Here is a 115343-nt window from a genome sequence, read left to right as displayed (position 1 = left end):
GTTGCCGTAGCCCCCTGCATGCCTTCCATGTGACCTGTTTCTATAATTGCCTGGCTTCCGACTTCATAGGTTGGAGCATTAGCTGTTGCCAGATCATCAGGGACTTCGCCAGAGCTGGAATGATCCATGCCGGAATGACCCATGCTTTCATCAGAACCTGATTCCGATTCCATATTTTCGTTACTGTCCGATTCTGTATTTGTATTTTCTTGGCTCTCTTCCTGGGTCGCTTCGTCATTTTGATCCTGGTCTGTCTCTTCATTATTACCACCGCATGCAGCTAGGAAAATTGCTGAGATGAGCAGAACAATCCCAATCAGTAATTTTTTGTTTTTCATGTACAGCCTCCTCTGTTTGAGTGTTCCACTTAATAAGCTTACCTAGTTTATATGCATTTTTTGTGCAGAATTTATAACAAATTGTTAAAAACGAAAAATTAAATTTCCTGCGTTAGAAAACCAAAAAACATGGCTGTTTTGATGAGAAAGGCCATGTTTTTCATGTTAGGGGGTAAAACCAATATATAATAGTAAATTATTGACTCGCGTCTACATCTGGAACTGCATACTTTCAGCGGTTCTGTTGTCGTTTGAGCCATGGCAGTTCTGATACATTTGCTCCATTTGCTGCTCATTCATATTTGGATGCATATTCTGCATAAAAGGAACCATTTCTTCAAAGCTCAATCCAGTTTGACCGCTATTGTCGGGAGTGCTATGTGCCATAACAACATTACCCATGCCCAATACCAGAAAAGATGCCAATCCAATAGTCAAAAGTTTCTTTTTCATTATGAGTTCCTCCCTTCTATGATTATTATAAGGAAATGTTCTTGAGAATTTATCAAGAAAATGTGACAAGTTATTGACGGTCAAATTGGGATTCGTTCCCCCATTTATAGCCTACCCCCCAGACCGTTTTAAAGTATTCGTCAATCGGGAAGCCTATCTGCTTGATTTTTTCCCGCATATTCCGAACATGTGAGTCAACCGTTCTTCCTTCTGTATCTGAATCAAACCCCCAGATTAATTCGATCAACTGTTCTCTTGTAAACACCTGATTGGGATGTTTCATTAAATGGCCCAATATCATAAATTCCTTAGGTGTTAATTTGATTGGCCTCTTTTGAAAGAAAAGTTCATATCGTTCTCCATCCCAAAGAAGACCATTGATTTTAATATGATTAACAGGCTTTTGCCGCCTTAGTAAAGCTTCAATTCTTGCTAACAATTCGTCTTCGTTAAAAGGTTTGGTTATATAATCATCTGCTCCCAGCTTTAATCCTCTGACAACGTCATCCTTCTGATCACGTGCTGTTACCATAATAATCGGTACATCCGATATTTTCCTGATTTCCCGACAAAGTTCCCAGCCATCCATGTCTGGCATCATAATATCAAGCAGGACAATGTCGAATATCTCATTCTCGACATAACCCAGTGCTTCATTAGCCCCCTGCGCTTTTCGGCACGTATAATGATGTGGCTTTAAATATAATGCCAGCAGATCCAGCATCCGTTTTTCATCGTCAACTAGCAGAGCCTTATTCAATATGATCACCTCGCATCAGTGTTATCCGAACGCAGGTCCCTCTGCCACGTTTACTGTCAATAACAATTCGTCCACCATGTGATTCAACAATCTCTTTAGCAATAGCCAGGCCAAGTCCCGAACCCCCACTTTCTCTTGAGCGGGACTTTTCTACACGATACAACCGTTCAAAAATGTGCGGTAAATCTTCTTTAGGTATTCCTTCACCCTCATCCGAAACGGTAAGATAAATTTCCTCAGCCGTATGCGTTACTTTAAGAACTACTTCACCACCTTCATATGAATGTTTCTTGGCATTGTCGAGAATATTCAATAAAACTTGCTGAAAGCGTTTCGGATCAACAAAAGCCAACACGCTATTGTCTGCGCAATTAACTGTATATGTAACTTGTTTTTCCTTGAATAACGGTCTCATACGATCGGCCACCGATTGAATCAGATCACACAACCGTACTTCTTCACGTTCAATGACAAATCGGCTCTGGTCCAGTCTTGCCAGTTCAAAAAGGTTTTTGATCAATAAGGATAAATGCTCTGTTTCTTCTCGTATGATCGCTGTATATTCTTTTACTTCGGCTTCATTCATATCTCGCCGATTGATAACATCAGCATACCCTTTTATATAGGTCAATGGTGTTCTAAGTTCGTGTGATATACTTGCCAAAAATTCATTCCTCTCATTTTTTAATCGATCCAGGTCCTGCGATAGTCGTGTAATAGAATTCGCTAACTCACCTAGTTCATCGTTTCGTTCCTTAGATAACTTTACATTATTTTTACCCTCACTTAGCTGTTCAGTTGCTTCTTTTATTTTAATTAATGGAAGTGTAATAAACCTGGACAAAATAAAAATCGTAATAATTGTTAGAAGTATCGTAATGATGCCCACAACAAAAAATTGATCACTTAACTGATCGACAATTCTTTTAACAATATTTGTGTGAGCAAACATAAAGACGTGACCTTGATGCGCTCCATCAATAGTAATTGGACTATCTGTTACAATGTACTCTCTCTCATTCCATCGTTCTTCAACAATTTCACCTTCAATTGGCATATCTTCATAATCAGTATGTTCGATGACCTCCAGCATTTCTTCTTCAACCGGGTCAGAGTTAATCAGGATGTTTCCAGTTGCATCGGTGATTATAACTGCGTAATCAGAGGGAGCCTCCATTAGTCCAACATGTTTTAATGTTGGACTTTCAAAATTATCTTCAAGCACTGCACTATGGGTATTTCCACGTGCCAATAAATTATCCATTACTTCTTCAACTCGATCATTGACCAGATTCGTATATAGTATAAAAAATAATAGAGACTCAATGATTAAAATAAACACGAAAAATAGTAATCCAATTTTAAAAGACAGTTTGTTAAACATAATGGACCTCTTTACGACCAATAGGTTAGTGTGTCAAATATACCAATTAGAAGAATCAATACCCCTGCCACCTTCTGGGTGATAGCTCCAATCTTTTTGCTTTTCTTTAAAATAGCACCACTTACTCCAAAATACCAAATTAAAAAAATGACAAGCAGTAGTGGAAGGGATGTGCCAACTCCAAATATGGAAGGGAGGATGACACCATAGGATGTTGTCAAAACAACAGGCATTAATGTGAGTATAAATAAAACAAACATGGTTGGACAAAAGGCTAATGTGAAACTGACTCCCAATAAAAAACTTCCAGTATAGCTATCTTTTATCCTATCTGGAATCTTAATCATTCCAAGTGATTTATTAAATCGAAATAACCCAATCATAAACAACCCAATTATAATAAGTAGCGGACCAATTGTTTTACGCAGGATTGGAAACATTTGTGATAAAGCACTGTGAACTTCTTCCCCCAATTGCCAAATAATAATCCCAAGTGCAGAAAACACGACAATCTTCCCTAATATGAATAAGAGTATATGTATCCAGGGAACCTTTTCTACTAAAGATTTATTCCCATAAATAGTAATTGCACTAATATTACTTGTAAGCTGACATGGGGCAACTGCTCCAACTAAACCCAGAAAGAAAGCAAATAATACCGGCATATGTTCGTATCCATATGCCAGTCCATGGATTGGTCCACTTAACATACTGCTAATTTGATTAAAAAGATCAAACATATTCATTCAACTCACTATGGTTTAATTTACTTTTCCATCCTCTAAAATTTGATCCCAGGATTCTGCACCATCTTTTGATATATAGGCCTGTCCCTTTGTTGTATAGATAGCAAACTCCTGATTATCCTGTGGGTTTTGAGCAATATACACAGGACCGTCTTCTGTTAAATTGGGTAAATTGATTGTTTTTTGATTTCCATTTTCAATATTATACTTAACCAGAGATGGGATAGTGCTATAGCTTGCATAGTATAAATTTTCTTCATTAAAAAATACTGCCGTTCCTTGTACTGCTTCTGTGATTATTTGAAAATTTGATCCTCCATCATTTGAAACAAAAACACCATTTGTTGTCGCTGCTGCAACATGGTTCGAGTTAGAAGGATGGATGGCCAAAGCAAATATTTCACCTTCTAAGCCAGATGCATTTACACTTTCCCATGATTCACCGTCATCCTGACTTTTGTAGAAGCCTTGTTTTAACTCCGAATTTTTTGCTGGATTCATAACAAAGATATTATGGCTGTTAAATCCTACTGCCATTGCATGAAAATCCGTCTCCCCTTCAAACTTAAGACTTTCCAATGTTTTGCCACCATCAAAACTACGCTGTATCCCGATTGGATTAGGCAAATCTGAATCCTCACCTGGATGACCTGATGTGTAAAAGCCTTCATCTACCGCATTAAATCCCATATAATCATTAAAATTCTTTGAAGTTTTAAACCATTCACCTTCACGATAAATCTTTAATCCAGTATGAGAAGCAAAATACAATCCATTATCATTTCCAGCATATCCCATACCATGGACATGCTCCATAGATCCGTCAAAAGGGACTTCAAATGCCGACTCTTCGTCACCATCATTACTAATGCATCCCGCTAGCAGTAAACCTGAAATAATTGTTACAATAATCATTGCTTTTTTTATCATTTAAACTTATCCTCCGCCTCATTATAATACTCTTAAGATAACCTGTATTACATAGTGCAGCATTCGTTTTTATTCTTCTAAAATTGATTTTAATCGTTCATACTCCGATTCATCTATCTCACCTTTTGCCAATCGTTCCTTTAAAATTCCAAGCGAATCCTTTTTACGTCCTCCACTTACATAATTAGATACCAGAAAAAGGCCAATAATTATCAATCCGGCCAAAAAGATAATCATGCCTATCATAGGCCAAATTGAACCATACCCATGCATATAATGCATTACTCTCCACCTTCTTATATACCTAGTTTAAATTTATTCAATAAACCCACATAATCAACTATATTACAATTGAATAACACGCGTGTATCCAGGCATCCTCAAGTATTAGCCATAAACACTGGTTTTAGTTCAATGTTTGTCCTAATCTTTACTTTTCCTGGAACTACTAAAAACCATAAAAACCAAACCATCCTGCTAAGAAGGAGGTTAAATCAGTCATCCAATCAAAGTAAAGTGCAACTCCCATAAAAATCATGACATACCCACCAATTTTGACAAGTCGAACACTATGTTTTTTAATCCATTTTAATTTACCAATAAAAAACGATAGTAGTAGAAACGGAATAGAAAACCCTAATATATAACTTATCATCATCACCATACCGATTTCAGGGTTTGTGGCAGCTAACGACAGTACAACAGCAAGTATAGGGCCCATACAAGGTGTCCACCCCAGTGAAAACGCCATTCCTATAATAAAGGAACCAAAAAATCCACCTGGCCGGTTTTTAAATGTAATTTTCCTATCCTTCATAAGGAATTTAAAATTAAAGACACCGACAATTACTAGCCCAAAGAAAATTATTAAAACAGCACCAATTTGCCTTATAGCATCTTGGTAGGTAGATAAAAACTCAGAAATAAATGATGTAGTAAAACCAATCATAACAAAAATACTCGAGAACCCTAATAAGAAAAAGATTGTATGTAAGAGTGCCTTTTTATTAAATTTTTTATTCTCCTGATTTATTTCACTAATACTCATCCCAGTAATATAAGATAAAAATGCTGGATAAAGTGGTAATACACACGGTGAGATGAATGATAAAAAACCTGCACCAAAAGCTAAAAATATATTTATTTCATTCAAATTTTATCTTCTCCTCCATTTCTGTCTATTGTTTTGGTAATATATCCTGAAGATAGCCTTCAAGCCTATCTAACGTAAGAGCCCCACTTACAATTTCCTCAATTTCTCCATTCGGATTAATAAAAAAGGTGCTTGGAATTGGTCCAACATTATAAAGATCACGTACTTCCTCGTTTTTATCATGGGGAATAGGGAATGTTAAATCATACTTATCGATAAAAGGATGAATTACAAACTCCGTACTATCTAAACTGACTGCAACAATTTCAATCCCTCTTTCTTTATATTCAGGATATAATGATTGCATGTAAGGCATTTCTTCCTCACATGGTTTACACCACGTACCCCAGAAATTTAGCATTACTCCCTTACCTTCTAAATCACTTAACTGTACAGTTTCTAATTCATTATTTTCATTAATTTGCTTCAAACTAAAGTTAGGTGCTTTATCTCCTACTTGATAAACTGCGTTATCAGCTTGTAAATTGGTGACTAGCGCAAATACAATTGCCCCTAATAACACAACTAAAATTGCAGTTCTAAAAATAAAGCGATTTCTTTTTTTGTTTTTCTTATTTTTTTTGGCTTGTTCCAAACTCATATGTATCGCCCCCCTTAAAACAATAACACGCGTTCGTTATATGCAATATTTAGATTTTGCTGTTCCAAGGATTTCGCATTTTGTTTAATACCCCTTATAAATATAGAACAATTATGTGCAGAAACTGTGTAGATTTAAGAAGTTAACAAAATGGACACATTTTTGACCAATTAGATATAATCAATTATCTGAGTATTTTGTGTCCATAAACTAATTAATTAAGACCTTCCCCCTGCCTGCTATGGTCTCTATTCCGGAAACCAGCCAGGAATGTCAAAACTACTAGTTCCCGTGAAAAGTGCAAATCCTATAGCTTATTTCATGAACACAACTTCTTATGTTTCATTTAAACATTTGATAGTCAAAAAGATCCCATTAAAATAGGAATCCACTTCCATAACAGACAAGTTTGACTGTTTTATTAGTTCTAAAGTATCACGATTCAAATGACACCCATCACAAGCCTTTTTCCATAATGGCGTTAATACATCCTGTGTTTTTCCCAATAGTGCTTTATCTACTCTTACATGCTCAAAGAGTAAAATTTTCGCATTAGGTTTACTGACTCGTTGAATTTCTTGAAGAGCTTTCATCGGTTCTGGAATGGTACAAAAAACAAGTGTGGCTACAACTGAATCAAATGTATTGTCAGCAAATGGAAGTTTTTCCGCTTTAACCAAATAAGTTTGAATGGGGATACGTGATCTCTCCATCCGTTTAAGTGCTTGTTCATCCATCAAAGGGTTGGGTTCGATTGCATCTACTTGTGTTGCATTCTTATAGTGAGGAAAGTTCATCCCCGTACCTGAACCAATCTCCAGCACCCTTCCTATTGCCTGATTTACTAATGTTTTACGTATCTTGTTGAATTTGGTTTTTTCGAGCGGTCTCATTGCCATATCATAAATTGACGGAAACCATTTTCCCACTATTCATTCACCTCGGGAGTATAAATATTAGGGTCTCAATCGGAGACCTAATTAATAAAGGGAGGTTACATAATACTTATCTTTGTCACGATAACTCTTCATGAAATCACCCCACACCTTTTAAGTGTGCAGAATAATACTTATATCGGCAAGGTAAACCTAAAAAATATAAACCTTTTATTGGTAATAGCTCTATACATATAGTGTTATTTAGAGTAAACAAAACTAATGAATCGCACCACCTATCCCACACTTCTCCTGCTTCTTAATTCTTGTTTATACATTTAAAAACCACTAAGTCCACCAAAAAGATAAGAAAGCAAGGGCCCCTAATGGTTGAAGTTTCCCTTTATGCGTAAGAATGAAGGCCCGCCAATAGCAAGTTAACCGCAATTAAATTGAACATAATAATCGCGAACCCTCCTACAGCAAGCCAAGCTGATCGTTCGCCATGCCAACCCCTTGAAAGCCGCAAATGCAAAAACGCTGCATAGAAGAACCAGGTCACCAGTGCCCAAACTTCTTTCGGGTCCCAGCCCCAGAAGCGGTCCCAGGCAATCTGTGCCCATATGGATGCAAATATTAAACCACCCAGTGTGAATACTGGAAAACCGATGGCAACTGCACGGTATGATATTTCATCAAGCATGTTCGGTTTGGCTTTTTTCAGGAACGGCTGAATAGCTGCACCCACTCGTTTGCGAAAGATTAAACGAGTTAAACCATATAATACGATGCCAGTCAGTACTGACCAAATAAGCGTATTGAATTTCCTTGCCGCATCAACACCCTGCATCCAGCCAGGTGCATCAAACAATGGTTCCATCCTGTCACCCGTCATCAGCTCACCTTCATTCGGACCGGAAATCGGAGGCAGATGATAATCCGTCGTGAATGTTTGACCGTTTAAGGAATACTCAAACTCAGCGCTATAACCTGACAAGTTGAATGAAGTTGAAATAACACTGAAACCGACAAAAATAAACAATGACAGCAAAACAATCTCGAGCCATGTTGTCCGTTTGCTGCGGACGGTCTGATCAATTTGCCTGATTAAATAAATAAGACCAGCTACGAAACTGATTGATAAAATTGCTTCACCCAGTGATACGGTCGTTACATGAATATACAGCCAGTGACTTTGCAATGACGGTACCAGCGGTGCAATTTCAGTCGGGAACATACTGGCATAAGCGATTACTATCATTGCAATTGGAAGGGCGAATAACCCCAATATATTTAACTTGTAAATAAAATAAATGATGATAAACGCAAATACAAGTCCCATTCCGAAAAATGTCACGAATTCGAAAAGGTTACTGACCGGTGCGTGTCCACTCGCAATCCACCTTGTAATAAAATAGACAATTTGTGCCAGAAAGCCAATAATCGTTATCGTGATGCCTATCTTTCCGCTGACGCTTTTATTATCCTTTTTCTTACTTTCTTTGATTGTCGCACCAAAGAAAAACGTTGCAATCAAATAAAGGATGAATGCTGTATACAGCATTGTATTACTTATACCAAGCAATGAATCCATTTTATATCCTCCTCCAGCTATGGGGTTCAGTTACTCGATTTCCTGCTGGTCTTTAACCATCTGAATATTCGTATCTTCAATGATATGTTCAATATCTTTCTTTAAACCAAACCAGTTTTTATTTGTATGGCCTGCCAGCATCACATCTTCGTTTTCCGGATGCAGCCAAATGCGGCGGTGATGCCAGTACATACCCTGGATGACACCGATCATGAAAATGGCAGCGCCGATGATAAATAATGGGATCGTATAGTCGCGTTTGACAGATAATCCACTGGCGTAACGCATTTCAAAGTTTTCGATTCCCAACTTATAATCATTTTCACCGGTAGCATCGACGTTTTTTCCAATGCCGACAAAACTCATTTCCGATTCTTCATTACCTGGTGGATTTACATTGAAAACGAAAGCCGGATTTCTCGGGTAATTGGTTTTCGATCTTGGTTCACCCTCATCCATTTCATAATCCGGGTAATATTGACTGATTGTAACACTGAAACCATTATCCAGTTTATACGTATCTTTCGGGTTGTTCAGGTTAATCTTGAACGACCCTAATGATTTCTCATCAGAATCGTTTGTTTCATGAATTTTAAATGTCATACTGTTAAATTCATTTTGCTGGTAACCGGATTGATAAATGGTATAGCCATCAAATTTAAGCGGATGATTCAACTGAATCTTTTCTTCTTTCACTTTCTTGAGTTCGGGCTCAGCACCTGCGATTTTTTCTCCGGTTTCTTTATAAATGACAGCGTTTGTCTGAAAGTTTTTTTCAACCATTCCTTCCTGTGCAATCGCCTCTTTAAATCGTTCATCATCCTCGTCATAAGTTTCCAGGATAAATTTCTTATTCTTGATGTGATACTCACCGTCTGTACCGGGAATAACCGTTTGCTCGCCTTCCCGGACCCAAACATATTCATCCATATACATAAACGGCGTCATCCGTAATAAGGCAGCAATCAGGACAATAATCAGACCGATATGGTTTACGTACGGACCCCAACGGGAGAACCTGCCTTTTTCTGCCATTATATGACCATTTTCCTCATGAACCTTATACCGCTTTTCTTTCAATCGGGATATCAATTTTCCTATATCATCATCGGTTACATTGTCCGTTTCACTGAATAAACGCTGGCGTTTCAGAAATTGTGTATGGCGCCTTGGCCGCTGTCTTTTCAAAGCTTTGTACAGCGGCACGAACCGGTCAATACTGCAAATTACGAGTGAAATACCGATTAATGCAATTAGCAGCATATACCACCATGAACTGTACAAATTATGAAAACCCAATTGATAGTAGATCTGTCCCAAAATTCCATACTGGGATTCATAATAGATGGATGGATCACGGGATGCAGCGTTTGGAGGTATGTACTGTTCCTGGGGGAAGATTGTTCCCAGGCCTGAGGCAATCAAAGCCAGAACGATCAGCCAAACTCCGACTTTTACCGAGGAAAAGAAATTCCATGTTTTATCAACAATCGATTTATTGTATGTTTGTGATCGGCGTGCACTGCCGTCATATCGCATGTTGAGCAATTTGCGTTTATCATTGCCATCGATATGCTGGTTTTGTTCCATGGGTTTGCCGCATGCCTCACACAGCACTGTCCCCTCCGGATTAACGTGCCCGCACTCACATTTTATTTTATTCATTCGTATCCCTCTCGCAATTAGTCGTGTTCAAAAATTTGCTTCTGTTGAACTTCTTATAAATAACCTTCTACCCAGTTTTTAAGAGCCATTAACACCTTTCGACCACTCCACCTCATGGATTATAAAAACCGTAGTGGGAATAGTTCCTATTCCATACTTGACCAGAAATATTAAACATACGGATCATAGATTATAGTCATAAAATGTGTAAATTTTGTGAAGAAATTATTTTTCCCATATTCCGTACTATTTGTAGACCACATTAGTGCAAAGTAAATCGACGGAAACCGTTTTCCCATCATACATTAACCTCTGGAGGACCCATATAGATTTAAAAAGGCCCCCAATTGAGGCCTTATTAATAAGGGGATTACAAAAGGTTATTTATCTTCTTTTTTGTCACCATAGGACTCCAAGAAATCACCGCAGGCATTCATCATTTTTTGCCCTTCAGGTGAATTCATTGCTTCCATCATATTTGACATGTTTCTATTTTCCATCATGTTCATCATTCCGTTGCCATTGCCATTCATCATGTTACCCATTCCATTGCTATCTGGTTCTTGGGCAAATGCTGTTGTTCCTACTACTAATAAAGCGGCAAAGGCAAACGATAATGCAAATGGCACTTTTTTCAGTTTCATGTCTTAATCTCCTTTCTACCCATTAATACTAGGACATCTTTAGTATAGACAACAAATTTGTAGAATTTGTGAGGATAAAAGAAATTTTTAATCTTTATTTCTTAAAACTGCCTTTTTGGCTTCAAATTCTTGATCATCAATTTCCCCACGTGCATATCTTTCTCTAAGAATTTGTATGGAAGAATTCTCTTTCTTTTCAAATGGCTTCAGTATTAATAAGACTATTCCATATATCAAAAATCCCAGCACAATAATCCAAATTACCATGTTTAAAATCATGCTTCCACCCATCATAGACATCATAGTTCCAGCCTCCTTCTAATCTAACATCCTTCATTCCCTTTTTATGTTGTTCATTTTCTTTTCTTTAGAATTATAAAATATATAATTCCTATTATTGAAATCGGCAGACACATCCATAAACAAATCTGTATAAACGTTTTTAAATAGGACTCTATTGATTCAGTTCCCCACACTACTGTTCCAGAAACAGTAAGACACATTAAGCCCATTGCAATCAATAGTGCGACGATTAACCATTCTATCTTATTCATATTGCCTCCTTACTCAGCTACAGGGAAACTTAGCCGAAATCTCGTTCCTTTTCCTACTTGGCTACTCACCGAAATAGTCCCATTTTGCAGTTCAACCAAATTTTTTACAATGGACAATCCTAATCCTGTTCCCCCAAGTTCTCTTGAACGAGACTTTTCAACTCGGTAGAAACGTTCAAAAACAAGTGGAAGATCTTTTTCAGGAATTCCAATACCCGTGTCCTCAATGTTTACATGTACTTTGTTATCTGCACTCCATACTTTAACACTGACAGATCCATTTTCTGTATATCGAACCGCGTTCCCCAGCAGGTTCGTGAAAATTTGTTCTAAACGGATACCATCAGCCTCGATATAAGGAACATTCTCATCAATTTGGGTTTTAAACGTCAACCCTTTGTTATCGAATTCCATTTTGACTTTAAAAAGGGCACTTTCTAAAACTTCTGTAAGGTCGACAGTAGACATTTGAAGGTCAATTTTGCCTTCTTCCATTTTGGATAAATCAAACAAATCATTGATTAATCTGACCATCCGCTCGGTTTCACTTTCAATGATATTCAAATACTGAAGCCTTTCTTCCTCTGTTCGGTAAAGACCCTGTTTTAACACGTGAGCATATCCTTTCATGTATGATATAGGTGTACGCAATTCGTGCGATATATTTGCAAAAAACTCTCTTCGGTTAGATCGGTATCTATTCGTTTCTAGTGCAAGATCGTTAATTGCTTTTCCTAATGAACCTATCTCATCCTCCGAAGGAATGTTTACCCGTATATCTAAATTGCCTTTTGAAATTTCGCGAGTCGCCTGTTCCATTTCTAAAAGTGGGTCTGACATTTTCTTAGACAGCAAAAATGTGAAACCAAGTGCTAAGAATAACGCACCAACTGCAGACAATAGTAGTAAATCCCTAATCTTCTGAACAGGTTCTTTAACATCATTTATAGAAGCCAATACAAAGAAAGCGCCCTTAAATGTACCAGATTGGATGATAGGATAACCTGAACCAAGATACCTGCTTTCTGTTCTTGAATCACGAAACCTTTTTTTAACAGGCTGCCCTTCCGATAATATACCTATATCTTTACTGGACAGATTCTCTATTTTTATCCCAGAGTCTGCTATGACCTTTCCATTAGCATCAATAATATAAACGTCTTTATTGGTTAAATCAGCCAGTGTTTTAAACATATTTAAAAATTTCTCGTTTTTAAGAGAAGTAATGGTAAGAGCATACTTTTGAGATAGTTCCTCTACCTCTTCTTGAACTTGATTATAATAGAAATTGGTAAAAATTTGATTCGCAACATATCCTAGAGGTAACAACACGACTAAAAACAAGACCATTATGGTTCCACCGAGTTTTAGAACAATTTTATTCATGTCATGTATGACCCTCTTGTGTATTAAATTTGTATCCTACTCCCCAAACTGTTCTTATCGGATTATAGGAAAGCCCCGCTTTTCGAAGCTTTTCCCGTATATTTTTCACATGTGTATCAATCGCCCGCAAATCACGAAATTCATCAGAGTCCCAAATTTGATCTAATAATATCTCACGAGTAAACACCCTTTTGGGCTGACTCGCTGCTAAATAAAGAATATCAAATTCTTTTGGAGTTAACTCAACTGGAATATCTTTAACCTTGACTTCTCTACTTTCACTATCGATTGATAAATACTCAAAGTACATCAAAGTCTTAGTAGTTTCCTCTTTTTTAACATTCTGCCGGCGAAGCAAGGCATTAACACGGGCAACTAATTCCTCTGCGGCAAATGGTTTTATTAAGTAATCATCGGCACCAAGATTCAATCCCTGAACACGATCCTTAACATCATTTCGAGCAGTTAACATCAAAATAGGTATTAAACTAGTCTTGCGAACGGTTTTGCATACTTCCCATCCATCAATATCCGGCAGCATAATATCTAAAATCATTAAATCATAGGAGATTTGTTGGGGCATTTTTATAGCTTCTTCTCCATCCACTGCTTCTTCAACTTGAAAATTCTCCTTTGATAAATAAATCTTAATTAAATTTCTCATGTTCCATTCATCATCAACAACCAGAATTTTACTTTTCATATACAACCCTCATTTTTTGATTACATCATTCATTTTAATTTATAAATTTGTATTATCTGTGAGGTTTCTAACTTATTTTCTTTTAATGTTTCTAAATTATATCAATTACACATGTAGAATTCATTTTATTCTAGAGAATGGAAAAGAGGATGCTCTAAAAGTCGGTTACACTAGTTTCCAGGACACCTCCTCTTTACTCTCCTATATTCCTCAAATAACGTATAATAGCACTTATTTAATTTTGAATTAATATCCAATAGTAATTGATTAGGACAATATGCATTGCATTTAATTGTAAATTCAAAAGTCCCTGCTGTTAGCCAGAGGGACTTTGATATTTTTAATTCACTAGACTCCATAATGCGTTTTCCACATGATGTATATTCCTAAACCGTCGGGTAGATTTAGTCAGCCGAACTGTTACGGTAAATTCTCACACCTATTAGCCGAGCTTATAACACACTATTTCTTACTAAAAAGCGTGCTATTTGACGCAGGGAGAGCCTTTCAGAGCCGTTACCTCTTCAATCGACTCCTCGACGTAACCCTTCAGTATTAGAAATTAAAAACTGCCTGACCTTTACCGAAATTGTGTGACCACATTTCATTTGAGTCAGGAACGTTTCGCACCCACAACTGCCCGTTAAAACAGGAATGAGAATAAAGCGTTGAATGTGCCATTTTCAAACATAATATAAATCCCTAGCCCTATAAAAACAATTGGAACAATCCAACGTTCATATTTCTCAATTTTTTCAGAAACAAAATTTAAGGAAGCTAAACTATAGCTGACATAGCACAAAACCCCAACCATAATTAAAAAGACAATAATAGCAATAAGGATTTCAGTCACATTTAACGTCGTGAAGTACGGTACATAAATGGAAAAATCATCTGCACTGGAAGCCAATACAATGAAAGTAACCGTCAAAAATAATTGATTAAACCTACCTGAGGAGAATAAAGACAAAATGTTACCTTCATCTTCATCCTCTTCTCCTTTGACCCAGACTTTAATACCCAAGTAAAGCGGTAAAAGTCCAAGTAATCCTATTACCCATTGCTGGGGAATTAAATTCGCAACCCCTAGAGCAACTATAAGACTTACTCCTATAATAATTGCTGTTCCAATATACTGTCCTACCCAAATATGTTTTGCCTGTCCTTTTTTTATTTGCGAAAACAGGAGAATTAAAATAATAAGGTAATCAATCCCTGTCGCTACATAAACAGCAGCAGCTGTAAGTATTGTTGTAATCATTTTTACACCTCCAAAATATTCTCCGTATTGTCATTTTTTGCTGATTAAATATTAATCTCTCCCACTTTCCTACATCAACCTACTAACTGATTTTTATTACAACCAATTGATAGGACTTTAACTACGGATATTGTTTGTCGCTTTGAACTCATTAGAATTTAGGCTATATCTAAGCTTTTTTCTCTTAAGTTATTTTTTATTTACCATGTGAATTGAATGTCCCATCACACCTTCTGCCGCTTCCATGAGTGGTTCTGGTAAAGTTGGGTGTGCATGAATGGTAAGGCTGAGGTCTTCCGCGTTTGCTCCAGCCTCAATCGCAAAAACAGCCTCTGCAATCAGAGAGGATACTTCTGGCCCTACCATCTGTACGCCTAACACTCTTTTCGTATTCTTTTCAGCTACAACCTGTACAAAGCCATCTGCATCCGAGACAGATAAAGCCCTAGCATTTGCTTGGAATGGAAAACGACTGGATACTGTTTCATATCCGTTTTCCTTTGCTTCCTTCTCTGTTAAGCCAGTATAGGCTATTTCAGGATCGCTGAAAATAACAAAAGGCATCGCTTGAAAATCAATCACACTGTTTTGGCCACTGATCACCTCTGCTGCTATCTTTCCTTCATAACTAGCCTTATGGGCAAGGAGATCACCACCAGCACAATCCCCTATTGCATAAACATGATCAACTTTTGTTTGACATTTGTTATTTATCTTGATAAATTCTCGTTCATCTAACTCCACTCCGATATTTTCCAGACCGATTTTACCTGTATTTGGTTTTCTCCCAACAGAAACTAAACAATAATCACCTTGAATAATTTCTTCCTTTCCATCAACTTGAACATGGACGTTAACTTCTTCCCCTGTGTTTTCTCCACCTTGAACTAGAGCATCCGTTATAACAGTGACTCCAAGTTCCTTTAAATGACGTTTGACCGTTTTTGTTAGTTCAGGATCCGTCCCGGACAAAATTGTATCCGATCCCTCAAGGATGGTCACTTTTGCCCCAAACTTTGCATAAGCAGTACCTAACTCTAAACCGATATAACCACCACCTACCACAACTAAATGATTGGGTACTTCCTGCAGCTGCAATGCCTCCGTTGAAGAGATAATTCTTTTTTGATCAAATGGCATACTTTTTAACCCGACCGGCAAAGAACCTATTGCAAGGATTAAATCCTTGTAGGAAAAAATTTGTTCTTCGTCTTCTATTTTTATTTTTGCAATATGTTCTTCAGTGAGGTAGGCTTCTCCACTTATTACCTCTACACCATTTCCTTTTAACAAGGTACGAATCCCATTTGTTAATTTGTTCACGATTCCGTCCTTCCACTTCATTACTTCCGGCATATCTACTTCAACATCACCCGATACCTTGATGCCCATTGCATTGGCATGTTTAATGTGTTTGATTCGTTCAGATGCACTAATAAGGGCCTTTGACGGGATACAGCCGCGATTGAGGCAAACCCCTCCTAGCTCGGCCTTATCGACCAAGACCACTTTTTTTCCTAACTGAGCTGCACGTATAGCCGCAACATAACCTCCAGACCCTGCTCCTATCACTAATAGATCTACATCTTTTTTCACTTCTTCGGTCATTCTAGCTTCCTCCTTTTAGGAAATAGTTGAGTGATATGTACCTTATATTAAGAAAAACTTTTTTCTTACTTTTACCTATTTTTCTTCTCTTATTTGACTAAACTCGAAATTTATATAAAATAACTTATATTTGATGAAAAAGGCTTTCCAGATAAACGGAAAGCCTTTTTACTTTTATTCTTTCACACGCATAAGTCGTAAACCATTCAACGCTACAAGTAGAGTTGCCCCCATATCAGAAACAATGGCAATCCACAGTGTTAACCAACCAGGGATAACCAAAAGCAAAGCAATCAATTTAATTGCAATAGCAAAGGTAATGTTTGACTTAATTATATTTAGTGCTTTACGACTTAGTTTTACCGTAAACGGAAGTTTTGTTAAATCGTCTCCCATTAACGCAACGTCCGCCGTTTCTAATGCTGTATCTGTGCCAGCTCCCCCCATTGCTATTCCAACTGTAGAAGCTGCCAATGCAGGGGCATCGTTGACACCATCCCCAATCATAGCTACGTTGCTGAATTGAGATCTAAATTGTTTAATATAATCTAATTTATCCTGTGGCATCAGTTCAGCCTGAACATCCGATACTCCGACATCACTTCCAATGGCATTTGCAGTAGCTTTGTTATCACCCGTAAGCATAATCGTGTTTTTGATGCCAAGTTGATGTAATTTGTGAATGACTTCTTTACTTGATTCACGTACTTCATCTGCTACTGCTATAACAGCTAGTATTTCTTTGTCAGTTCCAACCACCATAGCTGTTTTCCCTTGATTTTGAAGAGTTGTAACATTCTGTACTAAGTTCTTATCAAAATTGGAGACTGATAATTCCTCAAATAGCTTTGGACTTCCTATATAATAGGTTATTCCGTCTACAGTACCCTTAATTCCTTTACCTGTAATGGAAGCGAAATCTTCTGCCACGACTTCCGAATAAGAAATATTTGCCTCTTCTGCTCTTTTCATAATTGCTGAAGCAAGAGGGTGCTGAGAACGATACTCTAATGCAGTAATGATGGATAGCATTTCATTTTCATCCACCTGTTTGTTCAACACATTAAAATCGGTTACGACTGGGACACCTTTTGTTAATGTACCTGTTTTATCGAATGCCATAGCCTTTAGGGCACCCATTTCTTCTAAATAAACGCCACCTTTTATAAGGACACCTTTTTTCGCTGCATTGCCTATTGCTGAAACAATCGAAATCGGAGTGGAAATAACCAACGCACACGGACAACCAACGACTAAAACAGCTAAACCTTGATAAACCCATGTTTCCCAACTACCTCCAAAGAATAATGGAGGAACTATGGCGACTAACGCAGCAATGATCATAATGATTGGCGTATAATATTTTGCGAATTTATCAACAAACGCTTGCGACGGAGCACGTTCACCTTGTGCTTCCTCTACAAGATGAATAATTTTAGAAATGGTTGTATCTTCGACTAATTTAGTTATTTCTACTTCGAGTAATCCTTCTTCATTTAGAGTACCTGCAAATACTTCATCGTTATCCGTTTTTTCAACAGGTACTGACTCACCTGTAATGGCTGCTTGATTAACAGCGGAGTATCCACTTACAACCACACCGTCCATAGCAATCTTTTGTCCAGGTTTGACAATCATAATATCTCCAACCGCAATATCATCTACATGGATCATCATTTCTTGACCATTTCGTTTTACGAGTGCCTCTTTAGGTGCAATATCCATTAATGAACGAATCGATTGTCTCGCTTTATCCATAGAGAATCGTTCTAGAGATTCACTAATCGCAAAGAGAATGACAACCACAGAAACTTCTGCCCATTCTCCTATAATGGCACCACCTATAACAGCGACTGTCATAAGTGTTTTCATGTCAAATTCAAATCGTAACAAGTTTTGGAAACCGACTTTGAAAAGTGATAATCCTCCTATTAACATCGATGCTACAAATAATAATGTAGTAACAATGTTCTCATCCCCATTAACAAAGACTGAAAGATATCCAAAAACAATCAACAAGGACGCATAGAGTAACGTACTGTGCTTTTTATAAAATGGTACTTTTTCTTCCTTTTTAACCTCTTTTTCCTGTTTAACATCTTGTGTAGCTTGCCGTGCAGGTTTTTCAGGGGCCACTTTGAGATTCTCAAAGGCACCTGCTTTTTCTAATTCTTCAATCGTAACCTCTCCGTAAACAGAAATTTTAGATGCTCCAAAATTTACTTTTGCATCCTCTACACTCGGGATTTGCTTAACATTTTTTTCAAATTTACCTGCACAATTCGCGCATGAGAACCCTTCAACACTATATACATTTTTGTCTTGTTTAACCTCTTGCGGTGCTTGCCGCCTAGGTTTTTCCGGGGCCACTTTAAGATTCTCAAACGCCCCTGCTTTTTCTAAATCTTCAACTGTTGTTTCACCGTAAACGGAAATTTTAGATGCTCCAAAATTTACTTTCGCGTCCTCTACTCCCGGAATCTGTTTAACATTTTTTTCAAATTTACCTGCACAGTTCGCGCATGAAAATCCATCAACACGATAGACATACTTCTCCTCTAATGGCTTCGTTGCTTCACTCATCTTTAATAACCTCCTTCTTTAGTAAACAATATTTCTTTTATCAATGCATGTGGAACTCCTATATTTTGGTCACCTCTCATTATGATATTCGTTTGAATATTATATTGTTATTTTATATCGATACATATGAATAGTCAAATGATTGTTTGATTGTACTTAAATTTTTTTGCTAGGACTTAACGCATCTTTTTTCTGTTAACTCACCTGATTATTCATGGCTTTGTACTTTATGATTATCATTCCACCCCAACAACTCCTATGATCCAAGATGCTACATAGAAAACAGCTACACCAAGTAAAACGTAAAGACCAGTTTTTCGGTTTCCGATTGATTAACGACTGGAAGTAAGTCCGTTGCCGCGATATACAAGAAAACACCTGCTGAAAAGGACAAGCCTATTCTTGAAAATGAATTTCATTAAGTTTATCCCTGTGTGTTCATAGCCAAAATGAAAATGAGTTGTGAGGATTATTTGGAAGCCAAATAACACTAAAAATCCTGCTAAGATATAAACTCCATTTTCAGGTGAATTTTCTAATCCTTCTGGCATTAGATCAAGAATAACAATGGATAAAAGAAAACCTTCACTAAAGGCCATTAAATATGTAAGAGTTTTTGGGGACCATTCTTTTCCCACGACAATAAGTCCTCCAATAAGATTGGCTAAACTTGTGATGTAACACAAGAGATACGACAGTCCATGATAAAATTACAAACCCTCCTCACTTGATTCATTCCATTTCACATATGAATTCTGACCATCAGGGACAATTTCGAGAAAAAACAAGATAACAAGATTTAAGCCCCAGTGGATGCCAGGGCTTAAATTTCCTTATATAATTATTTTTCTGCTGGTCTTATTTTTATGATTTAAACTGGCATTCCATCATGTAAAGTGAAGCACTTGTTACTTTTTATGTTCATTTTCACCAACACTCATCACATTCACTTCTTTTCCTTCAACTGTAGTGCTTCTTGCATAAGGTGATGCACATGATTACTTACCAGCCTGTAAAAAACCATCTTCCCTTTTTTACGGTACTCGGCGATCCCCATATTACGTAACATACGTAGGTGGTGTGAAGCAGTGGCATTCGTGGAACCAATAATCGTTGCTACATCACAGACACACATTTCATCTTCTTGCGTAAGTGAATAAACAATTTTCAACCGTGTATCATCCGCAAAAACCTTAAACAATTGTGACAAACCATCCGTTTGACCGATTTCCTGCTGACGTCGCTCAACCTTTTCTGGGTCATATATAAATGTCTCACAAGCATCTTTTCCCCCTGATTTCACACCATCTAAATCATTTTCTTTTTTATTTATGGAAGTAATACTCAAAATAATCCCTCCTCTTGTAGGTACTGTATATAATAACATTCAAATTATTATTTGTTTATATACTAGTATAAATACCATAACATTTCATTGCAACAATAAAATACACATTTGTGTGTTATATCATATACATAGCCTGTAAGTATAATCATAAATGTAAATAATCAACGACGTTTTTCATAGGTGAAAGAAATTAGAGATCTTATTAGATAGTTTCTTTAGGTTGAATTAATAAAATCTTGTTAAGTAAGATTGAAATTTTGTGAGCAATAAAATAGACTTTTAGTATTAAGAAGAAAAGCATTTACCTCTAATAAAGGCAAATGCTTTTTGCAGCCGCACCATCAATGACCGTCTTGCATACATTGATGAGCAAGAATTTTGTTGCTGTTACATTTTAACAGTAGCACTGCAACAGTTTGGAGATGTGAGAAAAATGGAGAAAGAAAGTCTAAGTGACTTAGAAAATACAGAATATACATACCGTGGAGAAGCTTATATTGATGGGATTGCTAAAACATTTGAATCACGAAACTACGTTGCCTTCATCTCAGCATTATTTGTTTCGTTAACAATTACTGTTTTACCCTTTAATTTGTGGATTAATATTGTCTCCGGAATAATAGTAGGATTAGCTGTTGTATATTTCCTAAAACATTTTACAAAGGGAAAAAGCATTGGTGACATTTCAGAAGTTAAACCGGGTCAAATTGAAGTGAAGGATTCTAGCCTCTTTGTTGATGATATTTTTGTTAGCAACCTGTTGGGTACAGATAATGCAGAAAAGTTGTTCAAAGAGGAAGGATTAGCAGTTGTAATCTATCCAAACGAAAACCATTACAGAATTAATCTCGATAATTTCGGTCAACGACAGGCAGCTCTTTTTGAAGCAACTAGAGCATTAGGAAATAAACGGTATCATTTTACACGAAAAGATTATGAAAAGGGCAGAGTTGTTATCACCCTTGTCCCAATAAAGCAAGATATTGATGCTTTAATTGAAGTTGTTAAAAAGTGTCCATTGCTTGAAAGCACCCAAAAAATCCCACAATGTTATGAAAACCGACTTGAAGGGGGAATAAATAATGGGAAGAGAATCAACTATGAAGCCTAATTATGAGATTCTTGCTTATATAACAACGGAAAAAGAGCGAGTATTGACAAGTAATTGCCTTACCCTATTTGCTGAATCTGAAGAATCCTCCAAGGAAATGACAGTTGATATTGCTAAAGCGATGAAAGAGGATGTGGTACATTTAAAAAATGGGGATTATATGGTTATACGAGTTTAAAAAATCAAGCTATATAACGTTATTAAAGCAAATATTATATATAGGGTAAATTAGCCCTTTTAAAGAATATAGATGGGGAATACATATTTTATCCAATTTTCCCCACCCAACTCTTTTAACATTAACGAAAAGTACAACAATGAATTTATCCAAGTGCAACATCAAGGATCATCATTATAGTAAACCCAATCATTAAACTCATGGAGGCCAAATCCTTGTTACCCTCTTCTTGTGAACCTGGAATAACCTCTTCTGCAACAACAAAAATCATTGCACCCGCAGCGAAACTGAGGGCATATGACAATAGTGGTTGAATAAAAGTGACTGCTAGCACTCCTACGATTGCTGCTATAGGTTCAACCATTCCTGAAAACTGTCCATAAACAAAACTCTTCCTACGAGACATTCCTTCTCTTCGAAGCGGCAAAGATACTGCAACCCCTTCTGGAAAGTTTTGAATACCAATACCAATCGCTAATGCAATAGCTCCTGTTAGTGAAGCAGAAGGGAACCCGGCAGCTACTGCTCCAAAAGCAACCCCTATTGCAAGTCCTTCAGGTATGTTGTGTAATGTAATTGCAAAAACAAGTAGTGTACTGCGTTTCTTCTTTTTTGGTTGAATCCCCTCAGCATGTTCTATTGGAGAATTTGGATGAAGATGTGGAAGTATCTTATCTATTCCCCATAAAAAAATACCGCCAAGCATGAACCCAATAGCTGCTGGAACCCAGGCAGTTGTTCCATTATCCTCTGCCATATCAAGGGCTGGGGAAAGGAGTGACCAAAAGCTTGCTGCAATCATAACTCCACCCGCAAATCCTAACAGACTATCCATTAACTTTTGGTTAACCCCTCTAGTTGTAAATACCAAAGCAGCCCCAAGTGCTGTCATTCCCCAAGTAAAAAGAGTTCCGATTATAGCTTGGGTTAATGGGTTAAAAGATAAAAAAAAGTCAAACACACTCTAATCTCCTTCAATTAGAATATTTTAATATTGATTCCTAATGTATGCCACTTGTTCAAAATGTTTCATCAATCAAACATTTTAGTCCTTTATAAAACAAAATTCAATTTATTCGATTACAATTAACAGCATCTATAATATAACCGGTTATTGTCACTGTATATGTCGACTGACAGTTTAAAGTGAATAGGTATACATTTTCCCATTCTGCTGTTCTCAAGAAGCGATAGTGGAAATGCAAAAGCGATGAAACCGGAATCAGTGAATTTGAACGATGAGGATTATTTGATTTTGCGGGTTAAACTTACAATTGCTATAAAAAATAAAGGGACTTTGTCCTTGCTGACTAGCCCCCATTTGAAGTATTTACTTTCTTTACTAATTGTCTAATGTGATAAATTATACCTGCTATACTTAATACAGTAATAAACAACATAAATATAAACTCTAAAAAATGCCCTCCAACCATAGAACTCGTTTTTGCGTCCTTATTTGCTATGATTTCTTCTTTAATTTTTTCCTGTTTTACAACGTTTTCTTCTGTTTCAACTTTGTTTAGAGGATAAGAAGCTATTACATTACCGGCTTCATTTGTTACTTCTAATGATCCATTATCAATGACTTTCTTACTCACTTGCTCATTTAAAGAATGGGTGTAGGGGATTCTTTTCGGTGCCATATATTTCTGTTCGCCAAGACTAAATGTAGCCCCCTTAGAAATACTAGATGTCTCAAAGTTTTCAAATCCATAGTCTAGTAGATTAGTAGTATCATTGTAAGCTGCTGATTGTATATAACTATTTAAAGTTATTACAATTAAACTTAAATTCTTCCTTTCCGCTGTCGTTGCCAGTGTAAAACCAGATTGATTAACAAAACCCGTTTTTCCACCGGTTATTCCTTTGTACGGTATTTGTCTCATTAATTTGTGGTGCGTAATAAGCGTGGTATCCCAAGACGCACCGTTCCATTTTAACTTTTTTGTGCCAAATATTTCTCGGAATGTTTCATTTTTCATTGCGTATTGAGTTATTTTAACCAAATCTTTCGCTGTCGTAACGTGATTAGGATCAAAAAGACCGTGTGGATTTTCAAAATGGGTATTCTGTACACCAATCACGTTTTTTAGATATTTGTTTATATCTGAAGAAAATTGTTTAACACTTCCACTCAAATGTTCTGCAATTGCAACACCTGCATCATTTCCAGAATTAATCAATAATCCCTGAATAAGCTTCTTTAAAGTAACTTGCTCCCCTTCCTCCAAATAAACGCTGGTCCCTTCTGCATTTCTTGCCTTCTCACTGACGGTTACAATATCATCAAGATTACCTGTTTCTATCGCATAGACAGCTGTTGCAATTTTAGTTAAACTAGCAGGATACATTTGTTTATTTTCATTTTTGTCGTAAAGGACTCTGCCAGTTTTTGAATCAATCATGATTGCAGCTTCACTTACTAACGTTGGAGGATTATTATCGGATTCAGCAAAAGCTTTGGACATGGAGAACATGTTTATGGCGACAATGGTTGTGATAATTATTATTACTTGTTTCATGTTAGCACCACTTTTTACTAAGTTAGGTATTGTCCATTTATAATTCTAACTATTTTTTTCGAGAAATTGTACAGTTTTATTTACATGTAATAAATATTTAACATTGTTAATTGCTTGTAATAGGTAGAATTAGGAAGTATCCATAACCTAGCTTAGATTGTTTATCCGGCACAACAAGAAAGTTTCGAAACATCTTTATCAAGCGTAAGAGCTACTAATTTTAACCCTTCTGCCATTGTTAAATATGGTGCAAGACTTTCACGCAAATCCTCCACAGTTAAACTAAATTTAACTGCTAATGATGCAGCATAAATCACATCTCCTGCATTTTCAGATACAATATGAACCCCAAGCACTTTCAATGTTTTTGAATCGGCAACCAGCTTAAAAACCCCTGTTATCTCATGATTTACTTTCGCTCTTGGAACGGAATCTAAAGGCAACAAAGATGTTTTGACTTCATATCCTTTTTCTTTTGCCTGTTCTTCTGTTAAACCAACTGTTGCAATCGATGGATTTGTAAACGTCACGCTAGGTACAACGGTTAAATCTAATTTTTTATTTAACCCAGCAATCGCATTATCAGCAACAATTCCACCCTCATAAGCTGCTACATAGACAAATTGAGGTCCTAATGTTACATCTCCTGCAGCATAAACCTTTTCATTACTTGTTCTAGCATAATCATTTATCAATATTTCTTTTCGTTTTCCGACTTCAACCCCTGCTGCACTTAAATTTAGAGAATCCGTATTTGGTTTTCTTCCTGTTGCAACAAGTAACTGCTCTGATTCCACAACATGTTTCTTGCCATCTACAGTAATATACACCTTTTTTACTTCTCCATCTTGTTCTACATGCTCAAAAGTTGCCCCCTTTACAAAGCTTATGCCCTGTTCAATTAAAACTTTTTCTACTGCTTCTGAAATCTCTGGGTCATATTCTTTTAAAAGACGCTCACTTCTTTGCATAAGCGTTACTTCTGAACCTAAATTATGAAATAATTGTCCAAGCTCCATTCCAATATAACCTGAACCAATAACTGTTAATCGTTCAGGCAACTTTTTTAATTCAAGTAGTGTTGTACTTGTTAAATAATCGACTTCTTCCAGTCCTGAAATCGGGGGTAAAGATGGAGAAGCTCCTGTTGCTATTAAAAAGCGCTTTGCGGAAAGTTTTTCTCCATTGACCTCAATCGCATTTTTATCAACAAACTTGGCTTCACCTTCAATTAAATCAAACCCATATTCATCAATTAGATCAACATATTTTTGATTGCGAAGCTCACTCACCAATTCATTTTTTTGCTTGATTAAAGGTGCTAATTCTACATCTCCCGCAGACGTTTGCAGTCCGGCAAATGGATTCACCTTTGCCAGATGATTGATTTCCCCAGAACGAAGGAGTGTTTTTGATGGAACACAGCCGATATTCACGCATGTTCCCCCAACTGTTGCACGCTCAATCATTCCAACTTTTGCCCCATATTCAATCGCTTTAATGGCAGCCGAAAAAGCAGCGCCACCAGAACCAATAATAAGTAAGTCGTAATCACTATCATTGTCTAACACAACATCTTTTTCTTGTGGTGACAATTCTTCTATTTCTCCAGGTTTATAGTTTGCTTCATCAATCGCCTTACTTGCACGTTCAACCCCTATATAATCGGGTAACTCAAATACTGCTTCATCGCGACGAAAACTAGCCTTAACATTTTTAGCACCTATGTTTTCAAGTGCTACTGCCACATATTCTTCACAACCAGTACAAGTCATTCCTTGAATGCTAATCTTAAATTTATTCATTTATTTATCCTCCTTGTATATTATGTTTAGACCTATTTTTCAGGTCTCTAAAAGCTAGATTTGAACCTTGAAAATTAAATATTAGCTCACCCTTCCTTTAATAGGTGATGGAGGGCGTAGCTTCGTAAATGAGTGTTTGCTTGCGCAGCAAGCTAACGCGAATTACGAAGAAAGCAAGCGCAAGCGCGGTAGCTAACTCTGTTAATTTTCAAAAGAGTGTTTACGATGCTGAGCTGTCTTTGGGAAAATAGCCATAGGTAGTGTCCTACCAAGGGAATGTTCCGATTCCTCCTGTTGCCCCAAAACTTGGGTGTCTTCCAAATTCAGAGTGTTCCCCTGGCCCTGTGATATAGACCTACACGTTGACTGTTTCCCGGCTGGTTGGCCCTCCCGCAAAGCAGAAGGAGGCACGTGCATCGCTGGCTCCCGGTGTATTCCAATAGCTCGCAAGGCTGTCGTTCACAGGTTTCCCAGGGACATCTCAGCATTGTAGGCGCTACAACCCTCGAGTAAAGGAGGTGATCATGATGACGTCACCCTTGTTCGTCGGAATCGATGTAAGCAGTAAGCACAATGTCGTCTGTTGTTTAACCCGGGACGAGGCAAAGCGCCCCGTCAGCCGGTTTACGATCACCAATAATCGACCTGGTATCAAGGAGTTACAAGATCGAATCTCAAAGCTTGTGAAAAAACATGGCTACGAACAAATCCTGTTTGGCCTTGAACACACCGGCAATTTTTCAACACATGTTGCCATGTATCTGCATCGTCATCTGGATTTTGGCGTTCCGGACAAAAACGTCTATGCTTTCAATCCGAGTCTTATCAAGCAATTCAAAAAATCGAATTATCTGGACGCGCCCAAAAATGACCGTGCAGATGCCTGGTTCATTGCCGCCAAGCTTCGCGCAGGGAATCTCCCGCACCCTTTCACATGGAGCGAGCCGCAAATGGCCTTACAGCGCCTGACACGGACGCGCTACCATCTGATGCAGGATTTAACACGGGAGAGCAATTTCCTCATGACCAACTTGTATTTGAAATTCAGTGACTACTCGATTAATGGTCCCTTCAAACGCAACAAGCTGGGAGCTACCTCCCTGGCTGTCATGGAGGAATTCGAATCTGTTGAGGATCTGTCCGGCATGTCTTTGGACAAGCTGATTGAATTCCTTGTCCGTCACGGCAAAAATCGGTTTGATGACCCGGAAGCAGTTGCGCGTTCTCTAAGAAAGGCAGCGCGTTCTTCTTACCGTTTGCCTGATTCCATGGCCGATTCTGTTAATCTTGCCATGGCCTCAAGTATTCGCATCATCCGTACGGTTCAGGAACAACTCAAGGTGTTGAAAAAGGCGATTATTGATCATTTGGGGACAATACCCCAAACGCTGGACACCGTTCCAGGGATCGGTCCAATATTCGCCTCCGGTATCCTGGCCGAAGTCAATATTCCGGAATTCAAAACCCAGCAACAGTTGGCCAAGTTTGGCGGGTTGGCTTGGAACCAGGATCAATCCGGTGATTTTACTGCCAAACGAACACGGCTGATACAATCCGGCAATCGCTATCTAAAATATTACTTTGTGGAGGCTGCAAACAGTGTTCGGATGCATGACCCTGTTTTTGCCCAATACTATGCTAAAAAGCTGGCGGAGCCGAAAGAATTTGCCGATAAACGTGCCCTTGCGCCTACAGCCCGCAAACTGGTGCGGTTGATCTTTTACCTGCTGAAGACCAACCAAATTTATCACCAGGAAGGAGGAATCCGACAGAAAAATTAAAGTAAACTATTACCTAATATGATTACACCTATTATTTGACATTATTTACATTTTTTGTAAGTCATTTAGGGTGGGCTTAGTTCCCTATTGGCAAAACCAGATGTATTAGTTGCTTTTAAATCCTCTTGTATTAGATTTACTTTTTCTTCGTCATAACAGTAAATCTCGCAAGTATCTTTCTTATCCATATTATCACCCCGATTTCATTCAAATATTTGCTTGAATATAGTATAACCATTTTAAATTTATCATTCAAACAAAACTTTGAATGAAGCAAACAGAAGAATCGGGGGTACGTACTACGTAGTTCACTTACCGTGGAGAAAACTCAAAATACCCACTTAAAAACATTGCTTTGTGGCGCTGTCATTAAAAAATAAAACAATTCAATTCAATGTGAACTGAGCTGTTTTATTTATTTTTATTCTTTAACAATCGCACTCCGAAATGGAATATTGAACCAAATGGCTTTGGCACATAAATAATACAGAAAAGCCTGTCAAGATTCTTGTTTACGATTTCGGCAGTTCCAGCAAAAAATAAATTTGATCCATAACCTCCGATAATACCTGATCCTTTGAAACCCGATCATCTAGCAGGTACATCATGATTTGTGCCGCCAAGACACTGTACATCAGAGTGACTGATCTATCGACTGGATAGGAATCAGATAAATGACCGGTTTCTTTTTCCTGTTCCAGCACCTTTGCCATTAAAGACATGAACTGTTCATCAATATCGAGCATTTTGTCAGACACGTCTACAGAGCTTTCGGTCCCATTAGCCATAACTGAAAACAACCCTCTATAAAATGAACGCGGGAATTGATGAAACACTGTCATTGATAGTGAAATGATGTCGCATATTTTTTCTTGGAGAGTGAGGGAATCATCCTGCTGGATCTCTGCCGCCCGTGATGATAAATCAGGCAGATTATTACGGAATATTTCCTGCAGCAATTTCGATTTGGATTCGTAGTAATTATAAAGGGTGCCTACACCGATATCACATTCTTGTGCGATGTCCTTCATAGCTGTTTTTACATATCCTTTAGAAATAAATAGACGTTTGCCCGATTGTAAAATTACTTCTTGTGTTTTTTCTTTCTTTCGCTCTCTAAGGCCGCTCATTCTTGATTCCACTTCCCTTCTTCGTATAAAGCAATTCTGATATAGCATCAAAGTATCGTTTTCATTTACTTATAAACATTAGAAGTTTCTTTTCGTTTTGAGGTTATAAACAAAGCGATGATAGCTCCCAGAAGTGACACCACAACACAACTAAGAAGCGCTTCATTAATCGCTTCCGCCTCGTTTATATTAGCCTTGAGCTGACTTTGCCAGATAGCCGAAACGACAGATATGCCCAATCCAACTCCAAGAAGAAATATCGAATAGGAAATACGCCAAGCTGCATCCGACTGCTCAGGTAATATATCTCTGTCCCGGATGTTGACACTCAAATCTTCCTGGGCAACGAACCCCGCTCCAGCAATTGCTAACGGAGCAAGGAAAAACACCCATGCCGTTTCGGCAGAGACATGTGCCAACCAAAATGTTCCAATAGCCACGAATAAGAAACCAGGAACCACCAACCATCGTGCATCCAAACGTTTAGTAAGGGATTCAGTGACAGGTGCCGCGAACATTCCACCGACAATAACAGTCAACAATAGCAATCCGGTAATCAATGCAGAATAACCAATCTGAGTCTGCAAAAAATCGGAAATAGCAAAATAAATTCCCATACTTGCGAATTCACTGGCCCAACGTAGGAAGTTACCCAAAGCAAAAGATCTATTGTTGAATAATCTTAGGTTAACTAATGGTTGCTGTGCACGCAATTCAAAAACCACAAAGAAGAATAACAGGACGATGGACCCTCCAAAAGAGGCTAAAATCACCGGTGAAAGCCACCCGAACTGTGAGCCTTCAATGATTGAGAAAAACAATAAAAAAAGTCCAAAACCACCAAAAAACAAACCAGCTATATTTTGCATTTTTTGATCATAAACAGGGATTGATTTGGTTATGACAATAGGCGTAATCAAAATAACAACTATCCCTACTAGGACGTTCAGCCAAAAGATGTATTCCCAGGACAGAACTGTTGTTATAGCCCCGCTTAACGGCGTTCCCAACAGTGCCCCTAGAATAAAGGCAACACCTTGTACTTTAAAAGCTAACTTTTGTTTTTTACCTGAAAAGGAGGACTTAATCAAAGCAAAGACACTTGCTTCTATCATGGCAGCTCCGATACCTAATACAACACGCGCACCAATCAAAAACTCCATTGATGGAGCAAGAGCACACGCAATCGAAAAAATGGTGAAGATTGTTACGCCAGATAGGAAAACTTTTCGCTCCCCATAGATATTGGCCAGTGCAGCACTTGGATGTAAGAAGACGGCAAAAGTTAGGGTAAAGGCCGCAATCACCCATGTAGCCTCATCAAGCCTGCCTCCCAAGTCACCCATAATGGTTGGCAACGGAATGAACATGGAGGCAAAATCCAAAACCACTACAAACGAACTCATTGTCAAAACAATTAACATCATCCATTGTTTTGTTTCAAAAACCGTCCCTTGTTGCTTTTCATCATTCATTATGGATCCCTTCTCTGCTTTTTTATAAAACGAAATAGCTATGTAATTATATTCATTAATGAATCATGTTCATAAATGAATATGGTTCACATTTTAAATGTATCATTCTTACCTGTCAATATTTAACCACCAAGTACTGTGGAGAAAGAATATAAAAAATAAACCACTCTGTTCTTTAGAGTGGCTCCATCACTGTGTTTACTTTAAAATAATATTGATGTATTTATTCAACAATATTGCACGATCGTATCGTGTAACAACTTTATTGTCACTCAACAACAATGTTAATTGGTAATAAAAGCAATAATTAATGTACTGTACTATAATTGTATGTACGAAAATTAATCATACACACCCTACCTTTTTAAAAGAAAAGAGATTTATTTATGGGAACAATAGACAAACTACAAACCTTTATCATACTATTTGCTGTTGGTTTAGGTCTTTTGTTAGGTCAAGCAGATATAATTGAACAATATGCGGAGACTTTAGTTATCCCGTTTCTATTCTTGATGCTTTATGGGTTGTTTTTAACGATTCCATTGCAGCAATTAAAGAAGGCTTTTTTAAATATTAAATTCCTGGGATCCAGCACGATCATTAATTTTATATGGACACCTCTATTAGCTTGGGGGTTAGGGGCCGTTTTCTTATCCGATTATCCAGCTTTATGGATTGGTTTTATCATGCTTATGGTGACACCTTGTACAGATTGGTATCTTGCATTTACTGGCATAGCAAAAGGAAATGTATCTCTTTCAACATCGGTTTTACCGATTAATTTAATTCTACAAGTGGTGCTTCTACCAGTATATTTACTACTATTTGCTGGAACCATTGAAACAATACCCATATCGACGCTTATAGACAGTATATTGATTGTATTGGTTATTCCTTTTACGCTTGCTCACCTTACGCGATTCTTATTAAGAAGAAGAGAATCTGTTTTAAATAACAAGATCATCCCCTTTTTCGCCAATGCTCAGATTTTCTTTTTATCACTGGCCATTATGGCAATGTTTGCTTCCCAAGGTTCTTACTTACTTGAAAACCTGGAAGTCATTTACATTTTAATTATACCAATTTTGATGTTTTTTGTTATTAACTATGTGATAGGGCGCTTGGTTGGAAGGTTCTTAAAGTTTTCCTATGAGGATTCGGTTAGCTTAAGTATGACGATTATTGCTAGGAATTCACCAGTTTCTTTAGCTATAGCTGTGACAGCATTCCCTAATCAGCCTCTCATTGCTCTAGCTTTGGTTATTGGACCTTTGATTGAATTACCCGTACTTGCCATTGTCTCCCAAATACTGCTTTTCACAAGAAAAAAGAGTAAAAAATGAAGGTTATCCTATATCATGGAGTATCTCTTTTCTATGGTTATGTCGCAAAACAACAGATTCTGACATTAAATTGGCAAAAAGGGCCTTGAAGGGAAGCCCTTTTTGCATTAGTTCCAGATCCTAACCTTCTTTTTAAGCCTCTTTCTGTTGCTTATCAGTGTTCTCCTTTGAAGATCCGCAACAGCTATTATCTTCAGTCGGTTTGACTTCCTCAATTTCAACACTGCAGCAATCTTTGTTGGATTTAGAGAACAATCCTTTCAGAGCCGATTTTTTATCTGCCATGGATTTCACCTCCTTTAAAGGATGATTTGTACGATAAATCCTGTGCTAATCGCAACAACTAAAATAGAAATCACAAAAGCTATAACTAACTTTCGTTTAAACAATTTACTTAATAAAACAACCTCGGGAATACTTGCTCCTGCACCACCAATTAACAAAGCAATGACAGCACCCATCCCCATCCCTTTGCTAACTAAAGCTCCTGCTATAGGTAAGATGGTTTCAGCCCGAATGTACATTGGAATTCCTATTACTGAAGCAATGGGAATGGTCCAGAAAGTATCACCGCCAGCATATTTAACAATGAAATCCCGCGGAACAAAATCATAAATAAACGCTCCAATAAAAACGCCGATAAGTAAATATGGCAGCAAAGGATAAAAGAACGACCATGCATCTTGAAGAGCTAATTTCCATTTGGAGACATTCTGATCTCCGTTTGAGTTTTCTCCTTTTCTTACTCTTACTTCTTTAACTGAATGTTTTAGTCCTAAAGCTTCCCAAACGATTCCGATAAGTATTGAAAAAATGCCTACAACTATTGCATAATACAACGTTAGCTTCCATCCCAATAAAGTCCACAGCAAGATAATAATCACTGGATTTAGGAGAGGTGAAGCAATTAAAAACGACATAGATGGCCCAAATGGAGCTCTTGATGACAGCAATCCGGCTAAAATGGGGATTGTAGAACAAGAACAAAAGGGTGTAAGAGCACCTAATCCCGTACCATAAAGATATCCACTCCATTTATTCGGACGGTCAAGTACACGTTTAATTCGATCCTCAGTAACCTTCTGTTGTAGTAAACTGACTAAGAAACTAATGAAAATAAACAAAACAGTCAGTTCAGCAAACAGAATAAAAAACGTTTCTAAAAAAGCTAAAAAGTTATCCATGACTTCCCTCTTTCCTGATACATAAATCAACTTTTTTTGATATTTACATTAAAAAAATCACTTAATCAACTTTATTTGATGTAATGCTTAAATTTTTTACCCGTTAGGATTAGGGTAAAAAATACAGCAAAGTTCTTCTGAAAGGAGATTTTTTATCTCGGTATCATTTAATCGATAATAGTTCCATGTCCCAATCTTTTCACGGAGAATCAGATTAGCATCAAGTAAAATTTTTAGATGATAAGATAATTTTGACTGAGATAATCCTACAATTTCTGTAAGATCACAAACACAAATCTGCCCCCGCTGATTCAATTCAAATAGTATTTTTAAACGCAGTTGATCAGCTAATGCTTTAAACTTAAGTTCGTATGTTTCAAACAATCTTTGTTCCTTTTGTATAGGTTGATTCCTAAGTGTCTTCAAATCAATCATCCCTTATGCATCAATTATTTTTGATTTAATTGCATTGTATGCCACCGCAAAACATTTGTCAACGAAAAATCAATTTTTTTTGATGAATAAGTTGGAGATAATATGGATAACCAGCTTCGTCCAATTAACTAAAGGGTCATATTTGGTTATAAAATTATATGAGCCTAATGGATAACAGAGAAGCCATGAGATGATCCCATAGCTTCTCTGTTCATTTATTCACCCGTTTCAGCAAAACGCTTGATTCTGTCTCCAATTTCATCTCTTACATGTTGGAAAACAGCCCATTTTTCTTGTTCCGTTCCTTCAGCTTTTGCAGGATCGTTAAAGCCCCAGTGTTCCCGTTTTACATGGGGAGGTGTCATTGGGCAACGATCTTCTGCATCAGCACATAATGTCACTGCCATCGTAGCATTATTCAAATATTCAGGATCAATTTTTTCTGACTTTTGGCCAGAAATATCAATTCCTACTTCCTTCATTGCTTTAACGGCATTGGGGTTCAAGCCGTGTGCTTCAATCCCTACACTTTTGACTTCCCATTCGTCTCCCATATATTTTTTCGCCCAGCCTTCTGCCATTTGGCTTCGGCATGAATTACCTGTCCATAGGAAATAGATTGTTTTTTTGGACATATTCATCCTCCTTTTGTTTGATAATGACAAACATCATGTTTCGTCTAAAAGCGATTATATAATCAATAATGTCAGATACAAGCCAAATAAGGTAATAAATAAAATAGGTATCGTTAAAGCTATCCCGATTTTAAAATAGGTTCCCCAGGAAACAGGAAGTTGGACGAACTCACTCGCGAAGTAGCCGATAACCAATAATCCAAGCACATACCATGATAACCGGAACATCTTCATGTCTTTAATGGCATCTACGGGTTCACTTAATTTGGAAACCTCATAGGATCTGGGGATGCTTTTTCTGAAATAAATCAATAAGACAGTAATGGTTGCCGTCAATGCAAAAAGGTTCGGAATAATCATCCGGGATGCATATTCAACAGTGTTTCAGTTTGTCCTTCGGGAATTGATAAATCCCACCATTGGGTCCAACCGGTGTTGGTGACATGGATTTCAGAATGTCCATAATCATAACACGCAAATGTTGGGCTGAATGGTGATTGCTGTACAATCCGAATAAAGACTCAGCTTCTTTGGCCAATTCATGAGCTGTTTGATCGTGTGCTGAGATTTCCATCCGGTAATGCTCTTTATCCAAAAGAAGGACTGCTGCCTGGCCATCATAATCCAGGCGTTTTCCTTGCTGGTCGACGGTTTCACAAACGATATTCCGTTGAATCATTGTCGGGTCCGAGTATACTTCACGAATCAGGTAGTTAAGATGAACATCTTTTTGATTCGTCTTTCTCCTTGTTTTCACCTCTTGTGTTGCCCGGCGAAAAGCATCTGCCTGTCGAATTTCTTTAGGCATCCACTCCTCACCGAATCCAGCCTGGTTTAATTTTTGCAGCAATTCATCTCTTTCGATGAGTTGCTGGGCAACACTGTACCATGTCAAATGACCGATAATACCTGCCTGATTTTCATTATCTACTGCAATCGTGTTTTGAAGTACACTTGTACTCATTTAGAAAGTCCCCTTTCATTTAATTTTTTTATTCAATTACAAAGGGAATGCACTCAATTGATAGGAATAATGAGAGCATTTCCCTTTGTGTTTATTTTTGGCGTATTATAATAACTAACGCCACAACACTTGTAATTAATGCAACAACCGAAATGATACTTGCAGCAGTTAACATCTTTTTTTCCTCCCTTGATTCCGTGTCCGTGTCTTGATTATCGAGAACAATTGGAGTATCATTATCTGTAATATGATGGTGAGGGCATCCCCTCAGTTGTTATTAGAATCCTTCTCCCGTTCCTGCGGGTTTGGATTCTTTTTCTTTTTGTGGTTGATTGCCGTGGACAGCGTAACAACGGCAGTCATTAAATTAGTTAAAGCCACAAGAAGCGAAATCATATCCACCATCTTTTATCACCTCCCTTCAAAATTTTTATATAAAAAAAGACGTATCCCTTCATTAAGAAGTAAATACGTCTTTTAAAAAAGTCACTTCTGTTTTAAAACAAAAAAGCTGACAGTTCCCATACGGGGCACCATCAGCTTTTAAATATCTATACAACGTATGTCAATAATAGACATATCTCACATTTTATACATCAAATGCCGTTTCAACCAACCCAATGTTTATTAATCACCGGGGCAAACGAGCTTTTATGGCGGTGTTGTCCATTGCCGCCGATCCATTTTCCTTCTTAATTGAAGGTATAAGGAAAACACATCCCTTGGATGGGACTCTATCATCGAATCTCCTTTAAAATAAAGGTATGACGAGATCCACAAAAGTGACAATAAATGATATAGCTTTATTTTATCATAATCTTAATAGAAATAAAATATATATTGGAAACAATAGTAAAAAATGCAAAGAAAGGAGAAGAAGAATTGTCATGTCAAAAATTAAGTATTTTAAGAAGTCTATACTAATATTTGTTTTGTTGGTTGTTTACCTTGTTGCTATGGCTCCTATGGCAAAAGAAATTCCTGAAGAAACTTTAGAGAGTTTTATTCATACTAACGTTAAATTCTTGAATTATGTAATACCTATTTTGACATTCATTTATATTATAGGAGTTTCTTTTAGGCGTATTTGTGGTAATAATAGTAATTCTAATAAAAGTACCGAAAAAAAGAAGCACAAACTATCTCTTGTATTTGCTCTTTTAATTATATGTTTTTTAGCACCGTATATATTTGGCGTGTTATTTTAAACTAATTCGGGGTACGACATATAAATAGATAAACATGTAAATGTTAAGCTGTTCTGAATTAGAACAGCTGTTGAATTACAATCCACTCTCCATTTTCTTCTTTAATCCATTTGCGTTGGATTAGGTCATTAATAATCCCTCGGATTTCGTCACCCTGATGCCCTGACCGGGATTGCAGCTCTGAAAGCGAAGGCAAACGCCCCTTTTTATTATTATGCTGTAAGATAATGAGTAATTTCCTTTCCAGGTCTGATAGTTGGTTATCGAAAGTAAACATATGTAACTCTCCCTTATTATATGGCGTTTTCGGCAGTTGATTTATGATGATCCAAGCAACCGTGACAAACAAATTGTCCTTCCTTAAACCTTCCATCGTCTGCAACTATCCCGCAAATCGAACACGAATGATAGACCAACGCGCTTACCATAATTTTCTCCATTAGTACCACTCTCCAGCCAACGAATAGTGATACCATTCTCCGTTGTCAAAATATACTCTTAGACATTGTTCATTTTCATTCCACCTAATTTCTTTGATATGTTCCTCCGTATGCTGCTTACGCATTTCCGGATCCATCATGAAAACATGCGCTTTGTATGTTTGATCAAACAACTCTTTTTGCTTATCAGTTAAGACGTTATACCCTTCTATATTTTCCATGCTTAACCCCCTGAACAAGTTTTCGACCTTTTTCACCCTTTAATCCACCTTAATTTTTCCTTCATTTGTTTTCTTCCAGCTTGTGTATAGCGTACTGTTGTTTCAATTGCCGGTGTTCCCTGTTTTGTAACGTGGCCAAGATAATAGGCAATTTCTTCAAGTGTCCAGCCGGCAGCCCTTGCACGGTGAGCGAAATCATGCCGGAGATCATGAAACGTTATATCCTGGACATATTCCCACTCGTCCTTTGTTGCTTTTGCTCTCAAATTGCGGAACCAATGATGAATACCTGGCTCAGTCAGTCGGTCAGCCCGTTGTGACACAAATACAAATGAACTTTGCTTATCTTTCCTAATGTCACTTTCCAAATAATCCTCGAGTGGCTTCCGGACTTTATTCAATATATCAATCTCCCGCATTTTATCATTTTTGAATCCGACCTTGAGCCATCCAATTTTCGGGCCAATATAGATATTATCCATTTTCATCCAGGACACATCACTAACTCTGCATCCTGCCCAATAACCGAGTGCGAATAATGCTTGTCCACGAACGTCATTTTCCCGTTCCACTAAGTTACGCAAAATGAAACGCTGGTCATCTGTTAATTCACGGGGAGCCATAAGGGGCTGCACCGGAATGTCTACATCGGATGTTGGATTTTTATCCAATAATTCTTTTTCCTCAATAAGCCATTTTGCAAAACCAGATAGTGCCGATTTCATTCGTTTCCTGTGATTGACACTATATCCATGTTGGTCTAATTCTTCCATATACATTTCAACAGTTGTCTTAGTAAACAGATCCATCCGGAACATCCCATTACTGCCCGGTTTTTGTATCACCCATTCCATAAATTGTCTAATGGATCTGATATAAGCATCTGCCGTTTTGTCAGATTTCCTTGATAGGATTTTCCGGTATTCTTCGAGTAACGTTTGCTGATTAGGGAAAGTTACAATTTTTCGCATAGCCAAAATCCCCTTAAAATGTTGATCTATAACAAAGGTTGATTGTTCCACATATCCCATTAAACCGTCCATTAACGGCACTATCAAAAGGTTTCCCCTAAGCTAAGTATTTTTTTCATTTAAATATATTAACTGGTATTATGGAATCATACTGTTCACCTAAATTTTGATTTCTAAATAAATGTTCCTGTAAAATTTCTGAGCATCTTATTTAATGCTATCCCTACTGATAGCCTATGTTTAATATCTTTGGCTTCCTCTTTATCACCTATATCTATAGTAAAATAAGCATTATCTGCTTCGTCAACATAGCTTTCTAACCTTGCTAAGCGACCCTCTACATAAGCCTCGAAGGATAACTTTTCTTCTTCATTCTTAAAATACAGAACAACTTCATCGAGGTTTCTTTTTGCATACACTTCTTCCATATCCTCATCATCAAATAAAAACTTCTGCAGTTTACAAGCTATGCTATCCTTCAAATAATACTTGTAAGTGTATTTATAATTGATACTCCGCCGTTCCCGACCAACAAATCCCCACTCTGGTACTGGTGTTTTATACCTGCCGCTATCTAAAATCACTAATTGAAAATCGTCTAGCACTGTTTCATTACACATAATTTTTAAATCTTTGTACATGAACTTTGAATTTGTCTGGGAGTAAACATAAAACTCCCCGAATCTTCTATCGTACTCATCGTCATATTCTTCTACAAGTTTAAATTCTGGTTTATAAATATTATAATGTGTTTCGTTATTTTCAACCCATTCAGATTTGTTCTCTAATCTATTTACTATCTGTGTCAATGGTGGTTGGGTTAAACCAAGTCTTTTCTTCCATAACATCTCAATCTGTTGAATATTACCATTTTGACTGATCGGGGTATTCTTATCTTCAATCCTAGTGTAAATGTACCCTTCTCGTATATTGCTGTACCTTTTGCTCTTTTTCTTTAAGTAAAAAGGCACACTATAAGAGTTGGATACTATAAGGATGTCAATTTCCTTACCATCAATTTTAATGGTCTCCACCCTTACTTCCGGTGTATTATCACCTGCAAAAACTGTATTGGAAAGCAAATCTAGTATTGCTACTTGCTTACGTCTATTTTCATCATTAAGCCCAACAATCTCCCCATCATCTGTAACTCCAATAATTAGATAACAATCCATATCGTGCACGGTGTTTGCAAAACAAAGAACGTCATGTATTAACCTTTCATTATCTTTATGCCACTCTTGTTTGAAATCCCAATAGTCTCCTTCAGACTTTTTGCTAATTAACTTATAAATTTTCGTTTCTAAGTTACGTTCCATTGTTAGCCCCTTTTTAAAAGAGTTGTTTCCAATCATCGTCATATCGATCCATATACATTGGCATAATCCGTTTTTCTAAATTATCGGTTTTTCTCTTTCTCTCTTCTTCCAAGTGCACAGCCATAGTCAATAAAATTATTCCTTCTCTCACATAAGTAAGAAGTTTCATTACCGCACTTTTAAATTCATCAACAGTTATAGAATATGCTAAAGTATCCTCTCTTTCTAGCTGGGATTCCCTCGTTATTGGATAAAAAAAACTATCATGAACCTTTAAGTATCTATGCTCCAAGTGGTGACGAATTTTAGAAATATGTTCAATTGTCGGTTCTATATAGTGATGTTTTACCTTTTGTTTCCCAATATCTTTACATAACCAATAAAGACCGATTAATGGAAGATTAAATGTTTCCCTATCTGTCATCCTAGACTTTAAGTTCACTTTTAAGTTGTAGGGGTTTTTCCCTTTATTAATTCGCCCCTTCCATATAGACCGGTAGGATACATCCCTTTCCTTTATTCCTATTTCAAAATATTCATTTACTAAAAACGCAATACGATCAAACAGCGAATATAAACTTCTATAGGAATATTTCATCTTCTCTATTGAAATGCCGTAGGTAGGATAATCCAGTGTATTTACAAGATGAACATCTTTATCTGAAAAATGTGCTCCTTTGGAGGATAATGCATCATACACCATAAATCTGGCGGACACATACTCTTGTTTAATTTGATTGAACAAGCCATGATATTTTTGTCCTTCATCAATTTTAGTCACAATGTTAGGTAAATGAAGAATATCCTGTGCAGAAACTGAGTAAGGAAAAGCATCACTTAATGTATTGAGAAACAGGGTATTTTCAAGACACCACTTTCGATAGTTAATTTCTTCTTCCGAATCCCCTAAGGAGTATTCATCAAATTCATAAGGTTCCTCCAGGAGTTCTAGCGGATACCAGTTCTTTAATCTGCTAATTAAACTTTCATAATGTGTATAGGCTTCTGGCTCGACCTTCTCATATTTCAGAACTTCATTTAATAATTGGTAAGATTCATTAACGAAAACCAATTGATGGCCACTATCATAATCAAATGCAGCATAATCCATTAAAAATCCGGCAAAGTTTCCTATTGCCATCGGAAAGTCCCTACCTACACCAAACTTTAAGTATGAAAGAGCCTTAATAATCCTGCCACATGTGTTTAGTAAATTGGCATAGTTAGTATATGCCATTAATAAGTACATGGAAACATACTGAAATTCTTCAGTGTCTTCCTTTAAACCTTCTCCCTCTTGGTACGAAGTTAGATTTTCGATAGACAGTCTGAACAATAACAAACACATCTCAAAGTCTTGTTCATTATTCATATCCTCTGAATAGCTTAATGCACCTCTGTATTTAAGTTGGATATAGTTACTGTAGGAAGTAGCTCCATGATAAGCAAGAATTCCTTTTTCAATAAGCTTATACTCCCCGGATTCGACCCAACTCAAACAGTCCTCTGCTATTCTGTGTAGAGTATCCGTATCTTTTTCATCAAAAGCCCTATCGGCTAACATACCAACAGTATGAACATCTTCATTAATCATGAAATTTCCTCCAAATAGTCTATACCTAGTATTTTACAATAATAAATACGGATTGTTTAAATGGAAAAGTATACTTAATCAAAAAAACAGAGTAGAATATACGTTTGCTTAACTGTCGGTTAATATTATGTCGGACTATAAAGAGCTAAATGTCTAGTTTAACACACCATGTCTTCCACAATCCGGCCCTATATGCGATGTTGTGCTGGTGCTATTCCTTATTAGGGAAACCATTAATAGAATACTTGAAACTTTATTAAACCAAATTATTTACACTCTCGCTGTTCCATTATCGGGCCCTTAATGGAACAACATTGACATTGAATTTTAATCAAAGTTTATTCCAAACTTCTTTTTATAAATTTGCTCAACAATTTCTGTTACGAGATTTCTATCTTCATTTTATCAAATTCCATTTATTCCATCCATATTTCAGGCGTATATTTCGAAATAACTCGTAACATAACACCCATTCTGTTACGAGTTTTTTATTTACACCGTACCCTATGCCGAAATGGTTGTTCAATCAAAAATTGTCAGATACGCACATCAAAAAACGAATTTTCACATATTTGTCATAACCTTGTTGTTTAATAAGAAGGATATTGTACTATAATATAGTTAGAAATAGTCTGATAAAGGAAGTGGGAAACTATGCGTGAACAAATTAGCATAGAGGAACTTATTGACCAAAATAAAGAGGATTTACTCAATGATAATGAAGCATTGAAGGAAATCGAGCAAAAAATAGATGAAAAATACTCAAAGGAAGTTTAAAACTCAGCGGGAGTAAATCCTGCTGCGTTTACTATTCTTCAAAGTTGAATATATTTCCATAAAAGGAAAATTTTTTGTATAATATATCACTAGCGTTGCATTAATATAGAGTGAATATTCTGTAATCCGTTTAATTCTATTTTTCGCCAAAAAGACAAACCTTAATGAAAAAGTGGCATTGTCCATTTGGTAAAATTATACATTTATTCCAGGAGAGAGACCGACAACTCTATTGATTATGGTATTCCGCTAATGCGACGAAGCCAGTGACGGCAGTCCTTCCACAACTTAGCTTTTAAAAATCGGCTGATCTGCAATATCGTTTTTTTGGATTTTGTGTTGAGCTGGATTAACACATGCAGACAATACACAATCAGTGCCGAAAAAATTTGATTGATAATAGCTGTTTCACTTTGACCGTAAAATTGCTTGATCTTGACATGTTGCTTTAACCATTTAAAGAATAACTCAATTGTCCAACGTGAACGGTACATATCACTGATTTCGCTGGCTTTTAGGTCGAACCGGTTCGTAATAAGCCGTAATCGATTTCCCTTTGAGTCATCCACTTCAATCAAGCGAAAAAGGTTATCCATGCGTTTCGTTGGGCCACCAACGGCAACCATTTCATCAGATAAGATAGTGGAATCCTGTTCCACATCATAGCTTTTGATTGTCCGCGTGATGGAGTTTTTCTTTAACCGAGAGACGAAGAAATAGCCATCATCTGTCATGCGATCAAAGCGCTCATAATCCATATATCCACGGTCAAACACGTAGGTTGCTTCCTTATCATCCACCAACACTTCTAATTGAGTGCGATCATGTTCGTTGGCAGGCGTGATGTTGGCGTACTCTGGATAGGAAGCACCATCTTCCATGAATACCAGTCGCAAATGCAGCTTTACACCACCTTTCGTTTTACGAAAGGTAGCCCATGGATGGTTTGTCAGGTTTAGTGGTATGGTACTTGAATCAATAACTTTTACGGGCATCACTTGCCGGCCTGGCTGCGAATGGCGTATTTGATCAACTAATTGATAGAAGATTGTGGCCAACAAGTTAGAATCAACGGCACGGTGTTTACGTGACAGCTGGGAAACGCTAATTGAATCCAGTCCCAATTCCTGTTGAATATCGTCATCAAAGAGTGTATCGCTCATTGCATGTAAGCTTTCCACTTCTTCCAGGTGGGAAAGTAATAACAGCTTGATATACGTGTAAGTCGTAAACTTTTTCGTATACCGATCCTGCCCGGTTTTCATGATTTGTTCTGAAAGTTTCTTAACATTAATAGGTGAAATCCATTTACCAAATGATGATAATAGTGTATGATTGTCCATATTCAGGTTCCTTTATATTGGATTTGGACAATTACCACCAATTCCATTATAAAGGATTTTTTTATACCCGAAAACCTATATTTTGGATAATTGGCAAGGTTAGTAATTTTCTTTTATTATTTATGCAACGCTAGTGATAATATATAGGTCTTAATACTTAATTCAAATTACCTAAGGAGATTTCATGACACAGACCCTACATAACTTATCACAATTGATTGAACAGAAAAGAGAACAAATGATAGCAACGGCTAGCAAGTATGGTATTGAAAATGATAAAACGCTGAAATGCAGCCAAGAACTAGACAAGTTAATTTGGAAACATCAGAAAGCACAGCAATCTAAAAATAGAGATAGAAAAGAACCTTTCACACTTTCAAACACAAAATAAAAAGGAACCCCGCAGGATTCCTTTGTGTCTCTCTGTAACTTACATATATCCTTTTTCTTTTAAGGAACTAAATTTCCTATCCCCAATAATAACGTGGTCAAGTACTTCAATGCCTGTCATTTTGCCACATTCTACGAGACGATGTGTGACAGAAAGGTCTTCACGGCTCGGACTCGGATCACCGGATGGGTGATTATGCAAACATATCATGGATGCAGCTGCATAACGGAAAGCATTTTTGAATATTTCTCTCGGATGAACAACCGAAGAATTAAGACTACCGATAAAGATTGTTTCTTTATGGATCACCTCATTTTTCGTGTTCAAGTATAAGCATACAAAATGCTCTTGCTGCAACAGTCGCATTTCTTCCATCATCAAATCAGCAGCATCTTCCGGTGAACGAATAACATTGTATTCCTGTCGTTTACAGCCTGCCAATTTTTGCGACATGTTAAAGGCTGCAATAACTCTTTGTCCTTCAATTTCTGATAATCCTTCTTTCTGCAACTCCCAAACCGTCATTTCAGACAAATACCGGATACCATATGCTGATAGTCTCCCGCACATTTCCGGTGTTGCCTTTGGCCCAATCAATACAGCCAAAATGTGTTGCAAATCAAGGTTATTATTTTCATATTGAGTCACAGCTTCTCTAGCTGCATTAATATATTTTTCCATTTTATCTCCTTTCCGAATCCCCGGCCACAGTGGCACGAGGATTCATGCCACTGTTTTATGCCGAGTGGAAAGGCAAAATTTTTATTCGGTTCCTAGTATATGGTCACAAGCTTTTTGTGCTTGTTGCGACGCTTTAACAATCAATGTTTTATCGTTCTTTAGTGCCCGCAACCATGACTGGATATAACTGGCTGAGTTATCTATGGTTTCATTGTCAATGCCTGTTACACCGCAAAGCATGGAAGCTCCTAGTTCTGCCACCAATTCCTCTTTACTGTAATTTTCACTGCCGAAACGGTTGTGCTGAACAACACCTTTTCGATTTAAACGGTCACTATGGCCGGTTGAATGAGTCATTTCATGGAACAGTATGCTGTAATATTCGTGGATGCTCGGAAAATCCTCTTTTGGTGGCACATTGATATGGTCATCCATTGGTTTGTACCATGCTTCTCCCGGTAGATAGGAAAATGTTGGCCTGTTGCTGTAATTTGTTTTGACAGCTTCAGCTTCCTCAATTGGATCATGATGAAATTTTTCCTCTTGACGTTTCCGTTCCAATCCATCTACCTGCTCACCGACTTCAAAAACACGGTAGTAACGAAGGACTGGAATAGTTTTCGTTTCTTCCTCTTGTTCATCATCATCAACTTCAATCATTTTCCAAAACACCACAAGATGGGATTTTTCACCTTTCTTCACATTTCCACCAGCTCGTTGGATTTGACGAAAAGTTGCGTACTCCCCGCCACTTAACAGCATGGTATTAATACCCCTGTATAGTTTCTGCGTTACCCAATTGACTGCAATACCACCATTCCAGGGTTTTTTCCACGGGATTGTACCTTCCTCTAACTTTTTGATAATTTGTTCCGTTACGATTTCATAAACTTTTCTGCTCATTGTTCTCCTTTCCACTACAAGTTGCACCAAGTGGCACAACTTCATAGTGCCACTCGGTTACTGCCAGAGTGGAAGGCAAATTTCATTTATCCAATCATCAACGTTCTTTTACACTTCGTAAAACTCGGTCCAATAAATGATGCCATTATTTTCAAGGTCAAGGACTTCACGCAGCTCCTGTTTTGACCAGCCACGTTTCCTGAGTGAAATGATCATGCGTAACCAGTTATCCCACCATTCAAAGTGACCTTCTATATAGAAAGCACATTCGCCTTCTATGAGCCTGCGGTGTGTGTCTTCCGTCCAGCCCCAATCATCATTACTCGGTTCATTTTCCAATTCTTCTTGTAACGGATTGACTTTTATATTATTCATAAATCTCCTTTCCCACTTATCCCGGCAAGCATGGCACGAGATAAGTGCCACCCTATTTATGCCGGAGTGGAAGGCAGGATATTTTAGCAAGAAGTCTATTTTCTTCTTCTTTAGAGAGTGTACGAAAATGGCTGTCAAGATACTGATTTATTGACATGTCCATATAAGAAGCCGCAGGTATATAATGGTCAATTGGGACAAGGGAATGAACTCCCTTTAGTCCCAAATACCCCGGCTGGTTGGCACTGCGCTCACCAGTTCCAACAAGCAAAAACTCTCCCTTTTGTATGGGAGGGGCATTTTTGATGGCCTGCCTAACACAGACAATATCTGCAAGTGTCAAACCCTCATTTGTTTCCTGTATTTCTTGAAATTTTTTATATTCCCTTCTTAAATTTCGTTTATTTTTGAAACGGATATAAGATTCCTGATAACCCATTTTATCCCTCCTGTATTACTGAACAACCGCAGTAATTTCTAAATAGTAGTTAGGATTGCCTTTTCCAGTTGATACAAAAAACCTATCATTCTTATCCACTACAATGACACGCTGTTCACCGTCATAGAATGACGAATATAAATAGGCGCGTTCCCCGTGAAAATAGATTTCACTGATGTATTTGATTCGTGAATGGTTGATAAGACTTTTCCGTAACCGCTGAAGGTTCGTATCCACTATTTTGTCTTGAATAAAATGCATTTTAACTCCTTCCCACTACAAGCTGCACCGAGTGGCACAGCCTGTTAGTGCTACTCGTTTTTTACCGGAGTGGAAAGACATATTTTTACTCACATTCTATTTTCTAAAATCTAATACTATTGCATTGGATGGACAATAGACTAAATTCCGTTCAGGTGTCCTCACCATTTTGTTAAGGAAAAATTCCATTGCATGTTGCCCGTGTACGCTCACCTGCGCATCAAAAACAGCTTTTGTCATCGAAACATCATCACCAGCCCGGTGTGTTTGTTGCCGATCTGCCACATAGCGTGGATATACATGTTTTAATGATAACGACAGGTGCGGATTAGTGAGATACTCAATCGTTCGAGTACACATAAAATGCTTTGGAATGATCCCAAAGTGGTGATAAAGAAACCCCAGGTCGAAATTAGCGTTATGTGCAATGACCAGCGTTTCTTCATTAACGAATGTCTTTAAAACAGATTTGATTTTTTCCCTGCTTATTCCCTGTGCATTAACATTATTAGCTGTTAAACCTGTTAGCTCTGTAATATCGTCAGGGATTTCCACCCCATCCGGAAGTTGAATTTTTGACGAAAACCCTTTTGGATTGAACCCGTCAGTTTTCAGTACAGCGACTTCCGTTGGATAGTCCTGCTCAGGTGACAGTCCTGTCGTTTCAAAGTCAATGAATAGTAATTGAAAATCTTTAAACATGTTCTCATTCCCCCATTTCAGGCTGTTTTGCCAATGATTTTGATTTTCCCTATCAGTTTTAGCAGCAGGTCAAAAAGTTCTCCTGCCTCCAAACCCACAAGGTTTATACCGTCATTTGTAAACTCTTTTTTCAGAAACAAAAGTGTTCCTGCCAGTTGTTGCGCACCGTATTCCGTAACAACTTCCAGAACCGGATTGTCGCTAACCAGCAATCCTTCATCGTCAACTACGATATCTATTTCTTCGTTAAATTCAACGACATCCATTAACTCAGCATTAATCAGATTGCAAAACGTTTTATAATCACTATCTGGCTGAATGTTAACGACGTCCTCTTGAAATGCCATTTCCTCCAGGTTGAATTCGATTCGAACACCTTTTTTAACACCAGTTTTCGTTGTCATTTCAACAACTCCCTTTTTATAATTTTGTCGCCATATTACTTGCCTCATTACGATCCTCGGTCCAGTGGATAATTCTTATTGATGATTTATCAAGCAATATTTCGCCACTGTCTATTTCCTTTAACAAGGACACCAGACGTACATTAAAACAGCAGAATGTTATTTCCTCGTCCGTTGCCGAACCGTCCTGTTCTGTCAGTTTTGCTTTATACACGTAATAGTTGATCGTTTCCTTTTGTCCGTATTTATCAGCACACCGTGCACAAACAACACCAAGATTGGCCATTTCCATCATGTCACCTGCAAAAAAGTGACAGGGAAAGCCGTAAACTAAACAGTGTTCATTTACGGTAATGGGTTTTTTATTTACATCACTCATCGAAAACACACCTTTCATTTCAGCGAAAAGCGACCACTAAATGGCGTTAGTAGTCGCTTTTCAGTCTGAAATATGCTATTATGATTTAAGTTAATCTTTTTTACGAGACGTGAACCTTGACGTCTCTTTTTTTGTGCCATATTGAGCTAAAACATCTTCTTCCCAGTCAAGTTTATCCAAACTTTTTTTAGGAAGTGTCAGAAGCTCCCACGGGTTAAATCCTTCCAGCACAATATCCTGTGACATACTTCTTAATGTGTCAGGGTCAAACTGCCAAGATATGGTTGTAGACATTTCCCATACTTTGTCAGACGTTTCAAGAACCCCGTGCTTTTTAACATATTCCTTCAATTTATTTTTCATTTCTTTCACTGCTGCCTCTGTCCATTCAATTTCCCCAGCGAGTTCAACAGCTTGAACTTCTGTTAAATCAGCACCTTTTATTGGCTTTTCAACAGTTGATGTACTCATTAATTAATGAACCCCTTTCTCTGTCATTTTTGTTGCACCCGTACTTAATATTTTGTATTTCTTGTCGTTTAAACGCCTTAACAGGTGATAAAGCGTTTCAGAATACGGGCGAAACGTTTCTTTTGTTTGTTGATTAACAAGGAATAATTCCCCGTTATCATAAACGAGGTTTTTTGTATGACCTGCTTCATCCTCAAAACTGACAAAGCATTTGGTATATCCCTTGTTAATTAACCTTGTAACAAACCGATCAATTTTTAACTGCTCATACGTTTTTCTCATCTTTAAAACCTCCATTGTTTTTTAGTGAATATTGACTGAAGTTGCGGAAGCATTCCAAGACAAACGAACAGTGGCTGCACGCACCAGAAGGCGTTACCGGAAACAATTCATCCGCCTTTTCCGGCATAATATCCAGGACCGACAACTTGCTATTAATTTCATTGGCAAGCTGTAACGCCCATTCACGTGCCTGTTCCGTGTCATCCCTGTTAAAGATATGGGTGCTTTCTTTTCCATATCTGAGGAATGCCAAACGTCCCTTTACTTCATTCACACCTTTTAAATGCTGGATAGCTAAGGCATACAAGGCAACCTGATGATTGTCCCGTATGTCGTAGGTTTTCCAATTTGTTTTCCAGTCGGATACCGTCATTCCCGGTCTGTTTTTCTGTACAAGGTCAATGTATCCTTGTATATAAGGGGCTGACGGGGAATCAGAAAGAGGAAAACGAAAATACTGCTCTGTTTTCCCCATTCCTTGATGGATAGGTGCTTTTTTAACAAGCTGCTTAATTTCAGTTCCGGTCACTTCCGGATGAAAGTCTGCGTCCACCCATCCTTTTTGGACTGCATTTTCAAAACTGTCTCCATTTATCATTTCCTCGATGGCTTTATGCACTGCTTTACCAAGTGCCAAGAGTTTTGTTACAGGCTCCTCTCTACCGAGGATGTACTTGTAATAAAACCGTTTTGGACACGTTTGGTACAGTTTTAATCGACTGAACGAAAAAGTTTTCATGCGACCACCGCCTTAAAAGGGCAGGTTATCGTCGCTAATGTCAATCGGTTCATTATTATCAAACGGATTTTGCTGACGGTTGTTTTGGCCGGCGTTTCGGTTTTGATTACCGTTGTTACTACCATTGCCGTTTTCCCATTTCTTGACTTTCAAAAATTGTGGGAACCCTTCGACAACAAATTCCGTCACAAACCGATTATTGCCACTCTGATCTTGATACGTTCGAGTCTGAACACGGGATTGAATCCCGATCATGTCCCCTTTGGTAAGATTATCAGCCATGTTTTCCGCTGTTTTACCCCATGCCTGGCAACGAATGAAATCGGCATGGCGAGTACCATTCTTATCAGCTACCGGGCGGGTTAAGGCTAATGAAAAGTTTGCCACAGCCTTCCCGTTTTGGGTATAACGCAGATCCACGTCTTTTCCTAACCTTCCAACAAATGTACAGTTATTTAACATAACAAACCACTCCTTCTATTTTTTATTTATAATAAAAACGTTTGATAAGGATGGGACTGGCCGACAAGTGCCGCAGCCCTGCATTCCAAATCAAACGTTTTATCATCCTTGCTTTCCTGAAAAAGACAGTTAAGAAGATCCTGCAAAAATTCCACTTGCAGCTCTTTTTCCATCGCTTTCACTTTTTGTACACTGCCCTTTAAGTCACCATTGGTCAGTCCCACAAATAGCAACCTGTATGCCGATTCCTTTTGGGATTGAACATAGGATAACCATTCACGATAGACCGTTTCCCGAAACGCTTTATACAGCTGATAGTCAAACTTTCGATTTTCCACCCAATTAATACTTGGATAACCGAATAAACGAAGTTGCGATGTTGTTAAGCGTTCCGCAGGGTGTTTTTTGTACGTTGATCCATTCTTTTTCCGAATAGTTTCAATCAGTTCTTGCTCTGATACGCCATCCAAGAGTGAGATGAATCGTAAAACGCCTCCGCTTTCCTTACACCACCAGCATTTGTACACGTTTTTCGCCTTATTTAAGGACAGATAAAACTTGTTTTTGCCGGCATCCGCATGGCAGAACGGACATTTTGCTCGCTCCTCTTTGTGACCCTGTGTTCTCCTGTCCAGTTGAAGTCCGTGTTGGTCAGCAACCTCCAGTACATCAGGTAACAGGCTCATACGCTTTTACCTCTTTTCTCTCAACCCGAACAGTCGGGATAGGTATTTGTTTCCATTTTGGATTTACCGTCACATCCCGTCTTAGAATGTTATAGGACGAAAAACGTTTCGCCTTATACATCATAAAGTGCTTGATTCCCTCTTTAATATAAGGGCAGCGTTTATGCCCGTAGGCTCGACATAACATGCAGTCGTGAATGACCTGCACCACGTTGGCACCTTTGGCCTTACCACAAAATACAATGGTCAGCCCCTGAAAAATAGAAGGATACACCATCACGAGATAAGATCCGGCTACCTCAAACGCTGTGACTGCCTGAATATTTAATTCGTCAATTTCCATCGTACATTCACCCCTGTAATGATTATTAGGCAAGACGGGATCACCTCCCGCCTTGAAATATTTTTTATCATGATGCTGTCCGGGCTGAACGTTGCCCGTTGACTGCTTCAAGGAAGTGAAAGCCATTTTCTTCACTTGTTTCCATGTTAAACGGTTGCTCATCAGGAATTTGTGCTGTCAGATCGACTGATTCCTGGCCTTTAGCCAATACGAGTTTTTCCTCGTTTGTTTCCTGATCTGTTACCGTTAATTTTGCAAAAGGGACACCGGACGGTGATGTTCCGGATTTAAAGTTTTCCAAAACATACTCTCTGCCTTTAGCAGAACCGTTATCAGTATCAGCAAGCTGTACTTCCTGCTTTTGGCTTTCCTGTTGCTTTGGTTGTTGCTCTGGCTCTTGTTGCTTTTCGACAGGTTGCTCTTTGGCAGGCTGTTTCTTCTGCTTATTGTCCGGGCTCTTTTGCTGGTCTGTCTGTTCATTTTTTGATTTCTCTTGTTGCGTTTTATCTTCTGATTTTTCTTGTTTTTGTTCCTGTTCATCAGATTTAACCGATACAGGTTTTTCCTGTTTCTCATTTTGACTTTGGCTTGGGGTTGGTGGCGTTTCTTGTGATAGAACAGGCTGTGTTGAACCTGCATCACCAGGAACACTGTTTCCGATGTCATCAATGCCCATCTCCTCGGCAGTGTATAGACCGCCTAACGGAAATTGGCGTTTGAGTACGAACACTTCGGCCACTTTGGTAATCATGGCTGTAGGCATACTGTCCCATATCGGTGAACCACCATATTGCTGTTGCGACTTTGCATTTGCTTTGAAATATTCTTCAAAGTCTACAAATACGGAAACCGGGCGAAAACGCTTATGGTACATAACAGCATAGGCTCCAATAATTTTGCCCCGTTTCTTGCCAAATTTGTGTTTCACATCACCCTCAGAAGGAATAAACTCAAATTCATCTCCTTCTTTTACCACGCCGGCATTTGGTGCTCCGATGAAGTCAGGTTGATGTGTTGCGACCCGCAGCAAGCCATCACGTGTGGTAATGAAGTTGGTTTTTGGACCGTTTTTGGTATTGTAACGTTGAAACACGATATCACCGAGTAACGGGTTCAATCCGAACGTCTCGCAGATTTCAATAAACTGCATCAATTCCGGTTGAGTTCCACCTGCAGGTTGTACAAATCGTTGCCAAATGAGATTCTTTTGATCTTTAGAAAACGTTAATGCTTTTTCCACTTTTAACACTCCTTTTAAATTTTTTAAAACTAAAAAATGCCGATAGATACCCTTTAGGGAACTATCGGCATTTAATAAACTATTTTTCTGAGAAAACTACCATTCAATAACTGGAATAGATAACGAATGGTAGTTTCCGTTGACTTCCTCAGCAGCTTTTTGGAAAGCATCTTCCTCCGAGTTTGCTCGGATGTTCAATACCTTCTTCTTGCCGTTGAAGAAAATCACCGACACTACAAATGGCGTCATTTTTATCACCCTTTCAAAAAAATATTTAAACACAAAAAAGCCGATAGATATCCATACGGATTCCATCGACTATTAATTACCTATTTTAATTTGCACATATGTTTATTAGACACATGTCGCCTTTTATACATCCAATGCCTGTTTCAACTAATCTCTAGTTTTTTATGTTAGGGAGCAAACGCAGCTTTTTGGACGGAGTTACCAGTACCGCCCGTTCCGTTTTCTCTCGAAGTGAGAGTATACGGAAAATCCTTCACTTAAAAAATAAGGGAACCACGTCGAATCTCCTTCTAAAATGAAGGTGTAACGACTTCTACTCAATAGAGTGACTACAAAATAACTATAACTATATTATACAAAAAAGCTCTTCCCTATGCAAGACAAAATAGTGTTTTGTGATGCTAGAATAAAAATCGGACAACCCAAATAGAGAGATTTCCTAGTTTAGTATAATATAATTAAACTAGGAGGAATTATCACATGACAAAAAACAAGAGGCATTTCGATGCAGAGTTCAAGCAAGACGCTGTTAATTATTATTATACATCTGGCAAAAGTTTAGAGAAAGCGTCAGCAGATTTAAAGATTGGTGAATCTACATTGGGGAAGTGGGTGTCAGCAGCTAAGAACAACAATGGTACTGTTCAACACAGAGGATCTGGTAATTACAGTTCCGATGCAGAAAAAGAAATTGCACGTTTAAAAAAGGAATTACGAGACTCACAGGATGCGTTAGAAATATTAAAAAAGGCTATGGGCATACTGAGCAATTAACAGAATCTATTTATACAGCAACCTATCAAGAATCCGAGAAACGCAAGGTTTCTGTTAACAGTGTGCTGAAAATATCAGGCGTTTCCACATCAGGGTATTACAGTTGGAAAAGGCGCGCAGCTTCCAAACAAGAAAAAAGGAAGCAAGCAATGAAAGAGGAAATTGCTCAAATATATAATGAATCCCTTCAAATTTATGGTGCGCCTAAAATAGCGTCCATCCTGCAATCCAGAGGTCATGTAATAGCCGAAAAGACTGTTGGTAACTACATGCGCGAGGAAGGTATTAAAGCTATTTGGGTACGTCCATATGTTCGAACGACCATTGATCCCGATTTTGATGTTAAGCTGAAAAATATTCTGGATCGAGACTTTAAACCAGTAGCTCCCAATACCGTTTGGGTTACCGATATAACGTATGTGCACACCTTGGAGGGTTTTATTTATCTCACCAGTGTTATGGATCTTTTTTCAAGGAAAATCATTGGCTGGCATGTATCTGATAGTTTAGCTACAGAACACGTCATTGAGGCCATTGAAAAGGCTAAAAAAAGCCGTGAGCTAAGTCAACCAATTATTATTCACAGTGACCGTGGATGTCAGTATGTGTCTAAAAGCTATATTGAAGCAACACCGGCAGGTCAGTATATACACAGTTATTCCACTAAAGGTAGTCCCTGGGATAATGCATGTATCGAGTCTTTCCATGCATTAATAAAACGTGAGTGGCTTAATCGTTTTGTGATCAAAAATTTGAAACACGGCCATGAATTGATATTTGAGTATATAGAAGCATTTTACAACACTGTTAGAATTCATGGATATTGTGGAATGGTATCACCATTTGACTTTGAGGTTAATTTCGCGGGTTAAAGAATTGCTGACATGGATGTGGCACATTGCCCAGGTCCAGCGGCATAACCACAGCGGAGCTGCTTGCCCTTGACCGCCGTGCCACTTCTTAGTGATCGCTGTTAGGGGTCGGGGCCCCAACAGCGGAACTTAGAAGTGATTGTCCATGGTACGCTGGCTGTGCGGATGGAGCCCTAAAGGCTGAATTTTTCCTATCCGCCACAAGAACACTACCATGGACACAAACAAGGGCAAGGGTGGTGGCCTTGGTTAAACCGCTAAGCTAAGAAATTTCTACGTTTAACTTGTCCGAATTCTTGACATAAGACCAAACTTATACTAATTCGTTTATTAGGTATTCACATTATGAACAAACACCAATATTTGTACAAAAATCACATTCTATTTTTGGTTAATACTTTTGTTCAATAAATTATACTCTAACTTCCTCTCTAGGAACTGATATTACCTCTTTGGACTTCAATGAATATTTTCTTTCTCTTTGTTCAAATGCCTCTTTACCACCTTCAAGAATGTCGCAAACATGTTCTTTAATACCTTGATTCTTCAATCCATTACTATATTCCCCTAATACGTTGAAAGTATTTTCTAAAGAACCAGATATATAAGATAGACTTTCATAATTATTGTGAGCGACAACTACCTGATCAGCGTCAGCATTTACTACAATATTAGCGTTATGAGTTACAACAATGATTTGTCTATATTCTTTTAAATCATTGAGAATAGGAATTAATTTTTCAACGATAAACATATTATCTAGATCATCTTCTGGTTGGTCAAAAATGAATGGATTAGAGAAAGAATCAGTAGCCAACTTCAATGAAATAAATAAAGTACCCCTTTGACCAATACTCAGCTCTTCAGGCTCTTTACCATAATATTTTACTTTTGGTATTACTTTTAAGTATTTCTCCCTCTCAGTAGATGTGTAAAGAATATTGATTAGTTTAGATTCTCCATCACCATTTAGAAATTCTGAATACTCATCTAAAAAGGTTTCCAAGGAGATATATGGTTCGTCTAAATTAACACATATTAATTCTTCATTGGCAATGAGACTTAGAAAATCTTCTACGTTTTTCACATTAAAAAATTTCTTTAATTTATCTCCTTTTGTTTCGATACTATTTCGTGAGGTCCTAAATTTCATACCATTAACGCAACTTTCAATGCTTTCATAGAATTTATCTACATCAAAATAAACTTCTCCATAAACATTTATACCACTAAGTATCTTTTCAATTAATACTTTCTGTTCTTCTGTCCAGCTTGGATTTGACTTTAAATCATCCCAATTTTTATTAATTTCTTCTTTTTGCCCAATTAACTTACTTTTAAGATGTGAACTGAAATTTTTCCGTCTACAAAGGTAATCTGAAAGTTCATTCTGCTTTGATTCATTTAAAAGAAGTTTTTCCTTATGCTTATCAATTTCAATCTGAAACCCTCTAACTTTACCGAGTAGTGTTGAAATATCGCCCTCAACACCCTTTTCTCTAAATTCTTGCTCTATCTGTTTATTCTCATTCTCAGCATTGCTCAATGATTTTGCTATTTCTTTTTTCAATTCTTCAAGTTTATTTAGTTGATCTTGTAAATCAATCTTATCTAACTTAGTATCAAATTTACTCTCATTCAATTTTTCAATTTTGTTGTTCATATGTGTTTGAGCATTATCGATATATGATTTTAACTCTTCAGCATCAGTATCCAATTGCTTACTCTTATTATTGTTGTTGTTATTATCTACATACTTTTCAATTAACCGTTTGTTCTTCTCGTTAGTTATACTCTCTATACGTTTTTCATAAGTTTCTTTTAAACTTCTATTATATTCATAAGAATTTATAAAATTACTATGTTCATCTTTAGTGTAAAACCATTCTTTTAATGAATAAATATTTGCATTTATATCAGTAATAGTAGACTCTTCTTTCTCTGTTAATGTATTGGAATTTAGCAACAATAAGTCAAATATAGTCTGTCCCAATTTCTCAGGGTCTTCTACTATTGATTGAACTTCACTTTGACTAACATGGGTATATTCTAAGAAATTCTCCGAAGTATCATTAGAGGTGAATTCTTTTTTACTATTATCTTCTACCTGATATATTACATTAAAGTCTTGCAGGATATTGATGTTTGCAGCTCTTTTATTGAAATGAGTTTTGTTGAAAGTTTTAGCTATAGAGTCTAGAAGTAAGCTCTTTCCTGTACCACGTCCACCAATTATAGCTACTAAACCCCGATTTAAGTGTAGATTACTAGATTTAAATCCAACACTTTTATCTTGGAATATCTCACTATTAGGGATTTTGACCTCCGAAAAGTAAGGTTTAGGGTTATCTTGAATTGGATTTTTTTCTTGTAATTTAATTCTTTTAGGTTCATGGGAAATTTGTTTCAACCCTTCAAATGTTGGATCCGCTTTTATCCATGTATAACACTTATAATCATGAAAGTAACTAAAATCATGGATATCCATAGAATGAAAAAGACTTTTACTTCCAAAATATGATAAAGTTTGTTGTTTTTTTGGTATATCTTCTAGTTTAGATGCTGTAAATAAAGCATTCACACTATTATACATCTCTTGCTTATATGGCTTTATTTGATTTCCTTTATCACTATTATCCCACTCCTTAAAACCAAGAAATGTAAATGTGTTTTCTTTCCATCTATCATCATTAAGTAACTCTAATACTTTTTCTGTTTCTGGGCAGTATTCATCAAATCCTTTCTTCACGGTACCATCACTTGATATTTTTGAGAAGTTTTCATGACTTAAAGGCTTAGTATTATGAATTTTGCTTATAGGTATTCTTGAGATGAATTCCTCTTTAATTTCCTCTATCTGGGCTTTATAATTATCCATTTGAACATTAAATAGAATATGTAAATTACTCCTCAGGAAATTCTTACCGTTATTCGTACCAAACGTATCTACCCTGAATTCTAACACTGGGAAAATCATATCAAGATTTGGCATACGCCCTTTGCTTACTTTATAATCCATTACTTTCTCAAATCCATCAATAAAGTAGTAATCATTAATACCCACTACTTTTACATCCTCTGGTAGTTGTTCTAATTGAGTAATGAAATCTTCCCATACTGCATCGTTGTCGCCACCGTAATTGTTAACAATTGAATTTGGGGTATGTATATGTAAATCCCAAATACGCCAATTTGAACCACTGGAATACATAATAGTCATGGATAATACCTCCTAAATCGTATATTCTAACCTATATTTTATCACCAATTCTTTTCGCAATTAATCTCAATTTTTTTAATAGACAATTGTATATAGAGTTGGAATTCTGATATAAATCCCTATATGTATTAAAACTTCTTCTATTAATAAAGTGTTTCGAGTAGTTAATATCTCTCGGAGTCTTCAAAATAATTGTCCGTTTATGGAAGTGCTAAGCAAATTTGATAATATTTATTGATTCTACTCTTGTTCAAGCATCTGTTTATAGCTTTTAATACAATGTAGAGACATAGATTTTTGCCCCCCACGAACAACTGCCTGTTCAATAACACGAGCCGCCAGTAAGCCAACAACATTTATATCCGCTTCCACCGGGTTGGTTCCCATAGTAAAGATAGTATCACCATCAACCATGGAATGAGTGGTCTGATTGTTCTTGCATAACCATTATGTGCCATTGAGGCAACTTTATGGCAGTTTGCTTTTGTCAGTTTGCCATTTGTTATATCAACATCGATCGTTGTATTCCCATTAAAATGATTTTTCTTCTTAGCATACTGGGACACCATTACGTCTTCCGTATTTAAAAATTGTTGTCTGTCTTCTGTAAGTAGCCCGGCTATGATTTCTCCTGTTTTTGGGTCAATCACACAATAATTAAATGATTAATATTTTTTTGAGTCTGATTAACTTGAAACGTCAGTATCATATCCGGGTAGAGGTTTTATTTTTTTATCCTCTAATGGCATCTGTTCTTATAGTGATAGGTAAGCCTTTGAAGTTATCGCTAGCTTTTCCCCCATCAGAAGTTTGTCAGCAATACAATATCTTATTGTATTTTACATTGCATTCTTACTGTATTTGTTCAACAAAAGATTCACGTCACCCCATCGGGTAGGCTTTCGTCAGCCGGACGCTTTCTGTTATGTTATTTGATCTTCTCATTAGTGATCACTTTTATATCCTTCTCTACCTCATCATTTGTAAATTGAAATTTTTTTGAGTCAGTTCAACCATTTTTTCGAACTCGTCTCCTTGCAGTTTTTCCAAGTGGCTCCTTCGAATCTAGGTGTTCAAGCTGGGGATATTTCTTCTTGTTTCAAAGTTTTTATAACGCAGATACTCATTTCTAATTATTATCTACCCCTTCATGTACAAGTTCAAGAACTATAATACATTTTTAGCATCAGAATGTTTAATGAATTCCTTTAACCTTTTAAGCCATATTAAGAATTCGAATGTGAGGTTTTAAAAACCTCACATTCGAATTCTATATAGACAGTAAGATCATATCTTTAAAGTAAATTAATATCCTCACCTAATGCTTCTAAGTAGAATTTATCTAGTTGTTTATCAATCTCATTCATCATTAATTCATCATTCCAATTTTTGTGCGCCTTTTTTGAAAGCGACGATAACTTTTTGTGAACTGGATTATCTTGTTCATATAATGGTAATTTAACTGGTGGCCTAATTTTAAAGGACCTACTGTCAGAAGAATTCATTACATAATCTTTGGTAATGGGGGCATTCAATATTGCACAAATATAATGAGCTTCCTCCTCAGTTATGAAAGAACCATCTTCTCGTTCACAGATTGAGACCGCATGATTTTGAAAAAGTGGACGTTTATTTTCTCCCCATTCAGTTTCCATCTCCGAAACTACCGCAGCTTGCCATTTTGTATTATCCCTAAAAGCTACATAATGTTTGGCATAACTGTACTTCCCTACTCTTGCTAGGGCATAAAAAGGAGCATCTTCATTATTGATTATTTTTTTACTGTAATTCGTTTGCGATGTAATTATTGACTTATATTTATATAAAAATTTTGCAAGTAAAGGTGAATCCTCCCGAAGAGCTTTAAAGTCCATAGGTATTTTGGGTTGTTCCTCTTTATAAGGAAATGGAACCACATATTCAGGAGTTACTATATTAAAACGCCCAATATTGACACCTTTGATTAATGGATGTAGATACTTTTTCTCAAGTAATACTGTCTCTGATGGAATTTTATATTTTGATTTTTTTCCTTGATAATTAGTAAAAAACATTTTTTCTGAATTAGGGGCTGGCATATTATACTCTGGTTTTAATAATAAAAGCTCCTGAGGATAGAACTCAATACCTTCCCTTCCAATATATGAACACTTACCAGCAATAACATTATATCCTTTTAAATGCTCTATTGAATTTGCATAACTAAACCTTGTATTATCATCACCTGTTTGACCTAAATAAGACTTTTTCAAATCAAAGTAATCTGACACTTTTTCAAAATCAGTAACATGTTTTATTTTATTTAAATCCTTACCTCGTTTTTTGATATAAACATCAGTATCTATCCCTTCTTTATAATTCACTTCAGATTTATTCAAAAAAACGGTTAAGAATTTTTCAGTTACAGGTTTAAAAGGGTGACCTGCACGAGTCCAATCAGTGAATTTTTGAAAGTAAAGTCGGTTTCCGCTGTCTAATTTAAAGTTCCTGAAACCTTCGTATGATTGTTGAAATAATATTTTTTGTGGCATTAAAAAGGACAAAACCCCATTTTCTTCTAGCCAATTTTGAGCTGAAACATTGGCAATCAAAGCACAAATATCAAGGTTAATGCCACCTGTTCTTGCGTCACCCGAAAACAAATCTCTAGAAAGGCATAATTCTTTTATTTTTTCTCTATAGCCCTCTGGCAGATTTTTCCAATCAATCCAAGGAGGATTACCTATTATCACATCAAAATATCCTAAATTCGCAGTCGTTAAAAAGTTTGTCAAAATTCTGGCCCAAATTCCATTCCAATCTTTTTTTTCAAGCTCAACTAATTTTTCACTTAGATCTTTCAACCAATTTGAAACTACTTGTGTTTTATCATTTTCGTCAACAATTTCAAACAGTTTTAAAAAGACCTTATTTTCATCTTGAGCCTTTATATCTTCTTCTATATCCATCATAGTTTTTGAAAAGAGATCAGGATTAGATACTGCACTTTTAGGAATAATGACATCAATAGGTCCTTGAATCGTTTTAATTTGATATTTTAAACACAGAACATTTTCTAGATATATTTTCTCTGGTACATAAGAAGCATCGCCAAGATAAACAGGGATTTCAAATTCATCATTGTCCGTTAACAAATGAGCTATGTTGATAAAATAATTTATTCTTGTAGTTAAAGCTGCTAATGGATTTAAATCTATTGCTTTAACCCTATTTAATACTGAATAAAGCCTTTCAGTTTTATTTATATGACTTGTTTCCTCAAGTACTTTTCCAATCATTGTAGTAACAAAAGTTCCTGAACCTGCACAAGGGTCCATCCCTTTCCAATTATTAGTGTGATTAATTTGCTGTAGAGATTCCTCTAAAACGAAATTAGCTAACCAGGCTGGAGTATAAAATTCCCCTAAGCTATGTCTTACCTTTTCGGGGATCATTTCAATATACAAATCTTTGAACAAATCTTGAACATTATCACCTGTATTAAAGACCGCTTTATCTTCGTATCTGGTAAGTACATTAAAGACATCTTTAATTGACCTATATACATCATTATTCCATTGTTCCTCAGAAGAATACCATGAAAAGAAATCGCCTTCTAGCAAATTTCCAATGCCAAGATTTCTAAATATTGCTCCTTCTTCCAAACTAGATAGTTGAATCCTTAGAGTACTACTATTAGTGTCAGCTAATTTATTAAACTCTATAAAGCTTTTATTGAATCTTATTTTACTAATAACTTTATACCCTATAATTTTTACAATAATAGCATACGCCGTTTGCAACGCAAACAAAGCATTATATTCTTCTTCATTACCTTTAATATCCTCACCAATTATCTCAGTAAGTGAACTTCTCCTTTGTTGAATTGCTGTTTGTTTTGTTTCGTCATCGTGAGCTAATCTAAATAACTCTTGCCATTCATTTTTTAACATACTAGTTTTTTTAGTTGGATTATTTAGTGAATCGTACAACTTTCTAACTAAGTTAAAAGCTATTTTTTCATCTTTGCAGAAATCTTTGACAAGATTAAATGAATTTAGGGCTGTTTTTTCTAATAGAATAATATTTTTTATGATATAATCTAATTGTTTAAATGATAGAAATTCAAAATGCCATTCATTGATTTTTCCGTTTTCACTTTTAATAAATTTCATTTTAATACCATCAGTTATAATGCCTAGTAAATCCTTACCTTCTTTTTTATAAATCCCTTTAATATAGTTAATAATTTGTTGTGTTGCTTTTTCTTGTTGTATTTGATTTTTTAATTTAGAAGGGTGTTTATATTCAATAATTAGTGCATTTATTTTGCTGTCGATTCTTCCATATGATATATGTCTTTCAGTATCAATCTTCTTTTCCTTCTCGGGATAATAGGTGATTCCTAATTCATTCTTTAAAAACTGAAATAATTCCAATTCAAAAATACTTACAACCGATGCTTCATTCTCAGCTTTCTGGCACTCAGTTGAAATTATATTTACTAGCTGACTTAGTTTTCTTTTATAAAGAGGTGATTTAAAAACAGCATTTAATTGAAGTTCTCTTAACTCGCTTATATTTTCCATTCTGACTCCCTATTCCTCAGCTATATTTTAATACTTAATATACAAATTTTATTTTACTTTACTTCTTTTTAGTTTTCAATTTCTGCCCCTCATTTTGCAATTCATTTGAATAAATCACCCTCAAGGAAGCTCCAACTCAAATTTTTGTATCCGTGTTTTACGATACCCTGTTTCCTGCCGATATTTCTCTTCCAATGCTTCCATCTTTTCATTCCCCTCTGTTAAAGGATACATCGTGTTATCTTTTAACTCCGGTGCTTCTGACCATTGAATCAACAACTACGGTTTATCAATTGCTTTATAATAGCTGCATGTATTCTAGCTTGATTAAGTAATATAATTTAGTCCTATTGAATATATTGATTCACTTAACTTTAAGCTGGCGGTATAATGAACTTCGACACATTTGTAATTTCACAAATGGTATTCACTGTCATATTTCCTTCCTTATATAGTTGAATTGCATGATTCATCCCTGCATGGTTATCGTGATATCTTTTTGTTCGTCCTTTATATTTCCCTTGCTTTTTAGCAAGCTCTATCCCCTCTCTTTGCCGCATATGCAACAAATTACGTTCAAGTTGATTAACTCCGGCCATTATGGTTATTAAGAATTGGCTGTAAGGATTATCCTCAGACAAATCTAACCACGTATCTTTTAATGATTTTAGATTAGCCCCCTTGTTTCGTATGGTATCAATAAGTTCAAACAAATCCTGTGTACTTCTGGTTATCCGTGTTAAGTCGGTAACGTAAATAACATCTCTTTCTTTCAAGTCCTGTAGCAATTGTTGTAATTGTGGCCGATTATCTTGTCTTTTTCCTGATAATTTTTCCTGATAAATATTTTCTTCCTTGATACCCAAATCCGTTAGTTGTTGTATTTGCCGAGCTGGATTTTGCGATTCCGAACTCACTCGTACATAACCTAGATTACTCATATGTATCAATCCTTTAACTCAATCTTAGTGACCCAATCCCTATAACATTAGGAAAATTCTTTGTTAGTTTTGGAACAATCCTATTGGGAATGCTCTAACTCCCATTATACCGTTACTCACCAAATGTTCCAATAGGGTAAACCCTAATGAATCAAGCAAGATTAAAATAACTTTTGTTTACTTTTGGAAGCACAGTCATCCGCCCTCGTGCACATGGGGAAGACAGATTGGTTCATGGGTTTACCTTCAAAGCGTCCGCACGCTACCTCGTGGTTAACGCGCTATTTGTCAGCTACTATTTACTGGCTGTGCGGCAACATTCAGGACTTGCACCCTATAGCCAATGTACTGCCAATCGTCGAAAAAAAGGCGGTCACTCTAAAAAGAGTCAACCGCCTTATTCCATCAAACTAATTCAAATGCCAACTGTCCTTCCACTTTACTGCCGGAACCGTCTTGCTTGATGTAATCATTCATGTCGATAACATCCGCATTAGTAGGCTGTTCTTGTGGAACAACATCCAATACTGGCTGTTCTACCTGCTCTTGATTTTTCCGTTGTTCTTGCATAGGTGGCAGTCCGCACAGTGCCCGTGTTTTGTTGGAGAGCTGTTTCATTCTTTCTTTTAAAACGTCTTTGAAATTTACTTCATCAATCATTTCTACATGTTCTAATTCCTTATCAGCCAGTGACCTCCACACATCAGCCAATCCGGAATCCGCAAAACAGCTAGCAAGGTCTGAAGCAAGATTATTTTGTTCGTCCTTTGCAAAACCGGCAAGTGGTGACTTATCGAGAACACCTTCCACCATCAGGGCGTGTGAACGCTGTCTAACCAAGTGGATGAATTGTGCCATCTCCTGTGTGCCATCTGCAATAAGGTATATGACTTTGCATTCCTTATCCTGGCCAACACGCCATGCTCTGCGGCTTGATTGCCGAACGGTGTTAATCTCGTAATTCAACTGGTTGTAGATAATTGTTGGCCATGCCATCAAATCCAGGCCAACCTCAACTAACTTCATTTGGCAAATAATGACTTTCACACCATCATTCTCAAGCTGTTTTAGCTTCTCAGAACGTTTTAAGGTATTGGACTCATTCAAGATTGTCGCATCAATACCGTGTGATTCCAGTACATATTTTGTACGGTCATTCATTTCATAGGTTCCGGTGTAGTTGTTGTAAATGACACAACCCCGGCCCTGATCCAGCTCTTTTTGAACGGTCTCAACTAATTTCCGTTCTTTGGCAGTGAAATAATCCTTTGGCAACGCTTCTGCTTCAAATGTTTCAACACTTTTCACACCTGCTTTATCCACTTTGGTGAATGAAACACGAGCACCAAGTGAAGGGTTATCAGCATAATTAATCGTTGCCGGAATGAATTTCGCAAATGCACCTTTACTGCCAGCATGTGCCTTTACTTTGCATTCTTGATGAAGATCTTCGTGAAAGCTTTTATACTTTGCTTCGTGCTCAGCATCCAGCTTTACGGTCTCCACTTCCTCTTTCAAATTAATAAGAGGAAGTCCAATGTCAGGCAAGTCCAAAAAGGCAGTGAAATCCAATAGCTGCACGGTAAGTTGCGGGCTGATACCAGCATCTTCCCGTGGTTGCTGTAGTTTCCGCTTTTTACGGACTACCCAACCGTTGTCCTGTTCCTCATGCTTAATAACGGTTTTGACTTTTCCGTATCGTCTTGCCCATGCGACAGAACTGGTACGGTGATTAAACCCTTGTTTAAGCAAGTGATCTGGCATGGTTTTCCAAAGAATTTCTTTGATGGATGACGAACGTCCGGTTGTTAAAGTTCCAGTAAGCAGCAACTGCCTTGGTGCGGTATGGACTAACTGCCCGAAAGCGTCACCCCGTCCGCTATCCTCAGCCTTTGCCTGATGGACTTCATCACAAATATAGAGATCAAAAAAACCTTTGATTTTCTTCATGATCAGACTGATATTCCAACGGTCTTTCATGCGTGTTTCACCACGGCTTTTAAGGGCAGGTCGCCACATTTTACAATGGCAGGCAGGTTTTTCACCTTTCATCAGGTAATGATTGCATTTCTCAAACTGTTTTCCCTGTTTCTTCCACTTTGGAACAAATGGTAAACCATTAGCATTCAGTTTATTATAAGCGTGTAAATCATCCGGATCAGGTGCTTCACCTTCCGCAATGTCATCCCATTCCACATGGACATATTCCTCGCCATCTTCATCCTTTTTCACAAGAGGCTGATAGCAATCAGGGCAATGCCATGTGTAGTAATGTTTTGACTCTTTCACTCGTTTCCAAATGCCGGCAAAATGCGGCACATGACCGAGTTTTGCCCGGTCTAACGAGAGAAGGTAAAACTCCATGCCTTGAGGTTTATACCCATTCCGGACTTTATCCAGCAGCTTTAACGCCTGTTCTGTCGAGTTGATAATGGTTACCGTTGCATCCGGCAAGGTTTCCAGTATCTCTCCATTTTTCCATTTATTCAGTGTCACAGATGGGGCTGAGATAAGGAATGCGGAACCGCTTTTCCCGTTTTTCATGTTTTCTGCATGGAAACGGTTCGCCATAGCACATGCGGCTATCGACTTACCTGTACCCATCGTTCCATTGATAATGGTTGTAGAATGACCATCCTGAAAGGCGTCCCACAACCCCTGTACAACACCAGCTTGTGATGGAAACGGAACACGCTCCATATCCCCTATAGACGGATGAAAGCCTGTTCCTTGCAGATAACGTGGCTTCTTGTTACGCAATTTCTTAGCCAGAATTTCCGCATTTTGCGTAAGGTATTCCTTCATCGACATATCGGGATGGAATGACCCGTTCAAATCGCCCTGTTCTATTTTCAAAACGCCTTCTGAAATTTTCTCTGTGATGAGAACTTTGACCTGCTTTTCGCTGATGTCCAACCTGAACATTTTAAAGTCCGGCCAAAGATTTTGGAATGCCTGATTGCGGATGACTTTCAGCTCTCGGATAAACGGGCTGAAAATCGAACTGTATTCCGTTTTCCAGGCGTTTGGCAAACTGAAACGACGGATGACATGTTCAGCAACTGCTGTTTCCACATCGCCGTCTGTGGACACAATATAGCCTTTCAGCGTATCTTTTTCCTCAGCATTGGCAATATCGGATATGCCGTCAATCGTTGCCTGAGCATGATACACCATGCCATGCGCCACATCACCTTGACCGATTGGCTTCACCAGCATTTTATGATGTTCACCAGAGAAACCCCGATACTCGTCATGGTCAATTTTCATTGGTCTACCTTCTACAAAACCGGCTGTCATGGCCCGGACTGCTTCCGGCAGACTGACAAAAGATGATAAGACAAGATGCTCACCGAGCTGTGGGTCATCATCAACCGCCGCTAGGTGTAGTTTCCCGTCAAAATGCCTTTCGTTTGCATATATTTTAATTTCCATATAGTCGCCATAACTTGAAACAACAGGGAGAGCGCACCCTCCGACTGTTATGTTCGAGTCAGAGGGCTTTGCCTCCTTTATATTTGTTTTCGTTTAACCTTTTTAATGAATATGGAGAATTATTGGATTGTTACTTCATATCCAAAATCAAAGTCTCCAAATGCTTCGTTTTCAAATTCCTCTACATCTTCAACCAAACTTTCAGTTTCGTCGTCATACAGTCGATAAACTTCTTTGTCGTTTGTGAACCTCCGTATCGCTTCCTTTTTCGTGATTTTTATCATGCCATTCCAAATGTAACCCATTTTAAATGTCTCCTTTTTGTAGATTCATTGTTTCCCAACTATTTATCAGACTACTTTAGCCTTCTGCCAAAAGCCTTTTTTCTTCATTCCCTTTTCTTTTCTCTTTTGCATCACGGTCTTATAACCGGTGGCACCGAAAAACGCTATTTTCTTTTGACGATCACATATGGCTGCACCGATCATCGTACCGGAATCTTTTAAGGGAAAATAATACTTGATGTTTCCCCACTTGTCCTTGGCAGCAATCCGTTCCGGGCAACAGCTTAGCACATTGTAACGGTACGATAAGTGTTTCTTACCTTTGTGGTCACTTATCCGGATACTATTGCATACCCCGTAATCCAACTTTAGGTAAATACTATTGGTGCTATAACTGTTATACCGTTGCACGATGAAGCCGGCTTCTTTCAACCGGTTTACAATATAGCCGGCATTATGCTTTAATCGCCGCTTTTGTTTTCCTTTCAGACGGTTTTTATTCAAGATCAAACACCCCCTGTTTGGAAAACACACGGACACGAGATTGGTAATGTTCGGTGATTTCTTCATTCGTCACATTACCTTCATCGTCCGTGTTCTCTTTCTCGCTTTTCTTTTTCACGACATCAGATACGAGAAAATGGTCGCCCATATTCCCGCCACGATCCGTATCAGCCATTGTGGCTACTGAATAGTGCATAGGTTTCAATTCCAGGATTGGCCGTTCAAACGAAATATCGAAAGATGAGTTATTAAAAACCCGTTTTGTTTCATCGAATATTTCTGATGTGGCCAAATCCTTTGCCAGCTCATAATCATTCAGTTTGCCGGAACGGAATAGTTCCACCGGTTCAGAAGGAAATAACTCATAGGTTATACCATCTTCCTCATCCAATGTTAGCAAGGTGTCCTTGTCACCCTTGGCTATATCTTTCAGCCACTTTAAATTTTTCTTTTTCGTTTCCACGTCCGGTCTTTGATTACGTCCGAACAGCACAACCTGATGAAATCGGCTGTAATTATCATCCGTAAAGCGATAGACATTTAAATCACTGAAACGGGCTGATAACACGCCGGAAGCATCTTTCAGCACGTTTTGCGGAATAATATACACCAGCAGTCCGTCCGGTTGTAAGATGTTCCGGTGCCGCCCTGTCAGGTTGCGGAGAAACGTGGTCTCTACACGCTCGGTAAAACCGTCCTGATACGGCGGGTTCAGATACAAAAGCGAATAGTGCGGGTCTGTCCGCACTCGCTCGTATCCATCCCGGATGACATGATCCAGTTCAATGGCTGCATCAAAGGCTCTCGATTCTTCCAGTTCCACGCCATAGGACTGTGTGTCAGCCCCTCCGGCTCTCAAATGCTGGTTGATGATACCGAGTGCCTCGCCTGTTCCGCAGCAAGGATCAATCAGGTTGACCGGCTCATGCCCGGTTAAGGTTAAACGTTCATTGATCCGTTTTACTTCATCAATCGGTGTGGGATAATACCCGCCTTTTGATTCTGACGCTAGTCTTGCCATGTAAACGCCTTACAAGCACATTGCAGAAGGGATAGCCCCTCTACAATAATTGCCTGAAGAGGGCTTCCCTCCTTTTTTGCTTATTTTAATGTTCTCTATTGTGCAACCTTCTCAGACGTTCCTTATCTTCAATGAGAAGTTCAATATCCTCAAACGTTAATGTTGCCTCGTACGCCTTCATAGACCAGCCATCGGGATAAATATAGCCAATGTCCGGATTAAGTCTCTCGAAGTTTCCGAATGCACAACCCGCATAATCTAAAATGAGCTGTACGGTTTTTTCGTCTTCTGCTTCACACAAACACGCAATATCGAAGACATTAGGCATTAAACGTTTAAATTCCGGATAAGGTGCGATTGGAATGGTAGATTTTCCCCAAGTCCAATCCCTTCTGCCACAAAAGAAAGCATGATTACGGAATAAATCCTCCATTTCGTCAAAGTCGGTTATCTCCAGGACGATCTCCGCTATTTTTGGAATGACATGTTTTCTTTCCCATTTTGAATCAAGGCACTTCATTCGTTTTCCCCTTGATTCTGGAACTTCTAGAAAGTGTTTTAACCCTAGTGTTTGGGCTGCCTTTTTATTGATTTCGTGTTTAGCCTGTGACACTTCCTGTCGAACCTTTTTGTTTTTCCAACGAATCGGTGAGGATTTACCGTTCATAATAGGCAGAACATGGTTATACCAGTTGATGCCCGGTCTATCCAGAACACGGTTCATCGCATCCTGATATTCCTCAATCAGTTCATCAGCTGTATGATAAGCCAAATAGTCATCTGGTATATTGATACCTGAGGTATGTCTTTTTTCAATCCATCCTCTTTTTTGAAATTCATCCAAATACATGATGATGTCTTTTGGCATTTCTTCTAAGCGCATGTTATAGGCATTCTGTTTTTCCTTGAACGCCTGTTGCAACTGATGGAATTTTTCCAACACCCTTTCATCGGAAAACATTTCCTCATTCGATTCTGTAAAATCAAAATCAAATAAATCTAATTCCATTTTGATTGCCTTACAAGCATGTAGAAGGGAAGGCCCTTCTACAATGGCTTGCAGAAGGCTCCCCTCCTTTTTCGCTTATTTCAGTAAGTTCTCACCGGCAAAATCAGTTGAATGAAATGCGTTTTGTTTTCCGGTTTTATAATAAATGGACGCATTGCGCCATTAAACTCAATGACCACTTTTTCGTCATCAATCCGTTTGAGTGCATCTATCATGAATTGGGCGTTAAACGAAATTTTAATTTCTTCACCCTCTGTTTCATCGACGATGATGTCCTCTATGGATTGACCGACTTCATCACTGTTATGCGAGAGTTTGATCGTTTCAAATATCCCGCTGTTTTCATCTTTTATTTCCAGCGTAACAATTTGTTTACCTTTTTCTGCCAAAATGGTTGAACGTTCCATGGATGATAGAAAATCCTTTCTGTTGGTTGTTAAACGGGTTTTATGTTCTGCAGAAATCAACCTGTCCGTCTGCGGATAATTACCATCCAACAATCGTGAGAAAACTTGGATTTCCTCTGTTTGAAACATGATTTGACTATCTGTCTGCTTCACATGAACGGTTTCGGCATCACCAATCAGCTTAGGCAGTTTTTGTAACGTTTTTTCCGGAATGGTGACGGGAGATATATCCCCTTCCAACTGTTCTTCCCCAACGACTTTGGAAAGTCTATGGGAATCGGTTGCCACCATGCCTATGCTGCCTTCTTGGTGAAACAGGTTTGCGCCGGTTAAAACAGGTCTTGTTTCCATATTGGATGTTGCATATGCGGTCTTTTCGACCAACTCCTGCAACACCTGCCCTTTAACCGGGTAACTGTCACCTTCCACTTTTGGCAACTTCGGGTAGTCGCTGCCATTTGCACCATTCAGGGTAAAATTCGATTTACCGGATGAAATTTGCATTTTGGTTTCATCCGTTGTCGCAAAAGCAATCAGGTCTTTTGGCATTTTTTGTGCAATGCCAGCTAATTCTTTTGCCGGAAGAATAATACTTCCTTCCTCGATAATCTCAACCCCTTCTGTTTCATCACTGGGGATGAACGTGCGAATGAACAAGTCTGAATCGCCACCGGTAATGGTTAAACTATCCTGATTGGCAGCAAGGTGCATTCCCGTTAGTGCCGGAATAGGCGTGTTCGGGTTAATGGCTCCTGAGACCTTTTTGATTGCATTATTTAAAACAGCTTTATTCATTTTGAAATTCATTTAAAATCGCTCCTTTTAAAATTTTAATTATGGAAATAAAAAGCTGACAGAATACCTATACAGATAGGTAACCATCAGCTTTTAATTAAGATCCTTATGTTCAGTTTTAAGAAAGAAACGTAGCAATATAATCCAAGCATTCTTGAACTGTTTCTTTCGGTGCTTTTCCAACTATTTTTAAGTTTCGAGCTGTCTTATCAACACTTTTCACTTGATCGGTTAATATCACACCATGAACAGCTAGATTATCCGGTAACTGGACCTCAAAAGGATAACCTTTTTGTTTACTGGTTATCGGACATATTACTGTGAATTTTGTCAGACGATTGAATTTCTCCGGCGAAAGAACAATGCAGGGTCTTTTACCTGATTGCTCGTGACCAGCTTGTGGATCTAAGTTAATATAAACAAGATCACCACGTTCAGGTACAGAACTCAAATTAGTTCATCTCCCTGAGGTTTCCCAAAGTCAATTTCTTCGTGCTGATTTTCAGGCGTAATTTGCGATAATAGATCATCTAAAGTTGGTTTACGCTTTTTGGGAATTAACTTGATTCCATCGTCTGTTCTTTGAATATCAATATCCGAACCTTGTTCCAGTGTGTATTGCTCCGCTATTTCTTTTGGTATTCTAACCGCAAGACTATTTCCCCATCTTTGGACTTTGGTTGTCATTTTAATGTCTCCTCCATTCTTATCGCTTCTCATTTCATAATACCACCTTTTTAACTATTAGTATACACTTAGTGTATACAACGGCTAAAAAAATGATAACCATTTTTAATTATTTAGCAGTCACTCATCTTTAATCAGAAAACAGTTACCAAGCCCACCAATTTTCATTTCTTCATCAACCACAAACCAACGCTTGCCACCAATTTGCTTAATGACTCGTGTGAAGATGGTTGCTTTATCGTTGATGTTTACTTTTCTCCCTAAGTAATCGTGAGTGGGTATTCTTTGGCCGTACCAGTTCAATAAACTCACTCCCTTTTAAAATAAAAAAGCTGATTATTCCCACTGGTTTGCAGGTGTAATCAGCTTTTAACAAATCCCTTTATTCATTTTATGTTTTCCACTTCAATCTCAAGTAATTGTTCAATGTAATACCCGCCATGCAAGTTATGTTGTTTCTGCATGCTCTTTATTGCTGCTTCAACAATTCCCCGTTGAATACAAAATCCGCATTGGCATTTGTACATTGGAAAATCCCAAATCGTTATTCTGTATAAAGCAACCGGAAAAGATTTTAGAGGGATTTCAAAACCACATTCCGGGCATTCTTCTACCGGATATTTCTGCTCCTGTGTGGCAAGTGCCTGTTTCAGTCCCATATTAAATGCCTTTTCACTCATCATATATCGCCCCTTCATGTAAACGGATGGACTGGTCAGCCGCTTGCTACTTGTTCAGGTTCCTTCACTTCCAGCATGTCATTGAAGTTTATACTCATCTCATCAGGAATTTGGTCACCTGATTTTAACAAGGCTTCAAATGCTTGATCGGCTGATTTTTCAACCGCTGCCATAAGCGATACATCTTCTTCCACTTCACCGCATTTTTTGCATTCCCACATTGGGATACCGGTTACATGAATGGTGCACTCTTTATCGTCATAGTTGTAAGGGAATGATTCTGTGTTGTGAATTACTGTCATTTCCTCACCACAACAAACATTCTTTTGCATTTTTGGCTGATAGGCTTCAACAGCTTTCCGGATAAGGACTGCTGTACTTCCACCTAAAAAGCCCGCTTTTAGATCAAACATCCGCTTTTCCTCCTTTGTTAATCTTACCTCTGGCACGGTAAAAGAACGAGGATTATTTGATTTCGGTCTGCCTCTTTTTGCCATATTGTTCATCCTTTCGCTTCTTTTACCATCATTATAATTATTGCACGACAAAAAATCAATTACAAAAGCAAATTCTTTCTTGGTAGCTACGATCCCATTTCCATGCTTTGGATCGTGGATCATAGACTGTGACCACTTTTAATTTCTCTTGGTATCCTAATACGACGTGAATTGGCCGATAGGAGCCTTTGCCAACTTTGAAATTGTGCAGGATGGTTAATGTCATCCTTTTGGGGTTATATTCGATAACCCAGCCATTTCTCACTGCATTTTTAATTTCTGTTGGTGAAAAAGCACGATACAGTTCTCTTTTCCCTCCATGTTTGGACATGCTCAGGGGAGTACCGTTTTCATCCATGTCTTGGATGATTTTCTCGTGGATTTCTTCACCCTCAGGAATGATTCTCTCTTGCCATTCTTTCCATTGAGTATGCCTTTTCCGGCATTCCTCCGGATCTTGACAATTCATTTTAACCCCTCCCTTTTCGGAAACAAAAAAGCTGACTTCATCCCGGAGCACGGGAATCCATCAGCTTTTAAGTGTTTCCTTTGAATATTTAATTTACTTTTACTTCGGACAATCAATCGTCCGTCTTTAATAAATTCACCCCTCTCTTTTTTATACAAAAAAGCCCATAGCTCCACTCAGGGTCTATCGGCTTTAATTAACGATATTTATTTGCACGCATACCCATTAGATACACGTCGCCTCTTATACATCCGGTGTCTGTTTCAACGAACCCGGTGCTTGTTATTCACCGGCGCAAACGCAACTTTTGCGGTGGTGTTGCCATTGCCACCAATCCGTTTTCTCTCGTTAATAAGAGTATACGGAAAATCTTTCCCTTTGAAGGGGACTCACATGTCGAATTTCCTTCTCAAACGAAGGTGTGACGACTTTTACTCAAAAGAGTGACTAATAATGAATATACTGATATTTTACTTGAAAAACCCCTCAATTTCAAGGAATGGTGTGAAAAATTGAACGTGTATTTGTATGTATGACGTACTTTTTCACTTAAAACTGCTTTTGAATGAAAAGGGCAAAAAATAACCCTCCTACTATTGAGTGAAAATAAAGATCTTTATTTTTGATGGTGAAAAGCCGCATTCTTCCGTAGAAAAATGCAGCAGATTCAATAATTGTTTTTTACTTTTTACACCATTCTAAAGCATTACAATGTTGTTTATGGTAATAAAGTTGTTTACTGTTATTCAACAATCGTAGCAATAGGTAAGCCTTTGACGTTATCTCCAGCTTTTCCCCTGCTCCACACGGAGCGTGCAGGTTTCCCCGCACTCCGCGTTCCATCTAACAAAACATACTGAGTTATAAGTTCCTCGTTACTTCGTGTTTGAGATTTTCAAATTGTTTCAAGCTCACATTTCCTACGGAAACGATTGACTTTATTTATCATGTCTCCAGTAAGTTGAAACCCTTGTATAAGTCCATCTATCATCTTTCTATTAGTGGCATGAATTAACTTGTGTATCCCTTTATGTAGGATGCGAAGATTATCAAATTGGTCATTTCCGCCAAGATCTAATGGTACGTAGTGGTGACAATGAACATCAGCCGCAGGCAATTTCACGCCTGTGATTTCACATTTTCCCATCTTCATACTGTACCTGCTGATTCGGTTATCCATGTATTCAATACTTCGATTTGGAAGTGTTGATTTCATGAGTAAGCCTATTTCACTTTGGATGTCTGAACGCAACTGTTTGTGTATCATATTCCTTCCTTCTTCCGTGAAGGGCGTCATTTTTGGAGTAAACCCAAAGGTATTCACTGTTTTTACATCCGCAAGTGGAAATAGATATACACCGGCGATTTGAAATGTTTTAAATCTATTAAGATACATCTTTTTATAAGTTGGTGGCGGATTAGCTGGATGACCATATTTACCTACTGGTCTGAGATGATTGTAGATGAACGCACCTAAATCATAGGCAAGACGTGAAAACTCTAGATTAACCTTGGTAGCCCTTTTGAAATATTGATGAATTCCCAAAACAAAACTATTGAAAAGCAACGCATTCATTGCCGAGGGCGAGGTTCTAATTCTTCGAATTAGTTTCTTTGCCTCTTCTTTGATTTTGCGTTTTTTACTCGCTTTAATGCCGGTGCGTGCAACACGTTTTTCACCCTTTATGTCAGCCCGGATGGTGAATCCTAGAAATTCGGATTCTCTCTTTCGCAAATTCACTATCTGTGACTTTTCAGGCGAAATGTCCAGTCTCAAACGTTCCTTGAGATATAGCCTCACGGCATGATACCATTTTTGAGCTGTTTTTCCATCCTTACATAAGATTTTAAAATCATCCGCATAGCGTACGAGGTAGCCTTCCTTCAGATTAGTACGCTTTTTGGCTAGTGTTTCACCAGTCCTAGATTGAAAAGATTTGGAAAGAGGGAAGAACTCCCACTGTCCCGCAACCCACTGGTCGAGGTCATTCAGCACAATGTTTGCAAGTAAAGTTGATAACAGCCCACCCTGTGGAACACCTTGAGATGGTGTTCCTTCACCATCTATTTCAGCCTTAAGCATTTTGCCAATACAAGCTAGTACCTTTTGGTCTTGGATTCCCATATTCCACAGTTGCTTAATAAGCAATGTATGGTTAATATGGTCAAAGAATCCCTTTATATCAATATCCACCACAAAATGAAAATGGGCTTGATTGATAAGAAATTGGATTCTTGCCATGGCGTGATGCGCGGAACGTAGTGGTCTAAATCCATAACTATGATTATAGAACTGGGCTTCCGCAATAGGTTCGAGTACCTGTTTAAAACATTGTTGAATGATTCGATCTAACATACAAGGGATGCCAAGGGGTCTCCACTTTCCATTATCTTTTTCAATCCATTTTCGTCTAACCTTTTTCGGACAATAGTTTTCTAGCTGTTTTTGGATTTCCATCATAAGTTTCTCTTCAGACCATTTTTTCATATCGCTTATCGTTCTTCCATCCGTTCCGGGTGTCTTAGACCCTTTGTTGGACTTGATAGTACGATAAGCAAGCAAGATATTTTCTCTTGATGTGATAACATCATAAAGATGTGAAAAAGCTTGTTGATTCAAACTTTTATCATACAAATCCGTAAACGTTTCCGTCATATCGTAGTAATCCCAATATCGCAAAGCTTGCACTGTGGCATCCCTCCAATTGGAGTGATGTTCCCACGTTCCTACCCGACCGGTGCAATGCACGTGTGGAAAATAACTTTTCATTTCATTAGACTTGGGGCTGTTCCTCCATTCCCGTTACAGGAAATTCGTCAGTCATGCCCCTACCCTCACAAGGATAAATGCCCTTCGGCATAAGTCTTATAGCAAACGTTTCGGATGACAGTCCTTGTTTCAACGTTCCTTGTTTTCCAAGTCCCTTACAACCTAGCTATCCGTACTGAACTTAGGTGTCCCCTGGAAGCCTGTGAGCTGGATACCGCCTTTGTCCGGTATAGCGTGTTTCATAGGGCGCATTTTTACTGCACACCACTCACCCCATCGTTGGATGGGACATAAGTTTCCTTATGTTCAAACTTTAGACCTGTATATTCGGTTATTCGTCAGCTTCATATCTTTGAAGCCATTCTCACCATATCCAGTTTTTCAGCCGTGGGGCATATCCGTTGGCATACCTTCTCCGAGGGAGTGGCTTCAGCCTTCGTTCTGCCTCATCCACCTGTACTTCAAACCCTGTAACCTGCCAGTCACAACGCATGCAGGAGTATTGACGGGATGGTTTTGGGAAACATGGTTCCGTCATTCCCATCCTTGGTTGTAAAGTTAGAATAAATTTCCCCACTTTTCACATCAAAAGACATTTATAGTGGAACTTGTCGCGCGCGCCCGTTTGTTGAACTGTTAAGGTGCTACAAGCTCTACTTTTATTCTGTCTGGATCTTCAAAGTAAACGGCGTAATGGTCATCTCCTCCAGCGAATGGATGCTGCTCTGTATAAAGTATGGTAATTCCTTTATCTTCTAATTTCTTAGTCATATCATCGACGTGTTGGCGTGAGTCCGCGTGAAATGCTAAATGATTTAGACCTACTCGACATCGATGATATGGAACATCAAGAAATCGTTCTTCTGTTTGAACAAAAACGATGTAAGTATCCCCTATTTTCCAGCTTTGTCCACCTTCCCATTTTTGAAAAGATTTGTATCCTAATTCCTCAAGATACCAACTCCAAAAATCAATTGATCTTTTTAAATCGGAAACATATATCTCTATATGGTGAAGTAGTCCTTTTGACAAGAGTAGGCTTCCTCCCCTTTATTCTGTTCTTGCGGCCTTTTCTTGAATAACATTGATTACTTGGTCATTTTTTTAACATCTTTTTAATTATCCGCATTTTTCCTCTATGATTTATTTTCATCTTCAAATGCTCAGAACCAACTAAAGTAGGTATGTGAAGGATTATTTTCCCAAAATCCATAAATTATAAGCACCATCTCAATTTCAAATAAATTTAATTAAAGTGCCCTTTTATTTTATAACATCGCCATCTATTGACAGCTTTTCAGGGAAAACCAATTCAGCTTCAGCGGTAACACTGACATGCGAGGTACTGTTGCTCCCGTTCTCGTTTTGTTTATCTTCCAGGAGTGATGTAAACTGAAATGACCGCTCCGTCTCCATTTCCAATTCAGCTATTGCTACCGCCAATTCTTGTTTGACATTATCACCATGTACACTTTGTTCTTCGCTTTCATAGGCAACCTTAATCCCGCCGCCGGTTCGTGCCATCTCGGTTATCTCCACTTGATGGAAGCTATTTTGTCCATGATCAGATACAATCAAGACATAAGTTCTCCCGTCGACAAGAAACACCTTCTTCTGTTCCGTAGACGTGTTATGCTCCATCCATTTTTGAATCCGTTCCGGCGCCTGTTTCGGATCAATCATTTGGAAGGGAACAGAAACGGATTTATGCTCTGTTAAAAATCCCGAATCGTGTCCCGAACCACCTGTAATGATGTCGTTAAATACACGAATACTCAGTTCAGGGTTCTCTTGCCCGGTTTCATCCGAATACAACCCCATCTGTATGGTGTCCAGATCTTCCTTCAAGTTTTCCAGGTATTGTACTTCCTCGTTGGTCAACGTGTTATCATCCGCAAATTGGTTTATTGGATGGTTTGAAAAAAATGATACGTGGCTAGCGATGTCCCGATCAACAAAAAGGCTTCCCGCATTTAAGACACGATCTGTCGCCTCCAGATTCTGTTCAACTTGCTGCAAGGCTTGTTCCAATTCTTTTCCTTCCAACGACTTTTCCAATATAGAATCCAAAGGTTGCATTACTGAAGTCAATTCATGATAAAAATGGTTCAAAAATATTTCGTATTGCCGCTTACTTTCTTGTTTTTCCTGATACAGTAGCACACCAGTAACGACAAGTGCAAAACCAACAAGGATCAACAGGCAAGTTTTGATTTTGTCTAATGGTAATTTTTTCATCATCAACACCTATTTAAAATGAACATTTGTTGTGCCAAGAATCTCACACAATCAATCTATTCGACGCGCATTAACAAAATTCCTTCCAAGCGTTCTGCAGTCTGTATCCACAATGCGATATTGGTGCCATTCCTTATTAAGGAAAAGCGCCCGATTGATGAAGATAATTTTACAAAAACCTATATCATTCACCCATTTGTCTGCTTACGTTGGGTAACCAAGTGAACCATCCTTCATGCGTACCTTCGTGAAAATGTAATCATTTCTAAGGTCGCCAGCTGGATCAACGAAATTATTCAAAAGTGTTGCTTCTAAGTGATACCCACAACGCTCCGCAACTTTCCAACTCCCCCTATTTCTAGTATCACAACGTATTTCGATACGATTGGCTCGAAAGTTTTTAAAAGCAAATTGTGTCACTCCGTGCACGGCTTCACTCATATACCCGTGTCCAGAAGCAGATTGTCTAATCCAATAACCAATTTCAAAACGGCGCACCTCCCAATCTACCCTTACCAAGCTGCAGGTACCTATAAACACTCCGGAAAGTTTATCAAATATGTAAAATGTAAATGAATCACGCAATAAAAAATTCGCCCGATGTTTACGAGCATTTGCTTCAGTCTCTTCTACTTCCGGTATATGATCAGCCCATTTTAGCCACTTATGCAAGAATTCATAGGAATCCCTTATTGCCTCATTAACCATAACCCCGTCGCCAATTTGAGGTGCCCTTAATAAAAGTCGATCGGTTTCAAATTGTTCTGGTACATCAAGAAGAATTTGATTCATAACCACGCCTCCATAAACTTAAATCATCCCAACTTATTGATACTATGTGTTATTCCATTAAATGGCCCGATTCTTGAATAGTTAAATCCTGCTTACTATATAATTGTATCAAACTTTTTTATAAATTATCGGACTTTATTCAAAATACAATCTTTATTATAAATTATCAAACTTTATTTCATTCCATAATCATTACTCAAGTTTATTATACACCCTTGAATTAGCAGCAATGAATTTGATTCAAAACAACTTTTGAAAGGTGAAGGTAAAAAAAGACCCCTTCCGGATTTCAGAAGGGGCAGCATTTTTATTGTGTCAAGTGAACGTCCGGATCGACTTTATCCGTAATATTGATAAGCAGTGGTTCTTGCACTACTTGCCCGTCGTCAAATGTCGCACGGACAATCCACGGGTATGGGCCTTCTACGATGTGTTCAAGATCATTACTTGTGAGGCTTACGTTCCATTCTGTATTATTGTCATTCGCTTTTAGTGCCGTCTGATCAGCCAGGTTAGCCGGTGGTATAACAGAGACATTCACGGCTGTTTCAGTTGTTTCCGCTTCTATTACGAATCCCTCCCCGGCAAGAAAGTCAGGATCTGATCGAGATATGCCACGTTCATCCGCCCATTCCTCTGTATGCAGGATTTGGGCGTTTAATTCATTTTTCTGATAAACCGTGATAGCTTTTGTTATGGAGTCAGTTCCTCCGTATTCATCCTCTATATGCAGAGTCACTTCCCAATCGCCAATTTGCTCCATCAGCTCCCGAAATTCCTTGGATGTACCGAATGTACCTGTATCACCATTTGGAGCTGTATACTCCCATTGATACGATAATTCGTCTCCATCCGGATCGGTGCTGGTGGAATAAACCCTTGTGTTACTTTCATTCACAATAGGTTCTCCCGGCGTCCACTCAAAGTTGGCTTCCGGCTCCCGGTTCGGGACATTCGTCCAATACTCACGTTGATTATTGTCTTCCGATTCTTCCATTACGTCGTTATTCGCATCGGCCACAATCTCAATTTTGTGATCGCCTTGTGAATGGTTGAATTGATATGAAAATTCTACCCATCCTGGTTCGTTCAACTCAATGGACTGAACAGGGGTATCATCAACTCTTAATTCGACATCAAACGGTGATATTTCCTGAACGCCGCCAATATTATCTATATAGGCCCGTACTGATAACGTGTCACCTCTATGAATCGAATCAGGGGGAGGATCACTTACTTCGGTTATTTCGATATCCGGTGCATTAACCGTAATATTAATTGATTGTTCAACACCTTCCCCCCACGTATCCTGTACGATTGCATGAATCGTCCAGGTGCCTGCTACATTGGCCGGAAAAGAAATATCACTTGACTCCCCAAGGAGACGGGAATTGCCGTTTGGCAGAACCGCCTCCCATGTGTAATTCAAATTGTCACCATCAGGATCAGTGGCGGTTATACTGGCCTCGATTGTTTCACCGATATCGACTATTTGCGGCTCAACATTTACAGATTCAATGACAGGTGGCTCATTAATGCCGATTTGATTCATGATATCGTCATATACATTAGGTAAAATATTATCCCATGAACCACTTTCATCGTATAATGTGCCGTCTGTATAGTCATCCAGATATTCAAACAAATCCGAGTCGGTACCACTCAAAATCGTGTTCAAAACAATATCGTGTTCCTCCAATAAATTCCCAACATTGTGACGTTCACTGTAATCATCATTTGCTTCATCCGTTAATAATACGATCATCTTACCAGCATTTGGCCGTCCTTCATCAACCAATTTTTCAATGGCATATTCAGTAGCGTTTGCCCCGTTTTCGGTACCACCGCAAGTATCATTCGTTTCACTAATCCAATTTTCAAATGTAGCTACATCATCTGTGAATCCCTGCCAACCAAAGTTACTACAGGAATAAACATCTACTTCATAACCAACGATCCCCAATTGGACATTAAATTGTTCGTCATATAAGTTTGCAACAAATTCATTCGTTCGGTCCTCGACAGCATCAAACCCGCTGCTCATCGATCCGCTTTCATCTATAACAAACACAATGTCCACGGCGTTTTTGAGAATAGGTTCTGCTGCATGGGTTGTATGTGGTGAATAAAAACTGGTCATAATCAACAGTGACAATAATAGCATGATTGGCTTACTCCTAATAACCCTCATGTTATTCCCCCTCGTTCATAATGGTCATACGCTCGATTCCTGCTAAAAAGTCATTTTCATTGGCTAAATAGGTTGTCTGATCGGCTCGAATTTGGATAAACGTTTGGTCGTTGTCCTCCGGATATAGCGATAAGGAAACAAAATCAGCTTCCTGATTTTGGAACAAAAGATTTAAAAGTTCCTGTCCCAATTGAATGATTTCATTGTTTGGTAATGTTTGTTTCGTGATGACTTGAACGTTAAAACCTTTTTCGAGTGGGGACATTTTAATTTCCGATATAATATCATCATCTTTGACGGACTGTGAAAATTCTTCAATTGATGATTGATTGACTTGTTCTGTTTCCCATTGTTTCGTGATTTCATCAGCATTTGATAGATATGACTGCTTGGCAGAAGCGTCAAAAACAAAGAATGCTCCCGCGGAAGCCAGCACAATAACGGTTAATCCTGTCCATATCATCCATTTTTTCAATAGCAAAACTCCTTTCATTGTACTTTTCCAGTTGGCTGATTTTCCTTCACCCATCCGTCTTCCCACTTATAAAACAGATCATTGAAATCACCTTGCAAGTCTTCATCCGTTGTCACCCTCGCCTTAATGTCCTCTGCATAAATGTTAAGGGGCTGCAAGTGATTGAGTGATTCTGTTACAATCAGCATCCGTTCAGTAAACGGTTTCCATTTCAGGTGCATGAGCAAGTCCTGCATATCCCCACGCACGACATAGACGTAAAATAAATGGCTTTTAAACTCGATTGCCCCTACAAAAGGGGCTGGTGCCGGCAACATGTTTGCTTTCGGGAACTTGTGATACAACTCAAAAAACAAAAGGCGTTGTAATACGTCCGGCACATCATACTGAGCCCAATAGCCCCCTTCATAATCGGTCAGCCCGATCATTTCTGCTCCTGTTGGGCCAAGGGTAAATATCGGGATATTCTTCTTTCCCTGATGGATTTCATGCCGGATGAGTTTGCCTTCCTTTGCCATTTTCTTTTTCTTGCTTTTGTCCACATTAAAATATCGGGAGAGCTGTTGTCCCCCGATAATGCCGGTCGTTGCTGCTGCTTTAACCGCCTGTTCTTCTTTTGGTGAATTGCCCAGATGCGCTGGTTTGTTAAATCTAGGCTGCCGCTGCCAATTAAGGTTCCAGTCGTGAAACAATGAAAAAGGGCTTGAAGCCATAAGCCTCAACCCCTTACAAGATACGGGTAATACGGGAACGGATCTGCTCTTTATCAACATCAACACCGAGAATCCGTACCAGCACCCGATCACCTTTATGAACGTTTTGGAATTTCAGATGACGGGATAGGCTATCGACCCCCGGCTCCAGGTTAACAAACACCCCATATTCCCTGACACCGGAAACTTTCCCGACATATTCATTGCCTTCCTCGTACCGTTTGGAGCAATCCGGCCAAGGGTTTTGCTGGGCATCTTTGGCACTGACGGACACCTTTTCATTTTCCTTATCCAGTTCGGTGACTTTCACCTTGAAGTGATCGCCCGGTTTGACTTCTTCGGTTAAATCATCAATCCAGCCATAGCGAATTTGTTCCACCGGAATTTTGACCTCAATGCCGCCAATATCTGCACGAACAAGGTTAGGCGACACGGTTCGGGCCACTGCCATAATGATGGCATCTTTCTCTAATTTTTCCCAAGTGATGGCCGCCATTTGTTCCAGTGCCTGCGCACGGCTTGCGGTAAATACGCCGGCTTCCCGGTCATAGTTTAACACCTTAAAGGCCACGTCTTTCCCTGTCAGGCTATGCAACTGCCGATTGTTTTCCATGCCGGATGCTTCCAATGGAATATAACCACGGACTGTACCGATATTAACCACGGCACACGGTTTATCCAGTTTCGTTTCAATACCGGTGACCAGTGCCTGCAAAATGGTGCGATTCTGATAAGCTCCGTAAATCTCTTTCCAATGTTCGTCTACTTCATTTTCTTTAACCTTTTCCGGATCGTACCCTTCAATCAATACTTGTAATCTTTCATCTGCCATTTTTAATCTCTCCTTTTACCAGTTTTTAAAATAGATTTTAAATGCCTTTAGTTTTTTAACTAACCCCAAAAATCATCTGTTCCCTCAGTTACGGTTTCGTTTGAAAAACTCTGCTGCCAGCTATTTCTTTTCACATTATCATCACCCCTTTTAGTGTTTTCCGGTTTGTTGTTTTCCGGCTTATCTTTCATGCCGGTTTCTTCCTCTCGTTCCACGGTTTTTGCTGTGTCCGGCTCCTGTTCAAACGTCCATTCCGTGAACTGCCATTCTGTCTGTTCACCTCCTTCAAAAGCCGTTTTGCCATTACCTATGTTCCATGCCTGTTCCTGGCCATTTGTTTTACCCTGTTGAGTCGCCTCGTCATCGGGTATCTCGGTAAAATCGGCATCAACCGATTCATAGGCAAAGGGCTTGATTGGTCCTTTTACCCAACGTTTCCGCTTTGGTTTGATCTCCTGCGCCAATACATGGCCCGCTCGTTTAAATCGTTTGTTCAATGGCGTTTTTTCTTCCTCCAGCCATTCCTTACGTTGTTTCCAGTCCCTCGGTACGAATACCCCTTTGGCCAATGCAGGAGGCTGTTGTTCGCCGTCCTGCACCAACTTGTGAACGTAATGGAATCGGGGCAGTCCGTCCATCATTTCCGTGAAATAGAAACGGTATTCTTCTGTTTCTGTTTCACGGTAGGACTTGGGAAAAAAGCTCGGTATCATAACGTGGTGGTCAAAGGTGTTTTGTTTCATCATCACTCGGTTCATCCCAAATTCCTCGGAAAAATCCTTTGCATCCTGAGACGGGAGTCCACCAAAGGCGATTTTGCTTCGGCAGGAGTTCATGATAGTTGTTTTCATCGCTTGCGGCCCAATATCGCCGGATTCCACTTCCAACTGCGCAAGGGACTGAACGGCTAATACACCGGCTACCCGATATTCCGCTGCCATTGAGAGAAATATCTCGACATCCGGATTGATATACCGGCTATATTCATCCACGATCAGGAAATGTGGTACACGGGTGTCTTCCGAGCCGGGGCGACGAAATGTTGCATTTTGCAGGTGCATAGTTAAAAATTGGCCAAATGCGTCTCCTGATTTTCGCAATTTCCCCAATGCTGTGTTAACTGCAAGGACACCACCCTCAGCAAAATGCTGATCCATGTCGATGTCGCTTTTGCCTGTCATGATTCGTTGCAGCAGCTCGTTTGACGTGATATTTTCCAACTGCGCCCGAAGTCCAATCACAAACTGTCGGTACTTATCACCCATGCTGCCTAAAAGTTCTGATTCAAAAAAATGGACGAGATCGGTTACGCCGTCTCGTCGCTTTAATTCATCTACCTTTTTCTCCAACACTTCCTGGTCACGCAACGTATTCATCACGTCGATAATGTCCATTTGATCACCATGTAACTCTTTTAATAGCTTGGTGACATTTCGTGCGGATAGTTCCTGTACGGTTTTAAAGAAAGCCTCCTGTTTTCCAAACATGCCTTGCAGCACAACGACAGTGGCCTCTGCTACGTCATCTGTCTCACCTTCCATCGGGTTAAAACGGTCGCTATTTGGAGACAATGGATCAATAAAGGTGTGTGGGATATCCATTTCCTCACACATTTCATGGACCATCCCAGCAACATCACCTTTTGGTTCGATCACAGATAAGCCGAGTTCCATACCTTTCTTTTTTTGCAGCAGTAACTGGTAGATCATTGGCTTTAATACGGTTGCTGTTTTACCGGAACGGGTTGGCCCGACAACGAGCATGTGGGTGAAACAGTCATCTCCCTTCCACGTAACTGGTGACATGGCTGTCCTCCTTTCACGTTTATGTTTTGATGTTTTGTGGTAGCCTGCATATAAAAGGGATTTTGAAAACAAAAACTTGCAACATCACCCCTTCAAAGGCAGCCATTATTGACCACCACTAGCGTTGTTTTGATGATGGTCTTGCTCTGTCGCTTCACCAAGCACAATGGATACCTCCTGCTTGTTTTCTTCATCCTTCTTTCGTTTAAAAAGACTTTTGAATGATTGGTTTTCGTTATGGTGGGAACGGTTCCTATCCCTTGTACTTTTATTTTTGATAAGTCCGACAAGTATAATGGCCGACAGCATTAAAGCGACAATCAGCATGAAACGTGTTGTCCATAATGCATATGGATAACTGTTAGCTTGCCAAAACTCATGCACCCAACAACCGATTGCTATGTTGGCATAGGCCAGAACTGCTGATATGGTAATGGTATTCCGCTTCCGCAAGAAAGTTAGTTCGAACAGCAGGAAGATGAATAAGCCCACGCCTATGGTTAGGGCTATGTTCGGTGACGGTATCCACCAGCCGGTAAATACGATCAGCCATCCTATGCAGCCTAATACGAGTAAACCAAATAAAATCATTGCAGTATCCCCTGCAATGGTCGTTTTCGGTGTTTTTGAAGCTCCACAACAAATCTTAGTTCGTCTTTCATAAGCTCTCGCATTAAGTGATAAATCTCATGTTGAATGTCCTCGGGAAAGGCAGCTATTTCTTCCGCTATTTGGTCATCTTTTGTGATGTCGATAATGGGTTGGAATCGTTCGATCATTATGTTTTCACTCCTTTGTCGTAACTTTATTCACCTTTACAAAAATGGCTTTTGTCAGAAGGGGCGAGCTGACAGATTACTGGACAATTGGCACTTTCTTCCGTAACCAGCTCTCATTTTGAATCATTTTGTCTCCCACTTTTAAGTAATCCACTAATGGGTTACCCTGCATGAGCTGTCTAACGGTATGTTCCATTTCCGGTGTGGTTAGCACAAGCACCCGGTAACGTTCTTCATTAAAGCGTTCTGCCCGGTTCATATCCTCTGCATAATGATTGATAGCACGTGTCATCATGATGTCCGTATTTATCAGATTGACAAGATACATTTCTTCACCTTTTCGCATGACTTTATATTGAAACGGTGTTTGATCTCCGGAGAACGGTATCGCCTTGAAAGGTGTTTCCGGTGATTGGATGATGTGTTCAAAAGTTGTTTTGTCGGAAAAGCCGGATTGCAGGTACTTTATGCCTGACGTTAATTCCATAACACTTAATGAACCGCTTGTGCGGAGTTTTTGTTGTGTAATTTCATCCCGATGATTACGTTTTTCAGTGTTTGCCCGATTTATAAAATGGTCAATAGAGCCCTGCCCTTTTGCAAAGATCATGAAGTTTTGTATGCGTGGCTCATCCGGTTTTCGGTCGGAAAGTGTCCTTATTTCCTGGATAACCTTTAAAATATTCTCGGCTGTCGTGTTTTCTTCCAATACGTAAAAGCCATATTCTGTACCGTCATCAGCAGTAAGTGAACCGTGTATCTGATCTCCCCGATTTAAGTTATATTCATGCTTGATTTGCCTACTGTCTTTCATGCGCCAGCCATACGGCGTTAGTTGAACCATAACCTCATTTGTCTCGAATATATAGGGCAGCATTTTCTTCCCGATACGTAGGGAATCTGCTTTTACCGGGCATTCATAACCATATTGTTTCATCAGCGAGATTCCTGTATCTGTTATTTGGTGATAAGCGAATCCTTTTCGGTCAGGTCTTGGGTAAGTATCTGATACAATCAAACCACTTTTACGCATAGTATATAATTTTTGGTTTACATATGCTTTACTCTCAGCGTAGTAACGTCTTTTAATCTGTTCTGTCGTTAAAACACGATATTGGTACAAATCCCATAACAAGCTAATATCTTTCTTTGTTGGTCGTGTGATTTTCGGAGCTCTCGGCATATTATCCCCCTTTTACATAGGATTGGTTATGATATGGATATTAGGTTTTAAAATAGGATAGGGAAAGAGCCTGTTTGTTTTCGGCTTTTCTGCGCCTATGCTCGAATAGCCTCTCCCAAACCTTTCCCTTTTTAGGTTTAATATAATGAATTGGCCATTTTTCTTTTATGGCAACAATAAAGCCAATAAAATTTCATATAAAAATAACCCCTTTTTTGTATGAAAATGCAAGCATTGACAACCCAACTATTTTAACCCCTATTTTAACCCCTTATTGGCTTGAGATTTATTAACTTAATAGGTGTATTTTAACCCCAAATATAACCTGCAATTGTTGAGTTATTTTAACCCCGTACCATCGTGAATAAATCCCTGATCTTTTTGATCCAAATATTTTATAAACTCCCAAAGATGAACCCTAGACATAACAAAAACTTCTATATGGTTTCTTCCACCATCAAAGTAACCTTCTTCCATATAAGATAAATGGTGGAAATTGTCATCAGTAAATAATAATGTTCTTTTCACAGCATCAATAAGAGGTTTTCGGTTCAAATTATCCAAATCTCTTATTCTAGGACTCTTGAAGTAATGAGCAGTGTATATAACAGCATGTTCAAATTGCGTATCAATATAATCCCAGTTGTAACTTTCCATTACTTGATTTAAGAAATAGTCTCGTGCTTCAACATAATACTTTCTATCGATGCCTGAACTTGGTAAATTTCCTTCAATGGAAAAGTGAAATACTGGATAATGTTCATCTGAATTAAACAACAAATTTTTAACTGGTTCTGTTGGCAGCATTAACGGTTTTTGTTTTTTCATCATTTATCCCCCTGAAATATAATTTGTCAGACGTGATTTTGCCTTTTGAATGCTGTCAAAGCAACAATTTATAATTTGAACGTCTGACGTTGCACCATTATTAAAAGAGCTCGAAACTTAACGTCTGACGTCATAAAACAAAGACCCCTTCACAACAAGGTTTGTGCGGAGTAATCACGTCTGACGTTCATCAAACACAACGTCTGACGTTCCAAAATAAAAATCCCTTCAATTCAAGGGATTAAGTGCCTAATTTACGTCTGACGTTTATAACCCCGCTTTTTTTTGCTAAAGTCTATTACGTCAGACGTTCTTAAAGCAAAACGCTATCACATCAGTAGATCGACCATCCATATCACGTCAGACGTAGTTGACTTCTGTTTCTTTGATAACAGCCAGCTTGTATTTCAGTTCCTGATATGATTTACCTTCGATATCGTAATAATTTGCCTTTTGCAATTGGGTGATAACGTGTTCTTTTTTTGGCATCTTCCAGTACATCAATCATTTTCATTTTCCTCCCCTCCTTACGATCATCGGTTTATTGAGAATACGTTATTTTGGCCACTTTGCGGTAGAGCCTCTTGAACCGTTTTAGTTGCCATTTCGAACTCTCTTGCCGCTGCTTGGTTCGTTGTAACAACCGGACGACCAAATCGCATGGCCAAATAATGACTCGGCTGGTCATCCAATACAATGTCAGCATCCAAACGGATTTTTTGTTCCTGTCCACCATCTAATACATTGGACACAAAACGGTTTAAGACCTGTAACACCTTACGTCCCTGTAACTTTTCCCTTTCACGTTCTGTTTGTCGGTGATGCACGACATCCATATTCGTCACATAAAGGAAAAGGGCATCATTCCAGTCCTTTGCCCTGTCCCATTCCTCATATGGTAAATCTATAACACGATAGTGTGCATTTCCTGTCATTTTCTTGAACGGGGAAACAATTAAGTTAGGCAGTCCGTTTGGTGAACCTTGTTGCATTAAAGGCATATCAAAGTATTGCCAAATATCATCGTCTCCCTCAAAAGCTACTAATTCTGTATTGGCTCCCTGTTTAGATAATATCGTTGCCAGATTCATAGCAATATAGGATTTGCCGGCAGATACAGGTGAGGTAACGATAATGTTATATCCTTGTGGCAAAGGGACTGACTGCACTGGTTCCGGTTGCTTGAAGTCCCAAACTGATGTTATAGCTGCCTGTTCGGTGTTGTCCGGGATCTCGTCATTATGTTTTTCCTCGGTTTCATTATCAGCATGATATGTCGATTGTTCCCGCCTGTTGGAGGATTCCTCATCTTCTAACTTTTGTGCGGAAAAATCCTCTGTCGTCTGTTCATTTTCCGTCACCCATTCCTCTTGCAGTGTGCTGCGATCCATTTGAGCAGGCTGTGTGACGTTTTCCTGTTTCAGTGATACATAAGTATCCGGTTGTTCAAATGACCATTGTGTGCCCATCTGTGTTTGATTTTGATGCATATCTGGAATAGACCGATTCATTTCCTCGCTCATTGGTTGCTGAAATGTATTTTGCAAGACTGGCATATTATCCTGCCAGTCATTTTGTGTATTTTGATTTTCTGTTTGCTGTTGTTTCTTTTCTTTTTTACGTTTCCGAAAAGTACGACGTTTCTGTTTTGGCTCTTGTTCCTGGGACTTGTCAGATTCATCCAACTCGCCCCGTTCAATTTGTTGCAGACGTTCTTCAGCCATGCCGAGTGTTGCCGGATATTCCAATGCCAGCCTTATTTTTTCTTCTGTTACAGGGTCAGTAATATAATCATAAACACCTAATGGTATCCAGTTTTGACGGATTTCCTCCGGCTTGGTATTACCGATCAGCATCATCACCCGTGCGCCCTGTTTACGAAGTTGATATAAAGCATCTTCGTTTTTCATACTGCCTTCTAAAAAAGCGGACAGGACAACAACATCCGGCTTGTATCGTTCACCAAGGGTTAATACCCCTTCCTTATAGGTGATTGGCGGTACAGGTGAATTGGTAAGCTGTGTAATAAACTGATCTAATTCTCTTTGCCCAGTGGCAACAAGTACGTTCATTTATGCTCCCTCCCTTTTCCGTTCTACATTAAGGTGCATTGTTGGTGACACCTTCCAGTACAGCAATCACTGTATCTGCATTTCGGACAATTAAAAAAGCGATGATAGCAAAGACCAAACCACCACCGCCTGCCCCTCTTAACCTGTTGGAACCTAATACAATACCAATGACAAGCACAAAAGCTGAAATACCTAAAAACATCATAAATAAAGGGGATGAAATGTTTTGTAACATCACTAAAAATTGTTCTATCGTCTCCACGATCCAGTTGCCAAACTCGTTCAGCGTTACGGATTCTACTTCTCCACTATCGTTCATGATATTCCTCCTAACTCACTTAAAATGACATGTTAAGAAACGTCATAGGGTTCACGGACTGCTTGTTCTGTTCAAGCTGAAAGTGTAGGTGACAGCCAGTTGATTTACCGTTGTCACCCACTCGGGAAATCATTTGTCCTTGTTGAACTGTGTCACCGGCATCCACCAGTAAATCCTCCTCGTACATATGACCGTAAATCGTTGTCAATCCTCCACTGTGATTAATCACAATCCATTGACCATAACCGCTTGCCGGGCCGGAATCACTTACAGTACCACTTGCCGCCGCAACAATGGGTGTCCCGCAGGATGCACCAACATCAATGCCATTATGGAAAGACTGTTCTCCGGTTACCGGATCAGCACGAGTACCATACGTTGATGTGATATTTGAAGATGTTGGCGTTGGCCATGCCAATTGACCACCACCCCCGCTCGTCATAACAGTACGTGACAGTTGTATAGCTTCTTCTGCATACTCATGACTCCCCCCGGAATATTGGTATAATGCCTGATGAGCGTCTTCACTAATATCCAAATAATCCAGGTATTTGGCTGCACTAAAAATGGAATCTATGGGATCAAAAATATCCTTTTCACCATCATTGTTACCATCGACGCCTATCGAATCAAAGGTACTTGGCAAAAACTGCATCATTCCTCTTGCAAGTTCCCCACTCGGGTTAGGCGGTCCAACCGCATCAGGGCGGAATGTAGATTCCATAAAAGCAACAGCCATTAGAATATTTGGATCGACATTGTATTCTCCACCGGCATCTTCAAAAGCCTGTCGCCATTCTTCCGGCAAACTGGAAATATCAATACCGCCCAATGAATTTGCGGTAATTGTTGGTCGCCCCATCAAAAATCCAAGTGCTGGCGCTCCGGTACCGGCTGTTTCACCTGTATGCAATACCATTTCCCGATCATCATCAGTGATGGTGTCCTCGTCCATTTTGTCTTTAAGAATAGCGTCCAACCTTGAATAATCCTGCTCAAAATCGATACCGGAAATAACTTTCTTTTCCACGGTCACTTTCATATTGTCGTTCTCAGTTGTTGTCTCATCCCATTCGTAAGAATAAGCATAACTGCCCTTCACCGTGTCTGCATCGGTTAACAGCTGCACCTCTTTTTCTTCTGTTTCCGTGACTGTTTCCGTCACTGTCTCGGTTTCTCCGTTTTCCAATTCTTTTTCCTTTTCCTCCTCTGTTTCCGTTGTGATGGTCACAGTGCTTGTTTCGTATTCAAATACAGGTGCTAAATCCTCTGCCAATTCCTCTAAATCGTTATAAGGCATCTCGTGATTCACCTCTTGTGTTTCCGCACTGTAAAAATCGACACTGTAAATCAAGCCCCAATGCAGACGGTATTTTAGTTCTTCACCGGACTCTGTTTTAACACCAGGGAAAACGGTGTCCGCTGCATCCTGATATTCTTGTTTAAGGGCTTCATCCTGTTCATTTATGCCACCGTGACCATCAAGATCACCACCGGATACGTTGCCAAAAATCGTGGTCAGAGCCAATATAACGATGATCACGATTAAAATTATCCCGATGACGATCCAACTATACGGGTTAGCTAAAATTTTCGTTGCTAGTGCCCTTCCGGCTTTTATTGCAAGTTTTGCGATATGTTTGGCAAGTTTCTTTCCTAATTTTTTCCCTGCTTTTCCGGCTGCTTTTCCGGCTACTTGTCCGCCTTTTTTACCGGCATCATGAATCTTTTGTTGCTCTTTTTCTTCTTCCCCCAAAGCTAAGGTTCACCTCCTTACCTTCTATTCCCGATTAAAATGGGAATAGCGTCCATTAGATCGAAACTGGCCTGAGCTTTTCGGTCTTACCATCGGCTTCTGTTGTGTCGGCATGTTGCCTTTCGGCGTTGCTCGTTGCCCTGTGCTAGGACTTTTCACTCCTGGGCTCGATGATGTTCCACCTGTTCTTGCACCGGTCATCTGTTTTGCACCCACGTTAGAGGCAGCGCCTCTTTGACGAGAAGACCGTATATGCCTAATCCCGCCTCCTGTGGCTTGAACAGCTTTACTTCCGCCATATGCAGCCAGCCCTGCTGTACCACCAATTGCTTTACCAGTCATCTGTGATAAGGCTGTTCCTCCTTTATTAACAAGGTGTCCGGCAACTGGGCCAAATGGTATTGCCATTCCCATGCCAGCCATGGTGGATGGAACTTTTCCAATCGCACCGCCAACTTTACCACCGACATTCGCCCATTTTTTGGTTTGTGACCGGGCGGTTGGTTTGTTTTGAGACTGACGGGATGTAGACCTGTTTATATTACTGTTCGCCCCGGCGCCCGACTGGTGCGTTGCGTTAGCATTATGTGCGGTCGCACCAGTAGCAGTGGAAGCACCTGCCTGTTCATTTCCACCTGTACTCATTCCGGATGAAATAGGCTGACCGTGCTTGTCAACAATGGAAGAACCTTCTCTGTTGGTTGTACGTTGCCCTGTTGTGCCATTTCTTTCGTTTGCAGTCGTGGCACGTTTTTCGGGCAAATAACCACCATGTCCTTTATCACTACCATCAGAAGATATGTTTTTGTTACCATTCGTTCCATCTGCCCTACCTGTATCGGGCGCTTTTCCGCCTTCTGACCCTTTGTTACCGCCACTTGACCCCATGTTTTTCATGCCGGCCATAGCAATGAAACTTGCGTTTCTTAATGCATTTTTTCCTGCCCCTTCAGCTTCCTCGGCAGGATCGCCACCAAAAAACGCATCCAATAACCCGTTTATCATGTTCCGGACTAATTTTGCGGTGGGTATAAGGGCGAATAACATAATCAGTGCGGCAATTGCGTTTATGGCTATCAATCAAATCCTCCTTCCTAAAACATAAAACCTCTTAATATATCAACAATCAGAACTGACCCTATACAAATCAGGCAACCTACTAAACTAGTACGAATGCCTCTAATTGCATGGAATCGCGCTCGTGGATTACCACTTGACATGGATAATCGCAAACCGTTATACGTTAATGCGCCAACAGCAACCACACCACCTATGGCAATCAAAAAGGACAGTACCGGATCAACAATCGACTGCATGCTATTTCCAACTATATCCAAGTTATCCGTATTGAATATGCTTGTACCGTTGCTGGCAGCGTTGACAAAGGCTAGGTATAGCACAATAACCACTGCGTGAGCTGACTGAATAAATGTCTGACTCAGTAATTCCGATAACCATGTTTTGAAGGCTTGTCCATTTTTGTCACGTGCATAAGCGACAGCTGCTAACGGGCTGATTACTACCAGAAAACCAATAATGAATTTCCGGAAAATGTATTGAATCAACAACACCAAGGTCATAATAGCCAGCCCTAAATGAAGAATGGCATCACCAATTGCGTTGGTTGTGAGACTTTTGTCGTCCCATGATTGATCCAAAACACTAAACACGTCTCCGAAAACCTCATTATCGCTAACAAGTGTATTCAGACCATCAACGATGGCATAGTTCAAATTGAAAATGATAAAAACTGCTATATACATAAACACAAGCATGGCTGCGCCGCCAATCCAGCCATAAATATCTTCTAGTAGGTGTGTTCGCTCAATCGGATTGGTGCTTTCTTTCATCAGTTTAAGCCCGTAATGTGCGATCATGACCGCAAACAACAACCAGCCTGCAAAAGAAAAAGCAATCCTCAATGGATTAACCGCAAAATTCCATTCTGCCGCTGAGAAAATATTACCGACAGAAGACGACGTATATTCTCCCCCGGTCAACGGATTCACGGAACCAAATATCACGTACTGTAATTCCGTCCCGGCAAATGTCCACTCGATAACTTCCGCAAAAGCATCAATCACCGTGGCAACAAGATTAATAATAATCCCTGTTACCATGCCGTTATCATCTTCTGCCGGGTGCTCATCTTCGGGAGGCTCTTCCGGATTGGTATCGGGTACATACCCTTCATGATCGTCTGGTACAGATTCAAAGCCAGTTGATGCCATTGTTACTGACGGCGTTAGGGCAACAAACATCGTTAATACCGCCATTAATGCTAACAGGAAGCGTTTCATTGTTACGCGTCGCCTCCTCCCGGTGTTGTATTCACAAAGTCATGTTCAAATGGCGAGGCATCCATACGCAATAATGTGGCGTTTTTACCGATTTTTAGTAATGCCTCACCGGGATAAGCCCCTTCTAAAAACTGTCTTTGCCCTTTTGGCAGATGATACTGTTCCTGCACATAATCAATGTCTGATTCACTTTGTTTTAATAGCATCGTGGCACTGGCATTGGTCAGAACAGCTTTCCCCTGCTGCGAACGGGTAAATTCCTCAAATGACTGTGACGCCACACAAAAGCTAGTGTTTCGTTTCCGCACCCGCCGGCTCATTTTTTCCAAGAACATGGCGGATTCCTCGTGATACATGAACATCCAGGCTTCATCAGCTATGGCCAGTTTCCGGATATGCGGATTTTGTTTGATGAATTTTTCCCAAGTCCAACTCAGAACAATGTGCATGGCAAGAGGACGCATAACGCCTTCCTCTAAGTGGGAAATATCAAAATCAATTGCCGGAACATCTTTTAATTGTACCCGGCTCTGTCCATCAAACAGGCCAAGTGAATGACCGGCTGTAAATGGATATAACAGCGTTTGTAACCGTCTGCCATGTTCAAAATCTTTTTCCTCCAGCCAATTCACGACATCGCTAATCGTTGGCATCTCTTTCTTGCGGTAACCGACATAGCCAACACGATTATCCTTTTCGTAAAGCGAATTGGCATCACGTGTAATCCCCCGCTCGGAATACAAGGACATGATACATTGATCGAGCAATGCATTTTCCTCCGGTGACAACAAATAACCGCCATTCGACTTAAACATCACTTCAAATGTGGTTTTTAAATCCTGTAATTTTTCCTGCAAGTTGACCTTTTTGTTGCCGTTGTCGTCGGTTTCTTCCTCAATATCAAACGGGTTAATGAGAGCCGGTTCGTCCGGCTTAAAATCCACGATGGTTCCACCAAGTCTTTCCGTTAAAGCCCGGTACTCACCATCCGGGTCGATAAACACACTGCGTACCCCCTGCAAGGCGGAACGGGCAGCCATCAATTTCAGGGTGTAACTTTTACCGGCACCTGATTGGGCAAATACGTTGATATTGGCATTCGGCATAACCGGCGGGCCAATAAAGGAATCAAAGATAACAGGCGCATTCGTGTTTAAATTTGTACCAAGATATATCCCATCTTTATGTGCCATATTACTTGCTGTAAATGGAAAAAGAGCCGTGGAGGCTCCTAAATTAAAGTTTCGATAATCATCTATTTTATTTTCAAGCAGTGGCAACGTGCTTCTCAGCCCCTGTTCTTGTCTTAAAAAGTTGCGCCGCAAATGTACAGAACGCCCGCCAAGGCGTTCTTCCAATATTTTGGATGTTTTATCCAATTGATCTTTATCCTCAGCTTTAAGTGTAATAACGACCGTAATAAAAAACATTTTATCCTCATTCATTGTGACTGCATCCCGTAATTGCCACGCATCCTGAATGCTTTGTTCCAACTCCCCGAGTCTTGCAATGTTCCCTTTTTGTTCCGAAATGATACGCTGTGATTCCAAGCGTGTAATTTTAGCTGTTAAATCTTTTTCCACTTCATAGTCCTGCACCGGTGTAATGTGTGTCGAGACAACCACATCCCCAACTTCATAAACGTCATCTAAAAAACCCATACTTACTTTACGGGGGAAGTTTTTAATGACAAAATTTCGCATCCACATACCGGAGCCAAGTTGAATGGCGTCTTTTTTAATATAAGCCCCGTCAGGTGAGAGGAAATCTTTAATATTGGTTACGCCTTTTTCCAGTCCGGATGTAGTCTCAGGTGTTGGCTGCACTTTCTGTTTTGATTTTTTCTTTTTAATCCCGAGCATTGAATACCTCCTACCATAATTAATTAAAGTTTTAAATAAACCTTTAAATATTGTTTTGTGTAAATAAATCTTTATAGCATAACTAGTTTCTTGCCATCCTGTTGTTGTGCAGGCCCTTGTCCAGGTTTGGGTTGTTCCATATGCGGATCTCTTGCGTGTTCCTGTGTTTCAAAATGAGGCTGAACCGGAGTATCCCGCCTGACAACAAAGGATGTGTGTTCATCGCCAAGTGCGTCTTTTAAACGAGCGTTAATCACCCGGTTGGAATGAAAAACATTGTAGAATACATCAGATGCCTGTTGTGTATCCAATACACGGGCAATATGGCCTGCCCGACGCATACCGGATATAAGAAGTCCGCACCGGCGATCCAGCTCATTAATGGCCTGCTGCCTGTCAGCCATGTCATCAACCCCGACAACAAGATAATCCTGCTTAATCAAAATTTCCTGTTTCGTTTCCTCGTCCAAATACCGCATGTGTTCCCTTGCATAGTCCTGTATGGTATCCGGCAGCATGTTTATCTTTTTTTGCATCTTTTGGATGTAATCGTTCAAATCCACGGGACTGGTAATGGAAACCGGCTGAATGCTGAAACTTAAAGATGCCAGCACTCCGGCCATTGACCCGTCAACTGCCTCCTGCTCTGCATCACTTAACGAGTGATAATTCAGGGAATCCACCCCAATGACGGCACGAATGCTGCGGCCATCCTCCATCGTAATAATCCCTTGATCTATTTTACGGAATCCTAATAAATCCTCAGCTTTCCCTTCCTGTGTGTCTTTCTGCTTTTTCTTTTTTGGTGTTGATGGTTGTTCTGTTTCTTCCCCTTCTCCATCGTCTGCTTTCGGTTGTTCCATTTTCTTGGTATAGATTAACAACGCAATAACGATGAGAGCGAGGAAACCCATTAACCCAAGACCAACATATAAATTAATGTGAATCCCCTCCTCGTGTATATGCCTTCGGACGCTTCACATAGCGATAATAATTCAATAAAAACTTATCCAGTCGTCCGTGTACTGGATGTTCAAAGAACGCCAGACCCACAGCCCCGACTGTAATCGGAGCCATGAGAACCAGACGAACGGCAGCCGGCAGAAAGCCCAGAAACCAAATACCAGCGTCTATCACACCGGCCACGCCGACATAGGCAACCTGCCGGAGCGAAAATTTCCCACCGATAATTTTATCTTCAGAATCAAATTCCATTGGTACGTCATAACGTGGCATGCGCTTTCCTCCTTACACGATATTTTCTACTAGTCCTACGATGACACCGGCAAAAACGGATGCACCAATCGCAAGGATACCACCGGCTAATGACCACATAATGCCATAAATGGCTTCTGTCCTTGTTTGCGGATTACCACTTGATCCGATGAGTTTCATCCCGTCTAAAATAAGTTTACCGAGTAAAATCACACCGGCAATGGCAGCTAAAAATTGAATAATGGTCTTGACAATTTCCCCAATTGTTGAATCGAGGTCACGTGATGTAATGTCACTTGTTCCATCCGGTACAGATGCCAAAACGGTATCCGGCATCATAAAAAGAATCATCGCTGTCGAAAAAACAGCCATGATCCCAAGGAATTTCCAATTAATTTTTTGTTTAATAAACGTCATGCTTATACTTCCTCCTCTGTTTGTACGTAATGAAAAAAGCCAGTTAAAATGTGCATTCCTCCCTGTACATCTTGAATGACTGGTATGCGAAATTCTTCTAAGAGTGCATCTATTTGGTCATTAGCATCACTCCCTTCAAGGATCTGTTCATATCGCCTACTGCCTTCCTCGTTCTCCAAGGGTGTTATGAGAATTTCATGAAAAAAGGCCGTCGTAAAATCAAATAAACCGGGACGGGCATCATAATATTGCACATAGGCATCACCGTCATTGGCACTGAATCGGTCAATCAAATCAGCATAATTACCTTCTGTATGAGCCAAGTCCTCCAACACTGCCCCTAAACCCTCTTGCTGTTCACGCTCCCGTAAATACTCCATCATATGAGCCAACTGCAAGGCTGTCCAACCAAGGATTTCAGCAGAACGCCACGTAATGTCCTCGTACCAATGTTCTCTCGGACTGTTCGCCAATACGTCCTGTATGTCCGTCCTTATCGTGTCACCCAATAAAGCATCTGTCGTGATGTCCTCGGAAAATGAACGAAAACCGAGCCAGTGCTCCAACCAAGCATTAATATCAGCACCAATCAAGGCATAATTCTCCTGTTCCAAATAACGCTTATGATACATCTCTGAATAGTTCTCTGATGCATTGAATTGATCAATCAGTTTTGCCAAAATCATCATCTCCCTTTTCTTAATTAAAAAAATTCAATTTAAAAACCCCCGGTTCATACCGGGGTTAGCTGTTATCCATTCTGCCTGAACTACTAATTTATAGTAACAATATTTTGTACTTTCTTTTTGACCACATAAGTATTGAACAAATAATCATGAAAGCCACGTTTGCTCCTGCTGGCTACGATCATCCCCATATTTCCTATTATGACGATACCGGCAATTGTACTGCCTATATCCGGGTAAATGTCTCGGAATATTAAGCCCCAAATCCCCGCACTAACAAGCAACAGGGGCACTCGCCATAGAGATTGTGTCCAATTCAGTTTTCCGCCTGTTTTCGGCATAATTGCAATACTCATGGCTCGTTTTCCAATTGTTTGGCCGTAGCTGTATTTATTCAAAAGTGTAAAATACAACAAACAAAACCCTAAACCAACTAACTCTAAAATAAGTTGATAAGGGAAAACCTGAAGACCATAATGATGAATGGCTGTCCATGCAGCCCCACAAATAGCAAAATCAATGATTAAAGCAATCACTCTCCGTATAACGCCGGCCGGTTCAAACTCATTTGCTTGGAGTTCAACACGATAGTCATCCAAAAGTGCCATTTTCTCGACCCCCTTCCTTATGTTTAGCGTGGGTTCCGGCACATCCCAGGAATGAGGAATAGGTCAATAAACAACCATATCCATAGTGGGATCACTAACAACCAGCCCACAATCAGCCATGTTGTTGCCCAGCCGATTAAACCTAATAATAATTGCACAATGCCTGAGCCTACCCGACCGGTATAGAAACGATGGATGCCGAGCTGTCCCAAAAAGAACCACAAAACATAACACAATGCTATGCTTCTGGCCGCATATGCATTCCGGGATTCCACTTCCATGATCGTCACCTCCTTAGTAACCATATCGGAAATATTGATTTAATCTTGTAACCCAAACGAACTCAGCATAGCTTGTGCAGTCTCTTTGACCTTCTCATCGGGCACTTGTTCGTCCTTATCTTGTTCCTGAGACTCATTATTTTCAGTTGTTAAGGGACTGCCTGTGCTTAACTGGCTTATTTGTGTCTGTATGGCTTCAAACGTAGCATCGTTACTTTCCCGTAATGAACGAATTTCCTTTAATAATTCCTGAAATTGCTTTTGTTCCTGCTGATCCTGTTTCATCTGACGGTAGGCAAATCGGAGCATTTCCCGGATGACCTTGCTTGTTTGTGCATTCGGGACCTGCTCCAAAAATATTGCCAGTTCCTCGTCTTCCTCTTGCAAGCGAAAGGCATATCGTTTTTTCCATGCATGTGTCATCCTGATTCACTTCTCTGTCCTCTTAAAATCTGTACTTTAGCCTCAGCCACTTTCATATTAAACACGGCCACCGGTTCATGTGTTTTTAATTTATCAGGATCATTTCTGTATTTGCGGCGAATGTGAAGTAACTCGTTTTCCGCCGCAAGAAATTCCTTTTGCGCTTGTTCCATATCCATCATCCTTCCCCCCTTTTTTGATTAGCCGTGTTTTGTGACGGAGTCCGAGTCCGTTGATTCAGACTGGAAAATAGCCTTACCAAGTCGGCTATACCCAATCGCATTCGCAAACTGGCTGGATGGAATTGTTTTTAACCGATGGTCAAATGCCGGTTGAAAATGTTCAGCGAATAATGAACCACCGCCACCAGCAAGGAAAATACCATCAAATAGGTCCGATTCCTCAGCCCAAACAGACTTCAAACGGTCTACAATATTGGCTGTAATGGCCTGCAAACTCCTGCCAATCACTTGCGAGAAGTCTATTTTGTCACCCCGGTAAGTCAGCTCCTTGTCACGCAAAATACGGTCAACATAAGATTCACTTAAATCAGCCCCGCCGGTTTTCGTTTTGTATGCCTGCCTGACTTCCCGGTACAGGTTAATCACCCCTTCATCCACGGTGCCGGACAGTTTCGTTTTCGGTACAAATGAGCCGCCCTGTTTCATTTCCACCACAACAAAGTCGGTTGTACGGAACCCAACATCAATCAGCCCGATAATGGAACCTTCCCGCATAAAGTCTGCATATACCGGTCGTCCTCTGTCATCCATCAGTGCCGCAAATATGGCCGCCGCACCCTGCGGAAATACAAGCCCCTGTTCAATAACTACTTTACGATGACCGGACACCGGCCCTGATTGCCATTCCAATTCCGGCTGCACACCGGTAATTGACCTCTGAAAATCTTTGGCTTGTGACTGGTAAAAATCAAGCGGCAACCCTGTCACGATTTGTACAGCGTTTGTGTTTTCGTCTGTAACAAGCTGAATGGCGACATTTAACAAAATGTGTGTATATTTGTGACTGAATCGCTCCCGTTCAAATATACGTGATTGTGACCGGGACTCTTTAGCCAAGTCACCTACAAAATAATCTTCACCTTGTACTTTTACATGAATGTTAGATATGTCACGGGATGAATCGCCAAACAAGTCCATTAGTCCTCGTTCATACCCGTTTCCAACAATAGATGGGAATAACACCTGTTTTCCATTGGATGACATGGCTTTGACATAACCATATCCTAAATCAACCGCAACAATTTCCATTTCACTACCTCCTAATAATAAAAAAAGTGGACATTCCTTGGTAGAAATGCCCCTGACTTCATTTTGCAAATGTAATGTGTACAAAACAGCTTTTCGTGGTATAATAAACATAGAAAAGGGATAACCCCCATATAATAGAAAGACCGCCGATAAATATCGACGGTCACAATAGACCGAACCCCGTCAAAGGGGGCGGCTCTTTGGAAGATAAACCTCCCGGATCAGAGCTACCAACTCAGGGGAGGTTTATTTATGTCGGTCCGACATAATGAATGTCACAAGCATCCCAAATGCAAACAATAAGGTGAGCACCTGAAAAGTAGACATTATATGCCTCACCTCCTTCCCCGATATGACATGACCAAAGTCCGCCTACGGGTAACAGAAGTGAGCCACCCTCCCATGAGAAGTCGATCTATTGTTCCTTCTATTCTATCATATCTTGACCACATTATGGTTTTCGCAATCATTTTTCCCAAGGTTAAATAAATATGGTTTTGTGACTTTAAATATTACTTTAAATATTCATTTATGGCTTTGAGTATTGCTTACTTTAAATATCACTTTATTTAAAGTAATAAATAATGTTACCATTCGACCGCTTGACCGTGTGCCCGCTTATGCACGTTGACACTATTCGGTACATCATCCGCATTATAAAAGCCTTCCGCAAAAGAAGGGAAATACATATAGTCGACGTTCACATCTGCCCAAACCGCAATTTTATCCTGATCCGTAAGATGAGGATCAACATCCGTCACTTCTTTGCCATCTGCTGTTAATGTCGATTGATTGGCGTTCTCCCAAAATAACTCGTTTGCAGTGTCTTTGGCGTCATCTTCACGAATTTCAACCCACTCTTGAACAACAGATTCCTCCGGTTCATGAACGGTATAATCCCAATGGTCAAATACTCTTTCTGTATATGGGGAAACTCGTGTACAAATTTCTTCATCCTGTTCATTGTACTCACAATCATAGTTGTAAACTGGAACGTCTTTATAAACTGGCTCTCTTGTCGTTTTTTCCTCAAAATCGACTTGTTCATGATAATCAGATTGTGCTGCACCGGCTAATGCCCCGGCATCCGCCGCCTTATAAGTATCGGATTGCACAATACGTACATTACCAATATCGACAATCAACAGAATAATTAGCAGCATGACAACGCTTGTCAGAGCAAAAAAGGGCAATACTGCCCCTTTTTCAGACGAAACCTTTGGATTTTTTACCATGCGGAATTACCTCCCCAACCGTCAGCTTCCTGTTCATTTGGAATAAGAATCGCCCGTGTCGGTTTTTCCCCAACATGGTGCTCCGTCCATTCCCGAACACATTCATCACCGTTCCATTCCGAATCCCCTCCACATTCAGGAGGTTCTGGCGGAACAACCTCATATGTGTCTCTTATAATATTATTTTCCTTAACCATATCAATATCATCATCCACTTCATCATAGTAATCAACAACCAGTCTTACCGGAAAAGTGCCTACTTCATCGGTTGCTATTTCAGGGGGAACCGTTGTCCAGCCTCCACGGGTATCTTCTGCCGCAAATCCATCTTCAAATCGTTGTTCATCCACCATTACCCCGTCAACGTAAAGCCTCGTTGAAAAGGGTGTTTCAATACTTTCCAGCCCATCCAGGACTGTTGCTGAAAAAACACGTAACGGAAGTCCCTGCTGAATTTTATCCTGTACTCTTAATCGACCCGTAAGATCACCGAAATCTTCCGTCCACGGTGTGGAATAGGCATATAGTGTCCCGTTTGTACCACTGGCATTAGGTTGTGCAGAAGTGTTAGCTCCGAAAACAATATGCCCATCTGCAACAAGAATCTCAGTGGCCAGCCCTGCACCCTGATAATAAGAGCTTCCACTACCACTTAGGGCATCTAACGCATATTGTTGGCGACCGTTTTCTTCTGTGATGTAATGAGGTTCTCCTGAGTTCAGGTCAAATATACGCAAATTCCCTTCTGTAGTCCCAATCAGAACAATTGAGTTGCCATCACCATCTGTGCTGATCGTTGGAGCATTGGCAATTTCACCATCAAAATTACCGGATGAACGTTTATCACCTGATGATGTGCGTGTCCATTTCACATTACCGGAATCTGTATCAATGGCAGCAATCATTCCGGTTTCCCTACCGTTCTGATAACGATAAGGCACAACCAGTGTATCCCCGGATAGCGCCGGTGAGTTATTGACAAGTGTTGTCCCGGTCGAACTTGATGCATAGGTTGTGTTTTTCCAGACCTGTTTTCCAGTAGAGGCATCTACTGCATAAACTGTTCCGCTTTTGTCGGCAAAATACAGATGATCTTCTGCTTCATCATATGTCACACTGGCAGACACCCCATTGTCAGTTTGAAATGGCTGTGACCATACAAACTCATAGGACGGTTCGTTTCCGGGACCATTATCAATAATCCTGTAGGCATCTACAAAAGCTGAACGGTTCGTATATTTATAACTCACCGGTACAAAAATGATTGGATTTTCTCCTCCCTTAACTCCAAACGTTCCGGTGATTTCCATTGATGAGTTACTACCCAAATCTAATAATGTCGTTTCATTATTTTTATTTAGATATAAATGTGCCTCACCCGTTCCATAAGCAATCAACTCGTTTCCAACCGTGGTCGGAGCACTAACCAAACGGGCATAAGCATTAATAGATTTTGTGATTTCCAATGTTTTTGGATTCACCTTTCTAATTCGATTATCCCCTGTTCCTACATAAATGGAATTGGTTTCAGCATCGTATACCGGGTGACTAGTAGCATGATAATCATTACTGATCTTTACCCTTTTAGTTCCATTGTTCAATAATGATTCCACCGACAAATTGCCACCTGTAAAGGGAATATCCAACGGGATTTTATATAAATAACCACCTGCCTGATGGAAAATATGCTCATTGGCGACAATTGGTTGTGAAATCGACCAGCCAATGTTAGGCGTTTGCCACTTTAAATACAGTGGTGGTTGTGTCGATTGGCCAACAGCCTCCCTTGTGCGCTCTTGATCTTTACCAAATGTTGACCATGACGAAGATGCTGAAATGGATAAAGGCAATAACACCATCATTAGAACCAAAAGAAACATCCAGCGTGCTTTTCTTTTCAAGAAGAATACCTCCTACCTAAAAAAGAATCAGCACATTAAATGTGCTGACCCTTATTTCTTCCTACTAATTTTTAATTATAACGATCACTTACATCCTCTTCATTAACATCTGGATTAATAACTTCCCCTTCATCAATGCCACTACCATCGTAATCATCATCAGAACCACCAGAGCTATTTGACGAATCTGTAGATCCATCATCTTGTGGAGGGTTGTTGTTATTGTCTTGAGATGAACTATCACTTGGATCATCATTTGTTCCCCCATCATTTGATGAATCATTGTCCGGCTCAGGTTGCGAATCATCAGACCCACTACCGGATGAATTATTACCATCCCCTGAGCCTGAATCACCTGACCTATTGGTATTGTTTGATGGGGCTGAGTTATTATTATTTACCTGCTGGCTGTCGTTACTATCGGATGATGTACTCTGATTTGCTGATGAACCGTTATTATCAGTATTGTCATTGGATGTTGCATTGTCATTACTTGAAGGACTGCCCTCATTATCAGCAGAACGGTTATCTTCTTCGTTGGAAGATTGTTCTTCCTGCTCATCCTGTTCCTGTTGCTGTTCGTCTCCGGCTCCATCTTCATTGTCGGCATTATCCTTATTCGCTGTTTCTACCTTATCACCAAGTTCATCACTTTTCGCTTTGTCCTTTTCCCGCTCTACCTTTTTTGCATGTGTCAGCCAATCCGGTGATTCTGTCATCCATTTTTCCGCATCTTTAGCTTCATTGTCCGATGAACCTGTTGCTGCCCAAACAACACCTGATCCACCCAATACAACGACAACTGCCCCCGTGGCAATCACCCATTTTTTTCGTAATACCTTTGTGAAGTCCATTAAGATTCCTCCCTTGTTTTAGTATCGGTACAAACAAAAGTAATTTTGAATAAATTCCTATAAACAACAAACCCCCATGGATAACTCCACAGGGTGCAATTCTTGATGTTAATCCCAAATTATAGCATAGTTTTCAGACTCTTTCACAAAATCACAAGGTTCATAACACCTGTATTGATCACAAATAGCCCGGTAAGAATGCCACCACCTAACGAAACACCGTATGGAATAGGCTCTTTTCGTACTTCCCAGTATTTTCGTTTCTTTACGCCGACTTTCCAAATAAGCATGATAATAATATGCAAAAGTCCAATCACTGAAGCCATGGCAAACGATACAAGCACAAACGGTATACTTGTCCAAGCTCCCACGCCTGCCATCCATTTCACATCACCCATACCGACTTGACCGAATAATGCCGGAATGAAAAAAATCAAACCCGCCACAGCACAAGAGATAATCGCTTGTGTCAAATGGCCATTCACCATATAAAATCCAATCCCTGTCAGGATAAGCGTATAGGTCAGCCAGTTAGGGATAATCATCCACCTAATGTCCGTATATACTGCTATGATTACAGATATTGATATAACCAAGATAACGATTCCGGTAATGTTAGGTCACCGCCTCTCAATACAAATATAAAAACATAACTCATGGCAAACACAATCATAAAAACGAGTAAACCAAACAATATCCCCTTAAGCCAACTTGTATCCACTGATAATCCCCCTTATGGCCCTAATTTCGTTTCATCCAGGAAAGTGGCTGATGATTCAATTGGGATGGATGTCCCCCAAAAATCAGGATTCCCCAATAAGCCACCTATCATCGGAACAATGGTCGGCTGTTGATACTGTATCGTGACCGTTACGGTTCCATCACTATGTCTGTCAATCGTGACATCATCCTCCGGATCAAACGTTGTCAAAGACTCGTACTCGTACATCAACCCGCCATCAATAACGCCTTTTTCTGCAATTGTATTAATTTGATCTTCATCGGTTGTGACAGCTGCGACCCTTGCAGCCTCATGACTGGCATTGGATATTGTGAGTTTGCTGTTAATGGCCAACGCTAAAATAAGACCAACAATAATGAGAAACAGCATAAGTGGCAGCATCATGGCAAACTCTACAAAGGCTTGCCCCTTTTGATTTTTCAATCGCTTCAAGTGCCAGACCTCCTTCCTTATTTACATAATGATTGAAATATTGGTTTATTTATTTCCATAAAGCAATATTTATGTACTTAAATCAATATTTCTTTACAAAAATAAATAAATACAGAAACCAATAAATCATTAAATAAAGAAAGCGACTCGAGATGAGCCGCCCTCTATCTTACCATCCGCCGGAGCCACCGCCATTAGGATCATTGATTCCAATAGCACTGGTTATATCCTCAAACAATCCCATCAATTGATCACCAAATAAACCAATGACTAACACAATAACGAGAATGATACCACCGATAATCATCCCATATTCCATCCATGTTTGCGCTCGGTTGTCACGGGCTTTCAGACGGATATTTTGTAATGAAAAATTTGCTTTTATAGCCATCAAAAACGCTGCTACATAAGACATTGCTTTAGACACGAAGCATTCCTCCCTTTGTTAATTGATCCAGCTCAATGTAATGACCTGTCATCATTTCACCCAATTTTCCACTCGGTACCTCCAACACCATTTTGGCTTTACGTACAACTCTTGTTGCACGCCACGGTTTCATATCCAATACGGCATGTACCACTCTCCCTTGACGATCTAAAAAGAACACATCAATGTTTTGTTTCATAAAAAAGGTGTGGATGCTTTTAGTCGGCAGTAACATCCCCCCTTTCCAGTCAGGACGGAACAACAACCCTTGAAGTCGCTGAAGCATTGTTCCTGCAATGAGTACCTCACAGGCATAGCCATCATTTCGGACAGTGATTTTTTTAATGCCTTTCATAACAAACCACTCTGCCCAAATGACATCATGACCGGTGCAAACAAAATAGCCATCATAGGCATGAGAATAAAGAAAAACATCGGAAACAGAATTTTGGTACTCATCTTTTGCACTGTTTGATCAATCTGATTGCGTTTATTCGTTCTGACTGCAAACGAGAATTGACGCAAGGAGTAAACAACATCCATGCCGGCACCATATTTGTTTGCCTGATGAAGAATGGTCACCAACCCGTTCAAATCCGGCTGATCCACCCTCAAAGACATCTGATGGAGTGCATCTGTCATGCCCCTTGTCTTACTCTGCCTTAGCATCACATTCATTTCTTCTCCTAATGGGCCACTTACAGCAAGTGCCGCCTTTTCCATACCGGAATAAATCGAAGCACCGGTTTCCAACATTAACGAAAAGACATCAACGAATGAAAGTAATTGATCGTCAATGTCTTTCCTGCGCTCTTGCCATTTCTTATTAAGCGCTACTTGTGGTCGCATCCATCCGGCAAACCCAAAGAAAAAAAGTGTTAAAATACCTAATCCGCCAGCTAAAAAGCCGACACTGCCGAACAGGACACCGATAGACAAGCCTGTTAATTGCTCACCTGCTATTTCTTCCGGTGTTTGTTTGGAACCTGCTTGATCCAATTTATTTTCCAGTTTCTGCCTTCGTGACGTACTAAGTACGAGTGGCGCAAAGCCCTCCATCTTCTCTGCTAATTGTTTGAACAACCTGCTTGTTTGTTCCGTCTGTGCGTTAAACCGTTTACGGAACGATTCCTCATGCAGGATGACATTATCCAGTTTCCTGCGCCTGAATGTGGCGACCTGGTATATCCCGCCAAACAATAACAATACCGAAAGCCCTGCCAGTATACCCACCATAAGCAAAACCTCCTTTACTTTCTATACTTGTGTCATCCGACGAATAATCAAATAACCGGCAATCATCATCATGTAGCAAACAGCTGTCATAATGTCGATAACAAGACTTGAACCACTTGCCAGTGTCGGGTTATTAGATATAGACCCATACGCTTGTAAAAGGGCTGGGACACCAATGCCTATCCCAAGCAGAAGATTGGCTGTAAATACGCCCTGTGTTGTTTTGGATTCGATTTCCTGTTGCAGTGTTCGCCGGTTTCGCACATCGGATGCAAACATTTCGACGACCTCAGCCAAGTCCGCACCATTTTTTTGCGCTTCCTCCAAAGCCGAAGCCATCATACCGAGATCCGTCAGATCCGGGTTATCGTCTGCTGCCTTCTTTAATGCGTCAATCGACGGTGTTCCCAATTCCTGTATGGAAACAAAGGCACTATCGAATACATCATGCAATGGTTTAGGTGTTTTGGCTGCAAGATGTTCCATAAACTGATACAATCCACCGCCACCACGCAAGACGTTTGTCCCTTGATACAGGACGTCTTCTAGTTGTTTTTCCATGCGCCGAAGCTCCTTTTTCTTTCGACTGCTACGCATCAGAAGTGGCATAAACAAACCAACAACCGCAAAGACAGCTCCCCATAATATGCCGCCAACCAAAAACCAACCGGCAACAAAAAAGCCACCGGCAAATACCAGGTGACGGGGAAGGTCTTTAAAGGGCATCAACATGTCTTTATTAACAGGTGGATCAGATGTTTTTTCTTCACCAAATATAACCCGATTCAATCGTTTTTTACGATTCGTTGCTAATAAATAAATGCCTGCCATAATAAATAAGATGGCGATCATCGTTAGTGTGAAAATCATTGTGCATCCCCTCCTTCCCACGTCCATGTTATAGGTTCTGTTGTGTTATCAGGTTCAGGCTCCGGCTTAGGTACTGTTTCGTGTAAATCAACACCAAAGTGTTTCAGTTTATCCTGCAAAGCCTCAGAAGGCTCAGCAACCTTTTCCAAACGTCCATTTTGCCATTCAAATAGATTCCGGATGTTCACTTTTCCATCTGCCATATCCAAGATCTCAGCAATTTGGATAACACGCCTGTCACCATTTATTTGCTCGGCATGAACACCAATATCCAACGCCCCCGCAACCCGTTTCAAGATAACTTCCGGCTCCAGCGTGGTGTTTCCCTCGGATACCAAGTCAGGCAACCGGTTATTACACATGCTTTCCACGTTATCGGCATGAACGGTACTCATCGAGCCGGAATGGCCGGTCATCATGGCTTGCAGCATATCCACTGCTGTCCCATCACGAATTTCACCGATAATGATTCTATCAGGTGCCTGACGTAAACTGTTTTTGACGAGATGCCGAATGGAAATTTCGCCTTCCCCTTGCAGGTTTGGCCCTCTTGCCTCCATCCGGCGTACCCATTTTCCTTTGAGGTTGAGTTCCGCCGGGTCTTCAATCACGACAACAGAGTCCATTTCTCCCCAATATTCAGAGAGACAATTCAAGAGCGTGGTTTTACCACTTGATGTACCGCCGGAAACCATTAAATTAGCACGCCCGGAAACAGCTTTGGATAAAAAGTCCGCTGATTCTTCCGTAAGCGTGCCACTTTTGATTAAATCATCCAGTGTAAGGCTCTTTTTGAACTTTCGTATCGTAACTTGTGTGCCATCCACTGCAACAGGCGCAATCACCGCATTTAAACGGCTCCCATCCGGCAGGCGGGCATCCACTCTTGGCTCTGATTCATCCAGTCGTTTACCGACAGGGGCAAGAATTTTTTCCAGTGTATTTCTCAGGTGGTCGTCGTCACGGAATTTTGCGTCTGTTTTTATCCGATCACCATTTTGTTCAATCACGATTTTGTCGTAACCATAAATCCAAATTTCCGTCACGTCCGGACTTTGAATAAATGTTTCAATCGGCCCGTAACCAATCACATCTTCAACCAGCTCTTGAATGAATTGGTCACGGACTTGAAAGTCGAGCCTTAACCCTCTGCGGTGAATCGCATCAAGTATTTGAACATGTAACTGTTCCCGATCAGGTTTCGTTTCAGCATTTTTTGTCTGCTTTTCCATCTCCGCCAGTATCGCCTTACGAGCATCTTGTAAATCCTGTTCCATGCTATTTGCCCCCAAACAGTCGTTGGAAGAATGAAGTTTTCTTGCCGACATCCTGTGGCAGATAATCCTGAATGATATTTTGTGCTATACGTTCTATTTCAGTCGCTGCAGGTGATTTGCCTTTCAGCGTCAATGGTGTGCCTTCTGATAGTGCATCCAACACTGCCGGATCATCCTGCACTTCACCGGCAATCTCCATGCCGATATACCGTTTGACCTCTTGCGGACTCAGTGGTGGACGTCCTTTTTTGGGCATTTTATTGACAATGAGTTGCGATTGCGACAAGTTAATATTATGTTCATTCAACGATTTCTTTGCTCGTGTCATATCCCGTACTGCCGGTGTATCCGGCGTTGTGATAAAAAATGGATGTGTCGCCATCGACATGGCCATCAGGGATGATTTACGAATGGAATAGCCCATATCTACTACGACAATGTCGAACATTTGATGTGTACCGGAAATCACATGTTTTGCCTGTTCCTCGTTGAGTAAAAATTCCATTTCCGGACGTTCCGGTCCTGCCAGTATCATCACACCGGAAGATTGATGGAACGTGAACAGATTTTTCACATAGTCAGGATTAAAATTTTCATCTTTTGGCCAATCTACAACACTACCACGTGGTACTAATTGTAAACTTGCCGCAACGTCGCCAAAGTCCACGTCAAAGTCAACCAATCCCACATTAAAAGCATTTTGTGCGCCTAAATATTTCATGGACAATTGTCTTAATGCCACAGCAAGGTTCAAACTCATGGTTGTTTTACCAACCCCGCCTTTAGGCGAGTACACGGTAACAATCATCTTCGGTCGTGGAGGTGCCTGCCCAAACATCTGCATACCACCTCCACCTTGTTGCATCCCCATTGGTTGTTGCTGCATCTCCATTGGCCTTCCCATTGGTTGTTGTGGCATGTGATCCATGTTGTCCATTGGTTGTTGGCCATTCCCCATTGGTCCGTTCATCATCGGATTATGTTGTTGGGGCTGAGCCTGCCTTTGTTCCTGCATTGGCTGTCCGGCAAATGGGGCAGCACCACCATTCGGCTGTGCACCCTCAAAAGGATTGTCCTGCTGAGTTTGTTGCGTTTGTGCCTGAAATACCGATGACATGGAAAAATCCTGCTGTGAAAAACCCTGATTCCAGAAAGGTTCTTTTTCCTGTTCCGGTTGTGCCGATTCCTGAAAAAGGTTCGGCAATTCATCCTGCATCTGATGAAGTGGCTTAATCAGAATCGCGACCGCCCCAACACCCTTGGCAATTTGTCCTAATTCACTGTTTTGCTGATCGGTTGTCACAACCATTTTTGTTTGTGGTGATACCTGAGACACTTGCCGGCAAAAATCCTGCCAGCCTTGTACCTTCTCGTCAATGACGACAAGAAATGGGGGTTCCTGCCCGATTTTGTCCAACGCAAGTGAAGTTGATGGGGTTAAGAGAGCTATCTCAGCCCCTTCCACTTGCGAAAGAGCACGTGCTCCTTGTTGTGCATCCTGTTCATTCGTCTCAATCACCATTACTTTCTTCGTTTTCGTCGCTGTTGTCATCACCAGTATCATCTCCTCCTTCTGTTTCGTTTTCGGCTTGCTCATCATCATCTGTTGTATTACCCTTAGATGTATCGGCATTGTGTGGAACAAGCGATATTTGGATGTTGTTCATAACCGGTGTAATGTCTTCGATTTGTTTCTGACTTAAAGCAAGTGTCAACCCCACCGGTCCATCACTTCCTTCTGCAATGCCCAAAACCAATACACTATCAGCAATTAAAACAGATGATTGGCCATCATTTTCTTCAAAAACGGCATGTAAATCCACCCGATTGCCGGGGAAGATATCCTGAATCATAGGATTTTGTGTTGGTAAGGCAAAAGCCCGTATGTTTGGTTGATTAAAATTTGTCAAAACGGTACTTAAGTCACCATTACCTTCTAAAGCTAAATGCTCCTTTTGGATAGCATTACCTTGAATAATCGTGGTTGTCGTAAAATTTCCGGCCACCGCTTGAATCGACGTTGCTGCATTTTCTGGTACACCGGCGGCAGGTCGATTGACTTCCGTTAAATTATCAGGTGTAACCTGTGTGAATGGTTCAATGTTATCTTTGGCCACCACTATCGTTTTTTCACTCATTGCTTGTGATACCGTATTATTAGCAATGAATCCAATCACCACTGCCAAAATCACACCACAAACGATAAATAAAATGCCTTTTGTTGGTCGTTTCAGTTTTGGTCACTCCTTTCTGCTATAACCTTTTCACATGCTAATGCCAGCTCATACGACATGTTATTCAGTCTTCTGATCTGTTCATTATTTAAGTCCCCTGCTAATTTTTCCAATCCCATTTCAGCTGTGGCATAAATACCATCCAGCACCCTTTCGAGTTCATCTTCATGTTCCGTCAAACCTAAATCGTCATTGAATTGAGCCATGTTTCCCCCTCCTTTTTATATTAATGCGATTACCTGTACACTCCAGACACTGGCACCAATCAATATTGCCCCCGGAAAATGGATAGGTTGAATGACTGAACCAGTCTTAGTTGTGAACCCGATTGCGTCCTGTTTTAATATGGTCAAAGGCGACATGTTATGCTTGCGACATGCTTTGATCATCGCATATATGGCCATCCCGAATTGAATTAACATATACGCCACAATCGCTGCAGCTACAATCGTAAAATTGGCAACAACGGAACCGGCTACCGCAAACAGCTTCACATCTCCGGGACTTGTCATACCAAATATATAGGCCAGAAAAAAGAAAGCGAACGCAAATGCCATCGCAATAAGCGAATCGGTCAGCGTTCCATGAATCGTGTGCAATAGTAATGACAGAATGATACAGGGCAATAAAAACTTATTATAAATTTTACGATACTTGAAATCGGTGTAAGTTGTAACGATCACCATCACCGTTAATAAAGCAAGGAAAGCTGAAGTCATGATCCCTCCTCCTCGTCATCCGTTGTAATGGCTAAGTCAACCTCGGCAACAGCTGGCACATAATACGTTGTATCACCCGTTCCCCAAATGTCAGTCACCGTTGTTTCAACAACCGCCAACACACCAGGTTTTTCAAACGTATGACGGAACCTGACATCGGACAGGTCAACCGTGTAAGGAATCGACCCTTCATCAATGATGCTAAAATCGACAACTTGAAATTCATGGTCAAAAACACTGTCCTCTCTCGGATTCAGATCATTGTCCAGTTTCAAGTTATCGGTCAGATAAGTTTTAAACTCCTGTTCCGCATCACCCTGTGGAATAACTATTTTTGCATTCTCAGATAATTCTTTTGTGTCATATTGCATTGTGGCTGCTTTCACAGCACGGTTCATGGCTGTTTTGATCTTGTTTTGCTGAACATTGGCGTAACCCTCGGACAACACAAAAGAAGCCAGTGAGATAATGAGAACAATCGCAATCATATACCATATCGTTGCAAACCCTTGTTCACGGGAGATACTCGGACATAATTGATCCTTCAACCACAAACGTATCCGATTCAATATCATCCCCTCCGATCAACCCCATCACACCTGAGAACATCGACTCCTGCGGACGTTCAGCAATAATACCGACATGAACAGTACCGCCTCTTTCCACTGGATCAGAGGTTGTCTCCGGTGTGAACGAAACATTTTCCACACCTATGTCAGCCAGGTTTTGCTCGGTAATTTGCTTAATATCCGGCGTAACACTGCCTTGTACGGCCGCCATTTGTAAGGTCCGGTTCAATTCCTGCTCCAACGATTGGATGGCGTGCATTTGCATCTGTGTGACAATCGGGAAAAAGATGATAAACGTCATTAAAACGGCTCCAATTAGAAATTCAATGGTACTGAAACCTTGTTCATTTTTGGTCATTGATGCGTTTAGCCCCCTCCCATTATCGTAATGGCATCTTTAACCTGATTCGCTGTTCCACTAAAACTTTCTTGCAAACTCAAAAATACAGCTAATGCAATGGCAGCAATGATACCTGCGCCAACAATATATTCAACCGTTGAAAAACCCATTTTATCTTGAAACCTTTTAAAATACATTTTCATCACCCCTTCCCAAAACAATACCCCCTGCCAAACGGCAGAGGGATGCTTTGGAGGTTTTTCTTCTGTTTAGTTGGCATTTACATCATCTACAGCGCCGGAAGATTGTTCTCCTGCTGTTTCAATTGCGCCACCGACATCTTCACCCGCACCTTCAATTTGTCCCTGTAATCCTGTGAACACAGCGATAGCCAGTGCCGCCATTACGCCGGCACCGATAATATATTCCAATGTACTTAAACCACTTTCATCTTGCCAAAATTTTTTCACGTCATTTTCCTCCTTTGTTAATTTGTAAAGTGAACTTTTTAATTACCTACATTATTGACAGCATCAGAAGATTGATCTCCTGCTGTTTCAATAGCACCACCAACATCTTCACCTGCACCTTGGATTTGTCCCTGCAATCCAGTGAACACGGCAATAGCCAGTGCAGCCATCACGCCGGCACCGATAATATATTCCAATGTTGATAATCCGGACTCATCTTTCAAAAAGTTCCTCATGCGAACACCTCCTTTCACGTTTTTGTTGTTTCTTAATTCACGCATCTGACTCACCTCCCTTTTGTGGTCAATTCCAATCCTTCCCGACATTCCCCCTTTCAGGTTTTTTGTCAACTTTCATCAGCCCGATAATAATCACTGTAATAGGTATCAGGCTGATGTTCTTCAACTGCATCTGCTGCCGGAAGTAATGTGTAAATAAAAGCAGCCAGTGCAATGGCTGCAACGACACCGGCACCAACTAGATATTCAACCGTGGAATAACCGTTTTGCTTTTTCATAACAACACTCCTGAAAACCCTTCAAACATATTAAGTGCTCGAATAAAGAACGGATAGAACCATGTCACAATGGCTGAGGCGAATGGTAAAAATAAAAGCGCAGTATAAAAGATCGGCTTGGTTGCCGATCCTGCCTCTTTGTTTAAATGCTCCATGTCAGCCAACTGTTTTTTCCATTCCTTTAAAAATTCAAGTGACCGTTCACCACCCCTGACAACTTGTATTAGCATGGTGGAACATGTCTTTAACTCCGCAATTTCCAAGTCTCCTAATGATTTTAGTGCTTCCTCCGGGCCGCCACGATCCTGCCACTTAAAAAGGACTGGCCGGAATGCATGAGGCAACTGTTTGGTTACCACCAAAGCATCCTGAATGGCCACTTCCATCTTGGCTCCCGATTGATACAGGGACAAAAATGTATCTAAAAATACCGGTAATTCCTGCACCATTTCCTTTTTAACACGTTTTTCTTTAGATTCGATTACCCGTTTAAACGCAATGCCCATAAAAAAGAATACAGCAAATACAATAAATGCCGGTTGCAAGCCACCCGTAAAATAAAACAAAATACCGGCCACAATACCGGTATAAAAGCCAATCTTTTGTATGGTTTCTGCCTTCTTAGGTGTTAAACCAAAAGGATAAGGGATAATACGTTCAGTCCCTTCCTGCTCTTTTGTGTTATGTGGAAGGTTGTTTAGTATGTTCAGCAATTGCCATACGATATAGCCGATAGAGCCGGCGATCACGCCAACTGCACCATAGATTGCCATTTAATCCAACTCCTTTCGATTCATCAACATGAAGATGACAAGACTCATCAAAAGGGAGCCGACAATAAAGACAAGTGCCCAACGTCCGCCGGTTGTTGCCGTAAAGAATGCGTAACTATCCGGACGTATGACAAGGTTCACCAGAAACAATACAATCGAGCCAAGCATCAGGATTAAATGTACTAATCTTACTTGTGCTAGTTCAGACCGATCTTTTTTGGCCTCCATCTGTTTTTTCTTTTGTTCCGCAATCATATTTAAAAGAGGCTGTTCAATTTGTGACCCTCTATTTTCTTTCATGGTCAACAAGGCGGTAAATAGTCGCACCCAACGGTTATTCATGCGTCGTGCGAAACCACCAAGCACCTGATTGACGGCATTACCTGCGTAAATTTCATTGGACATCCGGCTGAACTCATCCTTAGTCGGCTCAGGAGCCTGCCTTGCGACAACATCCATTGCCTTTGGTACATTTCGTGTAATGGTGTATTCCGAGTAAAATGTTTCAAAAGCCGGAATTAATCCGGAAGCAACTTTTTCCCGGTACTGTACCGCATAATAATTTAAAAGCCATGTTGGAATGGCAGCAAGTGTCACCGCAAGCAATACACCCACAATCACATTTTTCAGTAATATCGCACCAAGAATAAAACCAACAATCAAACCAAGCAGACTTAATAACAGCCACCTTGAAAAGGGCATATGAAAACCGGAAGTATCCCGTATCGTTGCAATCCAG

General features: G+C 39.5%; 130 protein-coding genes and 3 pseudogenes (2 of these 133 cut by a window edge). 9 read left to right on the top strand and 124 right to left on the bottom strand.

The genetic code is table 11. The features are described 5' to 3' along the window. The 21 genes from ACFQ4A_RS16195 to ACFQ4A_RS16095 form a co-directional block, all read right to left on the bottom strand. Positions 1-338, bottom strand: partial view of a YdhK family protein gene (locus tag ACFQ4A_RS16195; protein WP_382402463.1) — the 5' portion only. It extends 310 nt beyond the left edge of the window; only the first 338 of its 648 coding nucleotides appear in the window; its start codon is at positions 336-338; its stop codon lies off the left edge, out of view. 210 nt (positions 339-548) lie between these two features. Then, complete coding sequence (locus ACFQ4A_RS16190; RefSeq protein WP_382402462.1) at positions 549-791, bottom strand: hypothetical protein; 243 nt, start codon at positions 789-791, stop codon at positions 549-551. Positions 792-861: 70 nt separating this feature from the next. Continuing rightward, positions 862-1551 (bottom strand): response regulator transcription factor, encoded by a 690-nt coding sequence (locus ACFQ4A_RS16185; protein ID WP_382402461.1) that lies wholly within the window; start codon positions 1549-1551, stop codon positions 862-864. After that, positions 1544-2935 (bottom strand): sensor histidine kinase, encoded by a 1392-nt coding sequence (locus ACFQ4A_RS16180; protein WP_382402460.1) that lies wholly within the window; start codon positions 2933-2935, stop codon positions 1544-1546. The genes ACFQ4A_RS16185 and ACFQ4A_RS16180 overlap by 8 nt, the downstream gene beginning before the upstream one ends. Positions 2936-2946: 11 nt before the next feature. Then, positions 2947-3675 carry a cytochrome c biogenesis CcdA family protein gene (locus ACFQ4A_RS16175; RefSeq protein WP_382402459.1) on the bottom strand — a complete coding sequence of 243 codons (729 nt, stop codon included), beginning with the start codon at positions 3673-3675 and terminating at the stop codon, positions 2947-2949. A 21-nt stretch (positions 3676-3696) separates the two neighbouring features. Then, positions 3697-4611, bottom strand: coding sequence for a F510_1955 family glycosylhydrolase (locus tag ACFQ4A_RS16170; RefSeq protein WP_382402458.1), 915 nt, complete (start codon positions 4609-4611; stop codon positions 3697-3699). A gap of 69 nt (positions 4612-4680) precedes the next feature. Beyond that, positions 4681-4893 (bottom strand): SHOCT domain-containing protein, encoded by a 213-nt coding sequence (locus ACFQ4A_RS16165; protein ID WP_382402457.1) that lies wholly within the window; start codon positions 4891-4893, stop codon positions 4681-4683. 166 nt (positions 4894-5059) lie between these two features. Continuing rightward, on the bottom strand, positions 5060-5764 hold the full coding sequence (locus ACFQ4A_RS16160; RefSeq protein ID WP_382402456.1) for a cytochrome c biogenesis CcdA family protein: 705 nt from the start codon (positions 5762-5764) through the stop codon (positions 5060-5062). A gap of 25 nt (positions 5765-5789) precedes the next feature. Further along, positions 5790-6365, bottom strand: coding sequence for a thiol-disulfide oxidoreductase ResA (gene resA, locus ACFQ4A_RS16155; RefSeq protein ID WP_382402455.1), 576 nt, complete (start codon positions 6363-6365; stop codon positions 5790-5792). 335 nt (positions 6366-6700) lie between these two features. Continuing rightward, positions 6701-7294 carry a class I SAM-dependent methyltransferase gene (locus ACFQ4A_RS16150; RefSeq protein ID WP_382402454.1) on the bottom strand — a complete coding sequence of 198 codons (594 nt, stop codon included), beginning with the start codon at positions 7292-7294 and terminating at the stop codon, positions 6701-6703. 349 nt (positions 7295-7643) lie between these two features. Then, positions 7644-8834 (bottom strand): c-type cytochrome biogenesis protein CcsB, encoded by a 1191-nt coding sequence (gene ccsB, locus ACFQ4A_RS16145; RefSeq protein WP_382402453.1) that lies wholly within the window; start codon positions 8832-8834, stop codon positions 7644-7646. 30 nt (positions 8835-8864) lie between these two features. Beyond that, entirely contained in the window at positions 8865-10499 is a 1635-nt protein-coding gene (resB, locus tag ACFQ4A_RS16140) for a cytochrome c biogenesis protein ResB (protein ID WP_382402452.1), read from the bottom strand. Positions 10500-10879: 380 nt separating this feature from the next. After that, entirely contained in the window at positions 10880-11143 is a 264-nt protein-coding gene (locus ACFQ4A_RS16135; RefSeq protein WP_382402451.1) for a hypothetical protein, read from the bottom strand. An 87-nt stretch (positions 11144-11230) separates the two neighbouring features. After that, the gene (locus ACFQ4A_RS16130; protein ID WP_382402450.1) at positions 11231-11446 is read right to left on the bottom strand and encodes an SHOCT domain-containing protein; all 216 of its coding nucleotides are present in this window, start codon (positions 11444-11446) and stop codon (positions 11231-11233) included. A gap of 260 nt (positions 11447-11706) precedes the next feature. After that, a complete protein-coding gene (locus tag ACFQ4A_RS16125; RefSeq protein ID WP_382402449.1) occupies positions 11707-13083 on the bottom strand; it encodes an ATP-binding protein in 1377 nt (458 codons plus the stop codon). A 1-nt stretch (position 13084) separates the two neighbouring features. Next, a complete protein-coding gene (locus ACFQ4A_RS16120; RefSeq protein WP_382402448.1) occupies positions 13085-13786 on the bottom strand; it encodes a response regulator transcription factor in 702 nt (233 codons plus the stop codon). Between the two features lie 643 nt (positions 13787-14429). Then, a complete protein-coding gene (locus tag ACFQ4A_RS16115) occupies positions 14430-15047 on the bottom strand; it encodes a CadD family cadmium resistance transporter (RefSeq protein ID WP_382402447.1) in 618 nt (205 codons plus the stop codon). 189 nt (positions 15048-15236) lie between these two features. Beyond that, entirely contained in the window at positions 15237-16655 is a 1419-nt protein-coding gene (gene lpdA, locus ACFQ4A_RS16110; RefSeq protein WP_382402446.1) for a dihydrolipoyl dehydrogenase, read from the bottom strand. Between the two features lie 174 nt (positions 16656-16829). Next, complete coding sequence (locus ACFQ4A_RS16105; RefSeq protein WP_382402445.1) at positions 16830-19238, bottom strand: heavy metal translocating P-type ATPase; 2409 nt, start codon at positions 19236-19238, stop codon at positions 16830-16832. A gap of 332 nt (positions 19239-19570) precedes the next feature. Further along, positions 19571-19876, bottom strand: a complete 306-nt coding sequence (locus ACFQ4A_RS16100; protein ID WP_382402444.1) for a hypothetical protein — start codon at positions 19874-19876, stop codon at positions 19571-19573. 308 nt (positions 19877-20184) lie between these two features. Next, complete coding sequence (locus ACFQ4A_RS16095; protein WP_382402443.1) at positions 20185-20586, bottom strand: ArsR/SmtB family transcription factor; 402 nt, start codon at positions 20584-20586, stop codon at positions 20185-20187. A gap of 424 nt (positions 20587-21010) precedes the next feature. Between ACFQ4A_RS16095 and ACFQ4A_RS16090 the strand changes: the two genes are divergently transcribed. Together ACFQ4A_RS16090 and ACFQ4A_RS16085 are read left to right on the top strand one after the other, a co-directional pair. Then, positions 21011-21697, top strand: a complete 687-nt coding sequence (locus ACFQ4A_RS16090) for a YIEGIA domain-containing protein (protein ID WP_382402442.1) — start codon at positions 21011-21013, stop codon at positions 21695-21697. Beyond that, a complete protein-coding gene (locus tag ACFQ4A_RS16085; protein ID WP_382402441.1) occupies positions 21669-21875 on the top strand; it encodes a capping complex subunit for YIEGIA in 207 nt (68 codons plus the stop codon). The genes ACFQ4A_RS16090 and ACFQ4A_RS16085 overlap by 29 nt, the downstream gene beginning before the upstream one ends. Before the next feature lie 145 nt (positions 21876-22020). Here the strand turns inward: ACFQ4A_RS16085 and ACFQ4A_RS16080 are convergent, their stop codons facing one another. The 3 genes from ACFQ4A_RS16080 to merA form a co-directional block, all read right to left on the bottom strand. Beyond that, positions 22021-22836 (bottom strand): ZIP family metal transporter, encoded by an 816-nt coding sequence (locus ACFQ4A_RS16080; protein WP_382402440.1) that lies wholly within the window; start codon positions 22834-22836, stop codon positions 22021-22023. A 349-nt stretch (positions 22837-23185) separates the two neighbouring features. Continuing rightward, positions 23186-24397 (bottom strand): D-alanyl-D-alanine carboxypeptidase family protein, encoded by a 1212-nt coding sequence (locus ACFQ4A_RS16075; protein ID WP_382402439.1) that lies wholly within the window; start codon positions 24395-24397, stop codon positions 23186-23188. Positions 24398-24558: 161 nt separating this feature from the next. Next, entirely contained in the window at positions 24559-26202 is a 1644-nt protein-coding gene (gene merA, locus ACFQ4A_RS16070) for a mercury(II) reductase (RefSeq protein WP_382402438.1), read from the bottom strand. Between the two features lie 524 nt (positions 26203-26726). On the opposite strand from merA, the gene ACFQ4A_RS16065 reads away from it, so the two are divergent. Further along, positions 26727-27983: an IS110 family transposase gene (locus ACFQ4A_RS16065; protein WP_382402437.1), complete on the top strand. Its 1257-nt coding sequence runs from the start codon at positions 26727-26729 to the stop codon at positions 27981-27983. An 89-nt stretch (positions 27984-28072) separates the two neighbouring features. Here the strand turns inward: ACFQ4A_RS16065 and ACFQ4A_RS16060 are convergent. The 3 genes and pseudogenes from ACFQ4A_RS16060 to ACFQ4A_RS16050 form a co-directional block, all read right to left on the bottom strand. Further along, positions 28073-28171, bottom strand: a pseudogene (locus ACFQ4A_RS16060) (transcriptional regulator); the annotation flags it as partial. Between the two features lie 324 nt (positions 28172-28495). After that, on the bottom strand, positions 28496-29113 hold the full coding sequence (locus ACFQ4A_RS16055) for a TetR/AcrR family transcriptional regulator (protein ID WP_382402436.1): 618 nt from the start codon (positions 29111-29113) through the stop codon (positions 28496-28498). A gap of 65 nt (positions 29114-29178) precedes the next feature. Continuing rightward, entirely contained in the window at positions 29179-30588 is a 1410-nt protein-coding gene (locus ACFQ4A_RS16050) for an MFS transporter (protein ID WP_382402435.1), read from the bottom strand. A gap of 386 nt (positions 30589-30974) precedes the next feature. Here ACFQ4A_RS16050 and ACFQ4A_RS16045 point away from each other — a divergent pair, with 386 nt between their 5' ends. Then, positions 30975-31931: an arsenic resistance protein gene (locus ACFQ4A_RS16045; protein WP_382402434.1), complete on the top strand. Its 957-nt coding sequence runs from the start codon at positions 30975-30977 to the stop codon at positions 31929-31931. A 132-nt stretch (positions 31932-32063) separates the two neighbouring features. Here ACFQ4A_RS16045 and ACFQ4A_RS16040 read toward each other — a convergent pair whose 3' ends face one another. From ACFQ4A_RS16040 to ACFQ4A_RS16010, 7 genes and pseudogenes are all read right to left on the bottom strand, one after another. Beyond that, positions 32064-32216, bottom strand: coding sequence for a hypothetical protein (locus tag ACFQ4A_RS16040; protein WP_382402433.1), 153 nt, complete (start codon positions 32214-32216; stop codon positions 32064-32066). 14 nt (positions 32217-32230) lie between these two features. Next, positions 32231-33115: a permease gene (locus ACFQ4A_RS16035; RefSeq protein ID WP_382402432.1), complete on the bottom strand. Its 885-nt coding sequence runs from the start codon at positions 33113-33115 to the stop codon at positions 32231-32233. A 96-nt stretch (positions 33116-33211) separates the two neighbouring features. Further along, positions 33212-33550, bottom strand: a complete 339-nt coding sequence (locus ACFQ4A_RS16030; protein WP_382402431.1) for an ArsR/SmtB family transcription factor — start codon at positions 33548-33550, stop codon at positions 33212-33214. A gap of 215 nt (positions 33551-33765) precedes the next feature. Further along, complete coding sequence (gene arsC, locus ACFQ4A_RS16025; protein WP_382402430.1) at positions 33766-34185, bottom strand: arsenate reductase (thioredoxin); 420 nt, start codon at positions 34183-34185, stop codon at positions 33766-33768. Between the two features lie 81 nt (positions 34186-34266). Beyond that, positions 34267-34563: pseudogene (locus ACFQ4A_RS16020) on the bottom strand (ArsB/NhaD family transporter); the annotation flags it as partial. Then, entirely contained in the window at positions 34559-35149 is a 591-nt protein-coding gene (locus ACFQ4A_RS16015) for a DUF6744 family protein (protein ID WP_382402429.1), read from the bottom strand. The gene ACFQ4A_RS16015 and the pseudogene ACFQ4A_RS16020, both read right to left, overlap by 5 nt. Before the next feature lie 267 nt (positions 35150-35416). Continuing rightward, positions 35417-35554 (bottom strand): hypothetical protein, encoded by a 138-nt coding sequence (locus tag ACFQ4A_RS16010; protein ID WP_382402428.1) that lies wholly within the window; start codon positions 35552-35554, stop codon positions 35417-35419. Positions 35555-36036: 482 nt separating this feature from the next. Between ACFQ4A_RS16010 and ACFQ4A_RS16005 the strand changes: the two genes are divergently transcribed. Further along, complete coding sequence (locus ACFQ4A_RS16005; RefSeq protein WP_382402427.1) at positions 36037-36357, top strand: hypothetical protein; 321 nt, start codon at positions 36037-36039, stop codon at positions 36355-36357. Between the two features lie 58 nt (positions 36358-36415). Here the strand turns inward: ACFQ4A_RS16005 and ACFQ4A_RS16000 are convergent, their stop codons facing one another. From ACFQ4A_RS16000 to ACFQ4A_RS15980, 5 genes are all read right to left on the bottom strand, one after another. After that, positions 36416-36634, bottom strand: a complete 219-nt coding sequence (locus tag ACFQ4A_RS16000; RefSeq protein WP_382402426.1) for a hypothetical protein — start codon at positions 36632-36634, stop codon at positions 36416-36418. 162 nt (positions 36635-36796) lie between these two features. Then, positions 36797-37054, bottom strand: a complete 258-nt coding sequence (locus ACFQ4A_RS15995; protein WP_382402425.1) for a hypothetical protein — start codon at positions 37052-37054, stop codon at positions 36797-36799. Beyond that, positions 37051-38070, bottom strand: coding sequence for a tyrosine-type recombinase/integrase (locus tag ACFQ4A_RS15990; protein ID WP_382402491.1), 1020 nt, complete (start codon positions 38068-38070; stop codon positions 37051-37053). The genes ACFQ4A_RS15995 and ACFQ4A_RS15990 overlap by 4 nt, the downstream gene beginning before the upstream one ends. A 92-nt stretch (positions 38071-38162) precedes the next feature. Continuing rightward, a complete protein-coding gene (locus tag ACFQ4A_RS15985; RefSeq protein WP_382402424.1) occupies positions 38163-39308 on the bottom strand; it encodes an AlbA family DNA-binding domain-containing protein in 1146 nt (381 codons plus the stop codon). A 13-nt stretch (positions 39309-39321) separates the two neighbouring features. Next, entirely contained in the window at positions 39322-40902 is a 1581-nt protein-coding gene (locus tag ACFQ4A_RS15980) for an LA2681 family HEPN domain-containing protein (RefSeq protein WP_382402423.1), read from the bottom strand. Between the two features lie 654 nt (positions 40903-41556). On the opposite strand from ACFQ4A_RS15980, the gene ACFQ4A_RS15975 reads away from it, so the two are divergent. Further along, positions 41557-41679: an FbpB family small basic protein gene (locus ACFQ4A_RS15975; RefSeq protein WP_382402422.1), complete on the top strand. Its 123-nt coding sequence runs from the start codon at positions 41557-41559 to the stop codon at positions 41677-41679. Positions 41680-41915: 236 nt separating this feature from the next. Here ACFQ4A_RS15975 and ACFQ4A_RS15970 read toward each other — a convergent pair whose 3' ends face one another. Then, on the bottom strand, positions 41916-43022 hold the full coding sequence (locus ACFQ4A_RS15970) for an IS4 family transposase (protein WP_382402421.1): 1107 nt from the start codon (positions 43020-43022) through the stop codon (positions 41916-41918). Between the two features lie 184 nt (positions 43023-43206). Between ACFQ4A_RS15970 and ACFQ4A_RS15965 the strand changes: the two genes are divergently transcribed. Next, positions 43207-43413, top strand: a complete 207-nt coding sequence (locus tag ACFQ4A_RS15965; RefSeq protein ID WP_382402420.1) for a Spo0E family sporulation regulatory protein-aspartic acid phosphatase — start codon at positions 43207-43209, stop codon at positions 43411-43413. A gap of 39 nt (positions 43414-43452) precedes the next feature. On the opposite strand, the gene radC is transcribed toward ACFQ4A_RS15965, so the two are convergent. From radC to ACFQ4A_RS15885, 16 genes are all read right to left on the bottom strand, one after another. After that, a complete protein-coding gene (radC, locus tag ACFQ4A_RS15960; protein ID WP_382402419.1) occupies positions 43453-44094 on the bottom strand; it encodes a RadC family protein in 642 nt (213 codons plus the stop codon). 81 nt (positions 44095-44175) lie between these two features. Next, the gene (locus ACFQ4A_RS15955; RefSeq protein WP_382402418.1) at positions 44176-44997 is read right to left on the bottom strand and encodes an ArdC family protein; all 822 of its coding nucleotides are present in this window, start codon (positions 44995-44997) and stop codon (positions 44176-44178) included. A 108-nt stretch (positions 44998-45105) separates the two neighbouring features. Next, positions 45106-45372 carry a hypothetical protein gene (locus ACFQ4A_RS15950; RefSeq protein WP_382402417.1) on the bottom strand — a complete coding sequence of 89 codons (267 nt, stop codon included), beginning with the start codon at positions 45370-45372 and terminating at the stop codon, positions 45106-45108. A 52-nt stretch (positions 45373-45424) separates the two neighbouring features. After that, positions 45425-45811: a hypothetical protein gene (locus ACFQ4A_RS15945; protein ID WP_382402416.1), complete on the bottom strand. Its 387-nt coding sequence runs from the start codon at positions 45809-45811 to the stop codon at positions 45425-45427. Positions 45812-45826: 15 nt separating this feature from the next. After that, a complete protein-coding gene (locus tag ACFQ4A_RS15940; RefSeq protein WP_382402415.1) occupies positions 45827-46072 on the bottom strand; it encodes a hypothetical protein in 246 nt (81 codons plus the stop codon). 96 nt (positions 46073-46168) lie between these two features. Continuing rightward, positions 46169-46774, bottom strand: coding sequence for a 3'-5' exonuclease (locus tag ACFQ4A_RS15935; RefSeq protein WP_382402413.1), 606 nt, complete (start codon positions 46772-46774; stop codon positions 46169-46171). A 17-nt stretch (positions 46775-46791) separates the two neighbouring features. After that, positions 46792-47178: a hypothetical protein gene (locus ACFQ4A_RS15930; RefSeq protein ID WP_382402411.1), complete on the bottom strand. Its 387-nt coding sequence runs from the start codon at positions 47176-47178 to the stop codon at positions 46792-46794. Between the two features lie 16 nt (positions 47179-47194). Then, entirely contained in the window at positions 47195-47557 is a 363-nt protein-coding gene (locus tag ACFQ4A_RS15925; RefSeq protein WP_382402409.1) for a hypothetical protein, read from the bottom strand. A 90-nt stretch (positions 47558-47647) separates the two neighbouring features. Then, entirely contained in the window at positions 47648-48028 is a 381-nt protein-coding gene (locus tag ACFQ4A_RS15920; RefSeq protein ID WP_382402407.1) for a hypothetical protein, read from the bottom strand. 3 nt (positions 48029-48031) lie between these two features. Then, positions 48032-48310 (bottom strand): hypothetical protein, encoded by a 279-nt coding sequence (locus ACFQ4A_RS15915; protein ID WP_382402405.1) that lies wholly within the window; start codon positions 48308-48310, stop codon positions 48032-48034. After that, positions 48294-49049, bottom strand: a complete 756-nt coding sequence (locus tag ACFQ4A_RS15910; protein WP_382402403.1) for a RecB family exonuclease — start codon at positions 49047-49049, stop codon at positions 48294-48296. Before ACFQ4A_RS15910 ends, ACFQ4A_RS15915 begins: the two co-directional genes overlap by 17 nt. A 12-nt stretch (positions 49050-49061) precedes the next feature. After that, a complete protein-coding gene (locus ACFQ4A_RS15905; protein WP_382402401.1) occupies positions 49062-49511 on the bottom strand; it encodes a single-stranded DNA-binding protein in 450 nt (149 codons plus the stop codon). A gap of 26 nt (positions 49512-49537) precedes the next feature. Beyond that, positions 49538-50197, bottom strand: a complete 660-nt coding sequence (locus ACFQ4A_RS15900; protein ID WP_382402399.1) for a CHC2 zinc finger domain-containing protein — start codon at positions 50195-50197, stop codon at positions 49538-49540. Next, positions 50181-50573, bottom strand: coding sequence for a hypothetical protein (locus tag ACFQ4A_RS15895; RefSeq protein ID WP_382402398.1), 393 nt, complete (start codon positions 50571-50573; stop codon positions 50181-50183). The genes ACFQ4A_RS15900 and ACFQ4A_RS15895 overlap by 17 nt, the downstream gene beginning before the upstream one ends. Before the next feature lie 34 nt (positions 50574-50607). Beyond that, positions 50608-51780, bottom strand: coding sequence for a RecT family recombinase (locus ACFQ4A_RS15890; RefSeq protein ID WP_382402396.1), 1173 nt, complete (start codon positions 51778-51780; stop codon positions 50608-50610). A 96-nt stretch (positions 51781-51876) separates the two neighbouring features. After that, a complete protein-coding gene (locus ACFQ4A_RS15885) occupies positions 51877-52029 on the bottom strand; it encodes a hypothetical protein (protein ID WP_382402394.1) in 153 nt (50 codons plus the stop codon). A gap of 480 nt (positions 52030-52509) precedes the next feature. On the opposite strand from ACFQ4A_RS15885, the gene ACFQ4A_RS15880 reads away from it, so the two are divergent. Beyond that, positions 52510-52803 (top strand): transposase, encoded by a 294-nt coding sequence (locus ACFQ4A_RS15880; protein WP_382402392.1) that lies wholly within the window; start codon positions 52510-52512, stop codon positions 52801-52803. Beyond that, positions 52740-53675 (top strand): IS3 family transposase, encoded by a 936-nt coding sequence (locus ACFQ4A_RS15875; RefSeq protein WP_382402490.1) that lies wholly within the window; start codon positions 52740-52742, stop codon positions 53673-53675. Before ACFQ4A_RS15880 ends, ACFQ4A_RS15875 begins: the two co-directional genes overlap by 64 nt. Positions 53676-54087: 412 nt before the next feature. Here ACFQ4A_RS15875 and ACFQ4A_RS15870 read toward each other — a convergent pair whose 3' ends face one another. The 68 genes and pseudogenes from ACFQ4A_RS15870 to ACFQ4A_RS15535 form a co-directional block, all read right to left on the bottom strand. Further along, positions 54088-56895, bottom strand: a complete 2808-nt coding sequence (locus ACFQ4A_RS15870; RefSeq protein ID WP_382402390.1) for a TrlF family AAA-like ATPase — start codon at positions 56893-56895, stop codon at positions 54088-54090. Positions 56896-57251: 356 nt separating this feature from the next. Beyond that, a complete protein-coding gene (locus tag ACFQ4A_RS15865; RefSeq protein WP_382402385.1) occupies positions 57252-57461 on the bottom strand; it encodes a hypothetical protein in 210 nt (69 codons plus the stop codon). A gap of 729 nt (positions 57462-58190) precedes the next feature. After that, positions 58191-61463 carry an Eco57I restriction-modification methylase domain-containing protein gene (locus ACFQ4A_RS15860; protein ID WP_382402383.1) on the bottom strand — a complete coding sequence of 1091 codons (3273 nt, stop codon included), beginning with the start codon at positions 61461-61463 and terminating at the stop codon, positions 58191-58193. A 120-nt stretch (positions 61464-61583) separates the two neighbouring features. Continuing rightward, positions 61584-61742 (bottom strand): LPD25 domain-containing protein, encoded by a 159-nt coding sequence (locus tag ACFQ4A_RS15855; protein ID WP_382402381.1) that lies wholly within the window; start codon positions 61740-61742, stop codon positions 61584-61586. Positions 61743-61827: 85 nt separating this feature from the next. Continuing rightward, positions 61828-62404, bottom strand: a pseudogene (locus ACFQ4A_RS15850) (recombinase family protein). Positions 62405-62809: 405 nt separating this feature from the next. Continuing rightward, complete coding sequence (locus ACFQ4A_RS15845; RefSeq protein WP_382402379.1) at positions 62810-65839, bottom strand: helicase-related protein; 3030 nt, start codon at positions 65837-65839, stop codon at positions 62810-62812. A 119-nt stretch (positions 65840-65958) separates the two neighbouring features. Beyond that, positions 65959-66144, bottom strand: a complete 186-nt coding sequence (locus ACFQ4A_RS15840; protein WP_382402377.1) for a hypothetical protein — start codon at positions 66142-66144, stop codon at positions 65959-65961. Between the two features lie 45 nt (positions 66145-66189). After that, positions 66190-66627: a hypothetical protein gene (locus ACFQ4A_RS15835; RefSeq protein WP_382402375.1), complete on the bottom strand. Its 438-nt coding sequence runs from the start codon at positions 66625-66627 to the stop codon at positions 66190-66192. Beyond that, entirely contained in the window at positions 66620-67648 is a 1029-nt protein-coding gene (locus ACFQ4A_RS15830) for a DUF6094 domain-containing protein (protein WP_382402373.1), read from the bottom strand. Before ACFQ4A_RS15830 ends, ACFQ4A_RS15835 begins: the two co-directional genes overlap by 8 nt. Before the next feature lie 85 nt (positions 67649-67733). Next, complete coding sequence (locus ACFQ4A_RS15825; RefSeq protein WP_382402371.1) at positions 67734-68657, bottom strand: hypothetical protein; 924 nt, start codon at positions 68655-68657, stop codon at positions 67734-67736. Between the two features lie 80 nt (positions 68658-68737). Continuing rightward, positions 68738-69871: a DNA polymerase III subunit beta gene (dnaN, locus tag ACFQ4A_RS15820; RefSeq protein ID WP_382402369.1), complete on the bottom strand. Its 1134-nt coding sequence runs from the start codon at positions 69869-69871 to the stop codon at positions 68738-68740. 106 nt (positions 69872-69977) lie between these two features. Next, positions 69978-70310 (bottom strand): type II toxin-antitoxin system PemK/MazF family toxin, encoded by a 333-nt coding sequence (locus ACFQ4A_RS15815; RefSeq protein WP_382402367.1) that lies wholly within the window; start codon positions 70308-70310, stop codon positions 69978-69980. Next, the gene (locus tag ACFQ4A_RS15810) at positions 70307-70546 is read right to left on the bottom strand and encodes an AbrB/MazE/SpoVT family DNA-binding domain-containing protein (RefSeq protein ID WP_382402365.1); all 240 of its coding nucleotides are present in this window, start codon (positions 70544-70546) and stop codon (positions 70307-70309) included. Before ACFQ4A_RS15810 ends, ACFQ4A_RS15815 begins: the two co-directional genes overlap by 4 nt. A 120-nt stretch (positions 70547-70666) precedes the next feature. Next, a complete protein-coding gene (locus ACFQ4A_RS15805) occupies positions 70667-70849 on the bottom strand; it encodes a hypothetical protein (protein ID WP_382402363.1) in 183 nt (60 codons plus the stop codon). Positions 70850-70932: 83 nt separating this feature from the next. Then, on the bottom strand, positions 70933-71226 hold the full coding sequence (locus ACFQ4A_RS15800; protein WP_382402361.1) for a hypothetical protein: 294 nt from the start codon (positions 71224-71226) through the stop codon (positions 70933-70935). A gap of 35 nt (positions 71227-71261) precedes the next feature. Then, positions 71262-71639, bottom strand: a complete 378-nt coding sequence (locus tag ACFQ4A_RS15795; RefSeq protein WP_382402359.1) for a YgiT-type zinc finger protein — start codon at positions 71637-71639, stop codon at positions 71262-71264. Between the two features lie 139 nt (positions 71640-71778). Continuing rightward, a complete protein-coding gene (locus ACFQ4A_RS15790; RefSeq protein ID WP_382402357.1) occupies positions 71779-72192 on the bottom strand; it encodes a DUF4258 domain-containing protein in 414 nt (137 codons plus the stop codon). 895 nt (positions 72193-73087) lie between these two features. Continuing rightward, positions 73088-74881: a group II intron reverse transcriptase/maturase gene (gene ltrA / locus ACFQ4A_RS15785; protein WP_382402355.1), complete on the bottom strand. Its 1794-nt coding sequence runs from the start codon at positions 74879-74881 to the stop codon at positions 73088-73090. 717 nt (positions 74882-75598) lie between these two features. After that, positions 75599-75994 carry a VOC family protein gene (locus ACFQ4A_RS15780; RefSeq protein ID WP_079708063.1) on the bottom strand — a complete coding sequence of 132 codons (396 nt, stop codon included), beginning with the start codon at positions 75992-75994 and terminating at the stop codon, positions 75599-75601. 231 nt (positions 75995-76225) lie between these two features. Beyond that, complete coding sequence (locus tag ACFQ4A_RS15775; RefSeq protein WP_079708064.1) at positions 76226-77200, bottom strand: hypothetical protein; 975 nt, start codon at positions 77198-77200, stop codon at positions 76226-76228. A gap of 204 nt (positions 77201-77404) precedes the next feature. Beyond that, on the bottom strand, positions 77405-77992 hold the full coding sequence (locus ACFQ4A_RS15770; protein ID WP_382402352.1) for a GNAT family N-acetyltransferase: 588 nt from the start codon (positions 77990-77992) through the stop codon (positions 77405-77407). A gap of 307 nt (positions 77993-78299) precedes the next feature. Next, positions 78300-80183 (bottom strand): VWA domain-containing protein, encoded by a 1884-nt coding sequence (locus ACFQ4A_RS15765; protein WP_382402350.1) that lies wholly within the window; start codon positions 80181-80183, stop codon positions 78300-78302. 1 nt (position 80184) lies between these two features. Next, positions 80185-80658, bottom strand: a complete 474-nt coding sequence (locus ACFQ4A_RS15760) for a hypothetical protein (RefSeq protein ID WP_382402348.1) — start codon at positions 80656-80658, stop codon at positions 80185-80187. Between the two features lie 14 nt (positions 80659-80672). Next, positions 80673-81371, bottom strand: coding sequence for a hypothetical protein (locus ACFQ4A_RS15755; RefSeq protein WP_382402346.1), 699 nt, complete (start codon positions 81369-81371; stop codon positions 80673-80675). A 13-nt stretch (positions 81372-81384) separates the two neighbouring features. Next, positions 81385-82203 carry a S1 RNA-binding domain-containing protein gene (locus ACFQ4A_RS15750; RefSeq protein ID WP_382402344.1) on the bottom strand — a complete coding sequence of 273 codons (819 nt, stop codon included), beginning with the start codon at positions 82201-82203 and terminating at the stop codon, positions 81385-81387. A 59-nt stretch (positions 82204-82262) separates the two neighbouring features. Continuing rightward, positions 82263-84008: a type IV secretory system conjugative DNA transfer family protein gene (locus tag ACFQ4A_RS15745; protein ID WP_382402342.1), complete on the bottom strand. Its 1746-nt coding sequence runs from the start codon at positions 84006-84008 to the stop codon at positions 82263-82265. A 105-nt stretch (positions 84009-84113) separates the two neighbouring features. Continuing rightward, positions 84114-84599, bottom strand: coding sequence for a hypothetical protein (locus tag ACFQ4A_RS15740; RefSeq protein ID WP_382402340.1), 486 nt, complete (start codon positions 84597-84599; stop codon positions 84114-84116). After that, positions 84596-84787, bottom strand: a complete 192-nt coding sequence (locus ACFQ4A_RS15735; RefSeq protein ID WP_382402338.1) for a hypothetical protein — start codon at positions 84785-84787, stop codon at positions 84596-84598. Before ACFQ4A_RS15735 ends, ACFQ4A_RS15740 begins: the two co-directional genes overlap by 4 nt. Before the next feature lie 76 nt (positions 84788-84863). Continuing rightward, the gene (locus ACFQ4A_RS15730) at positions 84864-85970 is read right to left on the bottom strand and encodes a replication-relaxation family protein (protein WP_382402336.1); all 1107 of its coding nucleotides are present in this window, start codon (positions 85968-85970) and stop codon (positions 84864-84866) included. Positions 85971-86309: 339 nt separating this feature from the next. Continuing rightward, positions 86310-86798 carry a hypothetical protein gene (locus ACFQ4A_RS15725; protein WP_382402334.1) on the bottom strand — a complete coding sequence of 163 codons (489 nt, stop codon included), beginning with the start codon at positions 86796-86798 and terminating at the stop codon, positions 86310-86312. A gap of 360 nt (positions 86799-87158) precedes the next feature. Next, complete coding sequence (locus ACFQ4A_RS15720) at positions 87159-87302, bottom strand: hypothetical protein (protein WP_382402332.1); 144 nt, start codon at positions 87300-87302, stop codon at positions 87159-87161. A 29-nt stretch (positions 87303-87331) separates the two neighbouring features. Further along, complete coding sequence (locus ACFQ4A_RS15715) at positions 87332-88870, bottom strand: hypothetical protein (RefSeq protein ID WP_382402330.1); 1539 nt, start codon at positions 88868-88870, stop codon at positions 87332-87334. 28 nt (positions 88871-88898) lie between these two features. Continuing rightward, positions 88899-89189: a hypothetical protein gene (locus ACFQ4A_RS15710; RefSeq protein ID WP_382402328.1), complete on the bottom strand. Its 291-nt coding sequence runs from the start codon at positions 89187-89189 to the stop codon at positions 88899-88901. Between the two features lie 19 nt (positions 89190-89208). Then, a complete protein-coding gene (locus ACFQ4A_RS15705) occupies positions 89209-90945 on the bottom strand; it encodes a peptidoglycan DD-metalloendopeptidase family protein (RefSeq protein ID WP_382402326.1) in 1737 nt (578 codons plus the stop codon). A 24-nt stretch (positions 90946-90969) separates the two neighbouring features. Then, positions 90970-92025 (bottom strand): hypothetical protein, encoded by a 1056-nt coding sequence (locus ACFQ4A_RS15700; protein WP_382402324.1) that lies wholly within the window; start codon positions 92023-92025, stop codon positions 90970-90972. Positions 92026-92039: 14 nt separating this feature from the next. Then, positions 92040-93245 carry a hypothetical protein gene (locus tag ACFQ4A_RS15695; RefSeq protein ID WP_382402322.1) on the bottom strand — a complete coding sequence of 402 codons (1206 nt, stop codon included), beginning with the start codon at positions 93243-93245 and terminating at the stop codon, positions 92040-92042. Positions 93246-93247: 2 nt separating this feature from the next. Continuing rightward, positions 93248-95107: a VirB4 family type IV secretion system protein gene (locus ACFQ4A_RS15690; protein WP_382402320.1), complete on the bottom strand. Its 1860-nt coding sequence runs from the start codon at positions 95105-95107 to the stop codon at positions 93248-93250. A 71-nt stretch (positions 95108-95178) separates the two neighbouring features. Continuing rightward, complete coding sequence (locus tag ACFQ4A_RS15685; protein ID WP_382402318.1) at positions 95179-96021, bottom strand: hypothetical protein; 843 nt, start codon at positions 96019-96021, stop codon at positions 95179-95181. A 22-nt stretch (positions 96022-96043) separates the two neighbouring features. Then, positions 96044-96343: a PrgI family protein gene (locus tag ACFQ4A_RS15680; RefSeq protein ID WP_382402316.1), complete on the bottom strand. Its 300-nt coding sequence runs from the start codon at positions 96341-96343 to the stop codon at positions 96044-96046. A gap of 12 nt (positions 96344-96355) precedes the next feature. Further along, positions 96356-96739 (bottom strand): hypothetical protein, encoded by a 384-nt coding sequence (locus tag ACFQ4A_RS15675; protein ID WP_382402314.1) that lies wholly within the window; start codon positions 96737-96739, stop codon positions 96356-96358. A 2-nt stretch (positions 96740-96741) separates the two neighbouring features. Next, positions 96742-97419, bottom strand: coding sequence for a hypothetical protein (locus ACFQ4A_RS15670; RefSeq protein WP_382402312.1), 678 nt, complete (start codon positions 97417-97419; stop codon positions 96742-96744). A 92-nt stretch (positions 97420-97511) separates the two neighbouring features. Continuing rightward, positions 97512-98033 (bottom strand): RDD family protein, encoded by a 522-nt coding sequence (locus ACFQ4A_RS15665; protein WP_382402310.1) that lies wholly within the window; start codon positions 98031-98033, stop codon positions 97512-97514. 23 nt (positions 98034-98056) lie between these two features. Beyond that, positions 98057-98314, bottom strand: coding sequence for a TM2 domain-containing protein (locus ACFQ4A_RS15660; protein WP_382402308.1), 258 nt, complete (start codon positions 98312-98314; stop codon positions 98057-98059). Between the two features lie 39 nt (positions 98315-98353). Next, a complete protein-coding gene (locus tag ACFQ4A_RS15655) occupies positions 98354-98737 on the bottom strand; it encodes a hypothetical protein (protein ID WP_382402306.1) in 384 nt (127 codons plus the stop codon). Then, the gene (locus ACFQ4A_RS15650) at positions 98734-98916 is read right to left on the bottom strand and encodes a hypothetical protein (RefSeq protein ID WP_382402304.1); all 183 of its coding nucleotides are present in this window, start codon (positions 98914-98916) and stop codon (positions 98734-98736) included. Before ACFQ4A_RS15650 ends, ACFQ4A_RS15655 begins: the two co-directional genes overlap by 4 nt. A 21-nt stretch (positions 98917-98937) precedes the next feature. After that, positions 98938-100008, bottom strand: coding sequence for a ParM/StbA family protein (locus ACFQ4A_RS15645; RefSeq protein ID WP_382402302.1), 1071 nt, complete (start codon positions 100006-100008; stop codon positions 98938-98940). A gap of 587 nt (positions 100009-100595) precedes the next feature. Beyond that, positions 100596-101243, bottom strand: a complete 648-nt coding sequence (locus ACFQ4A_RS15640; protein ID WP_382402300.1) for a pilus assembly protein TadG-related protein — start codon at positions 101241-101243, stop codon at positions 100596-100598. Further along, positions 101237-103144 (bottom strand): outer membrane protein assembly factor BamB family protein, encoded by a 1908-nt coding sequence (locus tag ACFQ4A_RS15635; protein ID WP_382402298.1) that lies wholly within the window; start codon positions 103142-103144, stop codon positions 101237-101239. Before ACFQ4A_RS15635 ends, ACFQ4A_RS15640 begins: the two co-directional genes overlap by 7 nt. A 71-nt stretch (positions 103145-103215) precedes the next feature. Further along, a complete protein-coding gene (locus tag ACFQ4A_RS15630) occupies positions 103216-103998 on the bottom strand; it encodes a hypothetical protein (protein ID WP_382402296.1) in 783 nt (260 codons plus the stop codon). 143 nt (positions 103999-104141) lie between these two features. Next, entirely contained in the window at positions 104142-104594 is a 453-nt protein-coding gene (locus ACFQ4A_RS15625) for an A24 family peptidase (RefSeq protein WP_382402294.1), read from the bottom strand. Positions 104595-104731: 137 nt separating this feature from the next. Beyond that, complete coding sequence (locus ACFQ4A_RS15620) at positions 104732-105172, bottom strand: TadE/TadG family type IV pilus assembly protein (RefSeq protein WP_382402292.1); 441 nt, start codon at positions 105170-105172, stop codon at positions 104732-104734. A gap of 169 nt (positions 105173-105341) precedes the next feature. Next, on the bottom strand, positions 105342-105599 hold the full coding sequence (locus tag ACFQ4A_RS15615; protein ID WP_382402290.1) for a hypothetical protein: 258 nt from the start codon (positions 105597-105599) through the stop codon (positions 105342-105344). Beyond that, positions 105592-105954 carry a DUF192 domain-containing protein gene (locus ACFQ4A_RS15610; RefSeq protein ID WP_382402288.1) on the bottom strand — a complete coding sequence of 121 codons (363 nt, stop codon included), beginning with the start codon at positions 105952-105954 and terminating at the stop codon, positions 105592-105594. Before ACFQ4A_RS15610 ends, ACFQ4A_RS15615 begins: the two co-directional genes overlap by 8 nt. After that, a complete protein-coding gene (locus ACFQ4A_RS15605) occupies positions 105951-106835 on the bottom strand; it encodes a type II secretion system F family protein (protein ID WP_382402286.1) in 885 nt (294 codons plus the stop codon). The genes ACFQ4A_RS15610 and ACFQ4A_RS15605 overlap by 4 nt, the downstream gene beginning before the upstream one ends. Positions 106836-106856: 21 nt before the next feature. Continuing rightward, entirely contained in the window at positions 106857-107705 is an 849-nt protein-coding gene (locus ACFQ4A_RS15600; protein WP_382402284.1) for a type II secretion system F family protein, read from the bottom strand. Continuing rightward, positions 107702-108982, bottom strand: coding sequence for a CpaF family protein (locus ACFQ4A_RS15595; RefSeq protein ID WP_382402282.1), 1281 nt, complete (start codon positions 108980-108982; stop codon positions 107702-107704). The genes ACFQ4A_RS15600 and ACFQ4A_RS15595 overlap by 4 nt, the downstream gene beginning before the upstream one ends. 1 nt (position 108983) lies before the next feature. Next, complete coding sequence (locus tag ACFQ4A_RS15590; RefSeq protein ID WP_382402489.1) at positions 108984-110534, bottom strand: nucleotide-binding protein; 1551 nt, start codon at positions 110532-110534, stop codon at positions 108984-108986. Next, entirely contained in the window at positions 110494-111186 is a 693-nt protein-coding gene (cpaB, locus tag ACFQ4A_RS15585) for a Flp pilus assembly protein CpaB (protein WP_382402488.1), read from the bottom strand. The genes ACFQ4A_RS15590 and cpaB overlap by 41 nt, the downstream gene beginning before the upstream one ends. Positions 111187-111212: 26 nt before the next feature. Continuing rightward, positions 111213-111422, bottom strand: coding sequence for a hypothetical protein (locus ACFQ4A_RS15580; protein ID WP_382402280.1), 210 nt, complete (start codon positions 111420-111422; stop codon positions 111213-111215). A gap of 15 nt (positions 111423-111437) precedes the next feature. Beyond that, on the bottom strand, positions 111438-111935 hold the full coding sequence (locus tag ACFQ4A_RS15575) for a prepilin peptidase (protein ID WP_382402278.1): 498 nt from the start codon (positions 111933-111935) through the stop codon (positions 111438-111440). Next, positions 111932-112504 carry a hypothetical protein gene (locus ACFQ4A_RS15570; protein ID WP_382402276.1) on the bottom strand — a complete coding sequence of 191 codons (573 nt, stop codon included), beginning with the start codon at positions 112502-112504 and terminating at the stop codon, positions 111932-111934. The genes ACFQ4A_RS15575 and ACFQ4A_RS15570 overlap by 4 nt, the downstream gene beginning before the upstream one ends. Continuing rightward, positions 112449-112862, bottom strand: coding sequence for a hypothetical protein (locus ACFQ4A_RS15565; protein WP_382402274.1), 414 nt, complete (start codon positions 112860-112862; stop codon positions 112449-112451). Before ACFQ4A_RS15565 ends, ACFQ4A_RS15570 begins: the two co-directional genes overlap by 56 nt. Positions 112863-112870: 8 nt before the next feature. Next, on the bottom strand, positions 112871-113041 hold the full coding sequence (locus ACFQ4A_RS15560) for a hypothetical protein (RefSeq protein ID WP_382402272.1): 171 nt from the start codon (positions 113039-113041) through the stop codon (positions 112871-112873). A gap of 72 nt (positions 113042-113113) precedes the next feature. Continuing rightward, positions 113114-113314, bottom strand: coding sequence for a Flp family type IVb pilin (locus ACFQ4A_RS15555; protein WP_382402270.1), 201 nt, complete (start codon positions 113312-113314; stop codon positions 113114-113116). A gap of 38 nt (positions 113315-113352) precedes the next feature. Continuing rightward, positions 113353-113550 carry a Flp family type IVb pilin gene (locus tag ACFQ4A_RS15550; RefSeq protein WP_382402268.1) on the bottom strand — a complete coding sequence of 66 codons (198 nt, stop codon included), beginning with the start codon at positions 113548-113550 and terminating at the stop codon, positions 113353-113355. 110 nt (positions 113551-113660) lie between these two features. Further along, positions 113661-113831, bottom strand: a complete 171-nt coding sequence (locus ACFQ4A_RS15545; protein WP_382402266.1) for a hypothetical protein — start codon at positions 113829-113831, stop codon at positions 113661-113663. Continuing rightward, a complete protein-coding gene (locus ACFQ4A_RS15540; protein WP_382402264.1) occupies positions 113828-114604 on the bottom strand; it encodes a hypothetical protein in 777 nt (258 codons plus the stop codon). Before ACFQ4A_RS15540 ends, ACFQ4A_RS15545 begins: the two co-directional genes overlap by 4 nt. Then, on the bottom strand, positions 114605-115343 hold the 3' portion of the coding sequence (locus ACFQ4A_RS15535; protein WP_382402262.1) for a type II secretion system F family protein. 155 nt of this gene lie beyond the right edge of the window; only the last 739 of its 894 coding nucleotides appear in the window; its start codon lies beyond the right edge, outside the window; it ends in the stop codon at positions 114605-114607. It abuts the gene before it with no gap.

The organism is Lentibacillus salinarum, from assembly GCF_042679865.1.
Classification (GTDB): domain Bacteria; phylum Bacillota; class Bacilli; order Bacillales; family Amphibacillaceae; genus Lentibacillus; species Lentibacillus salinarum.
Note: the sequence above shows the minus strand (reverse complement) of the source record. Positions and strands in the feature narration are given on the sequence as shown.

Excerpts from the sequence above, each read along its gene's own strand:
- ACFQ4A_RS16190 (WP_382402462.1), bottom strand. The coding sequence starts at position 791 with ATGAAAAAGAAACTTTTGACTATTGGATTGGCATCTTTTCTGGTATTG.
- ACFQ4A_RS16180 (WP_382402460.1), bottom strand. The coding sequence starts at position 2,935 with ATGTTTAACAAACTGTCTTTTAAAATTGGATTACTATTTTTCGTGTTT.
- ACFQ4A_RS16175 (WP_382402459.1), bottom strand. The coding sequence starts at position 3,675 with ATGTTTGATCTTTTTAATCAAATTAGCAGTATGTTAAGTGGACCAATC.
- ACFQ4A_RS16170 (WP_382402458.1), bottom strand. The coding sequence starts at position 4,611 with ATGATAAAAAAAGCAATGATTATTGTAACAATTATTTCAGGTTTACTG.
- ACFQ4A_RS16165 (WP_382402457.1), bottom strand. The coding sequence starts at position 4,893 with ATGCATTATATGCATGGGTATGGTTCAATTTGGCCTATGATAGGCATG.
- resA (WP_382402455.1), bottom strand. The coding sequence starts at position 6,365 with ATGAGTTTGGAACAAGCCAAAAAAAATAAGAAAAACAAAAAAAGAAAT.
- ccsB (WP_382402453.1), bottom strand. The coding sequence starts at position 8,834 with ATGGATTCATTGCTTGGTATAAGTAATACAATGCTGTATACAGCATTC.
- resB (WP_382402452.1), bottom strand. The coding sequence starts at position 10,499 with ATGAATAAAATAAAATGTGAGTGCGGGCACGTTAATCCGGAGGGGACA.
- ACFQ4A_RS16135 (WP_382402451.1), bottom strand. The coding sequence starts at position 11,143 with ATGAAACTGAAAAAAGTGCCATTTGCATTATCGTTTGCCTTTGCCGCT.
- ACFQ4A_RS16130 (WP_382402450.1), bottom strand. The coding sequence starts at position 11,446 with ATGATGTCTATGATGGGTGGAAGCATGATTTTAAACATGGTAATTTGG.
- ACFQ4A_RS16125 (WP_382402449.1), bottom strand. The coding sequence starts at position 13,083 with ATGAATAAAATTGTTCTAAAACTCGGTGGAACCATAATGGTCTTGTTT.
- ACFQ4A_RS16120 (WP_382402448.1), bottom strand. The coding sequence starts at position 13,786 with ATGAAAAGTAAAATTCTGGTTGTTGATGATGAATGGAACATGAGAAAT.
- ACFQ4A_RS16115 (WP_382402447.1), bottom strand. The coding sequence starts at position 15,047 with ATGATTACAACAATACTTACAGCTGCTGCTGTTTATGTAGCGACAGGG.
- lpdA (WP_382402446.1), bottom strand. The coding sequence starts at position 16,655 with ATGACCGAAGAAGTGAAAAAAGATGTAGATCTATTAGTGATAGGAGCA.
- ACFQ4A_RS16105 (WP_382402445.1), bottom strand. The coding sequence starts at position 19,238 with ATGAGTGAAGCAACGAAGCCATTAGAGGAGAAGTATGTCTATCGTGTT.
- ACFQ4A_RS16085 (WP_382402441.1), top strand. The coding sequence starts at position 21,669 with ATGGGAAGAGAATCAACTATGAAGCCTAATTATGAGATTCTTGCTTAT.
- ACFQ4A_RS16075 (WP_382402439.1), bottom strand. The coding sequence starts at position 24,397 with ATGAAACAAGTAATAATAATTATCACAACCATTGTCGCCATAAACATG.
- merA (WP_382402438.1), bottom strand. The coding sequence starts at position 26,202 with ATGAATAAATTTAAGATTAGCATTCAAGGAATGACTTGTACTGGTTGT.
- ACFQ4A_RS16065 (WP_382402437.1), top strand. The coding sequence starts at position 26,727 with ATGATGACGTCACCCTTGTTCGTCGGAATCGATGTAAGCAGTAAGCAC.
- ACFQ4A_RS16055 (WP_382402436.1), bottom strand. The coding sequence starts at position 29,113 with ATGAGCGGCCTTAGAGAGCGAAAGAAAGAAAAAACACAAGAAGTAATT.
- ACFQ4A_RS16050 (WP_382402435.1), bottom strand. The coding sequence starts at position 30,588 with ATGAATGATGAAAAGCAACAAGGGACGGTTTTTGAAACAAAACAATGG.
- ACFQ4A_RS16045 (WP_382402434.1), top strand. The coding sequence starts at position 30,975 with ATGGGAACAATAGACAAACTACAAACCTTTATCATACTATTTGCTGTT.
- ACFQ4A_RS16040 (WP_382402433.1), bottom strand. The coding sequence starts at position 32,216 with ATGGCAGATAAAAAATCGGCTCTGAAAGGATTGTTCTCTAAATCCAAC.
- ACFQ4A_RS16035 (WP_382402432.1), bottom strand. The coding sequence starts at position 33,115 with ATGGATAACTTTTTAGCTTTTTTAGAAACGTTTTTTATTCTGTTTGCT.
- ACFQ4A_RS16030 (WP_382402431.1), bottom strand. The coding sequence starts at position 33,550 with ATGATTGATTTGAAGACACTTAGGAATCAACCTATACAAAAGGAACAA.
- arsC (WP_382402430.1), bottom strand. The coding sequence starts at position 34,185 with ATGTCCAAAAAAACAATCTATTTCCTATGGACAGGTAATTCATGCCGA.
- ACFQ4A_RS16015 (WP_382402429.1), bottom strand. The coding sequence starts at position 35,149 with ATGAGTACAAGTGTACTTCAAAACACGATTGCAGTAGATAATGAAAAT.
- ACFQ4A_RS16010 (WP_382402428.1), bottom strand. The coding sequence starts at position 35,554 with ATGGTGGATATGATTTCGCTTCTTGTGGCTTTAACTAATTTAATGACT.
- ACFQ4A_RS16005 (WP_382402427.1), top strand. The coding sequence starts at position 36,037 with ATGTCAAAAATTAAGTATTTTAAGAAGTCTATACTAATATTTGTTTTG.
- ACFQ4A_RS16000 (WP_382402426.1), bottom strand. The coding sequence starts at position 36,634 with ATGTTTACTTTCGATAACCAACTATCAGACCTGGAAAGGAAATTACTC.
- ACFQ4A_RS15985 (WP_382402424.1), bottom strand. The coding sequence starts at position 39,308 with ATGGAACGTAACTTAGAAACGAAAATTTATAAGTTAATTAGCAAAAAG.
- ACFQ4A_RS15980 (WP_382402423.1), bottom strand. The coding sequence starts at position 40,902 with ATGATTAATGAAGATGTTCATACTGTTGGTATGTTAGCCGATAGGGCT.
- ACFQ4A_RS15975 (WP_382402422.1), top strand. The coding sequence starts at position 41,557 with ATGCGTGAACAAATTAGCATAGAGGAACTTATTGACCAAAATAAAGAG.
- ACFQ4A_RS15970 (WP_382402421.1), bottom strand. The coding sequence starts at position 43,022 with ATGGACAATCATACACTATTATCATCATTTGGTAAATGGATTTCACCT.
- ACFQ4A_RS15965 (WP_382402420.1), top strand. The coding sequence starts at position 43,207 with ATGACACAGACCCTACATAACTTATCACAATTGATTGAACAGAAAAGA.
- radC (WP_382402419.1), bottom strand. The coding sequence starts at position 44,094 with ATGGAAAAATATATTAATGCAGCTAGAGAAGCTGTGACTCAATATGAA.
- ACFQ4A_RS15955 (WP_382402418.1), bottom strand. The coding sequence starts at position 44,997 with ATGAGCAGAAAAGTTTATGAAATCGTAACGGAACAAATTATCAAAAAG.
- ACFQ4A_RS15950 (WP_382402417.1), bottom strand. The coding sequence starts at position 45,372 with ATGAATAATATAAAAGTCAATCCGTTACAAGAAGAATTGGAAAATGAA.
- ACFQ4A_RS15945 (WP_382402416.1), bottom strand. The coding sequence starts at position 45,811 with ATGGGTTATCAGGAATCTTATATCCGTTTCAAAAATAAACGAAATTTA.
- ACFQ4A_RS15940 (WP_382402415.1), bottom strand. The coding sequence starts at position 46,072 with ATGCATTTTATTCAAGACAAAATAGTGGATACGAACCTTCAGCGGTTA.
- ACFQ4A_RS15935 (WP_382402413.1), bottom strand. The coding sequence starts at position 46,774 with ATGTTTAAAGATTTTCAATTACTATTCATTGACTTTGAAACGACAGGA.
- ACFQ4A_RS15930 (WP_382402411.1), bottom strand. The coding sequence starts at position 47,178 with ATGACAACGAAAACTGGTGTTAAAAAAGGTGTTCGAATCGAATTCAAC.
- ACFQ4A_RS15925 (WP_382402409.1), bottom strand. The coding sequence starts at position 47,557 with ATGAGTGATGTAAATAAAAAACCCATTACCGTAAATGAACACTGTTTA.
- ACFQ4A_RS15920 (WP_382402407.1), bottom strand. The coding sequence starts at position 48,028 with ATGAGTACATCAACTGTTGAAAAGCCAATAAAAGGTGCTGATTTAACA.
- ACFQ4A_RS15915 (WP_382402405.1), bottom strand. The coding sequence starts at position 48,310 with ATGAGAAAAACGTATGAGCAGTTAAAAATTGATCGGTTTGTTACAAGG.
- ACFQ4A_RS15910 (WP_382402403.1), bottom strand. The coding sequence starts at position 49,049 with ATGAAAACTTTTTCGTTCAGTCGATTAAAACTGTACCAAACGTGTCCA.
- ACFQ4A_RS15905 (WP_382402401.1), bottom strand. The coding sequence starts at position 49,511 with ATGTTAAATAACTGTACATTTGTTGGAAGGTTAGGAAAAGACGTGGAT.
- ACFQ4A_RS15900 (WP_382402399.1), bottom strand. The coding sequence starts at position 50,197 with ATGAGCCTGTTACCTGATGTACTGGAGGTTGCTGACCAACACGGACTT.
- ACFQ4A_RS15885 (WP_382402394.1), bottom strand. The coding sequence starts at position 52,029 with ATGACGCCATTTGTAGTGTCGGTGATTTTCTTCAACGGCAAGAAGAAG.
- ACFQ4A_RS15880 (WP_382402392.1), top strand. The coding sequence starts at position 52,510 with ATGACAAAAAACAAGAGGCATTTCGATGCAGAGTTCAAGCAAGACGCT.
- ACFQ4A_RS15870 (WP_382402390.1), bottom strand. The coding sequence starts at position 56,895 with ATGACTATTATGTATTCCAGTGGTTCAAATTGGCGTATTTGGGATTTA.
- ACFQ4A_RS15860 (WP_382402383.1), bottom strand. The coding sequence starts at position 61,463 with ATGGAAAATATAAGCGAGTTAAGAGAACTTCAATTAAATGCTGTTTTT.
- ACFQ4A_RS15845 (WP_382402379.1), bottom strand. The coding sequence starts at position 65,839 with ATGGAAATTAAAATATATGCAAACGAAAGGCATTTTGACGGGAAACTA.
- ACFQ4A_RS15840 (WP_382402377.1), bottom strand. The coding sequence starts at position 66,144 with ATGGGTTACATTTGGAATGGCATGATAAAAATCACGAAAAAGGAAGCG.
- ACFQ4A_RS15830 (WP_382402373.1), bottom strand. The coding sequence starts at position 67,648 with ATGGCAAGACTAGCGTCAGAATCAAAAGGCGGGTATTATCCCACACCG.
- ACFQ4A_RS15825 (WP_382402371.1), bottom strand. The coding sequence starts at position 68,657 with ATGGAATTAGATTTATTTGATTTTGATTTTACAGAATCGAATGAGGAA.
- dnaN (WP_382402369.1), bottom strand. The coding sequence starts at position 69,871 with ATGAATTTCAAAATGAATAAAGCTGTTTTAAATAATGCAATCAAAAAG.
- ACFQ4A_RS15810 (WP_382402365.1), bottom strand. The coding sequence starts at position 70,546 with ATGACAACCAAAGTCCAAAGATGGGGAAATAGTCTTGCGGTTAGAATA.
- ACFQ4A_RS15800 (WP_382402361.1), bottom strand. The coding sequence starts at position 71,226 with ATGAGTGAAAAGGCATTTAATATGGGACTGAAACAGGCACTTGCCACA.
- ACFQ4A_RS15795 (WP_382402359.1), bottom strand. The coding sequence starts at position 71,639 with ATGTTTGATCTAAAAGCGGGCTTTTTAGGTGGAAGTACAGCAGTCCTT.
- ACFQ4A_RS15790 (WP_382402357.1), bottom strand. The coding sequence starts at position 72,192 with ATGAATTGTCAAGATCCGGAGGAATGCCGGAAAAGGCATACTCAATGG.
- ACFQ4A_RS15775 (WP_079708064.1), bottom strand. The coding sequence starts at position 77,200 with ATGAAAAAATTACCATTAGACAAAATCAAAACTTGCCTGTTGATCCTT.
- ACFQ4A_RS15770 (WP_382402352.1), bottom strand. The coding sequence starts at position 77,992 with ATGAATCAAATTCTTCTTGATGTACCAGAACAATTTGAAACCGATCGA.
- ACFQ4A_RS15765 (WP_382402350.1), bottom strand. The coding sequence starts at position 80,183 with ATGAGGGTTATTAGGAGTAAGCCAATCATGCTATTATTGTCACTGTTG.
- ACFQ4A_RS15755 (WP_382402346.1), bottom strand. The coding sequence starts at position 81,371 with ATGGCTTCAAGCCCTTTTTCATTGTTTCACGACTGGAACCTTAATTGG.
- ACFQ4A_RS15750 (WP_382402344.1), bottom strand. The coding sequence starts at position 82,203 with ATGGCAGATGAAAGATTACAAGTATTGATTGAAGGGTACGATCCGGAA.
- ACFQ4A_RS15745 (WP_382402342.1), bottom strand. The coding sequence starts at position 84,008 with ATGTCACCAGTTACGTGGAAGGGAGATGACTGTTTCACCCACATGCTC.
- ACFQ4A_RS15740 (WP_382402340.1), bottom strand. The coding sequence starts at position 84,599 with ATGATTTTATTTGGTTTACTCGTATTAGGCTGCATAGGATGGCTGATC.
- ACFQ4A_RS15735 (WP_382402338.1), bottom strand. The coding sequence starts at position 84,787 with ATGATCGAACGATTCCAACCCATTATCGACATCACAAAAGATGACCAA.
- ACFQ4A_RS15730 (WP_382402336.1), bottom strand. The coding sequence starts at position 85,970 with ATGCCGAGAGCTCCGAAAATCACACGACCAACAAAGAAAGATATTAGC.
- ACFQ4A_RS15725 (WP_382402334.1), bottom strand. The coding sequence starts at position 86,798 with ATGAAAAAACAAAAACCGTTAATGCTGCCAACAGAACCAGTTAAAAAT.
- ACFQ4A_RS15715 (WP_382402330.1), bottom strand. The coding sequence starts at position 88,870 with ATGAACGTACTTGTTGCCACTGGGCAAAGAGAATTAGATCAGTTTATT.
- ACFQ4A_RS15710 (WP_382402328.1), bottom strand. The coding sequence starts at position 89,189 with ATGAACGATAGTGGAGAAGTAGAATCCGTAACGCTGAACGAGTTTGGC.
- ACFQ4A_RS15695 (WP_382402322.1), bottom strand. The coding sequence starts at position 93,245 with ATGAAACGCTTCCTGTTAGCATTAATGGCGGTATTAACGATGTTTGTT.
- ACFQ4A_RS15690 (WP_382402320.1), bottom strand. The coding sequence starts at position 95,107 with ATGCTCGGGATTAAAAAGAAAAAATCAAAACAGAAAGTGCAGCCAACA.
- ACFQ4A_RS15685 (WP_382402318.1), bottom strand. The coding sequence starts at position 96,021 with ATGGGTTTCCTCGCTCTCATCGTTATTGCGTTGTTAATCTATACCAAG.
- ACFQ4A_RS15680 (WP_382402316.1), bottom strand. The coding sequence starts at position 96,343 with ATGCCACGTTATGACGTACCAATGGAATTTGATTCTGAAGATAAAATT.
- ACFQ4A_RS15675 (WP_382402314.1), bottom strand. The coding sequence starts at position 96,739 with ATGACGTTTATTAAACAAAAAATTAATTGGAAATTCCTTGGGATCATG.
- ACFQ4A_RS15665 (WP_382402310.1), bottom strand. The coding sequence starts at position 98,033 with ATGGCACTTTTGGATGACTATCGTGTTGAACTCCAAGCAAATGAGTTT.
- ACFQ4A_RS15660 (WP_382402308.1), bottom strand. The coding sequence starts at position 98,314 with ATGGAAGTGGAATCCCGGAATGCATATGCGGCCAGAAGCATAGCATTG.
- ACFQ4A_RS15655 (WP_382402306.1), bottom strand. The coding sequence starts at position 98,737 with ATGACACATGCATGGAAAAAACGATATGCCTTTCGCTTGCAAGAGGAA.
- ACFQ4A_RS15650 (WP_382402304.1), bottom strand. The coding sequence starts at position 98,916 with ATGGATATGGAACAAGCGCAAAAGGAATTTCTTGCGGCGGAAAACGAG.
- ACFQ4A_RS15645 (WP_382402302.1), bottom strand. The coding sequence starts at position 100,008 with ATGGAAATTGTTGCGGTTGATTTAGGATATGGTTATGTCAAAGCCATG.
- ACFQ4A_RS15640 (WP_382402300.1), bottom strand. The coding sequence starts at position 101,243 with ATGGTAAAAAATCCAAAGGTTTCGTCTGAAAAAGGGGCAGTATTGCCC.
- ACFQ4A_RS15630 (WP_382402296.1), bottom strand. The coding sequence starts at position 103,998 with ATGGACTTCACAAAGGTATTACGAAAAAAATGGGTGATTGCCACGGGG.
- ACFQ4A_RS15610 (WP_382402288.1), bottom strand. The coding sequence starts at position 105,954 with ATGAAAGGCATTAAAAAAATCACTGTCCGAAATGATGGCTATGCCTGT.
- ACFQ4A_RS15605 (WP_382402286.1), bottom strand. The coding sequence starts at position 106,835 with ATGGTGGGTATACTGGCAGGGCTTTCGGTATTGTTATTGTTTGGCGGG.
- ACFQ4A_RS15600 (WP_382402284.1), bottom strand. The coding sequence starts at position 107,705 with ATGATTTTCACACTAACGATGATCGCCATCTTATTTATTATGGCAGGC.
- ACFQ4A_RS15595 (WP_382402282.1), bottom strand. The coding sequence starts at position 108,982 with ATGGAACAGGATTTACAAGATGCTCGTAAGGCGATACTGGCGGAGATG.
- ACFQ4A_RS15590 (WP_382402489.1), bottom strand. The coding sequence starts at position 110,534 with ATGACAACAGCGACGAAAACGAAGAAAGTAATGGTGATTGAGACGAAT.
- ACFQ4A_RS15580 (WP_382402280.1), bottom strand. The coding sequence starts at position 111,422 with ATGGCTCAATTCAATGACGATTTAGGTTTGACGGAACATGAAGATGAA.
- ACFQ4A_RS15575 (WP_382402278.1), bottom strand. The coding sequence starts at position 111,935 with ATGACTTCAGCTTTCCTTGCTTTATTAACGGTGATGGTGATCGTTACA.
- ACFQ4A_RS15565 (WP_382402274.1), bottom strand. The coding sequence starts at position 112,862 with ATGACCAAAAATGAACAAGGTTTCAGTACCATTGAATTTCTAATTGGA.
- ACFQ4A_RS15560 (WP_382402272.1), bottom strand. The coding sequence starts at position 113,041 with ATGTATTTTAAAAGGTTTCAAGATAAAATGGGTTTTTCAACGGTTGAA.
- ACFQ4A_RS15550 (WP_382402268.1), bottom strand. The coding sequence starts at position 113,550 with ATGAGGAACTTTTTGAAAGATGAGTCCGGATTATCAACATTGGAATAT.
- ACFQ4A_RS15545 (WP_382402266.1), bottom strand. The coding sequence starts at position 113,831 with ATGAAAAAGCAAAACGGTTATTCCACGGTTGAATATCTAGTTGGTGCC.
- ACFQ4A_RS15540 (WP_382402264.1), bottom strand. The coding sequence starts at position 114,604 with ATGGCAATCTATGGTGCAGTTGGCGTGATCGCCGGCTCTATCGGCTAT.